At 38.6% G+C, this 82,475-nt stretch carries 64 protein-coding genes and 1 pseudogene; 9 read left to right on the top strand and 56 right to left on the bottom strand.

Translation table 11 applies throughout. From position 1 onward, the window contains the following. Positions 1-671, bottom strand: a 671-nt coding sequence (locus tag BM097_RS08620; RefSeq protein WP_143084972.1) for a dTDP-glucose 4,6-dehydratase, incomplete at its 3' end; no start/stop codon positions are given. Positions 672-1,008: 337 nt separating this feature from the next. On the opposite strand from BM097_RS08620, the gene BM097_RS08615 reads away from it, so the two are divergent. The 3 genes and pseudogenes from BM097_RS08615 (at position 1,009) to BM097_RS08605 (ending at position 5,969) form a co-directional block, all read left to right on the top strand. Then, positions 1,009-2,592, top strand: a complete 1,584-nt coding sequence (locus BM097_RS08615; protein ID WP_090548132.1) for a hypothetical protein — start codon at positions 1,009-1,011, stop codon at positions 2,590-2,592. A 42-nt stretch (positions 2,593-2,634) separates the two neighbouring features. Further along, complete coding sequence (locus tag BM097_RS08610) at positions 2,635-4,326, top strand: glycosyl hydrolase family 28-related protein (RefSeq protein ID WP_090548130.1); 1,692 nt, start codon at positions 2,635-2,637, stop codon at positions 4,324-4,326. Between the two features lie 222 nt (positions 4,327-4,548). Further along, positions 4,549-5,969, top strand: a pseudogene (locus BM097_RS08605) (IS1182 family transposase). Positions 5,970-6,216: 247 nt separating this feature from the next. On the opposite strand, the gene BM097_RS08600 reads toward BM097_RS08605, so the two are convergent. The 40 genes from BM097_RS08600 to BM097_RS08410 form a co-directional block, all read right to left on the bottom strand. Next, the gene (locus tag BM097_RS08600; RefSeq protein ID WP_090548127.1) at positions 6,217-7,656 is read right to left on the bottom strand and encodes a lipopolysaccharide biosynthesis protein; all 1,440 of its coding nucleotides are present in this window, start codon (positions 7,654-7,656) and stop codon (positions 6,217-6,219) included. Positions 7,657-7,687: 31 nt separating this feature from the next. Continuing rightward, a complete protein-coding gene (locus BM097_RS08595; protein ID WP_090548124.1) occupies positions 7,688-8,887 on the bottom strand; it encodes an O-antigen ligase family protein in 1,200 nt (399 codons plus the stop codon). Further along, positions 8,884-9,090: a DapH/DapD/GlmU-related protein gene (locus tag BM097_RS17040; RefSeq protein WP_443197883.1), complete on the bottom strand. Its 207-nt coding sequence runs from the start codon at positions 9,088-9,090 to the stop codon at positions 8,884-8,886. The genes BM097_RS08595 and BM097_RS17040 overlap by 4 nt, the downstream gene beginning before the upstream one ends. 373 nt (positions 9,091-9,463) lie before the next feature. Beyond that, the gene (locus BM097_RS08585) at positions 9,464-11,407 is read right to left on the bottom strand and encodes a capsular polysaccharide synthesis protein (RefSeq protein ID WP_177197417.1); all 1,944 of its coding nucleotides are present in this window, start codon (positions 11,405-11,407) and stop codon (positions 9,464-9,466) included. Between the two features lie 26 nt (positions 11,408-11,433). After that, entirely contained in the window at positions 11,434-12,582 is a 1,149-nt protein-coding gene (locus BM097_RS08580; RefSeq protein ID WP_090548117.1) for a glycosyltransferase WbsX family protein, read from the bottom strand. A gap of 51 nt (positions 12,583-12,633) precedes the next feature. Further along, positions 12,634-13,758 carry a glycosyltransferase family 4 protein gene (locus tag BM097_RS08575; protein ID WP_090548115.1) on the bottom strand — a complete coding sequence of 375 codons (1,125 nt, stop codon included), beginning with the start codon at positions 13,756-13,758 and terminating at the stop codon, positions 12,634-12,636. Positions 13,759-13,772: 14 nt separating this feature from the next. Next, on the bottom strand, positions 13,773-15,011 hold the full coding sequence (locus tag BM097_RS08570; protein WP_090548112.1) for a nucleotide sugar dehydrogenase: 1,239 nt from the start codon (positions 15,009-15,011) through the stop codon (positions 13,773-13,775). A 33-nt stretch (positions 15,012-15,044) separates the two neighbouring features. Continuing rightward, entirely contained in the window at positions 15,045-16,217 is a 1,173-nt protein-coding gene (locus tag BM097_RS08565; RefSeq protein ID WP_090548109.1) for a radical SAM protein, read from the bottom strand. 20 nt (positions 16,218-16,237) lie between these two features. Further along, complete coding sequence (locus tag BM097_RS08560) at positions 16,238-17,338, bottom strand: polysaccharide pyruvyl transferase family protein (RefSeq protein ID WP_090548107.1); 1,101 nt, start codon at positions 17,336-17,338, stop codon at positions 16,238-16,240. Positions 17,339-17,448: 110 nt separating this feature from the next. Further along, complete coding sequence (locus BM097_RS08555; protein WP_090548105.1) at positions 17,449-18,441, bottom strand: acyltransferase family protein; 993 nt, start codon at positions 18,439-18,441, stop codon at positions 17,449-17,451. A 2-nt stretch (positions 18,442-18,443) separates the two neighbouring features. After that, positions 18,444-19,646, bottom strand: a complete 1,203-nt coding sequence (locus BM097_RS08550; protein WP_090548103.1) for a glycosyltransferase — start codon at positions 19,644-19,646, stop codon at positions 18,444-18,446. A gap of 214 nt (positions 19,647-19,860) precedes the next feature. Further along, positions 19,861-20,100 carry a hypothetical protein gene (locus BM097_RS08545; RefSeq protein WP_242944684.1) on the bottom strand — a complete coding sequence of 80 codons (240 nt, stop codon included), beginning with the start codon at positions 20,098-20,100 and terminating at the stop codon, positions 19,861-19,863. 87 nt (positions 20,101-20,187) lie between these two features. After that, positions 20,188-20,490, bottom strand: coding sequence for a HigA family addiction module antitoxin (locus tag BM097_RS08540; RefSeq protein WP_090548100.1), 303 nt, complete (start codon positions 20,488-20,490; stop codon positions 20,188-20,190). Positions 20,491-20,502: 12 nt separating this feature from the next. Beyond that, the gene (locus BM097_RS08535; RefSeq protein WP_090548097.1) at positions 20,503-20,784 is read right to left on the bottom strand and encodes a type II toxin-antitoxin system RelE/ParE family toxin; all 282 of its coding nucleotides are present in this window, start codon (positions 20,782-20,784) and stop codon (positions 20,503-20,505) included. A gap of 133 nt (positions 20,785-20,917) precedes the next feature. Further along, the gene (locus BM097_RS16360) at positions 20,918-21,271 is read right to left on the bottom strand and encodes a hypothetical protein (protein ID WP_177197416.1); all 354 of its coding nucleotides are present in this window, start codon (positions 21,269-21,271) and stop codon (positions 20,918-20,920) included. Between the two features lie 51 nt (positions 21,272-21,322). After that, positions 21,323-21,979: an RloB family protein gene (locus BM097_RS08525; RefSeq protein WP_090548094.1), complete on the bottom strand. Its 657-nt coding sequence runs from the start codon at positions 21,977-21,979 to the stop codon at positions 21,323-21,325. A 1-nt stretch (position 21,980) separates the two neighbouring features. After that, on the bottom strand, positions 21,981-23,240 hold the full coding sequence (locus tag BM097_RS08520) for an AAA family ATPase (RefSeq protein ID WP_090548091.1): 1,260 nt from the start codon (positions 23,238-23,240) through the stop codon (positions 21,981-21,983). Between the two features lie 189 nt (positions 23,241-23,429). Beyond that, positions 23,430-24,536, bottom strand: coding sequence for an ATP-binding protein (locus BM097_RS08515; protein WP_090548088.1), 1,107 nt, complete (start codon positions 24,534-24,536; stop codon positions 23,430-23,432). A gap of 192 nt (positions 24,537-24,728) precedes the next feature. Next, positions 24,729-25,547, bottom strand: a complete 819-nt coding sequence (locus tag BM097_RS08510; protein ID WP_090548085.1) for a metallophosphoesterase — start codon at positions 25,545-25,547, stop codon at positions 24,729-24,731. A gap of 108 nt (positions 25,548-25,655) precedes the next feature. Continuing rightward, positions 25,656-26,480: a DUF4422 domain-containing protein gene (locus tag BM097_RS08505; RefSeq protein ID WP_090548083.1), complete on the bottom strand. Its 825-nt coding sequence runs from the start codon at positions 26,478-26,480 to the stop codon at positions 25,656-25,658. Positions 26,481-26,486: 6 nt separating this feature from the next. Continuing rightward, on the bottom strand, positions 26,487-26,624 hold the full coding sequence (locus BM097_RS16355) for a hypothetical protein (RefSeq protein WP_177197415.1): 138 nt from the start codon (positions 26,622-26,624) through the stop codon (positions 26,487-26,489). A 124-nt stretch (positions 26,625-26,748) separates the two neighbouring features. Next, positions 26,749-27,333, bottom strand: coding sequence for a hypothetical protein (locus BM097_RS08500; protein WP_090548081.1), 585 nt, complete (start codon positions 27,331-27,333; stop codon positions 26,749-26,751). Next, the gene (locus BM097_RS08495; protein WP_090548079.1) at positions 27,323-27,517 is read right to left on the bottom strand and encodes a hypothetical protein; all 195 of its coding nucleotides are present in this window, start codon (positions 27,515-27,517) and stop codon (positions 27,323-27,325) included. Before BM097_RS08495 ends, BM097_RS08500 begins: the two co-directional genes overlap by 11 nt. Positions 27,518-27,755: 238 nt before the next feature. After that, the gene (locus BM097_RS08490; RefSeq protein ID WP_090548077.1) at positions 27,756-28,103 is read right to left on the bottom strand and encodes a helix-turn-helix domain-containing protein; all 348 of its coding nucleotides are present in this window, start codon (positions 28,101-28,103) and stop codon (positions 27,756-27,758) included. Between the two features lie 54 nt (positions 28,104-28,157). Continuing rightward, complete coding sequence (locus BM097_RS08485; RefSeq protein WP_143084971.1) at positions 28,158-29,246, bottom strand: glycosyltransferase family 2 protein; 1,089 nt, start codon at positions 29,244-29,246, stop codon at positions 28,158-28,160. 227 nt (positions 29,247-29,473) lie between these two features. Beyond that, positions 29,474-29,611: a FeoB-associated Cys-rich membrane protein gene (locus BM097_RS08480; protein WP_090548074.1), complete on the bottom strand. Its 138-nt coding sequence runs from the start codon at positions 29,609-29,611 to the stop codon at positions 29,474-29,476. A 62-nt stretch (positions 29,612-29,673) separates the two neighbouring features. Continuing rightward, a complete protein-coding gene (gene feoB, locus BM097_RS08475; RefSeq protein WP_090548072.1) occupies positions 29,674-32,049 on the bottom strand; it encodes a ferrous iron transporter B in 2,376 nt (791 codons plus the stop codon). Between the two features lie 15 nt (positions 32,050-32,064). Continuing rightward, positions 32,065-32,286 (bottom strand): FeoA family protein, encoded by a 222-nt coding sequence (locus BM097_RS08470; RefSeq protein ID WP_090548069.1) that lies wholly within the window; start codon positions 32,284-32,286, stop codon positions 32,065-32,067. Positions 32,287-32,298: 12 nt separating this feature from the next. Further along, positions 32,299-32,511 (bottom strand): FeoA family protein, encoded by a 213-nt coding sequence (locus BM097_RS08465; RefSeq protein WP_090548066.1) that lies wholly within the window; start codon positions 32,509-32,511, stop codon positions 32,299-32,301. A 227-nt stretch (positions 32,512-32,738) separates the two neighbouring features. Then, positions 32,739-35,090 carry a ferrous iron transport protein B gene (gene feoB / locus BM097_RS08460; RefSeq protein ID WP_090548064.1) on the bottom strand — a complete coding sequence of 784 codons (2,352 nt, stop codon included), beginning with the start codon at positions 35,088-35,090 and terminating at the stop codon, positions 32,739-32,741. A 1-nt stretch (position 35,091) separates the two neighbouring features. Continuing rightward, positions 35,092-36,024: a carbamate kinase gene (arcC, locus tag BM097_RS08455; RefSeq protein WP_090548061.1), complete on the bottom strand. Its 933-nt coding sequence runs from the start codon at positions 36,022-36,024 to the stop codon at positions 35,092-35,094. A gap of 46 nt (positions 36,025-36,070) precedes the next feature. Continuing rightward, on the bottom strand, positions 36,071-36,508 hold the full coding sequence (locus BM097_RS08450; protein ID WP_090548059.1) for a VanZ family protein: 438 nt from the start codon (positions 36,506-36,508) through the stop codon (positions 36,071-36,073). 93 nt (positions 36,509-36,601) lie between these two features. After that, entirely contained in the window at positions 36,602-38,017 is a 1,416-nt protein-coding gene (locus tag BM097_RS08445) for a S1C family serine protease (protein WP_090548056.1), read from the bottom strand. Positions 38,018-38,088: 71 nt separating this feature from the next. Further along, a complete protein-coding gene (gene glmS / locus BM097_RS08440; RefSeq protein WP_090548053.1) occupies positions 38,089-39,921 on the bottom strand; it encodes a glutamine--fructose-6-phosphate transaminase (isomerizing) in 1,833 nt (610 codons plus the stop codon). 111 nt (positions 39,922-40,032) lie between these two features. Continuing rightward, the gene (locus BM097_RS08435; RefSeq protein WP_090548051.1) at positions 40,033-41,619 is read right to left on the bottom strand and encodes an LCP family protein; all 1,587 of its coding nucleotides are present in this window, start codon (positions 41,617-41,619) and stop codon (positions 40,033-40,035) included. A gap of 158 nt (positions 41,620-41,777) precedes the next feature. Next, complete coding sequence (locus BM097_RS08430) at positions 41,778-43,079, bottom strand: glycosyltransferase family 2 protein (RefSeq protein WP_090548048.1); 1,302 nt, start codon at positions 43,077-43,079, stop codon at positions 41,778-41,780. Between the two features lie 47 nt (positions 43,080-43,126). Further along, positions 43,127-44,551, bottom strand: a complete 1,425-nt coding sequence (locus tag BM097_RS08425; RefSeq protein WP_090548045.1) for a sugar transferase — start codon at positions 44,549-44,551, stop codon at positions 43,127-43,129. Between the two features lie 38 nt (positions 44,552-44,589). Next, on the bottom strand, positions 44,590-45,570 hold the full coding sequence (locus tag BM097_RS08420) for a glycosyltransferase family 2 protein (protein ID WP_090548042.1): 981 nt from the start codon (positions 45,568-45,570) through the stop codon (positions 44,590-44,592). 2 nt (positions 45,571-45,572) lie between these two features. After that, the gene (locus tag BM097_RS08415; protein ID WP_090548040.1) at positions 45,573-47,423 is read right to left on the bottom strand and encodes a glycosyltransferase family 2 protein; all 1,851 of its coding nucleotides are present in this window, start codon (positions 47,421-47,423) and stop codon (positions 45,573-45,575) included. Further along, positions 47,410-48,411, bottom strand: coding sequence for a glycosyltransferase (locus tag BM097_RS08410; RefSeq protein ID WP_242944683.1), 1,002 nt, complete (start codon positions 48,409-48,411; stop codon positions 47,410-47,412). Before BM097_RS08410 ends, BM097_RS08415 begins: the two co-directional genes overlap by 14 nt. 114 nt (positions 48,412-48,525) lie before the next feature. Here BM097_RS08410 and BM097_RS08405 point away from each other — a divergent pair, with 114 nt between their 5' ends. The 3 genes from BM097_RS08405 to BM097_RS08395 are packed head-to-tail and all read left to right on the top strand — an operon-like array spanning position 48,526 to position 52,444. Continuing rightward, the gene (locus BM097_RS08405) at positions 48,526-49,458 is read left to right on the top strand and encodes a glycosyltransferase (RefSeq protein ID WP_090548037.1); all 933 of its coding nucleotides are present in this window, start codon (positions 48,526-48,528) and stop codon (positions 49,456-49,458) included. Positions 49,459-49,479: 21 nt separating this feature from the next. Beyond that, positions 49,480-50,937 carry an oligosaccharide flippase family protein gene (locus BM097_RS08400; protein ID WP_090548034.1) on the top strand — a complete coding sequence of 486 codons (1,458 nt, stop codon included), beginning with the start codon at positions 49,480-49,482 and terminating at the stop codon, positions 50,935-50,937. Positions 50,938-50,944: 7 nt separating this feature from the next. Beyond that, positions 50,945-52,444, top strand: coding sequence for a glycosyltransferase family protein (locus BM097_RS08395; RefSeq protein WP_090548031.1), 1,500 nt, complete (start codon positions 50,945-50,947; stop codon positions 52,442-52,444). A gap of 31 nt (positions 52,445-52,475) precedes the next feature. Here the strand turns inward: BM097_RS08395 and BM097_RS08390 are convergent, their stop codons facing one another. Further along, positions 52,476-54,029 (bottom strand): M15 family metallopeptidase, encoded by a 1,554-nt coding sequence (locus tag BM097_RS08390; protein WP_090548028.1) that lies wholly within the window; start codon positions 54,027-54,029, stop codon positions 52,476-52,478. Positions 54,030-54,187: 158 nt separating this feature from the next. Between BM097_RS08390 and BM097_RS08385 the strand changes: the two genes are divergently transcribed. Together BM097_RS08385 and BM097_RS08380 are read left to right on the top strand one after the other, a co-directional pair. Continuing rightward, entirely contained in the window at positions 54,188-55,264 is a 1,077-nt protein-coding gene (locus BM097_RS08385) for an NAD(P)H-dependent flavin oxidoreductase (RefSeq protein ID WP_090548026.1), read from the top strand. A gap of 140 nt (positions 55,265-55,404) precedes the next feature. Beyond that, complete coding sequence (locus BM097_RS08380) at positions 55,405-57,630, top strand: hypothetical protein (protein WP_090548023.1); 2,226 nt, start codon at positions 55,405-55,407, stop codon at positions 57,628-57,630. Positions 57,631-57,692: 62 nt separating this feature from the next. On the opposite strand, the gene BM097_RS08375 is transcribed toward BM097_RS08380, so the two are convergent. The 14 genes from BM097_RS08375 to BM097_RS08310 all read right to left on the bottom strand — a co-directional run bounded on the left by BM097_RS08375 (position 57,693) and on the right by BM097_RS08310 (position 81,394). Next, on the bottom strand, positions 57,693-58,901 hold the full coding sequence (locus BM097_RS08375) for a class I SAM-dependent rRNA methyltransferase (RefSeq protein ID WP_090548135.1): 1,209 nt from the start codon (positions 58,899-58,901) through the stop codon (positions 57,693-57,695). A 175-nt stretch (positions 58,902-59,076) separates the two neighbouring features. Continuing rightward, positions 59,077-60,321 carry a nucleotide sugar dehydrogenase gene (locus tag BM097_RS08370; RefSeq protein WP_090548020.1) on the bottom strand — a complete coding sequence of 415 codons (1,245 nt, stop codon included), beginning with the start codon at positions 60,319-60,321 and terminating at the stop codon, positions 59,077-59,079. Positions 60,322-60,437: 116 nt separating this feature from the next. Continuing rightward, positions 60,438-62,885: a glycosyltransferase family 2 protein gene (locus BM097_RS08365; RefSeq protein WP_090548018.1), complete on the bottom strand. Its 2,448-nt coding sequence runs from the start codon at positions 62,883-62,885 to the stop codon at positions 60,438-60,440. A 42-nt stretch (positions 62,886-62,927) separates the two neighbouring features. Continuing rightward, complete coding sequence (locus tag BM097_RS08360; protein ID WP_177197414.1) at positions 62,928-66,452, bottom strand: rhamnan synthesis F family protein; 3,525 nt, start codon at positions 66,450-66,452, stop codon at positions 62,928-62,930. 11 nt (positions 66,453-66,463) lie between these two features. Then, positions 66,464-66,955 (bottom strand): hypothetical protein, encoded by a 492-nt coding sequence (locus BM097_RS08355; protein WP_090548013.1) that lies wholly within the window; start codon positions 66,953-66,955, stop codon positions 66,464-66,466. A gap of 12 nt (positions 66,956-66,967) precedes the next feature. Then, entirely contained in the window at positions 66,968-68,266 is a 1,299-nt protein-coding gene (locus BM097_RS08350; protein WP_090548010.1) for an ABC transporter ATP-binding protein, read from the bottom strand. A gap of 135 nt (positions 68,267-68,401) precedes the next feature. Beyond that, entirely contained in the window at positions 68,402-69,223 is an 822-nt protein-coding gene (locus BM097_RS08345) for a glycerophosphodiester phosphodiesterase (protein ID WP_090548008.1), read from the bottom strand. 136 nt (positions 69,224-69,359) lie between these two features. Further along, positions 69,360-70,169, bottom strand: a complete 810-nt coding sequence (locus BM097_RS08340) for an ABC transporter permease (protein WP_090548005.1) — start codon at positions 70,167-70,169, stop codon at positions 69,360-69,362. A gap of 16 nt (positions 70,170-70,185) precedes the next feature. After that, on the bottom strand, positions 70,186-72,174 hold the full coding sequence (locus tag BM097_RS08335) for a hypothetical protein (RefSeq protein WP_090548003.1): 1,989 nt from the start codon (positions 72,172-72,174) through the stop codon (positions 70,186-70,188). Then, on the bottom strand, positions 72,174-72,755 hold the full coding sequence (locus BM097_RS08330; RefSeq protein ID WP_090548001.1) for a thymidine kinase: 582 nt from the start codon (positions 72,753-72,755) through the stop codon (positions 72,174-72,176). Before BM097_RS08330 ends, BM097_RS08335 begins: the two co-directional genes overlap by 1 nt. 96 nt (positions 72,756-72,851) lie before the next feature. Beyond that, positions 72,852-74,450, bottom strand: coding sequence for a GGDEF domain-containing protein (locus BM097_RS08325; protein ID WP_090547998.1), 1,599 nt, complete (start codon positions 74,448-74,450; stop codon positions 72,852-72,854). A gap of 77 nt (positions 74,451-74,527) precedes the next feature. Then, entirely contained in the window at positions 74,528-75,391 is an 864-nt protein-coding gene (locus BM097_RS08320; RefSeq protein WP_090547996.1) for a VanW family protein, read from the bottom strand. Between the two features lie 134 nt (positions 75,392-75,525). Then, on the bottom strand, positions 75,526-76,023 hold the full coding sequence (locus tag BM097_RS08315; protein WP_090547993.1) for a hypothetical protein: 498 nt from the start codon (positions 76,021-76,023) through the stop codon (positions 75,526-75,528). Positions 76,024-76,111: 88 nt separating this feature from the next. Then, positions 76,112-81,394, bottom strand: coding sequence for a leucine-rich repeat protein (locus BM097_RS08310; protein WP_090547990.1), 5,283 nt, complete (start codon positions 81,392-81,394; stop codon positions 76,112-76,114). A gap of 851 nt (positions 81,395-82,245) precedes the next feature. On the opposite strand from BM097_RS08310, the gene BM097_RS08305 reads away from it, so the two are divergent. After that, on the top strand, positions 82,246-82,475 hold a 230-nt coding region (locus tag BM097_RS08305), incomplete at its 3' end, for a transposase zinc-binding domain-containing protein (protein ID WP_177197413.1).

Here is an 82,475-nt window from a genome sequence, read left to right as displayed (position 1 = left end):
TTACCATCACCGTAAACAGGAAGATCCTTGCCCTGAAGTGCGTTATTGATGATAAGTGGAATAAGCTTCTCAGGGAACTGGTAAGGGCCATAGTTGTTAGAGCAGTTTGTAATGTTTGCAGGGAACTTGTATGTATCCATGTAAGCCTTTACAAGCATGTCTGATGTTGCCTTTGAAGCTGAGTATGGTGAATGTGGATCGTATGGTGTTGTCTCATAGAAGAATGCGTTGTCATCGTCTGGAAGAGAACCGTAAACTTCGTCTGTAGATACATGAAGGAACTTCTTGCCTTCCTTGAATGTACCATCTGGAAGCTCCCATGCTTCCTTTGCACAGTTAAGCATTACAGCTGTACCAAGTACGTTTGTCTGAACGAAAACCTCTGGATTCTTGATTGAACGGTCTACGTGTGACTCAGCAGCGAAATGTACAACTCTATCGATATCGTTCTCAGCAAATACCTTTCGGATTGCTTCCTTATCGCAGATATCTGCCTTTACAAATGTATAGTTATCGCGGTTCTCGATATCCTTAAGGTTCTCGAGATTTCCAGCGTATGTAAGCTTATCTACGTTGATAATTCTGATTTCGTTATCGTACTTCTTAAACATGTAGTGAATATAGTTACTTCCGATGAAGCCTGCTCCACCTGTTACTAAATATGTTCTCATATTCTACCCCTTTAATTTAAATATATTATGCAAAATAATCCTTAAGTATTTTAAACGTTCTGCATTCAAATTACTATACGTTTATTTATTTATGTGAATATTTGCTAGGCAGTACTTTTTAATTCATAGAATTGTTGTCGCTTTTTACAACATGTAAACTTTCTTTTTTCTTTCCCACATTTCGTTTCCTCCAAAAGTCAACCCCAACATCTAGCAAACCCTTGATTTTCCTACATTTTTTTCGATTTCTTTTTTCAAAGATTACACAGAATCTCCATACAGTTTTTCTAGACTTTAATTAGTGACGATTGCACTATGAAAGGAGCTGTTATATCTTATGAAAAAACATTATGCAATTCTAATTGTTTTCATTCTTGCTCTAAATCCTATACTTGCATCAGCTACTGCGTCTGATGCAGATGAAAATCCGCAGCCAGCACAAGTAAATAACAGTGAAAACGCCCCCATCACACAATCAAATGATGTTCCTACGGAGCCCGAACCAGTAATCGATAATCCTATTCCTGCTCCTGAAAACAATAATAATGATGTTCCTGAAATTCCAAAGGTCGATAATGTATCAGATACACCAAATCCAAAAGATGAACCAAAAGTTGAACTACCTGATGAGTCAGACGTAGAAAAAGATGTAAAAGATGATAGTGAAGATAAAGAAAACGACGAACAAACCGATGTAAAAGATGCTGCTGAAGACGACAAAGCGGAAGAAGATGATGCATCTATTACAGAGGAATCAGAGGAAGATGACCAAAATGTACATGTTCACACTTTCAAATACACAGGTAATAAAGATGGCACACATACAGTAACCTGCACTGAAATGATTGAACCAGATGAAGATAGCGAGGACGAAGCTGCCACCGAATGCACTTATGAAGAAATTGAACCATGTGAATACGGTGAAGATGATATCTGTATTTTCTGTGGTGACAAAAAGCCTGACGAGGAAGAAGAATTTGCTCCTTCGATTTCATTTTCAATTTCGAATCAATCATTTTCATTAGGTGGACCAAATCCTGTAATTTCAGTAAATATCTCACAGGATGATTACGATATCGAATATGCTCAGGTTTGTTTTGCAAACTATGGTGAAAATAAATTTATAAATGTAGGCTTAGCTCAAGGAAAGTATTTCGATTTCATTACTGATGAATTCGTGTATACCTCAAACGATTGCTGGTGTGCCAGTCCTGACATTACAACAGATTATTCATCCGGTACCTATTCACTTAGGTCAATTTATGTTAGAAGTACCACGGGTGAAAGTATACATTATTCAATTGAATCGGATTCCCTTCCAGAAGAATATCAAAATATTGATATCTCTTTAAATATGGATGCTGTGCAAAGCGATTTCAGTAATATAATAGATAAACCACTTATTGATATTCCTGCCTTTTATGATGATAGCGAAGATGATGAAACAATGGATATACCTGAATCTGTTCCAGAGGTAATTCCTGATATAAGTGAAGATGAGCCACAAAACGATATAGAAGATTATCCTATTCCTTCCGAACCTTCATCTCCGGAAACACATGAGGAAACTAACGCTGAACCTATTCAAGAAGAGAATATCGAAGATGAATCTGAAAAATTAATAGAAGAGCCGTTACTAGAAGAACCTGCTATTACTAAAGCTAATGATAATGAAAACAACGATAATAGCCAATCTATAATAAAAGATACAATAACCGAAACAATTGTCGCTGAGGAGGAGCAAACTCCAATTAGTTCCGATAGTACAGAAGCAGCTAATGTCGATAATGAAAATGCAAAAGAAGAAACTGCACAAGCAGAAGAAACTCCCCATACCGCAAATGACGATCAGCAATCATCAATAACCCAGTTCTTCAATAGTATTTTCAAATTCGTAAAGAAACTGTTCAAATGGTGGTAATTTATGTATAATACTTAAAAATTTGTTATTGAGGAATATCTTATGAATATTAAAGAATACTTTACCTATAAAAAAATAATACAATCTTTCCTAGTAATTATGTTAGGCGTATTCTGTTATGCATTTGCTGGGAATTTTGTATCTATAGACGATGATATTATCCCTTTATCTTCGGGGAATATTGAGGCAATGTTTTATGTAGAAAATGCAGAAACTGGTACTATGACATGCATTGGAGATGGATTGATTAATACGGCTTCTGAACTATATGGTAATGATTCTGTAGTTAAAGCGATTGTTACATCTCCTGACTACACAAATTATTTATCGCAAGGAATTAGTTTGTCGTGGAATAAAATAATTTTTCAAGATAATCATTATAAAGTTATAGGCACTTCAGTTTCAAAAAACACATCACCATCTCAAATCAATGTCTGCGATTACGGAATGATTGGAGATGGCCATTTTGATAATTCTGCTATATTTAAGGAATTATGCACAAAGTACAAAAATTTATATTTTCCTTCTGGTCAATATTTATTTACATCTGAAATAACAATATCAAATGCCTTAACCATGACAGGTGAGTCTTTTGACTCATCGGTTCTAATATTTAATTGTTCATCAATTCCACCTAATATAAACTGGAATTTCAGATTAAAATGTAAAAACTTTAATGCTTCCAATCTATCGTTTAAATTATCGGATAACATCGCATATGACCAAAAAACTAACATTGGCTCCGCACTCATTAAAATAGATACTTCTGATTCATGCAGTTTTAATCGATGTTCATTCGAATGTGATAATAGTTCTCCATACTATTATACAACATTTTGGATTAATTCCGATAATGGTCCTATTTCAAACATATTATTATCAAACTGCGAAATAAAAAATACTGCCGCATGTAGAATAGGTGGCGCATTTTGGGTCTATGGGTGCAAATATCCAATCTCCAATGTAAAAGCAATAAATTGCTCTTTTTTCCATACTGGATGGGATGAAAATATTGCCATTTGGGGTAGATCATCAGTTGATATAACAAATATATCAATAACTAATTGCGTAATTAATAACGCCAATAACGACATGGTTTCCGACAATATAATTGCTGTAAATTTAAGATCTCCTATTTCAACAGTTAATGTTGAGAATAATGCTATCACAGGTAATGGACATATTAATACTGGCATAAAACTACTAGGAGCTGGTAATATTGTATTCAGCAATAACACTACAAATATAACAAACTTACTGGATGACAAAACTAATTATGGATATTTGTATATATTCGACTGTTATAATTTAACATTTTCCAATAATACAACTGTACTTACTCAGGCCTTTCCTGCAAGAATTAAGTTAAAAAGTTCTAAAAACATCAATTCAAACAATTTTACAATTAATGCAGAAAGCTTGAGATTCGAATATACCGACAAATCAACCGCTAGTTCAAAAATTGTATTAAACGACAATAATTTTAATCTTGACGTTGATATTCTTGATTTCTGTACATTTTTGTATATAGATGGAGGAACTATTTCATTTAACTCGAAGACTCGTGTATTCTTACCTACTTATAATATCAGTTCATCAATAAATAATTGTACAATAGATGGTGACATAAGTATTATTTTCGATAATCACAACAAAAATTTGCTAGAAATCTCAAATTCTATAGTACCTAAAACAATTAAATCAAATTATCCATCTAAATTAATAATTAATTAATTGCTAAAACTTTAAGAGGGGTTGGAGTAATCCAGCCCCTCTCAGAGTGTAGACAAAGTGTCGCGGCGACGCGACCTTTTCTTTTTAATAAGGAGGAACTGGAGTCGGCAGACTCCAGTTCTTTCATTTTTAGACTATCTAAATCCTTAGAAAGCCTTGATTTCACAAGCTTTCTAGCCACTTTTTGGTATAATAGAACTATCAAAACAAGGGGGTAGAATAATGATTACAGAACAAAACGAGAAGGCTAGAAAGCAGATTGAATTTGTATGTACAGATGATTTGGTTCCTCAAGATCATCTTCTTAGAATCATTGATAAGGCTATTGAGTGGTCCTTTATTTATGATTTAGTCAGAGACAAATATTCTCCAGATCAGTGTCGTCCAAGTATTGACCCTGTTACTCTAATCAAAATCCCGCTGATTCAATATTTATACGGAATAAAAAGCATGCGTCAAACTATAAAAGAGATTGAGGTGAATGTTGCTTTTAGATGGTTCTTAGGGCTCGAACTCTATGATAAAGTCCCTCATTTTTCTACTTTCGGAAAGAACTATTCAAGACGATTTGAAGGTACTGATTTATTTGAACAAATTTTTCAGCGCATCTTAGAGGAATGCTATCGTTTCAAACTGATTGATCCAACAGAAGTTTTTGTTGATGCTACTCATGTAAAAGCAAGAGCTAATAATAAAAAGATGCAGAAAAGAATCGCTCAACAGGAAGCCTTGTTCTATGAAGAGATGCTAAGAAAAGAGATAACATCAGACAGAGCTGCTCATGGTAAAAAGCCATTAAAAGACAAGGATGATGATAACAATTCTTCAGGTTCATCAGGTGGAAATGATAACTTTGAAGACTACACTGATGATATTCCTTTGGATGGTAAAACAATCAAATATAGTACTACTGCTCCTGAAAGCGGATGGTTTAGAAAGGGCGAGCACAAGCATGTCTTTGCTTATGGAATAGAAACAGCTTGTGATAAAAACGGATGGATTTTAGGTTTTGATGTCAATCCAGGTAACGAGCATGACAGCAGAACTTTTAAGGGCCTTTTATGATAAGCTAGAAAACATTGGAATGGAAAAATGTATTGTTGATACTGGATATAAAACTCCTGCCATAGCAAAACTCCTTCTTGATGATGGTGTAAAACCTGTTTTTCCATACAAGAGTCCACAAACAAAAAGATGGCTTCTTCAAAAAGTATGAGTATGTCTATGATGAATACAATGACTGCTACATATATTCGAATAATCAAATCTTAAAATACAGTACTACAAACAGAGACGGATATAAGGAGTACAAAAGTTGTGGTCACATATACGAAAAATGTGAATTCCTAGGTCAGTGCATAGCTAGTAAAAATCATGTCAAAGTAGTAACCAGACATGTATGGGAAGAATATATGGAAGCATGTGAAGATATCCGATACACAGAAGGAATGAAAGAATTATACTCTCACATAAAAGAAACCATAGAAAGAATCTTTGGTACAGCTAAAGAGAATCACGGTTTCAGATATACACAGATGTATGGCAAGGCGCGCATAAGAATGAAGGTCGCGCTTACCTTTGCATGTATGAATTTAAAAAAGCTGGCAAAAATACAGCAAGAATGGGAATTAGATATGGCTTAGAGGAAGCCATTTTCATCATAAATCTCAAAATAACATCGAAGAAATAGGAAAGGATGCTGCAAAACGAAGTTTTGCAGCATCCTCATAGCTATAGTTAATGCTATCTATTATCATAGAACAAACATACATTATTTTCACTTTTATTCAATATTCAAACTACACTTTTCCAGCACCCAGTTTTTAATCATTGAATAACAACTAACGTAGCTCACTTCAGATTGACAATATGAATTAATCAAAACAAAATCTATCGCTTATTTATTATCTTTAATACTTGCATAAAATTTTCATTCTTTGTCAATAATGATATTCCTATATATGACACAACACCAGCAAATATTTGAATTAATAAACATATTACATTAGGTATACTATAAAAATATAAGCCTACGAAATAAACAATTATTCCCATTATAATTGCCCCTAATATATTAGGAATTACGTCTTTTAGCACCTCAAATAATGAATAGTCTATAGACTTTTTACAAGCAATTGAATATAGAAATAATCCTACAATTTCTACAACGACCTCTCCTAATGCAATGTATATTGTACCGAATTTAACAGTAACAATTATTAAGCATATTCCTATAATTCTCAATGGTATGTCATATTTTAACACTAAATTGCTATTTCCAACAGCCTTTACAGCTTGAAGCATTGCTGTCAACGCTGGTCTTAACATCAAGCTTGCGCAAAAAATTTTGATAAATGGTACTATTGGAAGCCATTTTGCTGTTAACACAAGATTTACAATTGTAGGAGCTGTTACTGCAAATCCAACCAAAACTGGACTCAAAACATAAGAACACATAGATAAAGAACGTCTCGCGATAAGCTTTACACGCGCCACATCCTCCTGCTCGTGTGACATTGCTGGAAATAGTGCACTATTCAATGCAGTATCGATATTTGCTATTATTAGATTAGGATAATAACTTCCCTTTGTATAATAGGCTAAATCTTCACTAGAGTACACTTTTCCAATAATCAAGTTTCGTAGGTTTCCATAAATATTATTTAGTAAACTCTGAACCAATAATTTCCAACCATAATCGAATAATTCTTTTAACCTATATACGGAGAAATTAAGACTTGGTCTCCACTTAACAGTAAACCATAGAACTATCATATCTATAGTACAATTTGTCAATTCCTGTGCCACTAGTGCCCATACTCCAAAACGATGGTACGCCATCCAAATTCCTACAAATGCAGAAATAATTGTACCTATCAAAGTAGAATAGAAAAATCTTTTAAACAGCATGTTTCTTGCAACGTAAGCATGTTGAACAGAGTTTAAACTCGAAATAAGAATCTTTATTGCTAATACTCTTAACACTGGAGTTAATATAGGCTTTTCATAGAAACTCGCAACAAAAGGTGCCACCCAAAATACTATACTGTACAAGAATAAGCAAAAAACAATATTAAAATAAAAAACTGTAGAAAAATCCACATTATCAGCATCTTTCTTCTGTATTAAAGATGAACCAAAACCATCCGTTACAAAAACATTTGCAATTGTAATAAATATAGTTACCAACGCTATTGTTCCATAGTCGCCTGGGTTCAACAATCTAGCTAGGACAATTGCTACAAGCATAGATACTAATTGTGCCATAGCCCTCTCTAGAAATTTCCAAAATACCCCACTTAATATCTTGTGTTTTATATTATTTCCCATTTATATATTTCCTTTTCTAAATCACTAATTCTTATAATCTAAACATAAATGAATTAGGTGCATTATTATATTTCTTCTCTGCTAATTCTTCTACATTTTCAAATACATAAGCAAAACCAACGAGGAAATAAAATAGCGGATAAGTAAACACCTCAGTAATACCCATAATCATAGTTATAGCTATTCCTGCACCAAATATATATGATACATCAGTCCCCTTTCGTGATGTTCTATATAATATAGCAAATAATATAATAAATAACCAAATACAACCAATCAGCCCATATTTGAATACTACCTGTAAGTATTCAGAATGACAATGTGTTGCTGATCCAGCAATAATACCATTAGGGAATACACCTAGTAATCTAATTGTATTTTCCGACCTCAAGGCACCATATCCCAATAATGGTTTATTTATAATAGCCAAAACTGCGTTTGCCCATATTACATCTCGCGATGAAAAAGTCATATCCTTACTAAGTATTCCAATAATTATAGGTTCAAAAATCTTAACATTTCCCACAATTATTATCATTACAAATAAAACTATAGAAATTATTCCTAGCTTAAATGGCGTTACTATCTTCTTGATATTTGGCAAAAATACGATGGATAGCATTAAGATTGATCCAACTAACCCCGTTGTCGAATCTGAAAAAATATTCATCATGCCAGCTAAAAATGCCGCAATTAATGATAACCTACTCTTGTGTACTCTATAATCTATAAGTAAAAATAACATGATAGGATACAGCCAAAAGACCAAACTATTACTTACACTTATCAACCACATAGGAGCTGGTGGATATGGAGGAGATATCACTGTTCTTAGTCCATGCGGAAACACAAGCATTGTTAATGCATTCCCATATACTAATATGTATGAATAAATAACTAGGTATCTTAACAATTTATCAATTTGATTAATATAAATATCTATTATCATTATGGCTGCCACTAATCCTATTGTATTTTTTAGTGCCCCTTCTATCCATCCATTATTAATAATAGTAACAACGCAATATTCAATCTGTAGTAGCAACAAATAATACGTGCCCCTACTTATTTCATGTTGCCTTGTAATGAATAATCCAAACCAATATACAATTGTTACAATGCGTATCAACAGAATTACATTGTTATAAACATTACTACCTTGAAATAACTGCGTATTGAAAATAGGCATTAACAAAATAAACCTAAACATTTCCATTACATTAATTATCAATTTCTAATCTCCTTAATAATCCTAGCTGGTACCCCACCAACAATACTATACGGAGGAACATCATGTGTCACTACAGAGTTAGCACCTACTATAGATCCTTCTCCAATTACCACGTTAGGCATTATACAAACATTTCTACCAATCCATGCATTTTTTTCGATTATAACTGGACCTTTAGAACGAATTTTACGTTTATTCGGCATAAGCTTTATATCTTCTTTTGTTGTATTTCCATGTTGATTATCTGTAACAAACGCATTAACACCTAATAATACACCATCTTTTATCTCTACTTTATTGCATGCAGAAATATAACACCCATCCGTTATGGTCACATTATTTCCAATTTCTATAATTGGGTCTTTATCTTCGACTTTCCATGCATGAATTTTAATATCTTTACCACCTGAAAAATTATCCCCTATAGAAATACAATCTTCATTCCGTAACGAATAATCTCTACCGATAGTAGCATTACATCCAATTTTATTTAGTTTCTTCTTATCAATTTTCCATCTCAATTTATTTCTAAGAATACCTGGAATAAAAAGCACCTTATAAATTTTCTTATTCATTTTAAATCACACCTTCTATTAACACTTTTTTATAAAAAGTATTTTCGCCAACTAATCCCTCGCTGAACCAAGCTAATTTTTGTGGCACTTTTTTCAAATCTTCAATACACTTAGCATCATATTCTCTATACAATAATTTTGATAATAAAAACATATCATTCGGGAAAAACTGTATATTATCAAGTACAGCATTATCTATGCCGTACTTTTTGGCAAGCATAAAAGCTGCATCTATAAAGAAATAAATAGTATAATCTCTATATTTTAAATAATACTCTTCGAATACTTCATTCATAGCATTCACAAACACGCTTTCCTTACGACTAGCTATAAAATATCCAGACCAACTACAACTAATCGTTCCGTATTTGAAAAACTCACTACTAGTACTAAAGCAAAGTGACTCAAATGATTTTGATTTCAATTTTTCAAACATCGGAAAGTAGTCTAAGAAAAAAATAGTAGCATCTATCCATAAGCCACCATTATTTTTTAATAAATTAAATCTTAGAATATCCGAGAAAGTTTGTACTGATATTTTCCCTTTATAAAAATCACTCTCAATAATCTTATTAATATTTGTATAATCTCTATAATTCTCTTTTGAGATTTCTATTATTCTACAATCACTATATGTTTTTCTTACTGATGCCAAGCATCTTTTTACAATCTCAGGGGCATTTTCAAATCCATCCCACCAAAAGACAAACACATTCTTCTCAATTGGACAGTTTGAAAAATCAGTTGTTTTATATTCATATTTTTTTAGAATCGGATAAATCCGTTCATCCAAAAGAGAGATTTTTTCATTTAAATCTTTGAATGCATTTGTTCGTCTTCGTTTATGTTTCAATTCATATGAAAATGATTTTTTCATCTTTAAAGATGCCCTAAGTGCATATTTAACATCAACAACATATGATTTTAAGCTTTTAGCTCTATCCATAAAAAGCTTTTTTTCAAAATAATATAATCCCTTAGGTAAATAGACTCTAGCATTTACCTTCACTTTTGAGCTTATTTTTTTATAGCTTTTAGAAATAATCCTAATTGATGAAAGGTAGTCAGCGTCACGATCCATAATTTTTCTAAAATCATAAAAATCTTTTTTTGAAGAATTTAATGTTCTAGAATATAATGTTTCAATCAAATAATAATAAAGAGCATATGCAATATGATTATCGTTCGGATTCTCAATAAGCTTCAATAACGTATCTTTTGCAAGTCGTGCTTTAGTAATGTAGCTGTTTATTGTACCCGTTTTCATCATTGAATTTTGATTACCAATGTTATAATAATATGAGTTAATTCCAGCTATAGTCTTTACAGAACTTGAACACCCTAAAACCAGATAAGTAAAAATCGAATCCTCACCCAATGTGATATTTTTACACTCGCTAAACTTTACCCACGCCTTATCTACTATTTCTTTTTTATAAATTTTATTCCACCTAGAAAAAAATAACGTATTAGGAATACCTTCAGTACTTTCATTATGTAAAAAGGTTCCTCGCAAATTCTTTAATTCATCCCCCATATACACTTTAGTTTCAGATAATGGATAAGGTCTTAATTGTCCTTTAAAATCATAATAGAAACCTGAAGCGATAATATCCTCGTTATCTGATTCTTTTATAAGATTAAATAAAAAATCTTTACCCCAGTAATCATCAGGATCTAAAAAAGCTATATAATCACCAGTAGCATTTTCTATTCCAGCTAATGTTGCATCTACTAAACCTCCATTTGCTTTGTTAACCACTTTAATTCGCTCATCTTTTTTCGCATAAAAATTCACCATTTCCATGCTAGAATCAGTAGAACCATCATTAACTAAAATTATTTCGATATCACCATAGGTTTGATTTAATACAGATGGTATTGATTTATTTAAATACTTTTCCTGGTTATAAATTGGTACAACAATCGATATTTTTTTTACCATACTATTTGTTCCCATGCTCTGATTATTTACGATTCCTCTAATGCTTCTCTCAATGCCTCAAGCTTACCTTTTCCATACTTCAAATCTGGCTCCATGTAAGCTCCTTCGCCCCATTCATTCCATGAATTAAGGAATACAATACGATGCTCTAGATCTTTATCTTTAACTCTATCAAGAACTTTTTCTACTGCATACTTAAATGTTTCAGGTGTTGTTCCATGATAAATAATAGCTCTTCTACCAGATCTTGGCGATCTATCCCAGCCTGCTAATAACTGTGGATACACATCATTTCTTGAATCAATATCAGAATAAATATTATCTACAATTTTCTTATAATCATATTTTTCAATTGCTAAACCTGGAGCTATTCTACGAAGAAGAGCATTAAATACCTTCTTAACTTTTCCTCCTGCCATAAGTTCAGCATATTTTTGATTATATGTTCTAATAGCGTCAAAGCCTACATTCTTTGTATTATCAACCTTTTCCTCGAATGCATCAAAGAATGATGATAAATTCTTAGGATTAATATTTGGAGCTGCTGTAGTTCCTACAAAATGAAATCCCTCAAGTCCATTTTCTTTAGCAAGCTCATTCCAATAATTTATAAAATGCTCTGGATCCGGAATAGCGAATGGGTCAAATACAAGGAATAATGGCTTTCCATCCACTTTAATATATCTATCATCCTTAAAGGCATCTAAAAATCTAAAGAAATGTGCTTTATAGTCTTCATCTCCTGGATACTCCTGCTTAAAAATCATTGTATCCTTAGCAATACCTTTACCCTTTTCCCAAGTTTTTGTTGTCCAATCATGATTCGCCCAGCCTAAACAAAATGGAAAATCTGGCTTACCTGTACGAACTGCTCTATCAAATGGCATCTCTAATACTTCCTTACCATTTCCGAACCAATAGTGCCAATAACAGAATCCTTCTATTCCAGCTTCTTCTGCAAGTTTTGCCTGTTCTTCTGCCACTTCTTGGAGTCTTAAATCGTAAAAACCTAAATCTGCTGGAATCCTTGGTTGATCATGCCCCTTAAAAAGTGGTCTTGCTTTTGCAACATTAGTCCACTCAGTAAATCCCTTTCCCCAGTATTTATCATTTGATGGTACTGGATGAAACTGAGGCAAATATAATGCAATTACACGAGCTTTTTTATTATTCATTTTCGTTCCTCTTTATCTTTTTATATTTTATAAATTACGACTTTATCTTTTTCACACACAGTTTTCATAAGCATCAATAAAATCATCTGCCAAGGAAGACCACAAATAATTTTTCTGTATCATCTCCTGAGCTTTTAATCCAATTGACGAATCATCTCTATTTAAAACGTTCTTAATCTGATTAGACCATGCATCTACGTTCAAGTCATTAAAGATATATCCATTCTCTCCTGAATGTATTAAAGTACTGCTTCCCCCATTCACACTTGAAAAAACAGTCATTCCATAATACATTGCTTCCAATAAAACCATACCAAAAATATCGTATTCTGTAGGGAATAAGAAAAACTTGCATGCCTTGTAAAGATTTGGTAATTGACTTTGAGCCATTTTATCTATCCATATAACAGACTCTTCTATGCCTAACTCAATTATTTTCGCACGTACACGTTTTTTATACTCTTCAAGGCCTGTTCCCACCAAAACCAATTTACATTTAGAACACTTATTTACTTCTGAAAATACATCTAACAAAAATAGAATATTTCTACGTTCTTCAATCTTCCCAACATATAAGAAGGTATTGAAACCATCTATTTCATCAAGTGTCTTTACTACTTCTTCGCATGGTTCTTCATTTACAAGTTTATTTTTATCAAGTCCTACACCGACTGTTTTAACATTTTCAAACCCCTTATCTTTTAAATAAGTAGATGCCATCTCGCTCTTTGTTAAAATGTGTGTATTCTGCTTGTTTCTTTTATTCAGGAATATCCTATCAAATATAGACGTCTTTAAGTTATATCTCTTATTAAATGAATTAAAGTATGGACCATGATAAACAATTACAGGCTTTTTGCAATATGTATATATGTACCAACTATATAACTGATCATATTCATTAACCTGTACAACATCATATTCGCTGATAAGCTCTTTTAAATTCCAAAACAAGCCATTTTTTAATATATTAATTCCTGTACGCCAATATATATGGATATCTTTTCCATAATCTGTGTGAATTAGTTGTTCGGAATTATTCTTTTTTGTTTCAAAGAATACTATGCCACACTCATGTCCTTTTTCTACTAAAGCCTTAGCAAGGCCAATCTCTTGAACATTATAGCTATCTATATTTATTTTTTCTGGGAATGGTCTGATTATAAGTATTTTCACTTTTTTACCTTCGCTTAATCTCTTCGGAATAAATCTCTAGTATATACTTTATCTTTAACATCATCTAAACAACTGTCGTATCTATTAGCTATAATGCTATCACTCATTTTCTTAAACTCATCAAGATTATTTACAACTTTACTTCCAAAGAAAGTTTCGCCGTCCTTCAATGTAGGCTCATAGATAACCACTGTTGCGCCCTTAGCTTTTATTCGCTTCATTACACCCTGAATCGAGCTCTGACGGAAATTATCCGAATTAGATTTCATAGTAAGGCGGTATACACCGACTGTAACACTCTTTTCTGTATCAGCACTCCAAGTATTACCTTCTGAGTATCCATAATAACCAGCCTTCTTAAGAACTCTATCTGCAATAAAATCCTTGCGTGTTCTATTACTTTCTACTATAGCTGACATCATATCTTGAGGAACATCCTTGTAGTTAGCAAGAAGTTGTTTTGTATCCTTAGGCAAGCAATATCCGCCATAGCCAAATGAAGGATTGTTGTAATGGGTACCAATACGTGGATCAAGACAAACACCATTAATAATCTGCTGAGTATCAAGTCCCTTCATTTCAGCATATGTATCAAGTTCGTTAAAGTAAGAAACTCTAAGAGCAAGATATGTATTAGCGAAAAGCTTCACTGCTTCTGCTTCAGTAAATCCCATAAACAATGTATCTATGTTTTCTTTAATTGCACCTTCTTGAAGAAGTCCAGCAAATGTATGAGCAGCTTTTACTAATCTCTCGTCATCTAAATCTGTACCCACAATAATTCTTGAAGGATACAAGTTGTCATATAAAGCCTTACTCTCACGAAGAAACTCTGGACTAAAGAGAATGTTGTCTGAACCAAATTTTTTTCTAATAGACTTAGTGTAGCCTACAGGAATGGTAGACTTGATTACCATAATGGCATTTGGGTTATACTTCATTACAAGCTCAATTACATTCTCAACAGCTGATGTATCAAAATACTGTGTTTGAGAATCATAATTTGTTGGTGCTGCGATGACTACAAAATCCGCATTTGTATATGCTTCCTCTGCATCTAATGTGGCTACCAAATTCAATTCTTTTTCAGCAAGATATTTTTCAATATATTCGTCTTGAATTGGAGATACTCTCTTATTAATCTTTTCTACTTTTTCAGCAATTACATCAACAGCATGAACCTCATGATGTTGAGCTAATAATGTTGCTATCGAAAGACCTACATATCCTGTTCCTGCTACTGCGATTTTCATACTTATTCCCTCTTTCAATAATACATTTATATTTTATTTGCCTAACTGTGCTGCAATATCAGCATCTACAATCTCTTCACCAGTCTTATCCTTAAGCTGTTCCATAGATGCTGCTGAAAGACCATTGTTTACTGTTGCACACATATCACATGTACTGCACTTATCAAGATCTTCCTTTGTTACCTTGCCATCACGGAGATCACGAACAATCTTGTTCTCGTACATGCTGTACTTCTTCTTTGTCCAGAACTTAGCCTTGTGACGGATTACCCACCATAGTGGTACCCAAATATACTTATGCATAGCTGGTGAAACTGAACCAATCATCCAGCAATCTCTATCACAGCAACGAACCTTTGCACGAACTGACTCTGCCTCTGGAGAATTCCAAAGCTCATCCCATGACTGCTCATTAAGGTTACCCATAACCTCTTTGTCCTTTGTACCATTACATGGCATTACATCACCATAAGGATCGATGAAGAAAGTATCGAATGACATATCACATGGAAGAAGTCTCTTCTGTCCATAGATATAATTGATAAGTCCGTGGTTGAAGTATGCTCTAAACCACTTCTTAGGGCTCTTGCTTGCAAGAAGCTCGTTAACAAGATTCTCAAAATTCTGAGCTACCATTGGACGATCCTTAATAATGTTCTTAGCTTCTACGAAATAGAAACTATTGTGAAGTGAAGCTGTTGCAAACTCCATTCCCATCTCATCAGAAAGCTGGTAAAGAGGTACAAGATCAGGTGCGTTCATATCTTGAACTGTCATACCAAATCCAACGTCCTTCATACCCATCTCACGAAGCTTCTTAAGTGTCTGGTAGCCTCTCTGAAAACCATTATCAAGACCACGAATCTTGTTATTTGTCTCCTCCAGACCTTCGATAGAAATACGAATACCAATCTGTGGGAACTCCTTACAAAGATCTACAATACGATCTGTAAAGAAACCATTTGTAGAAATTACAATACGGTCTGACTTCTTATAAAGCTCACGAACAATATCCTTGATATCTGTTCTGATAAAAGGCTCACCACCTGTGATGTTTGTGAAATACATCTTAGGAAGCTTCTTGATTGTCTCGATTGAGATTTCTTCTTCAGGCTTTGATGGTGCCTTATATCTGTTACACATAGAGCAACGTGCGTTGCATCTGTAAGTTACGATTACGGTTCCGTTTAATTTCTTTTCTGCCATAATAATCCTTTCTTAATAACTTAATTAAAAATGTATTCTAAAATTGTCAATATTTCTTCTTGTCTCTTTTTTTCTACTTCAAATAATTTACTTGCGAAATCGTTCTTTTGCTGTGATATCCTTTCAGCATTATTAGATGAATCACTATAAACATCTATTGATAATTCTCCTAAACCACTATCAACCATGGTTTGCTGAATCTTAAAATTCTTTTTCTGGTCAAGGAGAGCAATTGGTAACGCACCATACTTATATCCTAACAATAATGAATGCAGTCTATTACTTATGTTGTACGTACATTTGCTATATATCTCAGAAGCATCATCTAGTCCTAACTGTTGCTCTATTAGTTCACTATTATATTTTTTCTTAAACCTATCATAAATGTAATTACAAAAATCTTTATCTTCTAAAACCTGATAGCAAAAATATAATTTAGACCCATCTCTATATAGATTAGCAATAATTTCATCACATTTTTTTATCACTTTCTCCTGATAGTCTTCATCAGCATTAAAGTCAACTGTCCCCCTCAAATTGATGCAAATATCATTATTATCATTAGCATGTCGTTCGCCATCAAAATCATATAGCCATGACATATCGGGGCACATTTTTGCCTTTTTTATACCTATACTGTGGCATAAATCTAGCGATTTTGTATCACGTACATAGTAATAATCAATAAAAATGCTTCTGATTTTTTCTGTAATGGCAAGTGTTTTAGAAATAGGACCTATTGACATTCCAATTCTTATGGTCCTTACCCCATAGATTTTATAAATCAAAAAAATCAAACTAGCAACTAAGTTTCTAATACATTTTTTTAAGCTTCTACCATAGTTATGTCCTAATCCAGATACTATAAATACTTTATGACCATTCTTTTTTGCAATTCTAGCATCACTAAGTATATTTAATATAAACCCAAACTCATTCTTTACATCAATCTTCTCTGATTCCCTAATACCCAGTTCACTAATAAATTTTTCTGGTATCTCATCGCTACAATTACACTTCACTTCTCCGTATTTTCGTAGCGTTTCAATTAGTGCTCTATTTATTAACGCGTCACCAGTATTGTCAAATTTAGTCTTTGTCTGATAATAAATAATGTTCATCTAGTTTAATTCTCCTGTAGATAACTAAAATTATATATTCTCAATTTATTACTACTCATTTAAAATTCCTACCATTTATTTTGTATATCCAACTTTTTCTACTAGCTCTTTCATCGCTTAAATAATATTGTATCTATCTTCTGTATTACAAATCTTGCGGTATAGGAAAAGCAAACAGATCCAACCACTACCATGAGAAATGTGAGCCAATAGTCTATATAATTATTTTGTGTCATTTCAATTAAACGTAGTTTTTCCAATATTCTAAATACAAACATGTGGCAAAGATAAATTTCAAAACTTATTCCGCCTATGAATTTCATGATAGGATTTATTAATAATCCTTTTTCAGATATAAACAGTGACATGATTAAAATACAAGTACCTATCAGCAACATCACGATAGTTATACTCGTCACAAAATAATATATTCCAACGCTTTTCACCAATAGAATGATTGATATCCATTTCATAGAAGCAATTTTTTCTATTTCTTCTTTATATATGTATACCATTCCGCCAATCATGAAAAAGATAAAACTATATGCTATAGACTTTCTTCCAGCATCAAAATATACTCTGCATAAATAATTCATTATGTATGAAGCTATCAATGCTATCCATGCTCTTTTTTTATTAGCTAATAAGAAACAGAAGAATGGGAACAACATATAAAAAACAAATACCGTTCCTAAGAACCAGCCAACTCCTATAACCGTAATGTCAGCATTAGGTATTAAACCAAAACAAAGAGTTAAATTAGCAAACACTTCATAAAGCGAATTCAAACTAGGTGATATAATCAAATCCATAAAGCATAATAGTGCAAAAAAGGGAAGGATTTTCTTATATCTTTTCTTGTAAAATGAAACAATATCTATATTACCTGATATCATCCTATCATAATATCCACAACACATTCCGAAACCACTAACTGACATAAACAGAAATGTAAAGTTGGTAAATGAAGGTATCATTTGGTCATATATAAACCCACTCAAATTGTACTCTGTATTAGCCAATACATGCATTAGCACAATCCCTATACAAGCAAGTGTTCTCACTCCATCTAGTGCGTCGTATCGTTTCTTTTCACCCATCATTCTTACCCCTCGTATATCTTCATCATCTTCTCTAAATACTCATCAATAGTATCAAACTTCAAATCCTTACAAGCCTCATGCATAGCCTGTGCCTTGGCATCATCCTGCCAAATGCTGTGGATTGCATCACAAAGCTGGTCTACATCTCCGCTTTCATATAGAAGACCAGTCTTGCCTACCTGAATAAGCTCCGGGATACCGCCGATATTTGCACCGATAACTGGTGTACCATACATCTGGGATTCCATTACAGAAAAAGGACAGTTTTCGTACCATTCTGATGAGTAAACAGACATCTTGGCCTTGCGAATCAGATTAGCTAAATCATCGCCACTCCTAAAGCCCACATTCTTAATATTATCAATGCCTTTAAGCAAATCTTCTAATGGACCCTTGCCTGCAAAAATGAAATTAACCTCAGGCATTCTCTTGGCTGCCTCAATCAATGTACGGATCCCCTTTTCCTCGGAATATCTTCCGAAGTAGAGTACGTAATCTTCCTTCTCAGATTCTATCCATGGGATAGATTCGATAAAATTATGTATTGCAATAGTCTTTGGAGCAAACAATGGATTAGCATCAAGCTTGCTCTTCATAAACTGGCTACAGCAAATGAATGTATCAATGTATTTATATGTGCCCTTAAGCTTCCAGAAGGTAGCTTCCAGTGTACCGATAAAGCTTTTCGCTGTGCTGCCGTGGATACACTTACCCTTGGTACAGTTCATGAACTTACCACTAAGGCACTTTTCGCAATTTTCATGTGTGTTTGGATTGTTACACATGTGGTTAGGGCAAACCAGCTGATAATCATGGGCTGTAAATACAATCTTACATGCATGACCTGTCTGCTTTCTCCACTTCACAATCTCTAAAATCATGGATGGTGTAAGCTGATAATTGAAATTATTAAGATGTACAACATCTGGCTTGAAATCATCTAAAACAAGACGAATCTTCTGTCTAGCTTCTTTAGAATAGATAGTCTTTAAAGGATATGTAAGCTTTTCAAGCTTGCTGGCATCATGGAAATCCATATCAGATGTGTATGCATTAACCGCATTGCCTACGCATCTGCCTTCATGCTCCATGCCGAAATACTGAACCTCATTGCCCTTTGCCATAAGAGCTTCGCCCAGCTTGAAAATATATGTTTCTGAACCCCCGTTAGGGTATAAGAATTTATTTACAATTAGAACTCTCATTTTAAACTCCCTCGTATTTTTCGCTGATAGACCTGTAATAGGCCATCTTGCAGAAGTATACATCATTAGAGAGTTGTTGACAATTGCCTACTGATTAAAATTACTTATATTTTTTTCATTAATATATGTAACTTTTCACAAATAATACACAAATGGCATAAAAACAAGCCAGGGGCACACCTTGCGGTGTGCCCCTGGCTGCTTTATCAAGCTTTTATAATAATGCTTTGTATTCTTCTCTTTTTTCCTCTGGAATATCCAAGATTTCCATAGCCTCATCAGCTGAAAAGCCCTTGTTTTTCATTAGCTTCTCAATAGCCGTGAGTAAACCCATCTCTTTACCATGCTTTTCACCTTTTTCTTCTCCTATTTTTAAACCTCTTTCTTCTCCTATGCTCTCCCTATAATCTCCGTAGGCTTCTTTTAATTCTTCATCACTTAATAATGCAAACATATAGTCTTCAACCTCCCTCCTGTGTTCAGAAAGGTATCTTAATAATTTTCCCTGTTCGATGCAGATGCTAATAGTTGCTTGTATAGATTATCCTTGCATCAAATTAAAAGGTCTGATATCTGCGATATCTACAACTTTACCCGATACCTTAAGCATATCTAAGTCATACTGATTCTGAATATTCAGCCAAAACTGTGGCGTTGTTCCAAAATACCTTGCAAATCTCATTGCAGTGTCTGCTGTAATTCCTCTCTTACCACTAAGAATATCACTAATCCTAGACTGAGGAATATGTACCTCCTTTGCAAGTTTATATCCCGTAATGTTCATAGGTTCAAGAAATTCTTCACGTAAAATTTCTCCTGGAGATGTAGGTTCTAAACTCATCATATATAGCCCTCCTTAGTGATAATCACAAATGTCTTCAACAATTACATTTCCATTATTCCAATAAAAACAAATTCTATACTGATCATTAATTCTAATGCTATGCTGTCCCTCCCGATTCCCTGCCAATTCCTCAAGATGATTAGATGGAGGTATTCTCAAATCATTTATACTTGCAGCTGAATTAAGCATAATAAGCTTCCTTCTCGCCGTCTTTTGAATATCATGAGGAAGTTTTGTTGAGAATTTCATGTTCCAAATTTTCTCAGCTTCTTTATCATGCCATACCACTATCATTTACTTCTGTTCTCCATTAGTACTTCTGCTTTAAAGATATATCTTTTATATTTTTTTGTCAACCTTATTTTATCTGAAAACGCAGTCAACAAAGGCACACCTTTCGGTGTGCCCTGGCCAATTCGTTCACTCTTTATAATAATGCTCTATATTCTTCCTTTTTTTCTTCTGGAATATCCAGCGCTTCCAAAGCTTCCTCAATTGAAAAGCCTTTGTTTTTTATTAGCTTTTCAATAACCATTAGCATAGCTTTTTCTATTCCTTTTTCTATTCCTTTTTCTATTCCTTTTTCTATTCCTCGTTCTTCTCCAATGCTCTCCCTATAATCTCCGTAGGCTTCTTTTAATTCTTCATCACTTAATAATGCAAACATATAGTCTTCAACCTCCCTCCTGTGTTCAGAAAGGTATCTTAATAATTTTCCTTGTTCAATACAGATGCTAATAGTTGCTTGTATAGCCTTCTGCTTATCCCCATTATACAGCATAAGCTATTCTTTAATGAAACGCCTAGCACTTTTTTATGTTGCTTAACATCGCTACTTAGTATTATTATTCACCTTCTCTTTAATCTCTCCGACTAATTCGTGCACTGTTGTTGCAGGACACATTTCAGATGGCCTTGATTTCCCCTCTCTAATGCATTGGTCTATTTTTTGCCGAGCAATTTTTATTGCAGCCCCTTCGTTTCCTTTTTCACAGAGTCTGTTGTACATTTGGTCATCAACTTTTGAATATTTTTGTCCTGTTTTTCTCTCATACACTCTTCCAAATTCACTGCAACAAGTCCACGATTCTTGTATTGCTGGCATCTCACCAAAATATGCGTACATCCAAATTTCAAAGCAAGGATTCGACCACCCTACTCTAATCCCCTTTTTTTCTGCTTCCAATATTATTTCATCAAATCCCTGAACTTCATCTCTATCAAAAACGATCCATGGACTACGATACTGTGCATCATACGAACAATACTCCAAGCACTTATCAATTAGGGAATGTGTCTTTGTTTCGACAACCTTAATTACTATTCTATTCTTGATTTCATCTGGCAAAGCACTTTGTAGCCCGCTAAAAAAACATCGTTCTGTTCCCTTTGTATCTGTTGCTATTAAATAATACCCTAACTCAGGGACACGCATGTTACGCTTATTAGAACGACTTTTTCGTTCTCCTGTTCTATCTTTTCTTGCCATACTATACCTCCTCTAATAGCGCGAAACTCTTTAAAGAAGGAATGGCACCATATTTTCCAATTAAATAGTTTTTTTCATAATTTTCATCTTTACGTATTCTTGTTCCATCTTCATCAACAAAATCTGCTAGTGAATATAACGAAGAAACACCATTGGCATCTTTTTCCGTAAACCATATTTCATCTCTTCGTAATAATTGGTTAGACAGTTGCCATGTATCATGCGTAGTAAATATAAGTTGTGCATGGTTAACATTAATTTCTGGATTCAAAAATGTAAGCACAAAGTTCCTAACAAGTAATGGATGTAATCTTGCATTTAATTCATCAATAAAAAAGACACTACCTTTTTTTAAAACTTCTTGCAATTCTGGGTATAGAGCAAACATCTTAAGTGTTCCAGCTGATTCCATTTCAAAAGGAATCTCTGCCATATCATCTGAATCAATTTTATTATGTAATGAACTAAGTTTAAATCTCTCCTCATTTTCTTTATCACTTGGAATTTTCTCAATTTTAAAACCCTTTATATGCTCATCAAATGAAGAAAAATAATCTACTACTTTCTCTCTAACTAGCTCATCTTCAACAAAATCTTCTGGTAACATTCTCAACATGAAAAAGTTCTTTATCGGATCCCCAAAATCAGTAAATTCATTTGCTAAAAACCAGTCTCTTATTAACTTGCATTTCGCTATTTTTAATTTTGCTCCAAGCGAGATTATCAGAACTTGTTTTTCTAAGGCTACCTCTAAATTTTCTCTACTGACTTTTGGAAAACCAACTAAATCCAATTCATTATCTTCACCCCCACGATAAAACACCGTAGTATACTTTCTTGCACTCTTGGCCTTAACATTTAACCATTCTTCTGTAACTCCATCTATTCCTATACAAAACCCATAATTATATGTTCTACCAGATTGATCACCTGGAAGTGTAAAATATACTTCAAAAGAAGATTCATCATTTTCAGAGTGACTATCAAACAAAAATGGCGTTGGTCTATAATCATGATAATCATCTTCCTCATCACCATACTTAAAGGAATTTGTTACGTAATCTGTCATATATTCGAATGCACTGTATACATTTGATTTACCGCTAGCATTGGCGCCATATATAGCTGCTACAGACAAGATTTTCTCATTACCTACCTGAATAACTCTATCTGAAAACTCTGTCATTTTTGCAGCAGATAAATCAAGTGTTGCGTCATCTCTAAACGATTTATAGTTTTTAAAATTAAACTGTATCAACATATTATCTACCTCACATATTCTATCCAATTAACTCTTTCATAATTAATTATATAGATTTATATCCGAATTTCAACTCCCAAGTGTGACTTTTCCTCAGTTAGATGTATATATCTATCTTTTTTCCTCTATAACCTTTGATTATCCAATAAAATAAGGCACACCCTCCGGTGTGCCCTGTACATGCTACTTTTAATCCATATGATAAAGTCTTACAAAATTTCCAAACTGTGGTAGCGGAAGCCAAATGTATCCATCTCGATTTTCCGAAGTGGATATTATTCCCTTTCCCAGAAGTCTCTCGCGATACTTATTAAATGTGGAAGATGTAATTTCATTTCCACTTTCATTCATATAGTTAATCACTTCTGCTCGTTTCACTTGCTTCTCATCTGCGCCAAGCTCTACCAAGACAAAAACTATATCTTTATCTTTTTCTGAAAGTTCACTCCATAATTTATTATATGTATACTTAATCAGCTCACTTCTATATTCAACCTCAACATCGCGAACCTCATCATTTTTATTTACATATTTTTCAAAATACCAGTATCCTAGTAACTGATAAGCAAATGCATATCCCTTTGTCATCTTTGCAAGCTTAATAGCTTCCTTTTCGTCAATTCCAAAAGTATTAAAATATGATACTGCCATTTGGCTATCATCTAGTGGAGGAATTTCTCTATCTAATGTTCTTGTAAGGAATGTACAACCCTTTAGTTTAGCATTCTTCACATCTGTTAATTCTCTATAGTTTTGGTATAAACCTGTCATAATTAAATACACAGGAAGGTTTCTATGATCGATTATCAGATGCTGAAACTCTTGGGCAAAGGCTATCATTCCATCACATACATAAATATCATCAAGTGTAATCATAACCTTTTTTCCAGCCTGCGCTAATGTCTCTACAAGTTTTCCGATTAGAATATGTATATCAAAAACTTTTTCCTTGTCATATTCAATGCCTGCGGCTAAACCTAGCATTGAAAATGAAATATTTGATGCTTTCAAAAAATGCTTTGCACAAATTGGATTTTCAGCTAGGGATGCGGCAAATTGATTTAATATATCATCACCCAGCACCAAATTGCATACCACCCAGTCTTCACTTTCCATGAGTCTTCTGGTTATTGAAGACATCATAACTGTTTTTCCAGATCCCCTGACACCTGTGATTATGTAGCATTTTTCTGATGGGTTCGGATAACTAAAATTATCAAATATAGATTCTTCTAGATTTGTTGAAATATATTTATTAGGCTGCGCTCCAAAAGCATGTGTAAAAGGATTTTGCATTCTTCATACCTCCGTTACCTAAATTATAGCAACATTCTTTTTGAGGTGCAACCTTTCGTATCCTTTCACAATACAACATCTTCAGGTGCAACCTTTCGCATCCTTTCGCAATACAACATCTTCAGGTGCAACCTTTCGCAATCCTCCTTAAAAATAGGGCACACCTTGCGGTGTGCCCTTGCCCATTTTCAACTATTTCTTTTTATGTAATGTAACCAGCACTATTTCTCTAGGATTGTTCCATCTAGGCACTCTAGCGTCGCCCAAGCCCGAGCTTGCTATCATAGTGGCATTCTTCTCATGGTACACACCATAATCATATTTAGGGAACAAACGATAGTCTGGCCCCAACAATCCGCCAACAATTGGAAGGCGGATCAAGCCTCCATGTCCATGACCTGCAAATTCCAAATCATATCCATATTCCGATAGATAATTGAATTTTGATGAATCGTGATACAGTAATATATTGAAATAATTTGTATTGGCGTAGCCAATGACATCTTTCATGTGTACTGTAGAATCAACAAAATCAAGTCCTGTAAGCATATAGCTTGTACCATTAAACTCAACTTCTGCAGTTTCATTTTCAAGCATTACAACACCATACTTGTCACATAATTCCCTAAATTCAAAATAAGGCGCACCTGGGTAATACTCATGATTACCTGTTACATAGTACACTGGCGCCAGTTCAGTAATTCCAGCCAAAAGATCCTCAGCATTTTCTGTTGTATGCTTTTCATCCACGATATCTCCTGTCAGGAAAATAACATCTGGCTTAGCTCTTGCCACCAGCTTGATTAAATCTTCTTCATGGTCGCCAAATTCTTTGCAGTGGAAATCTGTAATCTGAACAATTCTGTATCCATCCATTTCCTCTGGCAAATCATCCAGCTTCAAATTATATCTTGTAGTCCTAAGCGGGCTAACAAAACCTACAAGAATTAATATTAATAAAACCAAAAGTATTAAACCAATAATTCTTAACTTACTTTTTCTTTTTATCATATATTTATAATCTCTTCCTCATTTTTTACGACTTTGTATTTTAACATTAATAGTCTATAAAAAAAAGCCATTGCTAACAATTTTCTAGCCATGGCTTTGTATATTTTTTTATGCACTTTTGGTATACTTTTTTCCGAAAAATTTGGCCTGAAGGAACCACACGCCCTTCTTAACCCAATTGATTTTTTCTGTGTATGCGGCAGACACTTCTGCAACACTGTGACCTTCGTTGGTAGCCTTTAAAATCCAGACATTCATAAGAATCTCAGACACACGACCAAACAGTCTGGCCTGGAATGCTGACAGGTGGGATACATCAATCCTTTCCTCCACACCGGCAAGCAGATTGAACATCCACTCGCAGTACGCGTCAAACATTTCCTTTTTCATGATGCACATATTGTACATGCTGCCGTTTGTTTTAGAATAGATGGCATCTAAATATTTCAAATCCTGTGGATACAACTGAGCCATAACTTCCCTGGCAATATCCAGATGACTTCCATCCAGTGTGTGTGAATAGTGGCTGTACAAAGTCTCAATAAAGTATTTATTAGTCTTTGGAACCACTATATCGTTATCCTTCATCAAGCAGCTGATTTCATCTGCTGACAGGATATTTTTAAATGGCTGATTATCATCGCCTATATTCTTCTTAGAAGAAAAATAGCGTCTGTAGTGGCACAAACCAACTACATCCGCCGTAACGTTTTTCCAGATGTAATAAGTAGCTGTAAGCTCACAATAGTAAGGGTTCTTTTCAGAGATATTGATGCCTGCATCATCTCTTACCAGGGCTCCCTCTTTATTAATCCCGCATTCTTTATATGAAATACTGTCTTTACCTTTTGCTCCCACATGAATTGGCACATAGCAATCCTGCTCCGGAAGCAAGCAAGCTTTGTGAGCCGCTATAAAGATTTTTATATCCAAAACTAGTTAATCCTCTTCGCCATCTTCTTCATCGGCAATCGCTGCCGCTGCTCCTGAAACCGCAGACACAACTGCGATAACAGCTATGATGACAACTAATAAAATTAATGCAAAAAAGAAAATTAAAAAACCGCCCTCAGTCATAGTAAACCCTCCTTCTCACAACTATCTAAATTATAACCTACTGTATCTACAAAAGCAAATATTTACCCATAATCCAATCCTACCGAAGTCCGCCTGTTACCTACAGGCTCATTAGACGAATGTTTTAAATTCTTTGGTACATAAAAATACAGTCCTTATCATATTCAGGTCTAATGCGATTATGCATCTTTTCTTCTTCAATTTCGTGCAATCTTGAAAATTCAAGCTTATCATTATAATAACCAATCAACTTTTCAATTGGTAATGCAAAAATATATATCATACGTATTCCTACAATTTCCGAGGCCTGCTTGATTATTGGCTTAATAATACTTTCAAATATTACTTTACCTATGCCTTTGGTAGTAGGATATTTTTCTCTAAATGCTTTATTTATAGCAAAATTAGATATTTCTATTCCTGGCAGAGAATCAAAAGAATCCTCATGCTCATACATATTATTTCTAGCAACAAATCCTGCTCTTAAAGAAAAGAAAGCAACCAACTCATCAGTTTCTTTCATCCAAACCAGATAAGATCTATCTAATAATTCATCTTCGTGTATAAAAGAATAATAATTAATAAATTTTTCTACTCCTGAACCTTCTTCCTTGATTACACGAAAGTTCATTATAGGTTCAATGTCATTATCAGAAATATGTGTACAATAAAGGTGCTTTGATTCAGCAACAATTTTCCTATTTCTCATACCCTATTGAAGCGAAAATCTTTTTTTCTAATTCATCTGCTTCTCTTTTCAACTTTTCATGATTAGGCTTTGGGGTATTCATTATAATTTTAAAAATATCTCTGCCTGCATCCATAGGTAATGCACCGATATTAGGCTTATTATATTTAATTGTGTTATTTGATTCCATGATAAAACCTCTCATTTCCGCTTTCCTCCTTCTAAAAAAATTAGTCAGTAGAAAGCCTGCCACAACCATATAATATATGTTAATTATAGCACGTTATAGGCAATAAAAATAGCCTAGCATGCTCTAATGGCAAGCCATCTCTTGCTCTACACAACCTTGTCAGCCCTTCGAATTGTATGCGTATTCTCCGATATGTCGGATTTGTATTTAATAATATAACACCTACTACATAAAACAGCAATAGGTGTTACTACTATTTTTCAACAAACATATTTAATAAAAACCTTGTATATGCACGAATATGCTCTTTATCTATATCATTAATCAATCTATACTTATCTATTAATTCTTTCTCATCCTCTGACAAATAATATCTAAAGTCCTGCGTCTCAGAATTATTCTCAGTTTCTAATAATTCTGCCGAAGATACGCCCAACACCTGACAAATAACAGGTATTTTATCAAGTCCTGGATTGAACTTTTTCTTTTTCCAATCACTTATAGTGCTTTCAGGAATACCTGTAGCTTTTGAAAAATCTTTCTGCGTCATTCCCTTCGCCCTAAGAATATCAAAGATTTTTTCATAAACTGGCTTTTCCATACACTGCTCACTCTTCCTATTAATACTACTTACTATCAAAATAAAAAAGACCCACTACCTTAACTGCTTTGCCCTATTGAATATACCTGGGAAGTGATGCTTGGTGTATTCCATGATGCGGGCACGTTTTAGGGCTGTGCCAAACATGCCCTGTGCAAGTGGCTTGTATAAAAACTTAAGAGTCTTTGAATCGTCAGGAAGATATCTTTTCATCTCCTGATAAAGCTCTGTTTCTGATTCAGCATTACACCATTTAAGGATCTCATCACACTTGATGCCTTGCTCTAGCTGACGCACCATAGCAGATTGGAAGCTTCTAAAATATGCCTTAGAAAGAGTTCCAAGAGCCTCAAAATCGCATGTCTTCCACTGCTGTTGCTGGTCGTAAATACGCTGCACCCTTATCTTTTGGAGCTTGAAATAATCATCTATTGCTCCACCAGTAAGGCGAGCCTGCCCCTGATTTCTATAATGGTACAACACATCATTAAGCACAGTAAGAGATGTGGTGTAGTCCAAGAAATCGCAGTTAAACAGAATATCCTCTACGTGTTTTATCTGCTGATATTTAAGCCCATTTTCCTTGATGATGCTAGCCTTATAGCACTTGTTCCAAGGATAGCCCAGCATGGTGATTGCTTCCATCTGCATAGCCATCTTGTGGATAGTGGCAGCATCCCTGGTGCTCACCATATCATCATCATAATCCATCTGCTCAAGGCTGATGCATTTTCTATATTCGATTTTTCCTGATTCGTAATTACGATAATCCTCTGTAAAGCTATACACAAGCATATCAACTGGATTACGCTCCAGCGCAGCTGCACACACCCTGAGAAGATTTCGCTCGTACAAATCATCTGGATCTAGGAACAAAATATAATCTCCTGTGGCGTGCTCAATACCTGTGTTGCGAGCCTCTGAGACACCCTTATTTACGTCATGCTTTACATAGTAAAACCTGTCATCTCGCTGCGTAAAACCATATGCAATCTCACCTGATTTATCAGGAGAGCAATCATCTACAATGATTACTTCAAAGTTATCATAGGTCTGCATTGAGAGGCAGCCTAAGGCATCACCAATATAGTCGCCCACCCCATAAGTAGGCATTATCACGGAAAATTTAATATCATCGCTCATATTTAAAATGATACCAAAAAGCACCAGAGTCCGCAACACAGTCGTAGGTTCTCATGCTCCCGCAAGCCATCTCCCATTGGAGTCAAGGGAACCTCCCTAAAGGGTCCCTCCTTAACTCCATGGGGTCCTCTTGCTCGCGCTTGCCGACATTATTAATGTGTTGCTCAAATAATCATCAAACATACAAAAAGTCCCTTGGCTAAGAAAAGCCAAGGGGCAATATTTTCCTAGTGACATCCACCGCCGCAGTGACCGCAGTCGCCGCCGCAGGCTGGATGTTCGCCACGTTTATGTGCTTTTATTAGGGAGCGGATTATTGCGCCCACTATCGCGATTAGGATTAAAATTACTATTGCTGTTCCCATGATTATTACCCTCATCCGTCAGCTGCGCTGACACCTTCCCCCAAGGGGGGAAGGCTTAAAAACTACTTATTGTACTTGTCTTTGCGGAATAATCCGTAGATAAGGCAGCAGATGGCTGCGAGTCCGAAGATTGTTCCGAATGTGAATCCTTCGCCTGTGAATACCTTACCTACCTGGTAGATGATAAGGCCGATTACCCATGCGAAGCCACACTGATATCCGATAGCTGTCCAGAACCACTTTGTGTTGTTCATCTCACGCTTGATTGCACCCATAGCTGCGAAGCAAGGAGCGCAAAGAAGGTTGAATGCGAGGAATGCCATACCAGATGCATCTGTAAATGCTGCACGCATTGTCTCGTAAACATCACCAGAAGCACCGTAGATAATAGCAAGTGTACCAACGATGTTTTCCTTAGCAACAAGACCTGTGATTGAAGCAACTGTTGCCTCCCAATCACCAAATCCAAGTGGAATGAAGATCCATGCAAGACATCTACCAAGTGTAGCAAGGATAGAATGATCAATCTGGTCTTCCTCAAGCATTGTAAATGCTCCATCAACAACACCGAAGAATGTGCAGAACCAAACTATGATTGTTGAAAGTAAAATGATTGTACCAGCTTTCTTGATGAAAGACCAGCCACGCTCCCACATGCTGCGGAGTACGTTACCTACTGTTGGCCAGTGGTATGCTGGAAGCTCCATAACGAATGGTGCTGGGTCGCCTGCGAAGAGCTTTGTCTTCTTAAGCATAATACCTGATACGATGATTGAAAAAATTCCAAGGAAGTAAGCTGTTGGTGCAACCCAAGCTGCTCCACCGAAGATAGCGCCTGCTACCATTGCGATGAATGGAAGCTTAGCTCCACATGGAATGAATGTTGTTGTCATGATTGTCATCTTTCGGTCTCTATCATTTTCGATAGTACGTGATGCCATGATACCAGGAACACCACAACCTGTACCGATAAGCATTGGAATGAATGACTTACCTGAAAGACCAAACTTTCTGAAGATACGGTCCATGATGAAGGCAACACGTGCCATGTAACCGCAAGCCTCAAGGAACGCAAGGAAGATGAAAAGTACAAGCATCTGTGGAACGAAACCAAGAACCGCACCAACACCTGCTACGATACCATCAAGGATAAGTCCCTTAACCACATCGTTACAATTAATTGCATCAAGTCCAGCCTCGATGAATACTGGAATACCAGGAATCCATACGCCATAGTTTGCTGGATCTGGCTCTTCATTAGCCTCTACATAAGCTGCAGCTGCTGCATAATCATCAAGTGTAGCTGTCTCAGATTCAACGGCTGCTGTTTCCTCATCCTCTACAGGATACTCAAAATCACCTGTAGGCTCTGCGCCGTTTTCTTCTACATATAAATCATATCCATCTACGATAAGCTGATTTGCTGTAAACTCTTCTGCAGCTTCATTGTATGCTTTTGAGCCAATTGCAAATAAGTGCCAGCCATCGCCGAACACACCATCATTTGCCCAGTCAGTAGCCCATGTACCTACTGTTGTAACTGATACAAAATATACAAGGAACATAACTACTGCAAAGATTGGAAGTGCAAGGAATCTGTTTGTAACAACCTGATCAATCTTATCAGATGTTGTCATTCCCTTTGCCGCTTTCTTTACGCAAGCTCCAATGATTGTGCCGATGTAATTGTATCTCTCGCCTGTGATGATTGATTCTGAATCATCATCCATTTCCTTCTCGCAAGATGCAATGTCATTTTCGATATGTGCAATAACATCTGCTGAAAGACCAAGCTTCTCCTGAATCTTTGAGTCACGCTCGAAAAGCTTGATTGAATACCATCTCTGAAGATTTTCATCATCGATGTTGTGTAAGCAAAGCTCCTCGATGTGAGCAAGTGCATGCTCTACAGAACCATCAAATCTATGCTTAGGTGACTGTGGCTTTGCTTCCTTGCCAGCCTTCACTGCAGCCTCAACGATTTCCTTAAGACCTCTGTTCTTAAGAGCTGAAATCTGAATTACTGGAACGCCGATTTCTTCTGAAAGCTTGTTAGCGTTAATCTTGTCACCGTTCTTTTCTACAACATCCATCATGTTGATAGCGATAACTACTGGAATACCAAGCTCTACTACCTGTGTTGTAAGATAAAGGTTTCTCTCAAGGTTTGTACCATCGATTACATTGATGATTGCATCTGGCTTCTCATCGATAAGATAGTTACGTGATACAACCTCCTCTAATGTATATGGTGAAAGTGAATAGATACCAGGAAGGTCAACGATTGTTACTTCCTTATCACCTTTGTATTTTCCTTCTTTGTACTCTACAGTAACACCTGGCCAGTTACCTACAAACTGGTTAGAACCTGTGAGAGCATTGAACAATGTTGTTTTACCGCAATTTGGGTTACCTGCTAGTGCAATACGAATTCCCACTTTATTCTCCTCCTTTTATTCTACTACTATCATTTCAGCATCAGCCTTGCGAACTGATAGCTCATAGCCTCTAACTGTAATCTCTACTGGATCTCCAAGAGGAGCGATTTTTCTAACGTAAATCTCTACACCTTTTGTAATTCCCATATCCATGATTCTACGCTTTACTGCGCCTTCACCGTTAAGCTTTGTAACATTGACTGTCTCGCCAATATTAACATCCTTTAATGTTCTCATCTTTCTCTCCTTTTATACATATATCTTCTGAGCCAGCTGCTTATCTACAGCCACTCTTGACTCCTTTACATTTACGATTAGGTTTCCACCTATTTCGTTTACAACTGTAACGTGTCCGCCTGGCACAAAGCCAAGCTCCTGAAGATGTCGTTTAACATCCTCATTTCCACCAATTCGTTTAATCATTTGTTCTTCGCCTGTTGGCGCTACTACTAATGGCATCATATATTACTTCCTTAATATTTATTTAACCTTCTGTTAGATGACTATTACGAAAATCAATTGTATCCAACTAAAGTTTGACACTATTAATAATCGTTAGTATCTTCTAACGCACGTATAATTTATCACAAACTTACTTTAGTTTCAAGCCTCTAACCCAAGTTTCTCGTAAATAATAATTAAAAAAAGAGTCCCGCTTTGCGGAACTCTACAAAATTTCAAAATCGTTGTTATACCATGCCAATCAGCATTCCAATTGTATGTACTATAAATGCACATATCCATGCAATTGCACACTGCCAAATCACTACGCAAACAGCCCATTTACCACCCATCTCTCTTTTGATAGATGCAATGGCTGCCACACATGGTGTGTATAGCAATGAGAATACCAGCAAGCAAAATGCTGTAAGGCTTGACATAGCTGCTGCAACTCCTGTAGTACCAAACAATACCTCTAGCACGGATACCACGCTTTCCTTTGCCATGAATCCTGAAATAAGTGATGTACAGATTCTCCAATCTCCCAAACCGATTGGTGTAAACAATGGAGCAAGTCCACCTGCTATCAACGCAAGGATGCTATCCTTCTGGTCTGCCACCAGATTAAGATGAGTATCAAAGCTCTGTAATACCCATACAATAACTGTTGCAAGGAAGATGACCGTAAATGCTCGTTGTAAGAAATCCTTTGCCTTTTCCCAAAGAAGCTGAATTACGTTTCTTGCGCTAGGCAATCTGTAGTTTGGAAGCTCCATAACAAATGGAACAGCCTCACCCTTGAATCTAACCTTTTTAAAGAAAAGAGCTGCAAGCACTCCAAGGAATATTCCAAGGAAATACAACACAGTGATTACAAGCCATCCATTCTCAGGGAAGAATGCTGCTACGAAGAATGTGTATATTGGAAGCTTTGCAGTACAGCTCATAAATGGTGTAAGAAGAATTGTCATCTTACGGTCCCTGTCACTAGGCAATGTACGTGTAGACATTACCGCTGGAACTGTACATCCAAATCCAATCAAAAGTGGCACGATGCTTCGGCCTGAAAGACCGATTCTTCTAAGCATCTTATCCATGAAAAATGCAACTCTGGCGATATAACCGCTGTCCTCCAATATAGATAGGAAGAAGAACATAGTGATGATGATTGGAAGGAAGCTAAGAACTCCTCCGACACCTTCAAAAATACCGCCTATAATCAGCTCATGTACGGTAACATTTACGTTTGCCATAGTAAGAGCCTTGTCTGTAATATCTGTAAGGAATGCTATCCCTTCTTCAAGCAAGCCCTGAAGCCATGCGCCGATAACGTTAAATGTAAGGAAGAACACCATTGCCATTACGCAGATGAAAATAGGAATAGCTGTGTACTTTCCTGTCAGCCATTTGTCGATACGCTGACTGCGGATGTGCTCCTTGCTTTCCTTTGGCTTGATAACACATTCCTTGCAAACCTTATCTATAAATGCGAAACGCATATCTGCCATGGCAGCACTTCTATCAAGACCTCTTTCCTTTTCCATCTGCTTTGTGATGTGCTCTAAGGTCTCGATTTCGTTTTCATCTAAATCTAGCTTCTTAATAATCTGCGCGTCATTTTCAATGGCCTTGCTGGCTGCAAATCTAACTGGGATATCAGCACGCTTTGCATGGTCCTCCATCAGATGAATAACACCGTGGATGCATCTGTGAACTGCACCACCGTTATCGTTCTCGTCGCAGAAATCATCTACCTGTGGTCTTTCCTGATACTGAGCCACGTGCATTGCGTGAGCTACAAGCTCGTCGATACCTTCATTTTTAGCTGCCGAAATAGGAACTACTGGAACACCCAGCATTTTTTCCATTCGGTTGATATCTACTGAACCACCGTTACCTCTAAGCTCGTCCATCATATTAAGAGCAACAACCATAGGGATGTTAAGCTCTAACAGCTGCATAGTAAGATACAGATTTCGCTCTATATTTGTGGCATCGACAATGTTGATGATAGCCTTTGGCTTTTCGTGTAAAACAAAATCTCTGCTGACAAGCTCCTCATTGGAATATGGGGACATGGAATAGATTCCTGGCAAATCTGTGATGCAGGTATTATCCTTGCCTCGGATGGCACCATCTTTTCTATCTACTGTAACGCCAGGGAAGTTTCCCACATGCTGATTAGAACCAGTAAGCTGATTGAAAAGAGTAGTCTTACCGCAGTTCTGATTACCTACAAGAGCAAATGTAAGCTGTGTTCCCTTGGGCAGAGGCTCACCATCACCCTTAAGATGATATTTGCCTTCCTCACCAAGACCAGGGTGAGCGATATCATGCTTGTTTGCCTCCACTGGTGCCTCTTCGTCCTTGAGGTTCTCCAATAGTGTTGCATCGATTTTTTCTGCATCGGCTAGTCTCAGGGTAAGCTCATATCCGTGGATTCTAAGCTCCATTGGATCTCCCATTGGGGCAAGTCTCACAAGCGTAACCTCCACGCCTGGAATAACTCCCATATCTAAGAAATGCTGTCTGAGGGCGCCCTCGCCCCCGACAGCATCTATTCTAGCTGTTTGTCCAATCTGTAAATCTCTGATTGTCATATTATTTTCCTATCATTGTACCAGTCTGTCCGCCTACGGCATTTCCTGCATCTGACAGCTTGGTAATTAAAACCTTTCTAATAGCTGAATCGCCAATATAATCGATGGCAGCCTGAATCTTTGGAGCCATATCTGTTGCACCAAATTCTCCTGCTTCAAGCATCTTTTTAGCATCAGCTACTGATATATAATCGAGAGGCTGCTCATCAGCCTTTCCAAAATTCTTGCATACCTTTGATACACTTGTAAGGATTACAAGCATGTCTGCCTCAAGCTCTGAAGCGAGCAAGCCTGCTGCTGTATCCTTCTCAACTACGGCCGAAGCACCCTTGAGCTTGTTGTCCTGAATAAGCACTGGGATTCCGCCGCCACCTGCTGCAATTACCACCTGGTCTGCCTCGCAAAGTGCCTTGATTGCATCAATCTCAACAATCTCTATTGGCTTTGGAGCTGCCACGATTCTGCGATAGCCGCCCTCAACCTGAACTGTGTGATTGCCCTTTGCCTCCTCACGCTCAGCTTCCTCAGCTGTCATAACTCTTCCTATTATTTTTGTTGGCTTATAGAATGCCTCATCATATGGGTCCACAGTAACCTGTGTAAGAATAGTTGAAACTGGCTTGTAAATTCCTCTGCCTACAAGCTCGGAACGAATAGCCTGCTGCAAATCGTACCCAATATATCCCTGACTCATTGCCGAGCACACTGACATTGGTGTTGATGTATAATCAGGATGATTCTGATAGAACTCTGAAAGTGCTGTATGAATCATACCAACCTGTGGTCCATTACTGTGTGTGATAACCACCTGATAATCCTGCTTAATAAACTCTGCAACTGCCACAGCTGTACGCTTTGTAGCGTTCCACTGCTCCAACACTGTAGTGCCCAGTGCGTCGTGTCCAAGTGCGATAACTATTCTTTTCTTTGCCATATGCTGCCTCCCTTTATTTGCGTTTCGCATTATTGCTATATATAGTTTATCTTCTATATCTTCTATTTCCAATAATAGCAAGGACGATTACAACCATCAGTGATGCCCCTGCCAAATCTATCCATATATCAGAAACCTGACCTGATCTTCCTTCAACAAATAACTGAATAGTCTCATCTATAAAAGCAACAAAAAGTGCTGTCATGGTTGGATTGACAAATCTTTTAAACAACCCCTTAAGATAGGTAGCAAACTCCAGACAAAGCAACACGCCAAGTATAGCATACTCTGTAAAATGGGCTGTCTTTCTAACAATATACATACCCTCATCATCATTTGTAATAAAAGGAACTACCTTGCTGATAACTTCTAAATATTTACTACTTTCTCCCTCGGAAATATACGCCGGTTGCAGGCTGTGTCCCCATATAACACAAATCCATGCAACAATCAAAATACCCAATATAATCTTTTTCTTATTCATACCCCGTATTCTACCATATCACGCCCTATTCGTAAAACGATTACAGACAAAAAGAGCCAACGGCGAATGTTGGCTCTTCGTATATACGATATATTATTGTACTGACTCAATCTTGTGTGTGAGTGTAACCTGGATTGTCTCTTCCTTGTAGTCATTCTTTGCGCGGGCAACTGTAACATCTACAGTAGAGCCTGCTGGCAAGTACTTCATGATATTGTTAAGTGTATTAACTGATGTAACCTTACGTCCGTTGAAGGATGTGATAACATCTTCTGTTTCGATACCTGCTGCCTCTGCACCAGAGCCTGCAACTACCTGTGCAACATAAACACCTACAGGAATTTCGTACTGCTCTGACATTTCAGATGTAATATCTCTGCCGGCAATACCAAGGTATGATGCCTCAAGCTCAGATACAACATCGTTGTCTACCATCTGCTGGATGATGTTCCATGCGTAAGAGATAGGGATTGCATAACCCATACCTTCAACGCTTTCCTCTGCAAGCTTTGCTGAAACGATACCGATGACCTCGCCCTTTGCATTTAAAAGAGCACCACCTGAGTTACCAGGGTTTACAGCTGCATTAGTCTGAAGAAGGCTGTTTGTTACAACATTACCATCATCATCTGTAATAGAAACCTCGCGGTCCTTTGCAGAAATGATACCGTTAGTAACTGATGTACCATAACCCATTGCGTTACCGATTACGATTGCTGCTTCACCAACAACTGTGGCATCTGAATCACCAAGTGTAGCAACCTTAATCTCTGATAAAGTATCTTCCTTGATGTCCTTCATTGCTACTGATACAACTGCAAGGTCGCAAGAAGAATCTGTTCCCTTGATTGTTCCTTCTACAGCTTCACCATCGTTGAATGTAATGGTAAGTGTCTCTGCACCGCTTACTACGTGATTGTTGGTAGCGATGTAGATGTTGTCCTCGTCCTGTGAAACAATGATACCAGAACCTGCTGATGTAGTAGGCTGCTGCATGGTTCCAAAGAATGTTCTGTATTCCTTAAGACCTGCGTTTGTAACCTGTACGATTGCAGGAAGTACATTTTCTACGATTTCAGACACATCTGTTGAAACTGTTGTAGCTGAAGCCTTTGATGTGGTAGAGCTTTCTACCTTTTTATTGCTTGAGCTGCCTGTGCTCTGAGTCTGTGTTATCTGTGCAGTGTTCTTGTTGATGAACTGATTAGAAACAGCTACCACCGACTGGAAAGCAATACCAGCAACAAGACCAAATACTAAAGCAATTGCTGTCGTCTTTCCAAGCTTTGCACCAAAGCTAGATGATTTCTTAGGCTTCTTGTTCTTTCTTCCATCATCGTAAGGAGACCACTGATAATATGATTCACCCTGATTAATCTGATCCTTCTTATAAGAGTAAGCTCCATCTGTTGTAGAGCTGTTAGTCTGATTACTAGACGATTCGCTACCAGTTGAACCATTGTCCCCCATGTTATTCATACCATTGTTGTTTGAATAAAAATCACTCATAAACTCGCCTCCATTGATTTTTCATTTCATGAACGTAGAATAATCCCGAAATGTGACAACTAGGTGACGGTTTATTCAACAGTAACTGATTTTGCTAAGTTTCTTGGGTGATCCACATCAAAGCCCTTACCTACAGATACATAGTAACCAAATAACTGTAGTGGAATGATTGCAAGTGAGTTAGCAAAGTACTTATTAGTCTGTGGAATGTACATTACGTAATCTGCCACTTCCTCGATATCTTCGTGTCCTACTGTTGTAACAGCAAGGATGAATGCTCCACGAGTCTTGCACTCTACAATATTTGAAACTGTCTTAGGATAAATGTTGTCCTGTGTAGCTACTGCTGCAACAAGTGTACCATCCTCGATAAGAGAGATAGTTCCGTGCTTTAATTCGCCTGCTGCGTATGCCTCTGAATGGATGTATGAAATCTCCTTAAGCTTAAGTGAGCCTTCCATAGAGATAGCATAATCGATACCACGTCCGATGAAGAATACGTCCTTTGCAGCAACGAAACGGTTGGCAAATCTCTGGATGCGTTCCTTGTTTCCAAGAAGCATTTCAATCTGCTCTGGAAGCTTCTTTAAATCAGAGATAAGAGACTTCATTTCATCAGCTGAAAGAAGGCCTCTAACATCTGCAAACTTCATAGCAAGAAGATAGAATGCGATAAGCTGTGCACTGTAAGCCTTTGTTGTAGCAACAGAGATTTCAGGGCCTGCCCATGTGTACATAACCTTTTCAGCCTCACGTGCGATAGATGAACCTACTACGTTTACGATAGCAAGTGTCATGTTACCCATAGCGCGTGCCATTCTAACTGCTTCCTTTGTATCGGCGGTCTCACCAGACTGTGAAACTGCAATAACAAGCTCGTTCTCCTGAAGAATTGGATTACGATATCTAAATTCTGAAGCGATATCTACCTCTACAGGGATACGTGCCATCTCTTCAAATACATATTTAGCTGTAACACCTGTGTGATAAGCTGAACCGCAGGCAACGATTCTGATACGTGAGATCGCTTTAATCTCTTCATCAGACATGCCAAGCTCTTCAATATCAACAGTGTCGTTCTTGATACGTGGATTAAGAGTATCACGAACAGTCTTAGGCTCCTCGTGGATTTCCTTAATCATGAAGTGGTCGTAACCACCCTTTTCTGCTGCATCAACATCCCAATCAATTGTCTTAGATTCCTTTTCGATTGGCTGACCATCTACATCGAAGAATTCGATTTCGTTCTCTGAAAGACGAGCGATTTCTTCGTTCTCGATGAAGTAAACCTCACGAGTGTACTTAAGAACAGCTGGAACATCGGAAGCAATAAGATTGCCGTCCTTTCCAAGACCTACGATAAGTGGGCTGTCCTTACGAACTGAATAAATCTGATCTGGGTAATCTGCAAAAATGATACCAAGGGCATAAGCACCTTCAACACGGTGCATAACCTTTGTTACACTTGTAAGAGGATCATTGCCCTGCTTGTAGTAATAATCAAGAAGGTGTGCAACAACCTCTGTATCTGTTTCTGACTTAAAGTTATATCCACGCTTCATAAGCTTTTCCTTAAGCTTAGCGTAGTTTTCAATGATACCGTTGTGAACAACAGCGATAGTCTCATCCTCGTTAAGATGTGGATGAGCGTTTGTCTCGCTAGGCTCACCATGTGTAGCCCAACGTGTATGACCAATACCGATAGTACCCTGCATTGTGGCACCATCGTGAGTCTTTTCACTAAGAAGACGAAGACGTCCCTTAGCCTTTTCATATTCAATCTTGCTACCATCATATACAGCCATTCCTGCTGAATCGTAGCCTCTATATTCTAGCTTACTAAGTCCATCCAAAAGTATAGGCGCTGCCTGTGATTTACCTACGTAACCTACTATTCCACACATATTAAAATTCCTTTCTTTGCATAATAAGCGCTATCATTTTACTACTATTTTGCCTAAAAGTAAAATGAGGACTGGCCTAATGGTCAATCCTCATTGATTACCTATTTATTATTACTCTTTTTTATCTTCTGAACCAGATGACATATCTGGAGTCTGATTAATTTCAGCGCTAGATTCTGTACATCCTGTTTCGTTTACGATGTGATCACTGATTACATCAACAACATCATCTGTAGCATCGTAATTTTCCTGTTCGTACATGAACTGATGGAGTGTTGAAACGTTTGTTGAAAGTGTACATGGAACAACAACACTACCAGTCTTCTTGCTAATTGTCTTTGTCTTAAGTGCGAATGGGAAGCCAGATGAATTAACAACCTCGTAATCCTTAACTGCTGTAGCCATTCCTACGCACTGTCCCAAGCTTAAGCTTGTTGAAATCTCTGGGAAGACATCATCACAAATCTTGTTGAGCTGTGCAATGTTAGCCTTCTTTGCCTTTTCCATAAGAAGCTTGATAACTGTACGCTGATTCTCAGCACGACCGTAATCGTTGTCAACAGCATATCTGTTTCGGCAATAACCAACTACCTGCGCACCGTTCATGTGGTATACACCAGGCTTGTCGAAGTAGCAGTCGTTTCTATCCCAATATTCATCCTTGTTAGGATAATACTTAAGGACATGCTCAACCTCTGCGATGTAACCTGCCAAAGCATTCTGACCTGTCTCAGGGTTGTTTGTGTCAATCATCTTCTGAGTAACCTCAAGATCAAGACCACCTAAATCGTCAACAACCTTTGCAACTGCGTAGAAGTCAACTGATACGTAACCCGAAATATTTAAGTCAAGGTTCTTATTAAGCATCTCAAGTGCTGTTTCAACGCCACCGTGGTTGTATGCGTAGTTACATTTTCTGTAAGTATCTTCTTCAACCTGTAAGTAAGTATCACGCTGAACTGATACCATCTTAACTTCCTTTGTATCATTATTAATAGAAACAAGGATGATAGTATCTGAGTTACCACTATCAAGGTTACCATTTGAACGGTTATCTACACCAAAAAGTGCAAGTGTGGTGTACTGGCTAAGTACTTCTTTTGTCTCTTCATCCAGGTTTGGATTCTCAAGCTCGGACATGTTGATGTTGTCCCAATTAACCTTACCGAACTTGCTCCAAAGGAAGAATATAATAAGAAGTAGAAGGATGATTGCGATTTCCACAACGAATATTGTGCGCTTCATCTTTTTCTTTTTTGTGTTCTTTCCTGCTGGGCGTTTTGCACCACCACGTGTACTTGCAGCTCTGGCTGCTCTAGCCTCTCTTGAATCTCTAGCATCTCTTGATGGTCTGGAAGCTGGCTTTTTATGATTAGCTGGGCGGCTTCCTGAACCTGAGCGTCCACTTGGACGGCTTCCTGAGTGACCAGCTGATGCTCTTCTGGCACTGCTTGAAGCGGAACGTCTAGCTGGCATATCATCATCCTCGTATCTGTATTCTGAGCCATATTCGTAAAGCTCGATTTCGTCATCTAAATCTAATGAACGACTAGGACGACTGCTATAGCCATTTCTACCTGCTGGGCGGCCACCGTTTGGACGAGCGCCTGCTGGGCGGCTTCCGCTTGGTCTATTTGCTGGTCTACGACGTCGTGGTTCGCCACCACGTCCTAAATCATAATCTTCGAAATTACTCATTAAATGAATCTCTCCAATCTAAATTTTATATTAAAAATTGTATCGAATTATCGAATGCAACAGTCTATGTAAGTCTACTCTATTAGTTCGTAGCATGTCAAGAATTATGTAATATTTCTGTCATATTTAATAAAATTTTGACAAATTATCTTTTAAAATCACTCTTGTGTTCCGGGCAAAATATAATTCTCCATACCAATAGGTAGGTTCTTATTATAAAAACTATCACCTTTTTCAATTATCGCGCCGTGCTTTTCCATAATTATTTCATGATTATCGGCTGGGGTTTCTACAGATTTCTCCTTCCACCTGGCGATTACCCTAGGAAGTAAAATTATACGAAAGCCTCTGGCTCTTGCCCGCATACAAAAATCAAACATGGCATCCTGTCCTGTGAGACGGGTATCGAAACCACGCAGCATTCTGTACACCTTGGCATCTATCAGGCAGCAACCGCAATCTACCACAGAAACATCACGAGGCATGCTGCCGATTCCATCGTAGGTATCCCTAAAAACACTCTGGCCGTGGAAGGCTGGATACCAGGCTCCATCAGTGTCATAGATATAGCCCACATTATCAATCTTAAAGCCTCTATCTATAAACCTAACCCCCACAACAGCCACGTCAGGCTGACACAAATAGGCATACATTTTCTTTACATTATTTCTGGTATAGAGCCTTACATTATCATCTCTTAGAAACATGTAATCACCAGAAAATCTTCTGAAGGTGGAATCGTCATAATCCAAATGCCATTTCTTTAATGATGCATCGATTCGTCCCTCGCAGATAACATCATTCTGCCTTAGATAAGAGGTAGCCAGTGCCAGGTGTTCCTTGCAATAATATTTGGCATCGTTTCGCTGCTCTTTTGTCATTGCCTTATCGCTGGCTCGCTTGTGATACAACAAGGATGGAATATGTTCTATAGACTCCTTTTTGAAGGCTGCCCTTAATATGAATTCATACAAGGTGGAAGTAATCGCCTTCTCATTGAATTCACCTAGCCTTTTGCACAAAGCCTTGGAGATGCACACAAAATCTCCAATATAATCCATCTGCAAAAATAGTTCTTTATTAAAATCTGTTTTAAAATGAGGATTCTTTCTATCGAGCCCGATAAGCTCATCATGGTCAGTGTAGATAACGCACTCTTTATTCTCTAGCTCCTCCAGCTTTTCATTAAGTGAGCTTAGAGTTTTGGAGCTTAATCTATCATGTTGTCCAAAAAAGACAAGATAATCTCCCTCTGCAAAATGGGTGCCTATGTTATAGGCATAGGACATCCCATTTTTCTTTTTCAGCCTTCGATAGTGAACCTTATCTACGATATCAGGGAAGAATTCCTGGATAGTCACTTCGATGGTGTTAGAAGGATTATTATCTAAAATATATAATTCGAATTCACGATATTCCTGTTCATCAATGGACTCGAGACAGTCCTTAAACAAATCCATATCAGTCTCGTTGGTCCAGACTACTAGCGAAAAATAATTGTCTGCCACTACTTAGAGCCCTTTCCCCCAAATACAACTGCTATTGTTTTTAATAGTATCTTTATATCCAAAACCAAAGACCAGTTGGATATATACTGTGTATCAAGTGCTACTACTTGTTCAAAATCTTTTATATCGCTTCTACCGCTAACCTGCCACATTCCTGTAAGCCCTGGCTTGATTGAAAGCCTTGCTTTATGGTGCAGTGCATAATTTTCATACTCATCCTCTAGTGGTGGTCTTGTCCCCACTAGTGACATATCTCCCACTAAAACATTCCAAAATTGAGGTAATTCATCAATGGAATATTTTCTAAGGAAGTGTCCAATTGGAATGATTCTTGGATCATTATCCATCTTGAACATATTTCCATTTATTTCATTTTGAGCCATCAGCTCTTTCTTTCGTTCCTCAGCGTCCACGTACATGGTTCTGAATTTATAGAATTTAAACTTTCGTCCGTTTTTACCGATTCTGGTTTGGGTAAAGAATACTGGACCAGGTGATTGGAGCTTGATGATTGGTGCGAAAATGATAAATGCGATTAATGTAAATATCAATCCTATCAAAGCACCGATGATATCCATCACTCTTTTTGCAAAGGCCTGCCTGTTGTTGGCAATGTGCATGCTTGTGGTAAGCACAATATATTCACCGTATTTTTCCATGATACGGTTTGGCACAAGACTGCTGGTTTTCACAAGAGGTATGTGAACTGTAAGTCCCTGATCTACTAACCTGGCAGCAAGGGCTTCCTCGCTTGATCTGGTATTGCCGTCTAGGAACACTTCATCCACAACGCTGGTTCTAAGATATTCAAAAAGAGTGTCAGCGCTAGCCACGACAGGAATGCCCTGGATTTTCTGTCCTCTCATATCTTTATCAACGACAGTAACTCCCACTACCTTATATTCAGGATATGGGCTAAGTGCAATTTCTCTAAGGCACTGTTCCACATTTGTGGTCTCGGCCACAACAATCATGGCTGTCTTGTTGACATCCTTTAGCTTTATTCTACGAATAACACGCTTCCAGCTTACCCTGAAGATATATGATATTAATATCATCCCAAAGACAAAAATACCAAGAACTGCTCTTGAGTACATGAAAGATGTTTTTGACATGTACATGTAAAGGAGAACTCCAAGGAAATTCACCGCTACATGCCAAATGGTAGAAATTAATTCTTCATATTTAGTTCTTCGTAAAATGCCCTTATAGGTCTCGGTGAAAAACACACCTGCCAAATCAATGAAAGGTAATAGCTTGACCAAATTCTGGTAGCCGCTGAACCACTCAAATTTGTCTAGAAAAATAATGCTTCCATTGAACTTTATCATTACCCCAAGGAATAGTGCCAGTTCCGCAGCCAGCAAATCCAATATCATAAAGTCCAGGTGCTTGACCCAAGAGCGTTTTTTCTTCTTATACAACGCTTATTCCCCCTATAGCTTCCCCAATGCTATTCTAATTATAAATTATTGTTGTTTGTATATCCATCATTATTCTTCACACCATCATAATCCATTTTTCTAGTGTGATATTCGATGTCCTCTAAAATCTTACGGTTCTTTGCAAGCAAATCTCCGATAAGAGCAATCATAAGACTGATGAAGCCCATGATTAAAAGTGTACAGCCTAAAATGAGTGACTGAATGTGCCCTGCTGAATTGCCCATTGCAACGAAAACAAGGAAGCGAATAATCACTCCAAGTCCTACAACAAATGGAACGACTGCAAGTGCACTAAAGGTCTTGAGTGGCTGATACATAAGATATGCTCTAAGGATTGTAACCATAGATTTCTTAACATATCCCATCATGCTATTGAAAAGACGTGATGGACGAAGCTCACCATTTGTTCTGATTGGAACGCTGGTCTGAGCGATTCTGTTTCTTCCTGCCTGAACGATTGTCTCAAGAGTGTAGGTATAATCGTTTGTAACATTGATGCGCATTGCAGCGTCTCTTGAATATGCTCTAAATCCACTTGGAGCATCTGGGATGTCTGAATTACTAGCCTTCTGAACTACCCAGCTACCAAGGTGCTGAAGCTTTTTCTTAAGTGGTGAAAAGTGTTCAGTCTGATCGATAGGGCGAGCGCCGATTACGATATCGGATTTGCCCTCGATGATAGGACGAACTAAAAGCTCAATATCATCTGCCACGTACTGATTATCTGCATCCGTATTTACGATAATATCTGCACCATTTCTAAGACATGCATCAAGTCCTGCCATAAATCCGTAGGCAAGGCCCTTGTTACGACGGAAGTTTACAACATAGTTGACACCCCACTTTTGGGCAACCTCTACTGTGTTATCCTCACTTCCATCATTGATAATTAAATATTCGATTTCATCGATTCCATCTATATGCTTTGGTAAATCATTAAGGGCAATCTCAAGTGTTTCTGCCTCGTTAAAGCATGGAATTTGAATGATAAGTTTCATAGCTACTCCTTACTCTTAAAAGAATAATCAAATTTTGTAAGTGACAAATTAGGATTGTAATAAGGATCTCCCTTACTGTATACATCCTGCCATTTTGTCATGAAATAATTTGTCTCTGCATTCATGCGGGCTGTTTTATCAGCATCCTCGTGATCAAGGCCGCGGCTAACAGATTCCAAATGATACCACTCTGAGAATGGAGTGTAAACACATAAAAGCTTTTTGCTTCTGAGCTTTAGGCAATAATCAACATCGTTAAAGGCTACCGCCAAGCCCTCATCAAAGCCGCCTACTGCGTTGTAGCAAGCTCGCTTTGTAAGAAGACATGCACCTGTAACAGCTGATAAATCCTGAACGCAGGTGCTTCTATAGAAATAGCCTACCTGCTCTCTGCCGCTGCCTAGGAACTGGGAATTGGCAACGCCGCCTAAGCCAAGGATAAGTCCGGCATGCTGAACGGTGTTGTTTCCATAATATAGTCTGGCGCCAACGGCACCCACATCTTCTCTGCGGATGAAGCCCATCATTTCTGTGATGGCATCACCATTAATCATTCTGGTGTCGTTGTTGAGTAGAAGAATGTATTCCCCGAAGGCCTGCTGCACACCGTAATTTACAAGTGCAGAGAAATTAAAGCTGCCCTTTGACTCAGGGTGAGCCTTGGTGTAATCGCACACTCTGGCGCTGATGTCATTTCGCTTTTCTAATTCGTTGTAATATCCACGGATGTCCTTATCAGTGGAATTGTTTTCCACAATTACAAATTCGTAGTTTGGATAAGTGGTCTTTTCAACAATGCTATCGATGCAGGCTCTCAAATCCTCCACATGATTCATGTTTGGAATGATGATGGAAAGACGTGGTGTATCCTGCCATTCGTAAATAGTTCTGTAATATCCCAGGTGAGTATCAAGCTCAACCCTTGCTGGAATGCCCAGGCGCTTGTAGTGATTTTCTACGGCGCGACGCCCATTTTCGTAAGCGTACATTTTAGCCTCTGGATGATCTGCAGTAGAATCTGGATGGCATCTCCAGTGATAAAGCACTCTTGGAATGTGGTAGATATTATCGCACTTTTCAAGAACTCTAAAATCAAAATCGTGGTCCTGAGCACCATCGAATTCTGAAAGGATACCGCCGCTTTCCTTTGCAATATCTGCTCTTACAATAAATAAATGAGTGATGTAGTTGTGAGAGCAAAGTAAATCAATATTGAAATCAGACTTGAAGTGAGGAAGGAAATATTCCTTGCCCTCCATGTCGATTTTGTCTTCGTCGGAATAAATAGCCTGGATTGTTCTATCCTTATTTAAAGCCTCGGCGATATAGAACATTGCATCTTCTGTGATGATATCGTCGTGGTCTGTAAAGCCTATGTAATCCCCAGTTGCAAGCTCCATGGCAGCATTTGTGTTGCCTGCGATGCCTGTGTTGTCGGTGAGCTTTTTGTAGACGATTCGCTCGTCCCAAACGCCCCCGGTGGCACGCTTTATGATATCGTAAAGGCCGTCCTTTGGACTACCATCCCCAAGGCATAGCTGCCAGTGTGGATAGGTCTGATTTACAAAGGAATGGATAAGCTCCACCAAAAACTGCTCCTTTGTGTTGTATAACGGAATTACGATACTGATTACTGGATTGTATTCAAATCTGGTCTGGCGCTGTCTTTCTAATTCCTGCTCGGTGATAGGATTTTCCTTAAGGAACTGTCTGTAGCTGTAGTGCTCCTGGTCGTGACCCATCATCTTGCGGATGGTCTTGGCTACAGTCTTTTTCACGCCGTAATGCTGCATATATAAGATTCCCTTTTCGATTTTATTAGTTGGTTGTCTGTAATTTTTAATTTCGCTCATAATCAAAATAATCCTTAATAGCCTTTGCTAATGCTTTAGGATTTCCCATTTCTACAAAAATATGCTTGTCATCGTTAGTAAATAATTCGTGGTTGGCCATGCCATCACCTAGAATCATAGGCTTTTGCATTGCTTCGTATATATATGCCTTGCCAGGGATGGTGCGCTTTGCCTTCATGATATCTCCGGAGAAATGTCCTGCTAAACACAAATCTGCGGAAGCGATATGCTTTGCCAAATCCTCCTGGGTGAGCCAATCGATATATGTGATATTTGGCTGCATTGGCTTTTGCATTTTATCTGATATTGGGCCGATGATTTCGAAGGTGATTTTATCATCTGCGGCAAATTCCTTAAGAGCCTCCAGAATCACATCTACCCCCTGAAGGTTTAGGATGGAGCCAAAGTAGAGAACCTTTTTATTTGAATTGGCCTGCCCCTCTGGCTGCGCCACATCCATAGGATGATAGATGGCCTCGTTTGCATGAAGATAATAAACGTAAAGCCTGTCTATTGGGGTTCCAAATTCCTCTGAGAAAAACTGACCGTGGGCCTTGGTATCGCACACGATTGCATCGGCTGCCTTAAGGGTAGCCTCGTCAAGCTTGTGGCAAAGCCCTGATATAATGCCACCGTCCTTAAATTTCTTTCTATCTAAAATCATGGTGTCGTACACAGATATGAAGAAATCAATAAACAGCTGCTTTTTCTTAAGCTTGCCCTTGAAAAAGGGAACCACCAGCTGTGGTGCAAAGCCTACAAAGCCAACATCAATGTTCTTCATAGACTGTGCCATCAGGCACTTCCATACATGCAGCAATCTCTTTGGATAGCTTTTGCTTTTGCTGCCGATTACAGTAAGGGCGCCTGCGTGGGCTTTGAGGAAATCGATTTCCTGTGTAACCCTAATGTAATCAAGATTTTTTGTTGTTATATATAAAACTTGCTTGCCATCAAAACGGGATGACAGGGATTCAAATTTATCCATCATTTTTCCTTTAAAACACAGTTTGTACATAGTATAGCACAAACTGTCACTCCTTGCATTGCCTATGGTATTGATTTAGAATAGTTTGTAAATAACTTTAGTGAAAAGGATATTATGGCAACTATAGCAATCGTAATGTCTACCTATAATGGGCAGACTTTTTTAAAGGAACAAATTAACAGTATCTTAGGCCAGAGCTTTTCTGATTTTACTTTGTATATCAGGGATGATGGTTCTTCAGATGAAACTGTTTCTATTATAGAAGAAATGGCAGTGGCTGATTCCAGAATCGTTCTTGTTAAGGATGGTAGCGGCGCTAATACTAATATGGGCTTTGGTGCCAGCTTTTCATCGGCTGCGGCTTTTGCTCTTAACAATGATTCAGAATTTAGCTACCTGGCATTTTGTGATCAGGATGATGTTTGGGAAGCTGGCAAGCTTCAGGCTGCTGTGGATAAGCTGGCTGGGGTAGATGCTAACGCGCCTGCATTGTTTGCTTCTAATTATTATATCTGTGATGAAAAGCTGAATGTAAACGGCACTTTTTCTGACACTAATCCTATGGACGGGGTCACCTTCCAAAACATGTTTTTTGAGGGAGTCTTTCCAGGCTTCACTCTTGTAATCAACAGACATTTGGCCAAACTTTCATTTTTGAATGATTGTTCCAAGGACATTTACTATCACGATAAATGGGTGTCACTTATCGCCCTTGGGCTTGGTGGAAGGATTGTTTTCGATACCACTCCACTTGCCAAATACAGACGTCATTCTTCTGCGGCATCCTCTACTAATCTTGGAGCTTTCGCTAAAATCAAATGGAGAATCGGCACTGTATTAAATGGAGATTTTTGTCCTCGCACAAGGCTCATGCTCAAATGCTTTAATCAGCTTTTTTCAGCTTCCGTTGATTCTGATATTAAGCAATTCCTTCAGATTTTTGTTGGAGATAAAAAGATAAAAAAGCTCTTCTATCCAAAGCACCTTAGACGCAGCCCTTCGGGAGAATTTCTTCTTAGACTAATCATTTTGCTTGGAAAGCTTTAAAATAAAACATTAGGACGTGAAATGAAAGAAAAAAACGTTAAGAAAAACTACATATATAATGTTGCATATCAGATGCTGGTTATTATTACACCTCTTCTTACAGCCCCTTATATCGCAAGGGTTTTGGGCGCCAACGGAATGGGTGTATTTAGCTATGTCACTGCTATTGCAGCTTTCTTTATTATATTTGCAAATCTCGGAACATCTACCTACGGTCAACGTGAAGTTTCCTATGTTCAAACCGATACCTACAAAAGATCCATTGCTTTTTGGAATACTGCCATCTTTAGATGTGTAAGCACTGCCATCTTTCTGTTTATTTATGGTGTGTTTGTTTTTGTGGCACATCCTCAGTGGATGGTTATCTACATCATTCAGTTTATTGAAATCATCAATGTTGCCTGCGATACCAGCTGGTTTTTCCAGGGATTGGAAGAGTTCGGAAAAATCGTTGGAAGAAACGCAATCTTTAGAATCGTTAATCTAATCATGATTTTCACTCTCATTAAGGATGAAAATGATTTGGCACTTTACACTGCTGGTACTGCCATCATCACCATGATGGGACATGTTTCACTTTGGGTATATCTGCCTAAATATCTGACACATGTTAATCGTAAGGAGCTTACGCCATTTAAGGATACAAAAGTTATCTTAGGGCTTTTCCTTCCTACAATAGCAGTTCAGATTTATCAGTATTTGGACAAAATTATGATTGGTCTTTTCACCGAAGGAAATGCAGAAAATGGCTACTATGATGCTGCCATGCGTATCACTAAAATGGTGCTTGTTTTGGTAACCTCCATGAGCACAGTTATGGTGCCTCGCATCGGACAATATTTCAGCGAGGGCAACAAGGATGCTATTAAAAATGCCATGTACAAGGCTTATCAGTTTGCTTGGTTCTTGGGACTTCCGCTGATGTTTGGGCTTTTTGGAATCGCCGACAGCTTTGTTCCATGGTTCTATGGCAGCAGCTACGAAAAGGTTAAGCTTTTGCTTAAAATCGTTTCGGTAATCACTGTGGCAATTTCCATAAATAACGTCACCGGAATCGAATATCTGGTGCCAACCAAACGAGAGAAATTATACACAAGAACTGTTTTAATAGGCGCAGTTATCAACTGCTGTCTCAATCTTTTGTTGATACCACAGCTGTTATCTTACGGTGCTGCTATTGCATCGGCTGTTGCTGAGCTTTCCATCGCAGGCATTCAGCTTTACTATGTAAGATACGAGCTTGATATCAAAAAGGTGTTTGCGCCAGCCGGTAAATATCTGCTTGCATCTATTTTGATGGGAGCACTTCTGCTTTTGGAAAATCAGTTTTTACCTGCTACAATCATTGGAACATTGCTTCGTGTAGTTTCAGGAGCCGGCCTGTATTTTGCACTTTTGGTAGTGCTTGTAGATACATTCTTTATAGAAAATGCTACAATCGTAATTAATAAGTTAAAGAAGATTATTAAACGGAGTTAAATTTTTAATGAGAGCATTAGCGTATTTTTTAGTTATTTTATTTTTTATTATAGGCTTGACCTCCTTCTATTTTGGGGTAAAGAAAAAGGGCCGAGGCATTTTCCTGATTTGCCTATATGTCTTCTTTTTGATTTACACTGCTGCAGTTGGAGTGTTCTATGCTCACTATGTTCCGGACTCATCTCCTGATGAATCGGCTCACATTGCTTACGTATATTATCTGAGGGAAACAGGGGAAATCATTCCTCATTTTGAGAACATGCACATCTTCAACAATGTAGTTATGAAGTGGTCGGAGGAGCCAAACTATGAGTACCAGACATCTCTTGTAAACTACCTTTGCCATCCACCACTTTATTATCACATCATGAGACTGGCTGGGGGCTTCGCACCTACAGAATCTGATGTTGTAATGACTATCCATAAAATGCAGCTTAGATATTTTAGTATGGGCATCGCTTTGATTGGAATCGGCATCATGCTGTACATCGGATATTCAAGACTTCCAAAGCAGCGTCCATGGCTACATCTTATTTATGCTGTTACAGTCACAAATATTCCTATGCTCGCTTACGAATTATGCGCAGTCACCAATGACGCTTTGGCACTTGTTACATCTGCCATCTGCATCCTGGGACTCATTAGATTTTGCGAGGGCAAGCGAAATGTGGGCACATACATGTTGATAGCTGCTGGCATATCAGCCTCTCTATTAACAAAGCTTACAGCTGCAATGCTTTGCATCTTCATGGCGCTCATTGTGCTTATTGTGTCAATGATAAAGGAACGTAGCCTAAAGAGCCTTATCTGCAAGGAGTTTTTATTCTCTATTCCTGTGTATGCAATCGCTGCTATTTACTACGTTTTGGTTTATCAGCGTTATGGAACTATTCATCCTTCTTTGGAGCTTATCTGCAGCAAGGAGTACTTCGAAAATACGATATATTACGTGAGTGAAGCCCACCGTGTAAGCTACAGCTTTAATGAATATCTTTCATATTATTTTGAGAGATTTTTCCTTTCATGGTCTGGTATCGAATCAATCCATAGATTCATGAAAACCTACACTTACAGCCTTACAGCTATTCCTTTTGAGCTACTATGGGTTTTACCAGTCCTTGTATTTGCACCAATTGTAAGAAAGAAAGCGGATGCACTTTCACTTCCTATTTTGGCTGGTTGGATTTCATGTGTCCTCACTTTTATCTATCAGCTCAAGAGTGCTTATGGAACTTATATTACACGTGGATATTTAGGCGGATTCGCCTCTAGATATTATTTGCCATTTATCCCAATATTGGCTTTGTCATTGGCTTTGATTTTTGTAAGCTTGCTAATCGAAAATGGATTCAATGCAGATACTGAGGAAATCAAAGTAAATGGAACAATCGCCACCTTTGGAAAGCGCATGCTTTATAATCACCTGATTTACCTTTCAGGCCTCGGCTACGCCGCCCTATTATTCTATGGCAACTTCCCATTTTTCTTGCTTCACTTCGCATCATAATTTAAGCGCTACCACTTCGGTAGCGCTATTTTTATTTTTCGAAATGCTGATAGTCTTTTGATGAATTCCATGCTCCACCCCAACTGAATCCGTGGGCGATGAACAGCTGATAAGCCAGGTCGGTTTCGTCGATCTTGTGTGGGAAATCTGCCGTGCGATCTACGTATGGGGTGCTGTTGGCTGGCTCTATGTTTAGGTTTCCATTAACTGTTTTGATGTATGGATTGTAGAGTGGATTAATATCTATCGCCATCCCACTTCCATGCTTTGAAATCTTTGTGGTGTGACTGATGAATCTGAAATTAAAGCTTGAGGAATTGTTGTCTGCCATTGATGCTTCATCTTCAGCATTGTATTCATCCACCAGCTTAATCTTTTCTATCTGGTATCCAGCTTCGTAAAGCTGTTCAAATATCTCCAGCAAATCCTCCGCTATAGCTTTGTTGCAGATAATCTCCCCATCATGGGTCTGACCATCAAAGCCTACATGCAATACATGCAGATATCTCAAATCCTCCAGCGCTATTGTGCAGTCATCCTTGTAGGACTTTCCCTTTATCCTTGCGAATATGTCGCTGTCGGCTGTGAATTTTATTCCGTAGAAATTGGTTGTGTCTTTAACTTTTGTTGTGGTCATTCTTTCTTCCCCTGTAGTGTTGTCTATATTGGATTTATCTAGTTGCTCATGTTTTTCTGGTGCATCTTTGTTTATTTGCGTTTGCTTTTCTAGGCCTGAAGCTGATTGTTGCTCTACATCTTTTCCAGATTCTGTCACAGGCACTAACTCAAGGGTAGGTGATACATACACATGGTAGCCTAGGGCATCGGCTTCATCCCGGATATAGTGGGCTAGCTTTTCGTCGGTGGTGTATTCCAAGAGATATACCTCTCCTCCGGCGTCGCTTACTCTTTCCAAGTAGTCCAGGAAGTATTCGTTGTCCTCGGTGGTGGCTTCGCCGAAGGTGCCTTCCTCCCAGTTGATGGAGGTGTAGACACTCTCCTGGTTGACTCCATCTATCACTGCTGACAGAGTGTCATTCTCATCCAGATAGCGTAAGACGTAGGAGTCGCCGCCATTTACAATGACAGTCTTACCAGTAGCTTTCAATCCAGATAGCATATCTGTCAAAGCCTGATATATCTCCTCTCGTGGATCGATGTAATAGACATCTACGTTATCAACAAAAAATCCATCTATGCCTTTTTCGATAAGCTGTGGGGCCAAATCATTTAAGATAAATTCCTGCCATTTTGGATTGCTCACATCCACCCAACGCTCGTCATCCCAGTTTTCATAAGGTGCTGTGGTGATGTCCTTGTAATCATCATAGTAATCCCTAAAGCTTTCCACAGAGCCCATGTTTAGATATGAATAAATCTCACCACAGCTTTCCTTTAAAGACAAAATTTCTTCTGAAGAATAATACTGCGCATCTATCACAAGCGTGTCATAGCTTATATCCTCTGGCAGTTCGCTGTATTCTGCCCCGATGTACACGCCGTAATCCGAGCTGGCCGAAATCTCACCGCAGCCAGTCAACATCAGTGTCATTATTAATGCTAAAAATTTAATTCGATTTTTCATAATACGCCTTCCTTCGTCCTAATGATAACAAAAGTAATAATTTTTATCAAAAATTCTACTAAATATTTTTAATTAGATAATTGACATTTATCTTCCATATATGTATTATTCAAATGACTTAGTTAAAATATTCTAACATTGTTTAATGGAGATGAGACATGAATATTAATGGAAAAGAATTAAAACATGGCATTATTCAGGGTGGAATGGGGATTGGCGTTTCCCTATCTGAGCTCGCGGGTAATGTGGCAAAAGAAGGGTGCATGGGTGTTATCAGTTCTGTAAACATTGGCTTTAAAGAGCCTGATTTTCTGAAGAACCCATTTGAAGCTAACATCCGTGCATTGAAGGAGCATATCAAAAAAGCCAAAGAGATTTCTGGAGGCAAAGGCCTTATAGGCGTAAATATCATGGTTGCAGTGAGTCATTACGAGGAAACTGTAAAAGCTGCAATTGCCGCTGGGGCAGATGCTATCATTTCTGGTGCAGGGCTTCCTCTAAAGCTGGCGGAGCTTGTCAAAAACACCAATACTCTATTTGCGCCAATCGTTTCCAGCAAAAAGGCTGCCATGCTTTTATGCAAGACATTCTCTCAAAAGTCTGGCGTTCTTCCTGACTTCATTGTAATAGAAGGTCACAAGGCTGGCGGACATCTAGGTTTTTCCAGAGAGAATCTTGATGAAGATAACTGTCAGGAAAATCTGGATATTTTGAAAGAAGTGCTTGAAGTGATAAAGCCTTTTGAGGAAAAGTTCCATAAGAAAATCAGAGTTTTTCTTGGTGGCGGCATATTCACAGGAAAAGATATGGCAGATGCTTTAAAGGCCGGCGCCGACGGTGTTCAAATTGGCACCAGATTCATCGCCACTGATGAATGTGATGCCTCGAATACCTTCAAACAAGTGATTGTTGATTCCAAGCCAGAGGATATAAAAATTATCAAAAGTCCTGTAGGTATGCCAGCGCGAGCCGTATATACCCCACTGCTGGATAACCTGAACAAGGGCAAGACCTTCTTTGCTCAAAGATGCAATAACTGCCTAACCGCATGCCCTAAAGGCGATAAAGTGCCATACTGCATCAGCCGCGCTCTTATTGCTGCAGTTGAAGGCAATCGTGAGGAAGGCTTGTTCTTCTGTGGCGAAAACGCCTCTAAAGTGAAAGAAATTGTTCCAGTAAAAACACTCATCAATGAGCTTTTAACAGATTGCACCGCCAATCTAAGCTCCTGCTAGACTCTCAGAAAGCCCCGAATTTACGGGGCTTTTTTTTACTGTGACAGTTTTGTGATATAACACCTCCTATTATCATAATCAACAAGACAAGCTTAAGCGATAAACAAATAATACGTTTTAACATTTGGAGGTATGAGTAAATGAAAAAGAGATTTTTAAAAGTTAGGTTATTCGCTGGTGGCCTGGCCGCCATAATGTCAATGTCTAGTATGACATCCATCGCATTTGCTGCTGAGGCAGAGCCTACGGCTCAGGTTGTTACAATTGATGAAAGTGAGGAGCAAGAGTTTCCAACCGAAATTGCTGATATATTTGATGATGCTTCTGTTGAATCAGATACAGCCGAGGCAATAGACATTGAGTTTACCCAGGAGCCATCATTAATCACTCCTGAGGATGATGCTGATGATGTTGCGCCTGAGGATGCAGCCAATGAAGAAGCTGTTGCTGATGAGATTCTTTCTGATGATAATCCTATGATTGTAGCTGCTGATACAATCCATGCATTAATAGAAAAAATGGAGAAGGATAATCCTGTAAAGTGCACTGATACTTTTGTTAAGGAAGAACTTGTGGATGGCGCATGTGTTCGCACTTATAAGAGAGAAACTGGAGAAACCGTAGAACGTATTTACAATACTGATGGAACCTTCGTAGAAAAAGTTGTTATGCCTGGCTTCATTATCCACGCTCCAGTTATTTCTAAAATAGATGGCACCAGTGTAAAAGCTGATGGTTTTGAAGACAAAGAAATTCCAGATAGATTGGTTTCTGTACGTACCTACAACGCTGACGGTACATGGACTGATACCAATTATGATAGAGGCATTGAACAGGCAACTAATAATTATTCTGCCGATGAAATGGCAAAAATCATTAAGTCCGAAAACAAGACTTTAAATGAATTAAAGGAAGCTAAGAGAATTGAAGAATCTGCTACTTTAGATGAGGTACTTACATTCTTCAGCAGCCTTAATACCGATGGTACAGGTATAATCGCTAAACACGCTGATTCTACCGACTCTACCGAGGCTGTTGTAGCGGATGAAAAACCAGGCGAGGTACCTGAAATCATAAAAAAGGCTTATTCATTTGTCTTAGACAAAGCTATTGCTAAAATGCCAGGTTCTTCTTTAATTGGCGGTACTGTCAAAGATTTACTTATGAAGGCCATGCATTTAGATTCACCAGCACAAAAAGATCCAATTATGGAGAAGCTGAATCAAAATCAATATAAAACGGAACAGCTCCTAGCATCTAACAAACGCTGTGAGGCTATTGTAAATGCTATTAGTGTATGTGGTCAGTCTTTAGATGCATTTTCAAGTAGTTGTTCCTCACTTGCAAAAGAGTATTACGGTGAAAAGGAGAAATATAAAAATGGTTCAGAAAGCGAAACCTCTATGCTTATAAATATAGCTAAAAAGATTGGTACACCCGACCAATGGTATAACAGCAGTGCAAGTATTTTTACCAGACTGAACGATGCTGCTGGAATTCTTGGTTCAATGAGTGACAAAGGCACTAACTCAGATGTTAACAGACGTAATTTATATCAGCTCTTCTATGATTACAATAAGGAGACTTCAATGTTCTCCGGCGAAGCCATAGATAAATCTGCGGGACAGATTCAGTCAAGAATTAAGGACTTTGCTCTAAACTGCAATGTTTTGATGGAAGTATTAAATGTTCACGAAAAAGTTGCCAACTTTACAGATGAAGAAATTGAAGCTTTAACTAGCGAAGAAAAAAAAGCCTTTTGCAAGAAGGTTAAGGCAAACAAGAATGAAATTGAAGCCAAGAAAAAGCTTGTAACATACGCATTTATTGGAAACAAAAATTCTGATATAGAAATGGCAAAATACGGAATCGTTGATGCCGTAAAGCAATACAGTAGTCAGGACAGAACTGTATTTGTAGAACAGACAAATACTGGCTTTAATGAAATTAAGCTTAGTACTAAGATTTATACCCAGAAATCTGAGAAGACTAATGAAAAAACACTTAAATCACACTCTGCTCTAACCGTTGAGCAAATAAATAAGCTTCAGCAGCATGTTAATGGCATGGGTATAACAATGGAAGAATATTTAGACCAGATTGGCTTCGATTTATCACCAATTAAGAATACTGATAGAAAAGCATTTCTCTCAACACTTAAAACTCAAAAAGCTTCAAGTCACAGTGGTCGTGGTAAAGGCCATGGTTTTGTTAGCAGAACCTACAATGGAATTAACATGAAAGAAAAGAATGCAAAAGAAACATGTGAATCTTCATACTACTCTTACAATGGTTATTTCTGGGAAAAGGATATAAATGAAACATACAGAGACGGTATCCTTGTAGTTCTGCAAAGAGCAAAATAATACATAAATAATAAGACACTGCATAAACTATCAAGGTTTATGCAGTGTCTTTTTGCCTCTTTTTATTTCTCATCCACAACCTGGAACACTAAGAACTTAAGATAATAGCTTTCATCTGCAGCCCATAGTATTGGGTGGTCTGGTGCCTGTGTGCGGAACTCAACCTGACGAAGGCGCTTGTGAGCAGCCTTGGCAGCCTGGCCGATTACTTTTATAAATAAATCCTGTGTCATGAAATGTGAGCATGAGCAAGTGGCAAGATAACCGCCATCCTTTACTAGCTTTAAGCCCTTCATGTTAATCTCACGGTAACCCTTCATGGCGTTCTTTGTAGCCTCTCGGGATTTGGTGAATGCTGGTGGATCAAGGATTACTACATCATATTTTTCTCCAGCCTCTGCAAGCTTTGGAAGTTCATCAAGGACGTTTGCCTGTCTAAACTTTACAGTAGAATCTAATCCGTTAAGCTTTGCATTTGCTGTGGCCTGAGATACAGCGAATTCTGATATATCAAGACCTGTTACATCTGCAGCGCCAGCAATACCTGCGTTAAGCGCGAAGGTTCCCATGTGGGTAAAGCAATCAAGTACCTTTTTACCCTTGCACAAACGCTGAATAGCAAGACGATTGTACTTCTGATCAAGGAAGAAACCTGTCTTTTGACCATTCACCACATCTACCATGTAATGAACACCGTTTTCTACTATCTCCACATCGGTATCAAATTCTGCACCGATAAAGCCCTTGTATGGTGCCAAGCCTTCCTTCTTACGAACAGCTGCATCGCTACGCTCATAAACTCCGCGGATGTTATAGCCATCCTCAGCCATAAGCTTTTTAAGATGCTCTACAATCTGCACCTTAAATCTATCAATGCCAAGTGCCAGTGATTCAACCACAAGCACATCAGCATACTTATCAATTACAAGACCAGGCAAGAAATCTGCCTCGCCAAAAATCACTCTACAGCAATTCAAATCCTTCTCTAGCAAAACGGATTTACGATATTCCCAGGCGTTCTTCACACGCATGGCAATGAAATCGTCGTCGATAAGCTGTTCCTTATCGCGAGTCATCATGCGCACTCTTATCTTTGAATTGGTATTGATGAAGCCGCGGCCCATCATGTAGCCATCAAAGTCGTGGACGATGACAATGTCTCCGTTTTCGAAGGAGCCCATTACTGTATCTATTTCGTTGTCGAATATCCAGGCTCCGCCCGCCTTAATAGTGCGGCCTTCGCCCTTTTTTAATGTTACAATTGCTTCCATAATTATAATATACTCCGGCATACACCTAGGTTTTCATGCTCCCGGAGGCCACCTCCCATTGGAAAGCAACAGAAACTCCCCGCCGGCGTGGGTCCCCTCTGTTGCTTTCCATGGGGCCCTCCTCCTTGCGCTCGCCAAGACTGTGAGTATGCCTCATCTAAAATTAAAAAGTTGCTTAGTCACGAGAAAATACATCTCTGGTATAGACCTTGTCGCGGACATCGTCGAGGCATGAGTTGTAGCGGTTGGCGATGATGGCGTTGCTGAGTGCCTTGAACTTGCCAAGGTCATTTACTACACGTGAGCCGAAGAAGGTTGTACCGTCTTCAAGGGTTGGCTCGTAGATGATTACTGTTGCGCCCTTTGCCTTTACACGCTTCATTACGCCCTGAATTGATGACTGACGGAAGTTATCGGAATTTGACTTCATTGTAAGACGATATACACCGATTGTTACTTCCTTTTCAGCGTCCTTGCTGTACTGGTTTGAATCAGCATAGCCATAGTAGCCTGCCTTCTTAAGAACCTGATCAGCAATGAAATCCTTACGTGTTCTATTTGATTCAACGATAGCACGGATAAGCTCCTGTGGCACATCGTTGTAGTTTGCAAGTAACTGCTTTGTATCCTTTGGTAAGCAGTATCCGCCGTAGCCAAATGATGGGTTGTTGTACTGGTCTGAGATACGTGGGTCAAGGCAAACACCCTTGATGATTGCCTGTGTATCCAAGCCCTTTGTCTCTGCATAAGTATCAAGCTCGTTGAAGTAGCTGACACGAAGTGCAAGGTATGTGTTAGCAAAAAGCTTTACAGCCTCTGCCTCTGTGAAGCCCATTACAAGAGTATCGATGTTCTCTTTGATTGCGCCCTCCTGAAGAAGTGCCGCAAATTCATGAGCAGCCTTTGTAAGAGCCTCATCCTTTTCATCTGTACCAACGATAATACGGCTTGGGTAAAGATTATCATAAAGGGCTCTTGATTCACGAAGGAATTCTGGGCTGAATAAAATCTTATCTGAACCCATCTTCTCACGGATTCTCTTTGTGTAGCCTACTGGAATTGTAGACTTGATTACCATAAAGGCATCAGGATTTACCTTCTGTACAAGCTCGATAACTGCCTCTACAGCTGATGTATCAAAATAATCCTTTGTGCTATCGTAGTTTGTAGGTGTTGCAATAACTACGAATTCTGCTTCCTTGTATGCGCTTTCGCCATCAAGTGTAGCTACAAGGTCAAGCTCCTTGTTTGCAAGATAATCTTCAATCTCTGGATCTACGATTGGAGACTTTTTGTTGTTGATTAGTTCTACTTTTTCTGGAATTACGTCAACTGCTACTACGTGGTTGTGCTGTGCTAAAAGTGTAGCAATTGAAAGTCCTACGTAGCCGGTGCCGGCTACTGCAATTTTTCTATTCATATTTTTACTCCTTTTTACCCTCATCAGTCAGCTTCGCTGACAGCTTGTCTCGCCTCCCGGCTCGGTCGTTGCTGAACAGGCTCCACTGGAGCCTAGCAACCCAGAGGGGGAAGCCACTATTCTTCCTTTAGGCGATACCAACCATCTAATATTGATAGATTTGGGTTGTAGTATGGGTCGCCTTTTTCTAGGATGTCTGGCCAGTATTTTTCTAGCTTTTCTACTTCCGAATTGAAGCGGGCAACCTTTTCGCCTGTGTCTTCGTAGCCACGAGATTTTGATTCGTAGTGGTAAAGCTCGGCGTGTGGATTGTAGACTACAAGGTAGCCCTTATCGCGAACCTTCATGCAGAAGTCCACGTCGTTGAAGGCAACTGCAAGGTCTTCTGTAAGGCCGCCTACTTCCTCAAACACATCACGTCTAACCATGAGACATGCGGCTGTAACTGCTGATAGATCCTGAGTAGTTACGGCTCTGAACATGTAGCCTGGCTCGCTTCGCTCTAGGCCAACAAAGGTGTGGCCAGCGATACCGCCGATTCCCATTACAACACCTGCGTGCTGCACTGTGTTGTCAGGATAATATAAAAGCGCTCCGCAGATGCCAACATCTGGACGAAGGCAAACATCAACCAATTCCTTGATGCAGGTCTCGTTGATGATTTCTGTATCGTTATTTAATAGTAGGAACATTTCTCCTTTGGCAACCTTTGCTCCGCAGTTGTTGATTGCAGAGAAGTTGAAGCCCGGAGTCTCGTAGCGAACAATCTTTACATCCTCGCGTCCTTCAATGCTCTTGTAGTATTCGAAGGTTTCTGGCTCTGTAGAGTTGTTCTCAACGATGATATATTCAATATTTTTATAAGTGCTCTTTGAATCGATTGACTTGATACATTTGTCTAAATCATCAGTGTGGTCCTTGTTAGGGATGATGATTGAAACAAGTGGCTCCTTGCCCCAGTTGTAGGTGGTGCGGTAGCATCCATAGAACGTATCCTGCTCAACTGTAGCTGGAATGCCTAATCTGTCATAGTGAGCCTGCACAGCCTTGGCTCCTGCATCGAAAGCGTAAAGCTTGCTTTCTGCACTCATGGCTGTAGATGCTGCATGGCTGCGCCAATGGTAGAGTGCCTTTGGAACGTGATGAACCTTTTTAGCTGCCTCACAGTAACGAAGAATTAAATCGTGATCCTGTGCTCCATCATATTCCTTGTTGAATCCGCCAACCTTTTCAAATAATTCCTTCTTGAAAATGAATAAGTGGCAGATGTAATTAACTGAACAAAGTAAATCCAGGTTAAAATCTGGCTTGAACACTGGCTCGAAGTATTCCTTGGAATCCATGGAAATCTTATCCTCGTCTGTGTAAAGCACATCGATTTCGCGGTCCTTATTGATAGCTGCAACACATTCGTACATAGCGTTTGGAGCTAATGTATCATCGTGGTCGGAAAGCACCACGTAGTCTCCTGTTGCAAGTGCAATGGCTGCATTTGTGTTTTCAGAAATACCTAGGTTGTCTGAAAGCAATGTGTATTTAATTCGGCTTTCCTTGCCGTATTTCTTCTCGATGAATTTGCCGATTGAATCATCACCGCTGCCATCTGCAAGGCAAAGCTCCCAGTTAGGATATGTCTGGGCGATGATTGAATCGATAAGCTCTACCAGATATTTTTCTGGTGTTTTGTATAGTGGAATTACAATACTCATCACTGGATTGTAATCGAATTTTTCATCTCTCTGGCGCTGAAGCTCTACATCTGTAGGACCAAAGCTTGTAAGGAAATCCATGTAGGTATATTTTGGTGCATCAGCATCCTTGAACTTGTCGATGGCGTGCTTGATAGTTGCGCCAAGACCATTGTCCTGACGGTAAAGCTCGATGCGCTCCCATAGACTCTTCTTTGGAAGAAGATTGCCACCAGTAAGGACATGCTCTGTATCAACCTTGCAATCATAAACCTGACCATTTGCAGTGATTGTAAGGCGAAGCTTTTTATAGTTGCCCTTATCAAAAACAATCTCAAGACCAGAATCGCACTTTTCGGTAAGCTCAGGATAAACGCCGTAAACGTCCTTTCTAAACATACGCTTAACAGAAATTGGGATTTCTGTGTTGCCATCATATAAATGGAATTCCTCTGGAACATTGCCGATGGCCCAGCCTAAGATTTGAATCTTGTCGTCTGTAACCGCAGCACGCTCCAAATTGTATTCGTATTCTTTTTTAAGCTTTTCAAGGTCGCGGCCTGTAGCCTTGTAGACAACACTCTTTGTATCGCCCAACACGCAAACAAGCTTAAGAGATTTAACCTCCTTAAGGTTTGCTGGAAGCTCTATCTCGCCAACGTATTCCTTGGAAACACTTTTGTGAGCTGCAATGTAGCGGCGGCGAACCTCGTTACCTTCGTTGATGGTGATGTCCATCTTGTAAGGCTGGCCGTTCATTTCAGCTACAAGCTCATATCCCTTTGGATTGTCAAAAGGATAAAAGCCCTGGAATAATAATGTATTTTTCTTGGTTAAGTGATATCTGATGAATACCACATTAAAAGTATCTCTCATTGTATATACACCTCATCAGTCACCTTCGGTGACAGCTTCCCCTCAAGGGGAAGCCACTTTCCAGGTTCCTGCTTTAACATCAAACTTCTGTACACCACCGCGGCTGTAGCCGTCCTCCACTGTGAGGCTTTCGGCAATCTCCTCCGTTAATGTACCGTCTGCAATTATATCATAGAATAAATCTTCTACAAGTTTTGTATCAGCTAAAAGCCCATCTTTTGTATCTTTGGTGCTTTCTGCGAACTGCTTAACAAAATCCAAAATACCCTGCTGAAGCCTTTTCACATCCTGGCTGACATAATCATCATCCTTGTAATGTGGCTGTGGCTTGCCGTTTTCCATGGTGAAATTGATAAGCTGGCCTGTTGGAGCTTTAAGGGCGCTCTCCAAAAACAGCTGGTATCTAAGCAGCTTGCTTTCGCCGATTTTGCTGGCATCCTTTATCTCGAAGATAGCATCTGCTCTGCCACCGATGCGCTCTGGCTTGTTGGAATGAAGAGCCAAGTAGTGACCTGCAATATCCCTGCCGGTAAGCTTCATGAGGAAGTACTGGATGGTTCCCGAAAATCCCACATCGATAACTGCCAAATCGGAAGCGGAACCAATCAATTCATTTGCATAGTTCATATATGAATTCTTTTCAACCGCCGCCTTTGCTAGGATTTCCTCCTTGTAGTCTGCGATAAGATTCATCAGCTCATCCTGGCTGGTTTCGTAGGTAATCTGAACATCCTCCTGTCCCTCATGGAGGCTGATTCCGAAACGCTCATCCAAAAGATTGCTAAAGCTTCCAAGATATTTCTGACGTAAAAGCTCACGAATATCTTCATCATTTTCAAGGGCAGGCACCGCAACTGCTCGGCGAGATGTAAGGAAATAATGTGCCACTGGCATTTCCACTGAACGATTCTTGCAGTAATCCTTCAGCATCTGCTCCAACAGATAGCCTTCTCTGGCAAGAAGTAATAGTGCCTCGCCTGTCTCTTTATTATTTTCTACAATCCACTGAACGAAGCGGGCCATAAGAGGTCCCATAGTGGTGTAGCCAAAATCGTAATTATCCTTGAACTGAAGCTGTCCTTCATCACCATAAGCGAATGGCGAATTGAAGATACCGCCGTTTAGTGCATGACCTAGCATGAGTGAATTTGCAATGCTTTCCTTGCCGAAGCTCTTAAGATATGAAAAATCTGAAAGCTCAAGCATAGCTTTAGGGCTAAGCACTACGTGGCTGGCAACGCCTCTGTCCATAAGGAATTGTGAATCAGAGCGGAAATTGTCTCCCACATGGATAAAGCCGGCTGGATTGATGCTAGAAAGCAACATATCCCACATGCTTCCGTCATCCTTTCTGGCTCCTACCTCGCAGGAAATAATCAGCTCATCATAGCCTCCGATACCGCATTTATGAAGGATTCCCACCATCTGGGCACGGTTAAGATACATGTCGCTGACAAGGATTACATGTCTGCCCATAGCCTTCAGTGTGTTGAACACATCAACCATGTCCTTACGTGGCATGCAAAGCCTTGTTTCAAGATCTACCTCAAGCTTTTTGATATCCTGAGCAATATCTCCGATAGTCTTATCCTTTGAAACCTCAACGTAGATTTTATCTAGTGTAGTCATTGGGCCGTACTTTTTAACAGCCTCGGCCTCTGCGGCCTTTCTAATCTTAAGGAAATGAACCTTTTTGCCGTATTTGTTTTGGATGATTTGTTCCATAAGTGTAAACACATCATCAGGCTCGAAGATTCCGCGGGTTACAAGGGTGTCGAAAATATCGAAGGATACCACCTCATAAGCCCCAAGCTTCATTGTAAGAATCTCCTTGTCCATCTTGAAGATGCTGTAGAAAGGTCTCAAGCTTTTATTTTTAACTGTATCTGAATCGTTTAGATACAAAATGTAATCATCATATCCCTGTTTCCTAGAAACAAATGGAAGAATACGCTCCAGGGCATGGGCAAGAGTGCCGTCTGTCTGGCCTGCTTCCCTAGGAAAATCCTCGTAGGTGTAGCCATGCTCTAGCAATGGGCGCAACGCATCTGTTCTAGCCCAGAAGAAGGAACCAGCTGGATAGTTGAAAACTGATGGCATATCGCCTAAATCATATTCAGCAAAAAGCTGTCTTCCAAGGCCTTCATTGGCAAGCCATGAGTAGGCTATTGTAGGAACCTCCTCCTGAATATCTGGGTAGACAATTCCGGCGTTACCATTCTTAAACAAATCAATAATCCCTTTGATTTTGTCCTCAGAACCTAATAGAAGCTCTAGGGAGAACTGACGCCAGCCACCCTTTTCCTGACCTGAGTATAGGGACTTCTTACTGTGTATATGTAAAAAATAATCGTGATTTAATATTTCATTTGCAAACTTAACATACAGTGGAGCTAAATCTCTACCTCTGTTTGGTAGAGGGCGAATATCGATTGTTTTAGCCTTTTTTAGTTCCTTTAATCCTGATTTAATTTCAGTAACATTAGCATCCTCTTGGCAGGAGATGTATAAATCAAAGCTGTATGGCATATTTGAAAAATAGCTAACGAACTCTGGCAACAAATCCACATAGAATAAATGTAGGTGGATAGCGATGCTAGGCTCTGGCTCGCCCTTAGCCGCCAAACGCTTGGCTTCCTTGGCCGCCTGCTTGGCTCTTTTTGCCTCTGTCTTAGCAGCTCGCTTGGCTTGGCGTGCTGGAGTATCCTTACCTGACAGGAAGGACTTGAAGGCTCTTATGCTCTCTAGTGCCTGATAGCCTCTAGTATTAACTGTGTTGTCGTAGATAGTCTTGATCTGCTCTAGATTGGCCTCAATGTTACGGATGTGAACATCCTTTGCAGCTATCAGTTCCTGAAGCTGCTTTATCTGATAGTCACGGCTTGCCAGAGCAAAATCTGCGCTAGTCTTGCTACGGCTACCTGCATGCTCTCTAAGCTCGTGGAGATTCTTCACATCCTTGAAAATATACTGAGACTGGAAGTGATTTTCCATCTGCTGGTATACTGCCTTTTCGGCATCAGATATCTCTACCATGTGCTCTGGCAAATCACTGAACTTGCTAGCTCGATAAAATACATAATTGATTGGAACCAGAAAATCGAAGGTCCACTCGTAGTCGATTATCTGCCAACCTTTATCTGTTTTAATGATATTATCAAAAATTAAATCTACATCTAAGTATTTGCTTGCAAGGATTCCACGTGGTAAATCAACCTGACCAAAGACTTTTTCAAACTCTGGACTTGATTCAAATTCCTTGGCATTTTTCATGTAGGCATTCTTAACAGCTTCGATGTATTCCTGTGAATCTGCTGCTGTGATATGGCTTCCTTCAAGGAATTCGCTTTCGATAGAATTCTCCACAAACTTACTCTCATTTACGCAAAAAGCAGAGCCTTGCAAAACTTCCTGCAAGCCTCTGTAACAGTCATAAACTCTATTAATATGTGGTTTTGCCTCTTCACTGTAAGGGCGTTTGATAACTACCCTTTTACCATCTCGCTCCACAATATCTGTGATGATATTGTATTTGGGATTGCGTTCATTAGAAAGCTTTTCGTACAATAATCGTTCCATTATTTAGCAATGAGCAGATAGTCGCCTGCTCCACCCCCTATATAATCCTCTGCATATATCTCTGTTGTAAACATGTAATCAGGGCTGACCCTATAGGTCTCTATATTATTAAAGCCTGCTTCCTTTAAAAGCTTTTTGGCAAAATCTGCCATGCGAAGCTTTTGTGGCAAGGCATATACCAGCTTGCCATCTGCAGACAGCTTTTCTTTTAGTACGGAAGGTGTTTCGACAAGACTTCCAAGGTTTATGATATAATTAAATGTTCCTTTAATATCTACCAAATCATCTGCAGTACCAACAGTTGCCTGTGCCTGCACCTCGTCCTGTAGCCATTCAACCAATGCCTGACAATCTGGCTCGATGATTAGCACTCTATCACCCTTTTTAATTCCTACAGGAGATAGTACATTGCTCCTAAGGTGAGAAAGGTTTTCTATCGCCTCTTCAGTTCCCTCATCAAAAATACCCCTGTTATATTTTTCTTGAATCATAGGCACTCCCCTTTATTTTACCTGCTCAACAGAAACCATTGAATTCATATCATAAAAGCCTACAGTATTTTTAGTGCTAACAACTGTAAGATTCATAACATCGTATAATCTGTGATAAGCTACAAAATCAACACCATCAAAGCCGGTGCAGCTGATGGACATAAGGTATTCTCCGCCCTGCATATCCATTTTCTGTGTAAATGTAGCAACGTATTCGCTGCCTTCCTTACATAGACCTACATCGCACTTTTCGTACATGGTGTTGGTGCCTGTAACATCGATGCCCTTAAGTGTCTTAAAGGTAAGTGTGAAGATAGGATTTTCTATATCTGTATTGAAATGCACCTTTGATTTAACGGTAAAGGTGCTGCCCTTCATGATAGCATTTGTGTAATTGCCATTATCATCAATGATTGCAAAATCAACGATAGATGCTCTGCCATCGCCATATTCATTAACGTTAGGATTAAGCTGGTAGTTTGACTTCCAGCTGGTGCCTTCATCCACGGGTGCAGCCTTAGCAGAATCGTCTGCAAAACCATCTGCCATATCCACCTTGCTGGTTAGAGCTGGCTCCTGACCTACCAAAATCTTTTTGTAGATATCAATCATATCCTTTGGTGTGCCTTCGGCTACCTTATCACCCTTATTGATGAGCACTGCCTTATCGCAGTATTTGCTGATGGCACCTAAATCGTGGGAAACGAAAAGTATAGTCTTTCCAGCAGCCTTGAATTCCTCGAATTTTTTATAGCATTTAGCCTGGAAGAAAACATCACCTACAGAAAGAGCCTCGTCAACAATAAGAATCTCAGGATCGATATTGATTGCTACAGCAAAGGCAAGGCGCACAAACATACCGCTTGAGTATGTCTTTACTGGCTGGAAAACGAAATCTCCTATATCTGCAAAGCTTAAGATATCATCCAGCTTTTCATCGATTTCTTCCTTGGAATAGCCAAGCATAGTACCATTAAGGTAAATATTCTCCATACCTGTGTATTCCTGATTAAAGCCTGCTCCAAGCTCCAAAAGAGCTGAAATACGGCCATTAACTGTTACTTCACCGGCAGTAGGTGAAAGCACACCTGTAATAATCTTTAAAATTGTGGATTTACCAGAACCGTTAGTTCCAATAAGTCCAACACATTCGCCCTTCTTTACTGTAAAGGACATATCCTTAAGAGCATAATGCTCCTTATAATTCTTTTTTCTTGAAAGCCCTAAAGTATCAGCTACGCGGGCTCTATTACTATCGTAAAGCTTATAAACCTTATCAACATGCTCTACATTTATAACTAAATCGCTCATGGTCTCTCCAATCTTACGTATTCCGTTATATTTTACCACATTTCGGCTAGCCCGCAAAGTGTCAAGGTCTTCCGCCCCGCTGGAGACGCAAAAAGGGCACTGAAGCTTGTTCAGTGCCCGATAGGTATTAAGTTGTTAGAGCATGCTCATATCGGCATAGTCTGTAATGACGCCATCCACACCTAATCGCTGAAGTGAAAGCATTTGTCCCTTGCTTTCTGGAGCGTATGAATAAACCTTACCGCCGGCCTCGTGAATGGCCTTGATTGTTTTTGGAGTAAGTGTTTTCATGTTGACTCCGTAGTATTCAGCTGGGTATTTGGTTGGCAGTGTAGATTTACCAAAGGATGCCAGCATCATAATAGGCTGATATGGATTGATGTCCTTTATTGATGATAGATAGTCGTAGTTGAAGGACAAAAATACAATTCGGTTCAGCATATTGTACTGGGCGCATTTTTCGTAAACCTGACGCGCAAATTCTGGGTCATCACCAATGTTTTTTAGCTCGCAAAATACACGCATATTAGTGGTGCTTAGCAAATTCAATGTCTGGTCCAATGTTGGAATACGCTCACGGCTGTAGTCCCTATCAAACCATTCCCCCGCATCTAATTGCAAAAGCTCCTCGTATGTGTGATCTGCCACTGTTGTCTGATCGCCTGTTAGACGTTCCAAGGTGTCGTCGTGATAGATGACAAGCTCCCCATCCTTGGTCTTTCTAACGTCGAATTCTACCGTTTTAGCCCCGGCTGCATAAGCACCTGCAAATGCGCTAAGGGTGTTCTCAGGATACGCACCAGAGTATCCTCTGTGCGCTACGATTTGAACCACAATATCCTCATCTGCATCGGCGGGTAAATAGAAGAATTCACTTGCAATCATAAAAGAACAAAGTAAGGCAACCATGCTGACTGCAAAGGTCTTCCCTACCTTGAAAAAATGTATTTTCCCCATACGCAAGCCCCCTCTCTCTAGCTACTTATATTTTACCACTCTTTTACTTTGCTCGCATAAAGGGAGCATAAAAAAAATGCCCGAAATCCTCGGGCATTTTTTATTAAAAATTTAGTATTGCGATTTGGTGTTTTTTCTATAAAGCATCTGCAAACTGTGGCTGAAGCTTGCGGAATACGTGTGTACCAAGGGCAAAAACAATTACCGTGAAGCACCAGAAATAAAGTGTAAGCCATGGTCTGGTCCAGAAGCCTGTCTGGGAAATAAAGCTGTCACGATATCCACTTGTAATATAGTACATAGGGTTGAGCTGAAGCAAGATAACAAGCCAATTTGGAATCTTATCAATCATAGTATCAAAGTTCCACATAATTGGTGTAGCCCAAACACCTACCTGAAGGAAGATATTAATAAGCTGCGCCATATCCTTGAAGAATACGCAAAGGGCACTGCTTAGATAAATCAATCCAATTGTAAGAGCTATCATTGCAACGAAATAATAAATAAGCTGCAATGTATAAGGTGTAAGCCCAAATCCATATAGAAGACCTACAACAAGTGTAAATAGTACGAAAAAGCCATGCACAAAAATAGATGAAATAGCCTTTACAAAAGGTAGTACATCGATTGGGAACACAACCTTTTTAACAAGGTAGTTGTATTCGTGAAGCACTACTGTTCCAGCTGATAAAACCTCGCTGAAATAAAACCAAGGAACAATACCTGCAGACAGCCAGAAAACAAATGGTGCACTGATTCCTGCTTTTGTTCCCTGTGTACCCTGATTCAGAGCCTTGTCGAAAACGATCCAATATACAAGGACTGTAATAACAGGCTGAACGAATGCCCAAATAACACCAAGTGTGGAGCCTGCGAACTTCTGCTTGAAATCGTTTCTTGCAAGCTTTGCTATCAGTTTTTTGTTAGTAATAATATCTTTAATCATTTTACCTACCAAACCTTTAATTGACGGTTGTCAATCCGCCATCGGAATTAAATTTATAAATATCAACTTCTTCATTTGTAAAAACTAAACTTAATTTCTGACTTTTAGCCTTATAATTAGGGTGTTGCATATTGGTTACAACCAGATAATCTACACCGCTCATGTCCATGGCTGTTTCAGCCTCTGCTACATTATCACTGAAGAACTTATTGTTGATAGACATCATAGCTTCTATCTGTTTTTCGGTAACATCTGAATAATCATAGCCTTCAAGATAACACTGTCTTTCAGAAAAAGCACTACAATAGAAAAAGATACTTCTGTAATCAGTTTCCTCGGAAAATCTATCAACAGCTACAACAGAATCCTCTGGAGTGTTGTCTCTAAGCCAGATGTAAGCATCCATCATACCATCAGAAACCTTGCTTGGTTCATCCCCTGCCTGTTCTTTGAAAACTGCAGCCTGCTTTACATCATCATAACAGAAGTATGCCACATCTGCCGCAAGACAAAGTGTTCCAACAGCAAGAGAGGCAAAGGTAACATAAGCTACCAGTGATTTACGATGATCCACCGCATACCTGATGGCTCCGTAGAAAATGAAGCCTGCGTTAGTAATTACAAAATAGCCCTGAGACATGCCTGGTACAGTGATAAAACAAAAGCCTATCACGCCCATTATAACAGAACCTATAACGAACCAGTCGAAAATATCACCAATAACCCCCTCATGAATGAGAGTTTTAAACTTTGATACTGTAAAGCCTGTGAAGGCAAAAATCATAGGACCGATAATACAAATAGCGCAAAGCACTACCGCTATAACCACCCATGGGAAGGACATATAATCAAAGCCAAGCTTTGTAATAATCTGACCTACCCTGCCGGCACCTATTGTGCCTTCAGGCGAAAGCTTCATGGCGCGATTGTTGGAGCCAGATGAATTAAGACCAACAGTTACCACCATGTAGGTAAATGCAAATCCTAAGGTAACTACAACTGCATAAAGAAAACGTGGCAGGTGGAATTTCTTTAGAATTAAGCTTTCTATAACATAAACCGACCAAGTAATAGCTACTAAAAGAATTCCTGTAGTTCCCTTAAAGCCTGTGGCTGCCGCAGACAAAAGATAAAGACCAACCAATACCTTTACGCTTAGCTTGTCGTACCAAACTTCTACCAAAATGTCCACAACAAGAACTGAAAGTGCCATAGCCATGCCAAGTGCATTTGCATTGCTAAACAAATGATTATCAAGCCATGAAACTGGTAGCTTTATTCCCACGATGTTAAGTGGCATCACGCAGATAAGAGAAACCAAGGTTCCTGCGCAATAAACAAAATAATTAAATCTATGTGTAATTTTTCCGCCTCTGATTCTTTCGCCTATAATCATCAGTGCAACGGTGGTAGGCATGGCACACATTAATGCATTGCCGTTCATGTACAATCTGAAGGCATCCATCTTAAATATGTGCTTACACATAGCAAAGATTAGCTCGTAATAATAATGATAATAGAAGGTTAAGCCCTCTATTCTGATATCTGTATTTGGAAAAGAGCGGCTAAGGGATACTATATTTCCAGTGTGAAACAGGTAATCATGATATACCTGAACGGTACGTCCATCTAAAGCTCCCATGTATTTAAGCTGGAAATTCAGTACTGAAACCAAATAAATAAATCCAAATATAATTATTCCAGTCCATCTAAAGTGCTCATCAGCATTGTAGAAGGATGGCTTGCCTTTTTTCAGATAAACAATAATGGCAATAATAGTTGTGATAGGGCCTGCTACCATAATCAAGCCATTAAGCTTGGACATGGACTCTAAAAAATATAGCGTTGCAAGATAGAGAAATCCGATAAAGAATCCTGCCAGTATTCTAGTGGATAATTTTAATCTTCTAGGAAAAAGAAAATTTCCAATAAGCATACCTGGGATTTGTATCCATACAGCTATATACGCCCAAAATATCAATGTGATTGATAAACTAAAAGTCATTAACTCTCCTCTTTCTCCTCAGGGGCTAACTGTCCTAGTTTAAAATGCTTTCTACATAAAGCCACGTATGAATCGTTTGCCCCAAGCATTACCTGAGGGCCTGAACGAACGATGCCGTTTTCATTGTAACGGCAATTGCAGGTAGCCTTATGTCCGCACCAGCAGACAGTCTTTACTTCATGAATAACATCAGCTATAGCAATCAATCGTTCTGAACCTGGAAAGAGCTTGTTTCTGAAATCGGCTCTAAGTCCATAAGCTACTACTGGAACATCCATAAAATCTACGATATCGGATAGATAATCTATCTGTTCAGGTGTTGCAAACTGAACCTCATCTACGATGATACAATCATATTTTTTGATATCATCCTCCTCCATCTCGATTAAATCCTCAAGAAAAACACATTCATTCTGCAAGCCAATTCTTGAACGAACAATACGCTCGCCATCGCGAGTGTCAAGCTTTGGCTTTACTAGAAGCGCGTTCTGCCCAACCTCCTCATAGTTGAAGTGTGTCATAAGGGCGTTGGCGGTCTTAGAAGATCCCATTGCTCCATAATAATAGTATAGCTTTGCCATAGCATATTCCCCTTTACATAAATTGACAGAAGACTGATAATCGCCTTCTGTCTAATTAATCATATTTTAATAATAATAGTGGGAAAAGTCAAAACTTTACTTCCATTCTTGGGTTTCCAAATCTGTAGCTCTGTGGACTAATCTGACATTGTCCTTGCCATGGTTTTTAACAAAATACAATGTAAGATCTGCCGCATTAAGATAATCCCATGCACGGTTAAGTGGTCTAGGCACGTGATTTACGATACCCTGGGATACTGAAACATCCTGGAGTCCCAGCTTTGAGCTGGCTTTTTTAATTGAAGCTTTGATTATTTCTGCTTTTTCAATAATCTCAGCGTCTGTCATATCGTAATAGAAAACAACAAATTCATCACCGCCATAGCGGGCCACGAAAATCTTGTTATCTGTAATATTTTTCAAAACATTTGCTAAAGAAACCAGCAATTCATCGCCCTTAGAATGGCCGTAGGTGTCGTTTACCTCCTTGAAGTAATCAACATCCATCATTTCTACTCCAAGGTGCTTTTGCTCCTTATTTGCCATTTCAAAGAGCTCATCGACCACCGCATTCATCTTTAGCCTGTTGGCAATTCCTGTAAGGGAATCTGTTTCTGCTGCGGCAAGCAGGAATAGATTCTGAGTCTTTTCCTGGGCAAGCTCTGAACGAAGCCTTAATGTAGCAAGGAAGGAACGTCTGCTATCCTCGCTCTTTTGCTTACTGTACAAGTAATAATTCTTAAGGCTTTCCATCAGCTTTTTATCATCACCAACTGTTTCATATATGACAGTTCGGCAGTTTTCTATGTACAAATGTAGCTCCACACAATCCTGCTTATTTACGATTGTTTCGATGTGAGTAAACATTTTGTCAAGCTCGGCATAATCGTTTTCTTCCATCATAAGGCTGATAAGTGCCTTGGTTTCGTCGTAATATAAAATACAATCATCACAAGAATAAAATGTTTCTAAGCATCGTTTCTTCATTATCTGGGTGTTCAAATCATCCTGTCTGAATCTAAAATAATGTAAACGAGCCAGTAAAACAGTCAGATTATCATTGTGGTCAGGTTCCGCCTTAACAATCTTTTCCATTTCAGCAAATGCTTCTGCTGCTTTATCAGCCTCACCAAGGACTGTATATAATCGAACTATGAAGGCATAATTTGTAATCAGGAAGGTGTGCTTTAAATCATTGTCCTCTATGAAGGAGCAGCATTCGATAGCCCTGTAGCTGTACTCTAATGCCTGAAAGGCCGCGTCCATTTCATAGCATAAAGAAGCAAAATTCGAGCAGGCAACAGCCTCGTCCTTATAAAGACGATTCGCCCTTGCGATTTCGATACAGTTAATGAAATATTCTTCTGCTGTAATGAAATGGCTTTCACTTCTGAATATGATGCCAAGTTCGTTATAGCAACGGCAAATAAGCTGATATTCATCAGTCTTGGATACCGCCTGAACTCCTGCTGACAGATAATACAAGCCTTGTGAAAAATCGCCGTTCTTACAGCAAGCATCTCCCAGAGTGCAGCTTGCAAAGCTCTTTAAATCATCATTACCACATTCATAAGCCAAATCGAAAAGATCACATGACAAATCGAGGTGTTTATCCGGATCAACACCTCGTGCCTTGGCTATTTCTTTTATAAGCTCCACAACCTCTGGAGACTGTTTACTACGCAATTCTTCCAAAAATACTATCCCCTCTATAAAAACACAAAACTAGTGTGATTATAGCATGAATTCCGTTATGTATCTACTTGTATTTTTTAATAATTTTCCAAATATAACGCCGCTGTCAGTTTTCCTGCATCAGCAGTTACGCACACCAACATATTTGAATCATAAGGATTTGCAAATTTCAAATCTAATGAGCCCCATGAAATTGTAGCATCCCATCCTTCTGGCAAATAATACACTGGAAGTGAATGAGGATGTCTTTCAGATACCTTCAAGCCTGCCATTTTGGTAGATGCATAGATAGTTGATGATACCTGGCATACGCCTCCGCCTAAGCCCATGGCATGCTGCTTTGCGATGAAAACAGGAGCCTCTACAAAGCCATTTGCAGATGTACGTGGACCGATGCTATTTGAAGCGGAGAAGGTCTGTCCTGGAGCCAATACCTTTACGCCAATCTTTTTTGCTGCGGTGGCGATATTGCTACCTCTTGGAGCCGCAGCATCATATTCTGTACAGTACACACCTAAAAGCTTCACATTTGTAGGTGGAACCACATCTACCACGCCTGCTGCTGGAGTTCCATCTCTACCTTCGGCAGCGCCTGCCATACTGTAATGAACTGCATATGCAAGCATATTGTCACCGTAAAGTGCAGCTAAATCAGGATATCTATTTTTGTAATCTGTGGCATTAAAGGTAGCGCTGGCATTTCTACCTTCATTTACACCATGGTATAGATAATGGTTAAGCAGGTATAGAGGGCTTCCGTTGCCTCTTGCAGCAACATCTGGATATGCTATTGCATAATAATTGGCATCAAAGATTTTTGCTACAGCCTGTAGCTCATCATTTGATGCAGCCTCCGCCTTCATTCCTGGAACAAACAAAAACGCCATCGAAAATACTAACATTGCTAAAAAAAGCTTTCTAATACCTACTCGTGTTTCCATAATTCCTCCTAAATATATTATTCTGTGTATTATTCTAGCACTTGTTAGTATAAATTGTGTGACTATTTTGAGTTTTGTGTGTAAAAAAATACGCCAACGACATTTCTGTCGCTGACGTATGTAATAATTCGATATTATTTCTTTTTGTTAGACTTATCAGAAGACTGTTCGTTAAGCTCTGCCTGCTTCTTAAGTGCCCATGCTCTTAAGCCGCCCTTTTTCTTCTTGGTGTCCTTCTGCTCTGCCTTACCGTGTAAGCCCTTAACCTTTGTGATGTAAAGACCTGAAACAGTAGCCTTAACTTCCTTTTTAACAGGAATATCATCAAAAATCTGAGCATCACAGATAAGTGTCATAACCTGTGGGCCTACCTTTGCCTTAACAACAGGTATCTTAGAGCCTCTAACGTACCAAGGTGTGTTAGCAACAACTGCCTCTGGAAGACCTGCATCCTTAAGCTTCATACGCTTTTTATCAATGATAAGCATTGAAACCTGCTGTGCAACAGCATCCATCTGTGCCTTCTGCTCGTCCTGGCGTGTCTGCATACGCTTGCCAAGGAAATATAAAACTACCATAGCAACTACAAGAACGATTGCAATTACTAGCAGTACAATTCCAAGTGTATTCATATAAATATATCCTCCATATCTAATGCTCCCCTGGAGCCACAACTAGGTGATATTTTATCATGGAACAGGCATAAAATCAATTCGATTATTACTTAACAGCTCTTTTTGTAATCTTGAAGGTAACCTTCTTGGTGCCAGTGTATGCGCCTTGTCCTTTTACGATTACATAACCCGTTCCAAGCTTGGTATTTTCGCCATATTCTGAGACAACAAAATCTATGCTTGGGGTCAGATCAGTTTTACCGTATTTTCCTACTATATTACGAATATATGGTGCAATCTGCTTGCCAGTATATGTATAATCTCTAATTGTAAATTTGGCATTGCTAATATTCTTAATATTTTGGGGCAAAATTCGATATGAGGCCTTTACCTCAACCCCTTCGCTAAAGAAATTTCCCTTTGGCTTTACAGTCACATAGCGAGTACCAGATAGGCATTTATCTTTCTTAGGGTCAAGAGCGGCTGAGTTATATGATGCAGAGTAAGTAAACGCTTTTTCATAATCAACTCCTGCTGCAAGCTTGGTACCTTCAGCATCATACACAGTAACTGTAGTCTGGAAGTTTCCAGCTTTATTCTTGTAATTAACATTATTGGCAACTACTTTGCATTTAGAAAAATCACCTTGTACTACCTTATATGTAGTTTTAAGCAAGCCCTTGTAATTACCCTTTCCTGTAATTTGAACTGTTGCCTCAGCCCCAACCTTTTTGTTGTTGAGATATGTAACAGTAAAATCTCTGTTATTTACAAGCGTCTGACCACAGGCCTTAACAGTGATATTCCCTGGTTTTGCACCCTTCTTAAGATATGGTGCAGTCGCATCTACTGTAACAGTTCCATCCTGGGATAAATCATGAGCAGCTATAGTAAATGTTTTTGTAATAGAGCCTGTGTAACCATTTATTCCGCTGATGAGGATTTTCGCTGTACCCTTATTAATATTATTTGAATAAGATACAGTATAATCCTTGTTGTTCTTTAGCTCATCCTTACCAACTGTAAGTATTATGCCACTCTGTACTTTTGCTTCTGAATCGTAGATTTGACTTGTGATTCCTGTCACCTTGGCTTTTGATATAGGAGTTCCAGTGATTTTAAAGGTAAATGATTTTGTACCCTTGTAGCCACTGCCAGCTTTTCCTGTCAGCTTGATTGTGGCTGTTCCTACCCCTTTATTATCTGTATAGGCCACAGCTAATACATCGCTTTTGAATGCACCATCTTTTGATGTAGCAACAGTATCCTTGCCATATTTAATAGTAAAATCTGGACAGATAGAATTTCCTGTATAGGTGTAGGCTTTAAGCCCTGCGATAGTCACTTTGCTTACTAATTTATCTGTTGTAATTTCCTGTTTTACTTTGATAGTGCCTTTGAAATTACCTTTACCATTAACTGTTATGTAGTAAACTCCTGGTATCTTGAAAGCATTGGCATCATAATCCGGCTGCTTTTTATCTGTCTTTGGATAAGCAAGTGTGTAATTGATGGTGTTCTTAAGTGTATATGCCTTTTCGCCTGTTTTAAGGATTAGCTTAGGTGTTGCCTTTTGAACACGACCATTTGATGCATATATTAAATCGGCTTCATTTGTGGTAAGAGTTTTTGCCTTGATGGCCTCTGCCAAATCAGCCTGCTTAATCATAAAGGTGTGAACCTGTTTGCCTGAATACATTCCCTTAAAATTGATTATAACCTGTGCTTCACCAGCATTTACATTTTTGCTGTAAGCTAATGTGTAATCAACACCCTGCGTTAATACTGTCTTACCATCCATTACCTTTAAATCTGGCTGAGTGATGGCAAATCCAGTGTATGTGTAATCCTTAATTCCTGAAATGCTGATTGATGTATTGTGAATATTCTCCTGAGAATATCTGGCAATCAATTTACAACCCGATTTTATCAAGCCTCTGTTAAGTTTGTCTGTATAATACCATTTAGTGGTATCAGTAGAATCCTGATATAGCCAATATGTAAATTCATAGCCTTCCTTTTTAGGAATTGGAAATGGAAGCTTATCATCAAGTCTTAATTCTGCTGTATATGGCTTTTCTCCATTCTTAGGATCAGCGGTAACTGTATATGTTTTCAATTTCAGCTTTACATATGCATTAACACTCTCATCAACAAGGTAAGATTTGCTAATAGGCTTAGTACATGCTTCATCGAAGTACCAACCCTCTACAACATAATCATCACCTACTTCATTTATTATTTCTTCATCAGATTTAAATAATTTATTTCCCGTTTCTATTGAATTATATCCAAGGTATTTACGGTATCCATGTGGGAGAAGAGCGTAATATGATACGCCGTTCTTATTTGGAATCCATTTTGCATATTTAACTGCATCACTTTCAAATACAAAAGCAACCGAGGTTGTACATGCTTCGTCGTCATACCAACCTGCAAATTGATAACCCTTTCTTTGTGGAGCCTTCAGGTCTTTAGAATCAATCCACTCTTTATATCCAACAGTTACAACCTTATCTTTTGTAACACCATCATTATATTTAAAGGTTACCTTAACAAGTGTTTTCTCCCATTTTGCATATATTTCATAAGTTTCATTCTTACTTGAGTCAAATACTAAATTGCCAGGAACCGGCTTTGTAAATGCCTTATCATAATACCACCCCTTAAAGGTTGCCTTGTATTCTTTAGACAAATCAGCAATATCATCCTTATAAAGGTCAGCTAAGCTTTTTGTACCGTATAGTGAAGTTGTACCTGAAGAAAAACCGCCAATGTCTAGATGATGAATTATTTTAGTATGATTTCTATCCCATTTTGCATATAAAATCAAATCTGATTTTATTTTATTCTTAAAATAATATTCCTTATTTAATGCTTTGTTAGGACTCCAATAATCAAAGCGAGCATTGTTTTTTGTAGGTTCTTTTGGCTCTTTTACAAGGCCACCATCGGCGACTGTCTGCATGCTCACAGGTGAGCCACCATTTGATTTAAAATATACACGATGGCCAGTATAACTCTTTCCAGCGTATAGTTTCATATTAGCATTAACAGGCTTTGTAAAATCCCACTTAGTCAATTCACATTGAACCTTGGCCTCTGTATACCAGCCTCCAAGATTAGCCAATTTAGCGGATGGCTCTGCCACTGACTGTCCAGCTGTAACCTGTACTTTATTGATGACTGTTTTGCCATCATACCCCACAAATGTCACAGATACAGGCTTTCCATTCGTCACTGGAACAAACTGTATGTATCGATCATCATATGTTGCATCAGCAATACCATCCTGCCAGGTTTCATTTTCTGCAGAATAATAAATTGTTAATAAATTATTGTAGTCTACTTCCTTAAAGACCATCCCATCATAGGCAGGAAAATCTCCTTCAAAAACTACTTCTTTTAGTTTACCAGAATATAAAGCACTTGCCCCTAGATGCTTTACCTGTTTACCTACTATAAGCTTGCTATAATTACTACCGAATATAAAATTTTCACTTAATGAAGTGATTCCTTTTGGAACAGTGTATGTACCTTCTGCTCCCCCAGAGAAAGCCAAGCAGTTAGCACCTAAATGCTGAATTGTATCAGGGTATATTGTGTCTTTGTATTTTGCATCAATATTAGAAAAAACGCGATTTCCTACGTACTTTAATGTATTAGGAAAATGATTGTTTATTATAGGGTGCTTAATGCTTTGGCTAAAATGAAGTCCCTCGTCTTCTATTCTCTCTATGCTATCGAGATTTATTTCTCCACTCCAATCTGTATCCCAAAAAGCCTTTTTACCAATTCTTTTTACACCCTTTGGAAAAGAATTGGTATTTTTCATATATGCCACACTATAGAATGCCATATCATCTATCACTTCCACTGATTCGGGGAATTGAACGTCAGATAGATATGCATCATAAAAAGCATATTTTCCAATTTTCTTTAACTTTTTAGGAAGCACTAAAATCTTCCCTACGTGAGCCTTATAAAATGCATACTCACCAATAGATGTAATTCTGTCATCCATTTTTACGGATTTGAATGACCCTAGACGATCATTCCATGGATATACTTTTGTTGGAGAATAATCATACATGTCACCATAGCCTGAAAAAATCAATGTTTCTGTTTTTTCATCGAATGACCATGTGATATTGTCACCAGCCTTATTACTAACCTTTTGTCCATTTGGAATCCAGGTTACACCCTCAAAAGTTTCAGAGGCTTTATCCATTGCTTCCTTTGTAAAGGATTTCTCATTAGGATTGTAAAAAGCATTTACGTAACACAATTTAAATGCATCTTTTTCTAAGGTTGGGAGCTGGCCTAAAAATGTAACTTTTTTCGCACCGTTGATATTACCAAAGCCCCCTGATTTAACAAGTGTACATTTTGCAGGGACTGTAAAATTATGTATACCTGCGTACCAAAAAGCGTTTTCACCTATTATCGATACATCGTTCCAAGTAATATCATCAAAGTGAGCACAACTGAAAGCAGATTTGCCGATTTCCTTTACGCCTGGTTTAAATTCAATGTATGAAATTGATGCTCTATAGAAACTATAATCATCTACTTTTTTTACTGTACCAGGTATCACTAATGGATTGTTTTTTCCGGTAGTTACACTAGCATCTGAAAAAGCATATTTACCAATACCCGTTAGCTTTGCAGGTAGTTTCATTGAATGAATACCGAATTTAACAAAGCTCATAGAACCTATGTAAGTAATATCATCCGAGAACTCTATGTTTATATCCCTAGATGTATTAGCGCTTATCATTACCTTATGGTAATTGTACCATGGTGCATTGCTATCAGATGGAGCACCGGCTTGTTGATTATTACCGTAGCTATAGTCGTACATACGGCCGCTTCCCTTAAATGAAAGAGTGTATGTACTTTCATCATATGACCATGTGATATTGTCACCGGCCTTACCATGATTGGCATCCTCTAGAAGCTCCTCCTCTTCGGCTGGCTCTTCTAATAGAAGTTCCTCTTCCTCGGAAGGGTCTGTTAGATTTTCATCTGTATCACTTTCTTTGTTTTCTTCTGTTTTTTCTTCGTCTGGTTTGCTTTCACCAGTTTGGCTCTCGCCGGGATTGTTTTCGCCTGGCTTGTTTTCGCCTGGAGCTTGAGCCGGATTTTCATTTGTTGATTCTGATGGCTCTTTTTCGCCTGATTGTGAAGGCTCTTCTGATGATTCTCCCTTTTTATCATCTGACTTTTGCCCTTCGCCTTCGTTAATTTCTGCTGCATCTGTCTGATTAAGCTGCGCCTGATAAGCCGGTTGTGCCTGCATGGCATACGCAACCGAAGGCGTGCTTAGACAAAAAATAAGCGCCAAGCATAATAGCCTTGGTGCCAGCAGCCCAATTGCCTTTTTCATAATACATCCTCCTTGTGCTTGAAATAAGCATAGAAAATTATATCAATTTGTTGAGATAACGGCAACAGGTGATAGGGGATGTGGCTTTACGCTGATGTGAGCGGATATGGTGGAATTAAAGCAGGCATGCGGCATATCACTTTGAGGGACTACGTCTATTCATCGAATATGTATACACCTAGACGTAAATACCTGCGTTTCTTTGGTTTGACTTACCCTTTCTGACTTGTTGATTTTGCAAATAGAATATAATTTATCCTTTTTCCTGCAGATAAAAGACACTGTAGCATACATGTTGTTGAGATAATACACACTGGCTATGTGGGCTACGTCTCAATCACCGATATTGGGCTAATTGGACGTAGGAGCAGGAGATGGTTTTGGGTGGTTTGATGGACTCGGTATATAGTGTGTGAAAATTGATATATATATACCAAAAATGGCTTGTTTTGAGGTTGTTGAAGGGGGACTTGGTATATGTTGTGTGAAGATTGTTGTATATATACTTTTTTAAGCTGATTTTGGCTGTTTTGGAGAGTGAAAAAGTATATATATGAACAAGTTCACACTATATATACCTTAACAGCTGAATCTATGCCATTTTCTCCCGAAAAAGGTTTTGAATTGATATTTTTGTAGCTTGTATATACTTTTTTTGATTTTACAGCTGAACAGAGGAATAGCTCCACAGCGGTATCTATGCCTATTCTTATTAGGATACTGTAACCTTAAGTAGGAATGAGTATTTGGGCCATGGTATAAAAAATAGGCTACGCCTACTCAACTCCCCTGCCCCTCAATCATGAGGGGTGGGGGTTTATCTCTTAGTTCTAGTCTTCTATAATTATCTTATGGGTAACATTCTTCAAGAAATATTCCTAGACAATTACGAAGAATTTATGATGACCACACATCCACGTCAAGCTGTCATTGAAAATGTAGACAAGATGATCGAGTGTGGAAATCCTTCTTTTGGTGGTGCCATGTACGGATGTACAAAATGTGGCACTCTTAAATTTGTCCCTTTCAGATGTCACAGTAGATTCTGTCCCACCTGCGGAACCCAGTACTCCGCTAAACG

The organism is Pseudobutyrivibrio sp. OR37, from assembly GCF_900113655.1.
In the GTDB taxonomy this organism is placed as follows: Bacteria; Bacillota; Clostridia; order Lachnospirales; family Lachnospiraceae; genus Pseudobutyrivibrio.
Note: the sequence above shows the minus strand (reverse complement) of the source record. Positions and strands in the feature narration are given on the sequence as shown.

Coding starts and splice junctions, on each gene's coding strand:
- BM097_RS08525 (WP_090548094.1), bottom strand. CDS start 21,979: ATGGCAAGAAAAGATAGAACAGGAGAACGAAAAAGTCGTTCTAATAAG.
- BM097_RS08400 (WP_090548034.1), top strand. CDS start 49,480: ATGAAAGAAAAAAACGTTAAGAAAAACTACATATATAATGTTGCATAT.
- BM097_RS08340 (WP_090548005.1), bottom strand. CDS start 70,169: ATGATTAAAGATATTATTACTAACAAAAAACTGATAGCAAAGCTTGCA.
- BM097_RS08390 (WP_090548028.1), bottom strand. CDS start 54,029: ATGAAAAATCGAATTAAATTTTTAGCATTAATAATGACACTGATGTTG.
- BM097_RS08510 (WP_090548085.1), bottom strand. CDS start 25,547: ATGATAAAAAGAAAAAGTAAGTTAAGAATTATTGGTTTAATACTTTTG.
- BM097_RS08430 (WP_090548048.1), bottom strand. CDS start 43,079: ATGGATTTGTTTAAGGACTGTCTCGAGTCCATTGATGAACAGGAATAT.
- BM097_RS08580 (WP_090548117.1), bottom strand. CDS start 12,582: ATGAATAATAAAAAAGCTCGTGTAATTGCATTATATTTGCCTCAGTTT.
- BM097_RS08315 (WP_090547993.1), bottom strand. CDS start 76,023: ATGAATACACTTGGAATTGTACTGCTAGTAATTGCAATCGTTCTTGTA.
- BM097_RS08555 (WP_090548105.1), bottom strand. CDS start 18,441: ATGATGGGTGAAAAGAAACGATACGACGCACTAGATGGAGTGAGAACA.
- BM097_RS08490 (WP_090548077.1), bottom strand. CDS start 28,103: ATGGAAAAGCCAGTTTATGAAAAAATCTTTGATATTCTTAGGGCGAAG.
- BM097_RS08415 (WP_090548040.1), bottom strand. CDS start 47,423: ATGAGCGAAATTAAAAATTACAGACAACCAACTAATAAAATCGAAAAG.
- BM097_RS08550 (WP_090548103.1), bottom strand. CDS start 19,646: ATGAGAGTTCTAATTGTAAATAAATTCTTATACCCTAACGGGGGTTCA.
- BM097_RS08410 (WP_242944683.1), bottom strand. CDS start 48,411: ATGGATAAATTTGAATCCCTGTCATCCCGTTTTGATGGCAAGCAAGTT.
- BM097_RS08450 (WP_090548059.1), bottom strand. CDS start 36,508: ATGAATAAGAAAAAGATTATATTGGGTATTTTGATTGTTGCATGGATT.
- BM097_RS08540 (WP_090548100.1), bottom strand. CDS start 20,490: ATGATGAGTTTAGAACCTACATCTCCAGGAGAAATTTTACGTGAAGAA.
- BM097_RS08375 (WP_090548135.1), bottom strand. CDS start 58,901: ATGGAAGCAATTGTAACATTAAAAAAGGGCGAAGGCCGCACTATTAAG.
- BM097_RS08545 (WP_242944684.1), bottom strand. CDS start 20,100: ATGTTTGCATTATTAAGTGATGAAGAATTAAAAGAAGCCTACGGAGAT.
- BM097_RS16355 (WP_177197415.1), bottom strand. CDS start 26,624: ATGACTGAGGGCGGTTTTTTAATTTTCTTTTTTGCATTAATTTTATTA.
- BM097_RS08470 (WP_090548069.1), bottom strand. CDS start 32,286: ATGAGAACATTAAAGGATGTTAATATTGGCGAGACAGTCAATGTTACA.
- arcC (WP_090548061.1), bottom strand. CDS start 36,024: ATGGCAAAGAAAAGAATAGTTATCGCACTTGGACACGACGCACTGGGC.
- BM097_RS08570 (WP_090548112.1), bottom strand. CDS start 15,011: ATGAAAATCGCAGTAGCAGGAACAGGATATGTAGGTCTTTCGATAGCA.
- BM097_RS08350 (WP_090548010.1), bottom strand. CDS start 68,266: ATGAGCGATTTAGTTATAAATGTAGAGCATGTTGATAAGGTTTATAAG.
- BM097_RS08500 (WP_090548081.1), bottom strand. CDS start 27,333: ATGAGAAATAGGAAAATTGTTGCTGAATCAAAGCACCTTTATTGTACA.
- BM097_RS08380 (WP_090548023.1), top strand. CDS start 55,405: ATGAAAAAGAGATTTTTAAAAGTTAGGTTATTCGCTGGTGGCCTGGCC.
- BM097_RS08600 (WP_090548127.1), bottom strand. CDS start 7,656: ATGGGAAATAATATAAAACACAAGATATTAAGTGGGGTATTTTGGAAA.
- BM097_RS08335 (WP_090548003.1), bottom strand. CDS start 72,174: ATGACTTTTAGTTTATCAATCACATTGATATTTTGGGCGTATATAGCT.
- BM097_RS08320 (WP_090547996.1), bottom strand. CDS start 75,391: ATGGAAACACGAGTAGGTATTAGAAAGCTTTTTTTAGCAATGTTAGTA.
- BM097_RS08435 (WP_090548051.1), bottom strand. CDS start 41,619: ATGAGTAATTTCGAAGATTATGATTTAGGACGTGGTGGCGAACCACGA.
- BM097_RS08310 (WP_090547990.1), bottom strand. CDS start 81,394: ATGAAAAAGGCAATTGGGCTGCTGGCACCAAGGCTATTATGCTTGGCG.
- BM097_RS08485 (WP_143084971.1), bottom strand. CDS start 29,246: ATGAGCGATGATATTAAATTTTCCGTGATAATGCCTACTTATGGGGTG.
- BM097_RS08495 (WP_090548079.1), bottom strand. CDS start 27,517: ATGAGAGGTTTTATCATGGAATCAAATAACACAATTAAATATAATAAG.
- feoB (WP_090548064.1), bottom strand. CDS start 35,090: ATGACAATCAGAGATTTACAGATTGGACAAACAGCTAGAATAGATGCT.
- BM097_RS08480 (WP_090548074.1), bottom strand. CDS start 29,611: ATGGGAACAGCAATAGTAATTTTAATCCTAATCGCGATAGTGGGCGCA.
- BM097_RS08330 (WP_090548001.1), bottom strand. CDS start 72,755: ATGGCAAAGCTATACTATTATTATGGAGCAATGGGATCTTCTAAGACC.
- BM097_RS08515 (WP_090548088.1), bottom strand. CDS start 24,536: ATGCAAAATCCTTTTACACATGCTTTTGGAGCGCAGCCTAATAAATAT.
- BM097_RS08520 (WP_090548091.1), bottom strand. CDS start 23,240: ATGTTGATACAGTTTAATTTTAAAAACTATAAATCGTTTAGAGATGAC.
- BM097_RS08365 (WP_090548018.1), bottom strand. CDS start 62,885: ATGAGAGATACTTTTAATGTGGTATTCATCAGATATCACTTAACCAAG.
- BM097_RS08465 (WP_090548066.1), bottom strand. CDS start 32,511: ATGATGCCATTAGTAGTAGCGCCAACAGGCGAAGAACAAATGATTAAA.
- BM097_RS08565 (WP_090548109.1), bottom strand. CDS start 16,217: ATGGCAGAAAAGAAATTAAACGGAACCGTAATCGTAACTTACAGATGC.
- BM097_RS08355 (WP_090548013.1), bottom strand. CDS start 66,955: ATGATTCAAGAAAAATATAACAGGGGTATTTTTGATGAGGGAACTGAA.
- BM097_RS08385 (WP_090548026.1), top strand. CDS start 54,188: ATGAATATTAATGGAAAAGAATTAAAACATGGCATTATTCAGGGTGGA.
- BM097_RS08585 (WP_177197417.1), bottom strand. CDS start 11,407: ATGGTAAAAAAAATATCGATTGTTGTACCAATTTATAACCAGGAAAAG.
- BM097_RS08535 (WP_090548097.1), bottom strand. CDS start 20,784: ATGATAGTGGTATGGCATGATAAAGAAGCTGAGAAAATTTGGAACATG.
- BM097_RS08560 (WP_090548107.1), bottom strand. CDS start 17,338: ATGAACATTATTTATTATCAGACAAAGACTAAATTTGACAATACTGGT.
- BM097_RS08615 (WP_090548132.1), top strand. CDS start 1,009: ATGAAAAAACATTATGCAATTCTAATTGTTTTCATTCTTGCTCTAAAT.
- glmS (WP_090548053.1), bottom strand. CDS start 39,921: ATGTGTGGAATAGTAGGTTACGTAGGTAAATCACAGGCAGCGCCTATA.
- BM097_RS08370 (WP_090548020.1), bottom strand. CDS start 60,321: ATGAATAGAAAAATTGCAGTAGCCGGCACCGGCTACGTAGGACTTTCA.
- BM097_RS08610 (WP_090548130.1), top strand. CDS start 2,635: ATGAATATTAAAGAATACTTTACCTATAAAAAAATAATACAATCTTTC.
- BM097_RS16360 (WP_177197416.1), bottom strand. CDS start 21,271: ATGCTGTATAATGGGGATAAGCAGAAGGCTATACAAGCAACTATTAGC.
- BM097_RS08445 (WP_090548056.1), bottom strand. CDS start 38,017: ATGAGTGATTTTTATTCAAACAACAATGGTATGAATAACATGGGGGAC.
- BM097_RS08345 (WP_090548008.1), bottom strand. CDS start 69,223: ATGGGGAAAATACATTTTTTCAAGGTAGGGAAGACCTTTGCAGTCAGC.
- BM097_RS08420 (WP_090548042.1), bottom strand. CDS start 45,570: ATGAAACTTATCATTCAAATTCCATGCTTTAACGAGGCAGAAACACTT.
- BM097_RS08395 (WP_090548031.1), top strand. CDS start 50,945: ATGAGAGCATTAGCGTATTTTTTAGTTATTTTATTTTTTATTATAGGC.
- BM097_RS08405 (WP_090548037.1), top strand. CDS start 48,526: ATGGCAACTATAGCAATCGTAATGTCTACCTATAATGGGCAGACTTTT.
- BM097_RS17040 (WP_443197883.1), bottom strand. CDS start 9,090: ATGCCGAATAAACGTAAAATTCGTTCTAAAGGTCCAGTTATAATCGAA.